Origin of the sequence: Cytobacillus sp. FSL W7-1323 (assembly GCF_038595015.1) — a bacterium.
In the GTDB taxonomy this organism is placed as follows: Bacteria; Bacillota; Bacilli; order Bacillales; family Cytobacillaceae; genus Cytobacillus; species Cytobacillus kochii.
The window spans coordinates 634,386-749,728 of record NZ_CP151998.1; the positions used below are offsets into that span (position 1 = coordinate 634,386).

The following is a 115,343-nucleotide window of genomic DNA, read 5'->3' on the forward strand; positions in this document are numbered from 1 at the left end:
TATGAAGTAGATAATCTATCCTTTTGGAAGGAAGTATTATCGCAGCAAAACATTAGTTTAATAGAGGGCGTCCCTATTCCAGGTTTTGACCGCTTTGAATTTAGAGATCCGTTCGGCAATCGTGTAGAAATGATTGAAGAGATTAGAAAATGATGCCGTTGATGACTGAAAGATGTGTATTAACTCCGCTCTCTATGAAGCATCTTCCCACAATGGTGAAATTGTATCGGAATGCCGAGGTCCGGGAGTATCTTGGTGGGATAAGGACAATTGAAGAAGTAAAGGAGCAAATGGAGAATATGTTGATGAACTTATCATCGTCTTATTGGATCGTATCAGATAAGTATACACATCATCACTTAGGATTCATCGCTCTTACCCCCCACCATTGTAAGGCGGATATAGAAGTCTCTTATCAATTTTTCCCCCATTGCTGGGGGAAAGGGTATGCAAGTGAAACCGTTTATGAAGTGTTGATGTATGCCTTTTTTACTCTTAAGGAGCAAAAGGTTGTCGCTGAAACACAAGTAGCTAACAAGCGGTCGTGTCAACTTTTAGAAAAACTTGGTTTCACTATTGATTGTTATATTGATCGTTTTGGAGCAAGGCAAGTGATTTATAAATTAGAAAAAAAGCTTAAACTGTAAGGTGTTTGCTAGAAACACGAGCCCCCTTAAAGAAGGAAACAATCGCTAAAAAGATGATGAGCCCAGCGATATAAAGGTAGATGTCCCTAGTTGGTAACGGCAAAGAAGCAAATAAAATCCCTAAAGGCATCGTTATTCTTAAAAACAGGAGGCGGATGGCACTTAATTCTACTAATTGATCCCCAGGAGCCACTCTTTGGAAAATGGCTACACTCTGTGCGTTGAATAATGGGAATAGTAAGCCGCCGAGTAGCTCGGAAATCAATGCAAAGGTTATGGATGGTGTGAGAGACAATAGCATAAAAGAGAGCCCTCCCCCAAACAACCCGAGATAAAGCGTTACATTGTTCTTAGGTAACTTCGCTAACAAGAATGTCCCTAGTACATAACCAAGTGGAAAAGCAGCGGCAAATAGGGCATACTCCCAGGAAGTGCCGCCTAATTCTTCACGAAAAAATGGAATCTTTATCACCATTGTTGCTCCTACAGCAAACTGCACCGCTGAAGAGAGAAGGGTTAACTTCCATAAAGGAGGATAAGAAAAGAAGGTTTGATAGCCTGCTACGAAGGCTGTTAGCCAACTTTTTTTATTTTTGTTAACTGATGACCTTGTTGTTGTGTATGGCAATTGGTGTATTGCAAAAGCGCTGAGAAGAAAGAGCAATGTTGTGAGTAGATAAAGAAAGTGTAGAGGGAAGACGAGTAAGAAAAAAGAAGCGATTCCTGGTGCGATAAAGCTCATTAACCTTATCGTTGCATCGAGCGAACTGTTGGCTGAAACAAGCTTGTTATCTTCACAATATATGGGTATTAACGCGAATGAGATACTAGCATAGATTGGTTGCAATATACCGATTGTACATTGCAGAATGACAAGCAATACTATGGTTATATTATTTATGCCTACTATGCTTCCTAATAGAGGTAAAAGATAGACAGCTGAGCGGAAGAGTTGGATGACAAATAACATTTTTTCTTTATTGATATTGTTTAAAAACGGGACACTCAAGCTTTGAATAAAGAGTGAAGGTAGGAAATAGCAGAGCCACATGGTTGCCATCCATTCCTTTGAACCTGTCAGCTCATAGAGTAATAAGCCATTAATAATTCCCCCGATGGCCCCACCAAATTCAGAGATTAAATTTCCTAACCATAATATTTTAAATGACCGCGTATGTAACATGAATTGATTCCTTTCCTTATAATGGATAAGTAGATTGTCTATATTCTATATTTTTAGAATTATTTATTCAATATATTTCGAATAAAAAGAAAAGGAATTTGTGTTTACTAAATAGAATATTTTTAAGAAGAGAATGTATCATTTAACTTTTAATGAGAGGCTTTAACTATGCGAATGACCCCTATGAGAAGGTGGACATAGGTAAAGTTAGGCAAAGGAAGAGAAGTGATAAGGATGGAAATTAACTTAATCAGACATGGTGCCTCCATTCATAAAGAGAATAAACGAATAAATGGGCAGCAGTATCGTTCGTGGGTAGAAGCTTATGATGAATCCGGAGTCGAACCAATGGAACAATATCCAGCACTGACAATCGAAAAGATTCAAAAAGCACATACATTGCTGACGAGTGATTTGTTACGTGCGACGGCGACTCTTCATTATTTAGCTGTTAATCAAAGTTATGCAGCTCATGCTCTTTTTCGGGAGGCAGAGCTTCCTCATATTTACTTAAGTAAGTTTATAAGGTTAAAGCCAAAACATTGGACACTCTTTTTAAGAATCGCATGGTTTTTAGGTGCCAAACATAGGTGCGAGTCTTATCGTGAAGCTAAAGAGAGAGCTATTGCCGCGGCTGATTTTCTCATTAATGAAGCGCGAGAAAAAGGATCGGTTTGTTTAGTCGGACATGGCATATTCAATCGCCTCATGGCTAAAGAGTTAGAAAAACGACAGTGGCACGGAATGATTCATCACACGCATTGGAGCTGTAGTACTTATATTTTGCCAAAGGGGGATACAATTGAAGCTTAAATATAGTCGGTTCATTTTCATGATAGTTTTACTTTTCGGATGCACAAAGGAAGCTGATTTTGAAGAATTTAAGGAAGAAATGTTAGCTAAACAATCTTCCTATCAAACTCATGTAGTGGCATATGAAGAAGCAAAGGAAGATAATCAAGCAGAAGAGATGTTAAAGGAACTAGAAATTTTATATACAGAGGCAACGAAGCTATCAAGTTTATACAGCCAATATCCGCCACCTGAAAATCTAACTGAAAGTATGTTATCCGTATTTGAAGGGGCGAGTGCCGACCTCTCTACAGCTTTCTCATTAAAGGCGGAGGTACATCAATTAGAGAAAGAAGTTTTAGAAACGGAATTAGATCAACAGGATGACATCAACCGATTAAAGACGGAAGCCAATGAGTTTGAACAATCAGGATTGAAAAAGCTTGATCGAATCGCAAGTTCATAATGGTAAAATTCATATAGTTTTCAAAATTATGTTATAATTAGGGTATCTAATTGAATGAGAGGTGGCAATATGTTTCGACGAAAATTGATTGCGGCTTCCATTACAAGCGTGCTTTATCCACTGACCTTAACTCTCATTTCTACAGTAGGAGATCATTCCTATTTCATAGAATTCCTTGGACTTGTTATGATGTATAGTCTTCCAGTCATTTATATCTATGGAATAGCGACTTCCCTCGTTAGTGATTGGCTTGCCAGTTTACTTGCTAAAAAGAAAAATAAGATAGTTATCTTCCTTACCTTTCTCTTCCATACTATATTTGGACTCGTTCTCCTACATATTAGTTTAATTGCCGCATGGTTGTTTTTTGTTATCGATCGTTTGTTAAAAAGGAAGCAGGAAAACTATCAAACGAAGACAGCGCTTTTAAGTTTTCTTTTACCGATATGCTTTTTTATATTCTTTCTAGTGTTGATCAGGATTTAATGAAAGGGGAGGTTAAATGGGCGCAAGATCACAGGAACAGCAGGTAATCGTATATGGTAAAAAAGAAATCACAATAAGGTTTGTTTTAAATATTTATGGCATTTTCGTTATTTTAGGTTTTATTTTATCGATATTTACCTCTCCCATTTCATTGAACGAGCAATTACAATTTGTTTATCATACAGAACATTTATTGAAAGAAGAAAAGGTTATCCAACTCATTATATTTTTGGTAATGGGTGCTGTGATTTATTTTCCGGCGACTAATATTTTTTATCATCAACTAAGTAAACGTGAAGAAAACAGTGAGATAGACTCAGCCTCAGCCTCAGCTTAAAGAAATTATTTAGGCTGGGTATGGTCACTATGTTCTTTTTCATCTCGATCCCTATTCTCCATTGTTTCTTCTTGTTCATCGGTGTAAGCTCGTTGCTCATTACTTTGGCTATTTTTCTGTCTTAAATAATCGGAGCGCTCACCGTAATAAATGAGGTCAAAAATTGCCCGACCGTTAGTAGGTTGCCCATCTGGCAAATAAACAGGGACAATATCAAAAAATACATAATAAAAGCAATAAAAGATAAATGTTTGCCAGAAAATATTATTTGGTAAGATCCCTTCTAATACAAGCGAATTAGCAATAATCGCGCAACCACCTGTCGTTAAAATAGGAGAAGCATATATGAACCCGTGCCAAAAGCGCCCGCTCGGATTTAATTCTTCATACTCCATCCAGCTATTCATAAAGAAGTATCTTCTCACTTCGATAGTAGGTATTTTAAATAATACCGGCCCACTTCCAATCACTAGTTTCTTTTCTTTACTCCCTAAAATGGTCGCTGCTAGGTAATACCCAAACTCTCGAACGATTGTTGTTAATGGCAAAATGATAATGGCAGATAATAAAAGTCTAAGCCAATCAAAAAGGTCAAACACGATATATGCACACTCCCTAGCAAAAATATATAGTTTCTATTTAGGCTCATTTATCATGAATTAAACTTTTTCCTATACATTTTTTAAAAAAATAGATAGAAGGTAGGAGGTCACATAGGTTGGTGGAGATCATTCTTGCTGTATTCCTTTGTAGTATTTTAGTGGTCATTGGTGTATTAATTCAACGTAAGGGTAGTGTCAGTTTTATCGCTGGTTATAAAGAGGGAAGAGTAAGGAATGAAAAGAAGCTAGCCAATCGAGTCGGTCTGACTATTATCTTGTTTGCAGTGGAGTGTTTTTTACTTATTTTGATTCACTTATTACTCTTTCCGGTAAATGGTTTATACATTGGGATATTGGCGGTTGTTCATTTATTTGTTGTCTTTGCTTTATTTGTACAAGCGGTTATGGTTTAAAATAAGGCTGTTTTCGTATAGATTGTTGCTTTCTTGACCATACTTATAAAGGGTTGATAAATGGGGTTTAAGGAGGCGTTCAAGTATGTGGAAAGATGTATATGAAGAGTTCAGCGAACTAACCAAATCAGAGCAAATGGCTTTATTTAATGCTATGAAACAGGATTTATTTCCAGACGAACCAGATAAGATTAATAAACTACTCAAAAGCATTCGTGAAGCCCGATTTGCTTCTGGTTTAGGGTGCGTTCATTGTGGAAGTACATCTGTAAAAAGAAACGGTAAATATCGTTCAAGACAACGCTATCTGTGTAATGATTGCGGAAAGTCCTTCAACGATATGACGAATACACCATTTTCAGGCTCTCGCTACCCTGAAAAGTGGATAAAATACATTGAACTAATGGTCGAAGGTTACACCCTACCGAAAATCGCTGAACGCTTAAAAATTCATATATCAACTGCATTCTATTGGAGACATAAAATCCTGAACGCATTAGGAAGTCTTGGTTTTAATCAACTGCAAGGTATCGTTGAAAGTGACGAGACCTTCTTTCGAGAGTCTATGAAGGGTCGTGAAATTACCCATAGAAAAGCCAAGAAACGTGGAGAAAAGGACAAGAAAAGAGGGATTTCTAATCTTAAAATAGCAGTTGTCGTGGCACAAGACCGAAATGGTAATATGATTGCTCGGAAAGCAGGAACAGGTCGTGTAAAGGCAGAAGAAATTGATACTGTGATAGGTGAGTATATTCACCCGTCTGCTTTGTTATGTACAGATACAGCAACTAACTACAAGAAATTCGCCAAACTAAAAGGATTACAACACGAAACAGTTAATGAAAGCCAAAAACAACGGGTGAAAAAAGGCATATACCATATTCAACACGTCAATAACTCTCATAATCGTTTGAAAGGTTGGATGGAACGTTTTCAAGGGGTGGCAACCAAATACTTAGATAATTACCTCAACTGGTTTCGTTGGCTTGAAATAGGCAAACAAATAGCATTTGATGAACGAGTCAAACAAATGCTTGTTTCTGCCTGTCGAAAATCAAGTCACACCACAATAGAAATGTTGAGATGTGCTTAACTAATTATTAGACGTATATTTATTGCTTCCAGGGAGTTTTTTGATGTTGTTCCACGCTTCAATCGCTTCCTCACGACTTTTTCCTTGATTATTAGAGTCGGCAAAAAAATCACGAATAAATTGATTGTATTCAAATTGAGGAGCGATTTTTTTCTTGTACAATGGGTTTTTCTTTCGTTCTTCTTCTTTATACCAAGCATCTACAACATCTCGATACGTTTTTCCAATGTTAGTTTTAAAATAGTTTTGGATATAGGTAGAAAAATGAAAATTAGGGATAACTGTCTTGAAAAAGGCTCTTACATTTTGACTACAACGATGGTTTTTCGAAATGACTGTATCAAGACTTAAATCGACCTGTGGTTCTGACTTACTATTCACCTTTGATTTTCTAATTGGCTTTTTTATCTCTCCTGTTCGAAGAAATGTTTCAATTCTATCGGAAATCTCTATTTTTGAACCAGAAGCACTTATTCCATTTTCTCTGCAAAAAGATTGTAATTCTTCCTTTAACCAATAGAAATCTTTAAAACTATCTACACTAATATCTTTTGTTAGATTTGGTCTCATATTCTACACCTCAATATTCACTTATTTCTATTATAGAACAATTGTTCCTGTTAATCAAAAATAATCATAAGCAAAAACAACAAAGTTTACGAAAACAGCCTAAAATAATTATTAAATTTTGGTCAAATCTCTCGTTCTATTACAGTTAAAAAAAGAAGAAAACCTCCCTTACGATTAATGGGAAGTTTTCATTTCATCATTTACGTTTGCTTCACATTTCCTTTAACAAATACCTGTTGATTAACTTTTATTAAAATACTTATCACGGCCATTAAAGCGGCAGATAGGAGAAAAACAAGCTGAACATTGAATGTTTCAGCGAGCCATCCCATCAGTAAAGAGGAAAGGGCGAAAATACCTGTGCCCAAAGCGCCTAGTGCGGCGTAGACCTTTGATAACTGTGTAAGTGACACACTCGTTTGAATCATTGTATGTTGCGGTATGCCTTTTATTTGCATAGAAGCACCAAATGAAAAGGCAAGGATAAGTGCAAGAACGGGTAGCGTATTAAAAGCGAATAAGAAAGTACTAAAAAACGCTCCGATGGCCCCGAGTATAAACACCTTTCTTATTTTGTTTTCTACTACTTTTGCATACTTCATACAATAAAGACTGCCGAGAATGAGCCCAAGGAAAAAAGCGCCATTTATCCAGCCCCACCATTGATGGTCGGCTTGTAGCCTTTCACTCACAAATACATAGAGAATAGCAGCGATCCATACTGTAGTAGCGATGGAATCAAGCCCTTCAATATAGGCCATTTTTCGCAATATCGGTGTTCGATACAGGATGTGCCAACCTTCTTTCATTTCGGCAAACGGAGACGGTTGTTTTGTGTTTGAGCTTTGTACGCTGTTTAAAAAAGAAAGGAAACAACTAGATAAGAAGAATAAACCAATCACTACCCACAATAAGTTGTTGCTACCAATACGAATGAGCAACAAACTACTGATGAACCACATGCCAGCTTGAATGATTTGTGTAATCGTATCGAAAAACCCATTTGCTTTCACTAATTGTTCACTATTAACATAATAAGGAATCAATGTTTGGCTGATCGGATTCGCACAGCCATCGAGCAACCCGATGCCAGCAATGAGTAAAAAGACAATGATAAACGGTACAGCAACCATTTCAGTTACAAGAAGGGTGAGTAGGATAATAATGATCGTTTTCCCAACTTGTGAAAAGGTGAGTAGCCATTTTAAGTTCCAACGATTCATCGCAAGCGGTGAAAGTAAACTTGATAGAAACATAGCTGATGTTATCGTAAAAGGGACAAATGCTGTATAAAAGCTTGACCCTGTCCATTGATATATCATACTAATGATTGATGTAATATAAAGAATATCCCCCATATTCGCAAGAGACTGCCCGGATACTAATAAAGCAAAATTTTTGTTTCGAAACATGATTATTTCCCCCAAGTTTTGTTCGTCTATAGTTGGATTTTTAGGGGTAAATCAAATTGGATTATTCAAGAATGCTTCAAACTCCTTTCGAACAATAGAAAGATAATGGGGGTCTCACTTTCTACAAATTTATCTATATGGAATAGAAGTGTTGTATATTTTTATCTTTAGGTATTCGTTTAAAATACTTCATTTATCTTTGTTTATTAAAACTTTCAATCTCTTGCTTGTCGTGCAGCTTGATAAGAATACCAGGGGATGGAACTTTTAACAGTTATAGTGCCACTTGAAAATTATATAAGCTGAACAGCTTCTTCTAATAATTCACTTGTTAACTGAGGGGAAGAATTCATTTGATTCATCTCGACTAGTTCCTTCAAAGATGATTTCATTAAGGCAAAGTGTTGATGTTCTTTGAAATATGGGAATGCCTTTTCTGCTAAGTATAGTTGGTATTTGTCTTGTTCATCTTCTAATTTATACTCCAATAATTTAAAAAGGTGTATAAAGACTTCTTCTTCTAGTTCTAGTGCTATTCTTTGTCCTTCGGTAATATTTTTTCTTAAGGTTTTTTTACTACTTAAATGGCCTTCAACTGCAACGAGAATATAATTGAAAAGGCGATGAATGTAGACTTTACCTTTTTTATTACATAGGCGTATAGACTCCTTCAGGTATTGATAAGCTTCATTATATTCTTTTCTTTTGAGAAGCGTGTTTCCAAGATTGTTCAGTAACATCCCTTTTTTGTCATTATCATTAATTAATTCACACGCATAAATTAATCGGTTATACATAGGTTTCACATCGACATAAGGATCTTCAGATATGTGTAATAACAACAAGGACTCCGCCTTAATTGCATCAGCGTAATTATTGATTTCTTTAAAGTATTTTAATGCCTTTTCTGCATACATGTATGCCATTACTTGTCTGCCTACATATTGATAACCAAGTGCTAAATGATAATAGAATTCCTCATTTGGGTAATAGGCAATCTGGATTTTATTGAAAATAGCGATGGCTTCATAATGATCATCTTTTTTAGAAGAATAGCGGATGAGATGCCATCCTTTCATATGAAGTAAAAAGTTTTTTTCATAAGGATTCATCCATGCTTCTACCTTGTCTAAAGAACCTAAGAGGGCATCGATCTCCTTCTTCTCCTCCTTTACGAACCAATATCGTAGCATTACCAGTTGATAAAAATAGGCATACTTAGTAGATAGTAAGTATGGTATATTATTTAAAATTCTTCGGTAAGACTCTACCTGTTTAATCTTATTCAAAATCAAAGCTTCATTGAAAGAATGCAATGTTTTTTCGATTTCCTCGAACTTTTCACTTTCTTTTTGTAAATCAATTTGTAACTTTTGCGAAAACAATTGAATAATTTCTAATGAATAATCTGTTTTACCATTCTCAATTTTACTCACATGTGTTGCAGTACAAATACCGTCACCTAATTGTGATTGAGTCATACCTTCTTTTTCTCTATAAAATTTAATAATATGGCCTACTGACAATGGTACTTACCCCCTAGATCTATTTAATTATTAATGTATACAATTGTAATATAGATTTATTGAATTGGTATATTATTTTTAATATTCTGTAATTATCTCTCTCGCTATTCTTCTTAAGACCGAAATAAAAATACAACCCTCCACTTTAACACCAGCGAGAATCTATTTGTTATAGTTGGTGATACACTTGAAAAGGAGGGAATTTTGTGATGGAGACAAGCGAATTTATTTATCTTGAAAAAACTATAAATGAATTAACAAAGGCCTATAAAAAGCTTTCATCAAACATTATTGATCAAGACCACAATTTTAAGGAATTACAAAAATATATGGTTGAATATAAAAATGAACTCGATAAATTCCAGGTGTATGACTACCAGCAAACTTTAAGTATGATAGACAAACATGGTTTCGCACGAGTGGTGGAACGTGAGCAGGTAAGAAAGCTTATAGAATCCCCATACTTCGGACGATTTGATTTTTTATATCATGGTGACCATCCTAGTGAGGCAGAGACGTTTTATATTGGGCGCTTCGGTTTTGCCGATGAAGAAGGCACACAAATTATCTATGATTGGCGCGCCCCTATTTGTAATATGTACTATGAATTTGAAATCGGTGAGGCCTATTATATTGCGATGGATAAGCAGTTTGACGGAGAACTTATTAAGAAACGTCAGATTAAAATAGAAAATTCTAAACTCCAATATGTGCTTGATAGCTCATTAACAATACAAGATCAAGTTCTAGAGCAAACATTAAATCAGCATACAAATGATAAGATGAAAACAATCGTCACTTCGATTCAACGAGAACAAAATAAAATAGTAAGAAATGAATCAGCGTATAATGTCATCATTCAAGGAGTTGCTGGTTCTGGAAAAACAGCTGTTGCTTTGCACCGCATAGCTTATTATTTATATAAATTCCGTGATACGTTACGAGCAGAACGTATTTTTATTTTGTCGCCAAACAAGGTATTCGGTGATTATATTTCTACCGTCTTACCCGAGCTAGGTGAAGAGCCAATTCGCTCCTTTACATTGGACGAGCTTACGGAAAACTTATTACCAGCTGGTGTAACTTTTAGATCATTTGAGGGAGAAACAAAAGAGATTCTATCGAATCCAAATGGGGAGCTGGCTTTACGTGCAAAAATGAAAGGGAATTATTCATTTGTTCAAAAGCTTCAATCCTTTTTATTTAACTTAGACTCAAGGCTTCTTAAAAACGAAAATATCTCCATTGCTGGTGTAGTGCTACAAGCTGATTATTTACAAGGGCGCTTCCTTCAATATCGAAGTGAGCCGATTGTTACACGTTTAGAACTTATGGCAGATGATATCATTCAAGCGCTTAAATCTAAGTGGGATAGAGAAGGGAAAATACCGAATAAAAGTGAAATCATAAAGCGTCTGAAAAAACGACTCTTGTTTTCTTCACCGTTAGAGATTTATCGTTCTTTTATCGAAACACAGGGGCAAAACTCTTTTAAGTTTTCGAAAAAACATTTTGAATTTAATGATGTATACCCTTATCTATTTGTACAGTTTTATTTTAAAGGTATCAAGCAGTATGAGCTCGTACAGCATTTTGTACTAGATGAAATGCAAGATTATACACCAATCCAATATGCTGTACTTTCTAAAGTGTTTACGTGTAAGCGAACAATCATTGGTGATTTTAGTCAGGCTATCTTACCATATGAAACGATATCAAAAGAGGCATTTGAAGCCATGTTTAATAATCTAGAATATGTAGAATTAACAACCAGCTATCGGTCATCATATGAAATTGCATTGTATGCAAAAAAATTCATGCATAATGGGGAAATTCATCCAATTGCAAGACACGGGGAAGAACCAAAAGAATGTATGTATTTAACATTTGAACAGATGCTGAAACAGATTCATGAAATTGCGATGAATGATTATCGAACTACGGCCATTATCTGTAAGGGGGAGAAAGACTTACAGATCTTGCAGGAACGTTTAAACATACCATTTACAGTACTGGATGGCCAAACGGGAAAGTTTGAAACAGGTCTAGTTTTAACGACGATTCAGTATGCGAAAGGTCTTGAATTTGATGTTGTTATCGTACCTTTTGTAAATGAAACCAATTATAGAACCGAATTTGATCGTGGGCTAATGTATATAGCCTCAACAAGAGCAATGCATGAATTAACCGTATTGGTAGATAAAGAAGCACCATCACCATTATTGTAGTTCTGTTAAGATAGCGATGATTGTTTTCAGATCATCCATCGCTATCTTTAATTGATTCATTAAATCGTCTGTTACATGAAAAAAATCCGAAGAAAAGTTGGGCGTTTGTAAAATTTGCAGGATATCTGTGTTTTTTTTCGATTGTTCCATTTCTTGAAATAAATTTGCAATGCTAGTAATCGAGAAATGTGCGCTGCGTAACGCGCGTATTACAAGTAATTTTTGAATATCACGATCTGTATAAATTCTTCGATTTTGCGTATTTCTTTTAATAGTATACAAATGATTCCGTTCCCAATTCCGTAATGTTTCTTCCGTTAACTGAAGCATAGAAGCAACGGACTTGTGGGAGTAAGTTTCACCTGTAATCGATTTGTTTTGTAATAAATTTTTCACCGTCTCAATTGCTTTTAAAGCAAACTCATATTCTGTTTGCAAATAGGTTAAATAGGATTCTGCTGCTCGTAAACTATCCTTGAACTGTTCGCGGCCACTAAGTCTAACAATTTCTGTTGCCTTTTTGCGAAGGTTATTCTGTATAAATTCTTGTTTAAAAGCAAGTCTAGAGATTTCCATTTGCTTAAGATGAAGTTCAGAATAAACTCTGTAACCATTTGGTTTTCTTGGTACAGGCGAAATAAACTGCCATTCTTCATAAAGTCGTACTGTATTTGGATGGACCTTAGATAATTTAGCAATTTCACTAGTGTTCATAAAAAAAGCCACCTTACTAACTGAAGATAGAATGTAATGAAAAAAAGCCCACGAATAATTAAGGTTTATCATATCAACATGGTTAAAGCAAATGATAAAAATAGCTAGATATCCGAAAAAGGTTTCTATCTCTAGCCTTTCAATGTCATACTCTAATTGGTACAACTTGATTTTCTCCTAATTATTCTATAATAAATGATGAGGATTCTTGTAGCGAACTGTTTGCAAGAGACGTATACGCAGAAAAGACAGAAAAAAGACTGGTCACTTAGAGGAAAAAACCGAAATGAAAGCCGAGCAAAAGCGTTTTGCACGTCATTTGAATTTCTGAATATGGAAATAAAATCCAGAAAAAGAGGTTGTGTGAGCTATTCGTAGGTTTAGTCCATAAATCAGAAAAACCCAAAAATATGAGTGGGAACCTAAAAAGGCCCTAAGGCATAACGGATTTTAAACGCTAGCCATTTTCATAAAAAAACGAACAAAGACTATTATTCATAGTGTTTGTTCGTTATGATTACCACTCAGCTTACAAGATTCAATAATTATTCTAGTACTCCAATTGAATCGTAAGCAGCCATTACAGCAGCTGTTTCAGCGGAAGGTTCTCCATTTCTATCAGGATATAAATCACGTGCAGATTGCACCATAGCTTCTCTCATCTCGGAAAAATTAGATGATGGCACTAAATAGACTGTTAATGCTTTATAAAGAATTTTGCCTAATTTATCTGATCCTATTCCATTAACAGTAGTACCGTAATGTTCTCCACCCTCTGCAATAAGGTAGGCTGCTTTATTGTTAATGCTACTATTAATATGGACGCCACCTTTATCTAACTCTCCTAAATAGCGATCATCATAATGGTCAGGATAAGCATCATCTTTCATCCCATAGTTCGGGTGAAGTGAGTTGTCTTTCGGGTTCTCTAGGGAGCGAAGCCCTCCATCACCTGGGATATTAGGAGTGTATACGTCTTCCCCTATTACCCAATTTCTATCTTCTTCAGCTTTGGAATGATTCTCTGCTAACACACCGAAAATATCAGCAATGGATTCATTTAGTGCGCCTGATTCACCTTCATACGTTAAATTAGCTGTATTTGTTATCACGCCATGTGTCATTTCATGTCCTGCAACATCAAGTGCCCCTGCTAGTGAACTGAAGTATGAACCATCACCGTCTCCATAAAGCATTTGTTTCCCGTTCCACGCTGCATTATTCCACTTATCACCAATGTGTACGGTGCTAATAATCTTCATACCATCGTTATCTAAGCTATTACGATCATGTACGTTTTGATAGTATTTGTTTACCTTTATCGAGTTTTGTTGGGCAGAAATAGCTGCTGGGTCGTAGAAGAAGTTAGACGCTGTCTCTACTTCAAATCCTGTAAATCCTAGTAAGGCAGACAAAAGGATAAAAGGCGTTTCACCCATTCTTTGTGCATCATACGTATGAATAGGTACTGAACGATTTTTGACAGTTTCTAATGAATATAAATGGGTTTTACCCGTTTCCATATTCTTTGTCGCATTGAAATTTTGCATTTTTCCTAATAAGTCTAATCCACGAGCACTGACAGTTTCTGTTTCCGGCTCCGCAGAATGAAGGGCATTAAAGTGATGTTGTACTTCACCCGTATGCGCATCAATAAAATAATGGAAGTAACCAGGCTCAGGAATAGATGTAGAGGCTTTGACTAAATAGGTCAGATGGTATTCATCATTCTTTGGAAATACCATCAGATCTGTTTCAATGCCATCATAATCTTTTATCGCACCAATTTCATTTTCTATCGCATCTTTCGCCTGAGACTCTGCCTCTTCCTTAGTAATAGTAGGTGTTGTATTGATATTTACTTTTACTAACTCATTATTTACTTCTCCGATAGAAGCATAAACATTTAAGTTCTCATCTAGTGAAATTGTTTGGCCTGAGCCGTAAACTGGGACCCCGTTAATTTGTTCAACGGTTTTCATATGAGTTGTTCCTATTTGTATATCAACCTGTTCATCAATGATTTTAAATTGATTCACATTCTTTTTACTTGAACGTGCTTTAGGTTGGGGCTGATCTTTTAATTGGTCCTGTAAATAAGCTTGTACAACCTCCTCTTTATTTAATCCTTTCGGTGCTTGCCAGATGACTTCATTGGTCTCTGTTTGAATCGCTGCATATGTGGACAATGGAGAAAACCCCGTGAATGTGACGGACAAGGCTAATGCAGTGGGTAAAAGCACTTTCTTAGTAAAATTTTTCTTCTTCAAAACAATCACCTCATATTCATTTTCTGTAAACAATTACAATTATTCTGAAAACTTAATGCTGCGTCAATATGTAAGCGATTGGGTTAATAAAACGCGACTTTGGACTCTCAACTCTATCATTTTCTATAGGAATCGCACGCTTTGTTAGGTCTAATTACAGATAAAAATAACCCAATTTATTTTTCAGATATTTCAGTTATATTATTGGTAGCAGAGAAAAACGATGAAGTTTTATGAAAGGAGAGTCATTCATATTGTTAAGTCTAGCAAAATGGACACTGCGCTTAATTGGTAATCTACTATTTCTGCTTATCTGTGTTTTATTATTTATCATGCTTTTTGCTCGATTCACTGGTAATGAACCCAATCTCTTTGGATACCAGGTTAAAACAGTGCTTTCTGGATCAATGGAGCCATTATTTAAAACAGGTTCAGTGATAGCTATTAACAGAACAGAAGAAAATCAAACCTATCAAAAAGGAGATATTATTACTTTCAAACTTGATGAGATCCTTATCACACATAGAATAGTAGAAACATCTTTAAAAGGTGGGGCAATTACGTATAAGACTAAAGGTGATAATAATGACGCTGTTGATAGATGGGAAGTCCCAGCACATCATGTGGTTGGGGAATATGCAGGTGTGACTATCCCCTATCTGGGCTATGTTCTGCATACCGCACAAACAAAAGCAGGAGCCGCATTATTAATGATTATTCCAGGCATCATTCTACTCTTCTCTGCCTTTGTGCAACCAGGGGAGAGAAAACCAAAAGAGGTATATACGCAGTAATTCTCTTCTCTACTAAGGGGAAGTGAAACATATATTAGGAGGAATGTTTACATGGGATTAAATTTTAAGTTAACAAAAAAGAATCTGATGACAGCTGCACTTGGATTATCATTAATTACCGGAGGCACTTATGCGTATTTTAGTGATAGTTTTGCCACTGAAAATACTTTTGCAGCAGGAACATTAGATTTAGCTGTAAATCCGGATTTTGTTGTGAATATTGATAATATCAAGCCAGGTGATGAAATCTATCGAGAATTCACTTTAGAGAATAATGGTACATTAGATATTCATAAAGTTCTGCTACAAACAGATTACTCTGTAGTGGATGCAAATGGGGATAATGTAGAAGATTTCGCTGACCATATCAAAGTAACGATTATGTATAATACAAGCAGCGCAACAGTCCCTGTTGTCGAAACTACATTGGCAGAATTATCGAATACAGAGCCAGACTTAACGGCTATCGATACATTCGTTGGCGGTGGACAAATACCCGATGGTATCCTAGCAGGGGAGAAAGAAAAAATGTTTGTGTTATTCGAATTTGTTGATAATGGACAAGATCAAAATCAATTTCAAGGTGATCAACTTCGTGTAAATTGGACATTTAATGCTGAGCAAACTGCCGGGGAATACTATGATGAGCAATAATGAGGTTAAATGTCTTTATATAAAAATGTGAAACATTGCTCTTGAACGAGGGATCCGCTTTAAGAGTGTCGCATGGAAGTGAATTGCGGTCTCTCAAATCAGAATGGCACATTGAGGCCATTGTAAAACTAGATACGGCGGTCTCAAATTAGGCATGAAAAATAAGAGCGCCACAAAAAACTCATGTACTCGAATCAAGCTTTTCTATATTAGTAAGCTTCACCTTCAAATAGAGTGCCTGATGAAACATGTCATCAGGCACCCTAAAAAGGGCATTTCCCTACTGCTGTTTTGGATGCTCCTTACTCAACCTTTCATTTCCTCGCTTAAAGTTACCAGTGAGTTTTGCCAACAATAATTGAATGTTGCCCTCTTCGTTCTCGATCTTATTTATGAACTTCGCCGCTTCTTTTCCATTGATTGTTTTTATGACTTTATGGTTGTAGGAAATCACAACTGATTGATTTTTCATTATTTGAAAACTAAATGGCGCTTCTTTTAAGTGTTCTCTTTTATCTTCCACTCCCATTTCAATCTCCTTCTATTAAATTTTATTTCTTTGCTAATGATATGAGCGAAACATCGGATAGTATTCAGCGTCTTTAATAAAATTATTTACCAAAAAAATGAAACTTTACAATTGCCACCACGTATACATTATTGTAGCAAGTTTATAAAAAGGGGAGATTTTTTTATGGAAGCTGAATTAAAGCATGAGGTGGAGGAGCCAAAGAAACCACGTTTGTTTGGGATGATTGCCAATCCATCAGAGCAATTTGAGCGGATTAAGCAACAACCGAAGATCTGGGTACCACTATTATTAGTGACATTATTATTCACAGTGGGTATGATTATTACCGCTTCATCGATGGACCCAGCTTATCTTGGAATTGATGAGTTATCTCAAGCTGAACAAGATATGGTATACATGATTTCACTGATTATGTTTGTGATTATTGGTATCATTTCACCCATTTTTACGGTATTAATTTCTTCAGCTATTTATCTATTAATTTGTAAAATTGCCAGTTCTGATGTGTCATTTAAGCAGCTTTTCTCAATGAATACATACATTCTGGTTATCAGTGTCATTGGACTCATCTTGAATGGTGTCATTCGTATGATAATTGGTGGCAACCCAGAGTTAAATGTGACGAGTTTAGCATCTGTATTAAATGCAGAAGCTACGAGTGTTTGGGCGAGTATTGAAGTTTTCTCCATCTGGCAAACAATCCTTGTCGGTTTAGGTTTGCATAAAGTGGCGGGATTAAGTAAAGGTGTTGCATACGGTGTTGCCATTGCCTTCTTTATTATTAGTATGATTTTCGCATTAGTTACTTCTACGGCGGTCTAAGATAAATATGAAGAAAAAAACTTGGATCATTGTTGGAGTGGTAAGTGTAGTTTTGGTGATGATAGGCGCAAGCGTCTATCATCAAGCTTTTGCGAAAGGACCTTCTGTAACGACTGCAAATGCTGAGAATGAAGTAATTACAGATACGTTAATTGTGCCAGGTACATTATCTTTGAAAAATGAACAGAAAGTGTATCCTGGTGTAGAAGGCGAAGAAATTGCTGAAATCCTTGTAAAGGAAGGCGATGCTGTTGAAAAAGGTACGGCTGTCGCCAAGTATGATGATACACGAGTGGCGATGGAGCTTGAAAGGTTGAGTTTACAGATTGAATCTGGTTATTTACGAATCAATCAAGTGGACAAACAATTAGATCGACTCTCAGACCAAGAAAAGGAATTGCGTGATCAAGTCGGCAAAAAAGAAGCCGCTAAGCAAATAGCTCCGGAAAGAGATCAGCTGCAATTAGATTTAAGAATGGCAAATTTAGATGTTCGTCAGTTACTTCTAGAAAAGAAAGAAATAGAAGCACAACAAAAAGATTTAGAGATAAAAAGTAAATTAGACGGAACAATTTTACAAGTGAATGAAGACCAACCAACGGATTCAATGACTCAGCAGCCAGTCATCCATATTGGTAATACGGATGAAATGGTAGCCCGAGGGGTTTTATCAGAATTTGAGTCTTTAAAGGTCGAGAAAGAGATGAAAGCGACGATTCGGACAGATGTATTACCTGATAAAGAATGGAAGGGGAAGGTTAATTTCATCGGTTTAATGCCAGATGATAACAACCAGTCTGTTGCTGGTGAAGCGACCCCAGCGAAATATGGAATGACAGTTGAAATTGAAGATGATATTACTGAACTGCGCACAGGATTCCAATTAATTATTGAAGTGGAGACAAGTAGTAAGAAGGCACTTACTGTCCCATCTGAGTCTGTGTTATCTGCGGATGGTGAATCTTATGTATATCTTTTAAAAGATGGAAAAGCTCATCGTCAAGACGTGAGTGTAGGCGTTGCCACTGGTGAAAAGATAGAGATATTAGATGGTTTAACAGCTGAAGATGATGTGATTACTAATCCTTCTGATGAATTGAGTGATGGCTTGGAAGTGGAAGTCGAATGATTCATTTACGAGAAATCACAAAATCTTATCAGATAGGCGATGAAATGGTCGATATTTTACAAAGCATTGACTTAACGATTGAAAATGGAGAGTCACTCGCAATTATGGGACCGTCTGGTTCTGGAAAATCGACATTAATGAATATTATTGGTTGTCTAGACCGACCGACGAATGGAACCTATCAACTAGACGGTGAAGATATATCGCAATATTCTGAAGTGGAACTAGCGAAAATTAGAAATCGGTCCATTGGTTTTGTCTTTCAACAATTTCACTTACTACCAAGGCTGACTGCTTTAAAAAATGTTGAACTACCGATGATCTATAGTGGTCTGAATAAGAAGGAAAGAATGGCTAAAGCTGAGCGGGCGCTCATTAAGGTAGGTTTAGAAGACCGGATGGAACAGCTTCCGAGTTTGTTATCAGGCGGACAGAAGCAACGGGTAGCCATCGCCCGTGCACTTGTGAATGAACCGAAGTTGATCTTGGCTGATGAACCGACTGGCGCGCTCGATACAAAAACGAGTGAAAATATTATGGAGCTTTTTACCCAACTAAATAAAGAAGGTACTACGATTGTAACGGTAACACATGAACCGGAAATCGCCGCTTATGCGAGTCGTAGAATTCTCGTCCGCGATGGTATCATTGTCGAAAATGAGCGCCAAGTAGGGAGGCGATGACTTTGAGCCTTCTTGAAAGTATAAAAATGGCACTTAGTTCGTTAATGGCACATAAGCTGCGTTCAATTCTTACAATGATAGGGATCATTATCGGTGTTGGCTCTGTTATTATTGTTGTTGCTATTGGCCAGGGCGGGGAAGCCATGTTGAAATCGCAACTCACAGGCCCGGGAAATACGGTTGATTTATTTTATCAACCGTCAGATGAAGAGATAATGGCCAATCCTAATGCATTGTATGCCTCGGCTTTTTCACAAGAGGATATTCGCGCTTTAGAGGAAATTGATGAAGTGAAAAGGGTCGTTGCGTCAAGCTTAGAATTCGGCCCTGTTCAGTTTCGAGATCAGCAGATAGAAGCAACTTTAATGGGGATTAACGAATCTTATTTTCAATTGAACCCGTTAAATCTATCAGATGGAAGAGGTTTTACAACAGCAGATTTCTTAAGTGGAAAACGGGCAGTTATTGTTAGTCAATCACTTCAGGAAGAGCTATTTGAAGGAGAAGCAGCAGTGGGTGAGGTGATTCGCCTTGGTGCTCAACCGGTTGAAATTATTGGTGTGCTAGAAAAACCAACAGGGATTTTCTCCTTCGGTAGTATGGAAGTATACTTGCCTAGTTCGACTTGGTTAACGATTTATGGCAGTAGTGATATATCGCAAGTGACATTACAGACTGATTCGGCAGATGATCTACAGCAGGCAGGAGAGAAAGCAGTCTCTCTTATGAACAGTCGCTATAACACGGAAGAAGCATACCAAGTGTTAAATATGGAAGAAATCGCTGAAGGACTCGGTCAGGTCACAACAATTATGACGATGATTATTGGTAGTATTGCCGGGATCTCATTATTTGTCGGAGGAATTGGCGTCATGAATATCATGCTTGTTTCTGTCACAGAGCGTACGCGTGAAATCGGCATAAGAAAAGCGCTAGGCGCAACGAGACAGCAAGTATTAACTCAATTCCTCATAGAGTCAATTACACTTACTTTCATTGGTGGTGTAGTCGGTATTCTGCTTGGTTGGGGTGTGACAACATTAATTAGTCTATTTGCGGGTTGGCCGTCTCTCATGAGTTGGCAAGTCATTGCTGGAGGCATGCTATTCTCTATGCTAATCGGTGTCATCTTTGGGATATTACCTGCAAGTAAAGCATCAAAGCTCGACCCTATTGAATCATTGCGTTATGAATAATTAGAAGAAGTGTAGTAGATAAGCTGCACTTCTTTTTGTTAGAGGAGGAACCGTGATGTGGAACGATTTAAAAACACTAGTATCAGAGCCGTCTATGCTCTTTAAACAGTTAAAGCAAACACCAAAGGTGAAAAGTGCCTTATTTATCGTCTTTATTTTATCCTTTATCCATATGTTTTTCGGTGCATTTTACGTAGAATCCAGTATATTTTCTGAAGTCGGTTTGGGTGAAATGGGAGGTATGTGGCTAAGTATCGTACCAATCTCTATTGCCAGTTTATTTGGTCCCATATTTTTTATAACAGTTGTGAGCTTAATAATTTGGGTCATAACAAAAGTGGTCAAAACAGGTGCAACCTTTACACAATTATTTTCCATGTATACATATATTGTCATTGTAACGACTTTTGGTAATGTCTTGAATGTCATTATTCAAGCCCTAGTTGGTAGTGATGGCTTAATTAAGGTAACAAGTATTGGTTATTTGTTTAACAGTGACGTGTCAAGTCCACTACATTTACTCGAAGTATTCTTTATATGGGAACTTATCCTCGTGGGTATAGGTCTTCAATATACAGCTGGAATTAGGAGAATGTGGGCGTGGATAGTGGTTAGTCTTTATGGTCTTTTCATTTTCATTATAACGATCCTCCAATAATGAAGGAAGAGAGACGGTGGTAAGCTGATAGATAAGAGAAATGAGATGTCTACCTAGGCGGTTTCGCCAAATGAAAAAAGAAGTGTGGGCAAATGAGAAATGTCCACACAACTTCTCTTGTCTAATTAGGAGAGCAATAAGTTATTCACCTACTTAAATTTCTTCCCAGACACTAGATTCACTTGGCACGTCCCCTTTTGACCACCATTTAGCCTTATAAAGTTGCCCATTAAACAGTACTTGGTCACCACCATAGTAAATGACTTCGCTATTCCATTCACGGTTTTCCGCTTCGCTGATGAGTTGCCACACACTCGATATACCAGGTTGATCCCCTTTTGTCCACCACTGTGCCTCATATGTTAAACCGTTATAAATTACACGATCCCCTTCTACATAAATAGTGTCTGTCTGCCAAGTGTCGCTTTCAATAGGCGTTTCGGGTTCTGGGTCTGTGCTTGGTTCTTCCGGTTCAGGTGTAGGTATATTACTTTCACCAGAGAATTCGGCATCAATCACATGATAAAAGGCATTGCTTGTATTCGCCACATCCCATACAGCTAAGATCACATGATAGCCTTCACGCGCAGGTACGGTTACTTCATGTGAAACGGTTGAGCCTGGGACTGCCCCATGATCATTTTCTTCAAAGAAAGGGGTTAATTCAAATTGATCTCGTGTTAAGGGTGCATTAGGGTCCCAATCTTCTTTTGTTATGTAATAATGCCATTTGGCTGTTGAGTGAGCAGCAGTCAAATGCCATGTAAATGTTTGCTCCCCTGCATCCATATCGACTTTTGCCCATCGCGTTTCGGATTGTTCGTCCAATTCAGGAAATATCCCATTGGCAGAAGCAAATTGGCCATCTTCTAAACCTGCTTCAGGAAAACCTTTTGTTGTTTCGGTTGATTGTGGTTCATACTGAACTCCGCCACAATTTTCATTGACACCTTGTGCACATAAAAGGGCACGAGAAGGTTGTTGCTCGACATAACCATGTCCGAATGCTGCACCTGGAGCCATAAGCATGGCAGTCATAAGTATCGCCCCACTGAGGTACCGTTTTTTATTTCCATTCATATCCTTCATCTCCTTTAATAATTGAACGTACTAAAAGTGTATCGTTCTATTGGTTATGAATAAATGTCAGAAGGACCTAATTTTTCATTTAGATACGATAGCCCAAGTTTTGTAATATAATATCCAATTGATATCTGTATAGATAGAGGGAACAAGGGTAATGGTTTAACAAACGTTTGAGTTAGAGACGCTTTTATTGAAAAATAAATACTATAACCCTTGTTTTACAAGATAGTATATTTTATACTGTTCCTATACCTTGTAAAACAAGATAGTGAAATGGGTGGAAAAGAAATGTCGCAAACACAAATGATGAAGGGAATTATCGATGGCTGTCTGTTAGCGATTATTGATGGTAAAGAGTGCTATGGCTATGAAATGGCTGAACGGCTAGGTGATTATGGCTTTGATGCGGTGAGTGAAGGGACGATCTATCCGCTACTCATGCGCATGCAAAGAGAAGGATTAGTCACTTCTGTTCGCAGAGCATCGACAGCTGGACCACAGCGAAAATACTATTCTCTTACAAAAGAAGGCAAGCAGGCATTAGCAGAATTTATCCTGAGGTGGCAACAGCTAGAGAAAAGCGTCAATGCCGTCCTAAAAAAAGAAATGGAATAGTGGAGGTGGAAAAAATGGCATTAACACAGAAGAGTAGAAAATTTCTTGAGGACTTGCATATCTATTTACTATCAAGTGGAAAAAACCTCAACGAAATTAAGGAGATTACTACAGAACTCGAAGATCATCTAATAGAAGCAGAAGCAAATGGTAAATCGATTGACCAAATTGTAGGAGACTCCCCAAGTGCCTATATGGAGAGTATTTCAGGTGAAATGAAATCAGATCTTGCATCATGGGCAAAGTACTTTCCACTTGTCTTGCTGGGACCGATTGCTTTTACCATATTCGGAGATTTACTTGATAACGGAGTACTCGCTTATAGTCTATTTAATATCATTGGAATGATTGTTTATACCTTCCTATTTATTATGGGTGTTTCCATTGTATTTAAATATACATCAAGAAAACAGACATCCGTCACAAAGGAAATAATCATCTTATCGTTACCAATCATCGTTAGCATGCTGTTTTATCTATTAGTCCTATTTTTGGATACAATGATTGACACACCGATCGTCAACTTTGGAGAAATCGGCAGTATTGTGTTGGGGAGCGTTGTATTCATACTCATCATCGCCTTCTCCATATGGAGCAAAACGATCATTATTCCAGTTGTTTTACTCGCACTGTTCTTACCAGATATTTTACTTAAGCAAACGGCGCTATCTGAATCTAGTAAGCTAATCATTGGCATGTTCATTACTTATAGCCTCATTGGATTGTACTTGCTTTATATTTTTGCAAAAGAAAAAAAGAGACAGCAAGGAAGTGAATGAGGTACTAATAATGATTTATTTTGTTAGGCATACTCACTCTTTCTATTCGCAACAGGTCTTAGAAACAGGCAAGAGAGTTTAACATTAAGAGCAACCCGGTAGTATAGCGAAAAGATTAGATTTACTCAATTTGGAGAATTAAAGTCTAGAGCAAAATTATAGTGTTAAGTCTAAAAACGTTGAAGCTATTAAGTTAGTAGAACAATAAAGCTTTTTAGCTTCATTCCAATTCATACCATCTCTCAAGGAAAGCTTCCATCCAGAAATGGGGAGGTAGGAGATTGTGAATAATTCTATTTCATCTAACGGGGGCATACTTGATTAATGGTATTGTTCCTTTCTTATGTCACATAAGGGGCAGGTTAGTTGAATAAGGAACAATTGTAAGGGATGAAATTTATGATAAATTGTAATTGTTGATTTAAAATAATGTTTGATGATTTGCGAAAAAAGTTCGATAATTTATAAAAAAGATTAATCAAAATTCCTGTATTTATATGCAGGATTTTTTGTTCTGCAATCGGACCAGATAATTCAAAAAACTCATTTGGATAATTATGCTAAAGGCCAGAGTGTGATTGTGAAGATTTATACTTGAACAAGATAAGGTACTCAAACTGAGGAATATTCTTATTAATTTCAGAATTATGTTGACTCTCACCTTGGGGGTTAGCTTATTATTCTCTTGAGGTGATAGCATTGTTAATAAACGAGGTATGCAAAAAATGTCCACTAACAAAAAAAGCAATAGAATACTACGAAAAGCAAGGATTGGTCCATCCAAAGATTGGAGAAAACGGATATAGAAATTATAGTGAAAAGAATATTTCCACATTAAAAGAAATATCTGTTCTCAGAAATTTAGGATTAAGTATTTCTGAAATAAAAGATGTTTTTGAGAGTAGCAATAAGTCATTAACATTATCGAAATATAAATATTTAATTGATTTAAAAAGGCAAAGGGTAGTTGAACAACAGAAATGTCTTGAACTCTTAATTGAAAACTATAATATTGATAAAGGTATAGAGTTTATTAACTCTAATCTCAACAATTCTTTTACAATCAAAGAAAAATTAGTGCAGTCTTTTCCAGGTGCTTATGGTATTTATTTGTCTATCCACTTCGGTCAATTTTTAAATGAGAAAATTGATAGTGTCGAGAAAGAAGAGGCTTTTACTAATATTGTTAACTTTTTGGATAATATAAACATTACCAAAGAAATAGGTGAATATTTAGAAGAGCTCACTTCTTATATAAAGCAGGAAGACTTAAAAGAAATGAATACTAATTTACTGAATGCAATTGATGATATTGACAGCTATATTGTAAGTAATAAACAGAGTATGGAGGAGTACATCAAATTCCGTAATTCTGAAGAGTTTAAGTCAACCCCTGTATATAAAATGCAACAATTGCTATTAGATTTCCAACAAAGCAGTGGATATTATGAGATTTTTATAACAAATTTAAAAATTTTGAGTAGGGCTTACCTTGAGTATTCGAATAAACTTCAAAAAGCAAATGAATTATTTATTAAGAATTATCCACAAACGGAAAAGTTTTTTCAAAAGGATTAAAAAACATATCATTTTTCTTGCTAAATATTTGGCAAATATCCCCCTTGTATAAAATTATCTACTCAACTAAAGGGCGCGTTTCTTCAATAAGAAAAAACGCCTTTTTAATGCAGCAAGTGGGCAGTATATTGAAATAAAGTTGGATTAAATTTACCCTTGAAATAGGGGTTTTCTTTTTATTGACGAATTTATATTGGAAATGAAAAGATTGTTAGAGGTGAAGTGAATGAAAAGGTTTGATCCAGTTGTAGCAGCGAAACAATTTATTGATAAGCACTTTTCAAATTGCCAAGGGGCTTTATTAGCAGGAAGTGTAGTTAGGGGAGAGGCAACAGAAACTTCTGATCTTGATATTGTCATTTTTGATAAAAGACTTACTTCATCATATAGAGAGTCTATGTTTGACTTTGGATGGGCAATAGAGGTTTTTGCCCATAATTTAACTTCATACAAATACTTTATCGAAATGGACTGCAAAGCTGCAAAGCCTTCTATGTCAAGAATGATTTCTGAAGGGATTATTTTAAGAGATGAAGGAATCTTAGAATCTATAAAAAAAGAAGCGAAAGATATATTAAAGAAGGGACCTGAAATATGGTCTGAAGAAATTGTTAGTACAAAGCGATACTTTATAACTGATGCACTTGATGATTTTTTAGGAAGTAATAACCGAGCTGAAGAAATATTTATAACTAACACATTAGCTGATCTTGTTCACGAATTTGTATTAAGAACTAATCGTCAGTGGGTTGGCTCTTCGAAATGGATTATTCGTGCTTTGAATCAACATGATGAGAAATTTACCGAAGAGTTCGTAGAAGCCTTTAATGTTTTTTATAAAACAGGTGAGAAAAATAAGGTTGTTCAATTAGTAGATAAGGTTTTGGATCCGTACGGTGGGCGTTTATTTGAAGGATTTTCTCTAGGAAAAGAAAAAGATAATCCATAAAACCTTATTAAGCAATCGGGAGCAATTATGCAGCAAGAATTAGGCTCCTTCTTTATGTTAAGGGCCATATTGTTGAGGAATTAAGGACAGTAGATATCCTGATTAAAGATTATTTGTGGGAAGTTACACTTAAGCTAACGGTTGCAGTTGAAGAAGGATACCTTATTAATTAGTTTAAACAACAGCAAAAAGGGAGATTCTTTTTAAACCCCCCCATTTGTATTGAATTATTTGTTCTTCAAGATTGTGTTAGCTTCTTGTTGCAGGAAATCCTCAGTTGATATTACGTTGGCATACATACCATTAAGTGCACTGACAAACGCAAAATGAACCTGTTCAGCTGGCACGACCTTATCTTGATAGGATAATCCCCTTGTCGCACATGCATCTTCAATAAGAGTAGTTTCAAAGCCTAGCTCTACAGCACCTCTGACTGTGGCATCAATACACATATGCGTCATCATACCTACAATCACTAGCTTGGTCACTCTTTTTTCTCTTAATTTGCGCTCTAGTTCGGTTTTAAAAAAGCTGTTAGGTGCATGTTTTATGATAATACTTTCGTGTTCTAATGGTAAAACAGTTTCATTTAGTTGAACTCCCTCCGTATTTGGAAGAAAGAAGCCTAAACCTGGATTACTTGCAATATGTTGGACATGAAAAATATTATCTTTGTTATTCTGTCTAAACCATTTAAGAACTTTAGCAGCATTAGAGGCTGCTTTTACGGGGTTGCTTAATTCCATCTTTCCATTTGGAAAATAGTCATTTTGAATATCGACAATGATTAAAGCTGTGCTCATTTTTTTCACCTCATTAAAAAATTTATTATAATAAAATGATAAATAATATCTTGGTTTTTATCGATACTTTGATGAAAAACTTTTATATCAAATAATTTCACGGTGAAAGGAATTTATTATGGAAATTGATCAAATTGATTTTCAGATTCTACGGTTACTAACCGAAAATTCACGTATTCAATGGAAGGACTTGGGAGGACAAATTCATATGACTGGACAAGCAGTAGGGAATCGTATTAAAAAACTTGAGGAAAGTGGTGTAATTAAAGCCTACTCCCTAATAATCGATGAAATGAAACTCGGGCTTTCTTATACAGCGTTTGTCATTGTTCATATGAAAACAGCTAATCATGCTGCTTTTATTCGTTTTATTAAAGATCGAAAAGAGGTAGTTGAAGCTCACCGAGTATCTGGAGAAGGCTGTTACCATTTAAAAATAAAAGTTAAATCCCAAAATCAATTGAATCTTCTTCTTAATCAACTTCTCGATCATGGGAACTATAGTTTAAACCTATCAATACAAGAGATTAAACAACGTAATCCGTTGACTGCCATATTACAATAAACATTTGTTTCAAAGAAGTTTTGTGAAGTATTCTGCTTAAACAAAAGGGGGCTTATCTGTAATAGTTAAGTGACTAGAAGGCTCTTAATACTGTTGAACGATCTTCCATTAAAGGGCGCAATTCTTCATCAAGAGTTGTGCTTTTTCTTAATATTTCGAGAAAATTACTTAGAACAAATAAAAATTTTGTGATATCGTAAGTAGATAAATTCTAAAAGAGATATGAGGAGAATAATAATTATGGAAAATACAGCACTAATAATTATTGACTTGCAAATTGGTGTTCAGCCTAAAAATGTTCCACTATTTAAACTAGCGAATGTATTAAATGGAGTTAATCAAAGAATTCGTTTGTTTAGAGAAATAAACAATCCTATTATTTTTGTTCAACATAATGATAGTGATTTGGTTTTTAATTCTCCAGAATGGCAATTGTTTCCGGAACTAGATGCTAAAGATACAGATATCTTTATCAACAAAACACATGCAAATTCCTTTTACAAGACTGATTTGAATGAACAACTAAGAAAGTTAAATATAAATAAACTTGAAATTTGTGGGGCACAAACTGAATATTGTGTAGATACAACTATTAGAATGGCTCATGGATTAGGATATAAATTATTTATGAAAAAAGGGTTAACTACCACCCTAAACAGTGACCTTTTGGAAGCTAAAACAATCATTGAACATCATGAGAATCTCTGGAATAATAGATTTTTAACTTTTTTATAGAATAGAATTCCTCTCATCAAAAAAAGTAGTGTCGAAAACAATAAATACCATGCTCCAATGGGGATAATATTGTTTTTGAATTTTAAAATTTTTAAATAAGGATTTACTCAAAGGCACCTATTCAATAAGATTAGCTTAATTATTTTCCACAATAGGGCGCTTTAATGGAATAAGGATCACAGAAATGATCAAACTTTTTTATAAAAACAAGATTTAAACCTACTAGATAAGAATCCATTTTGATCAATCTTTTTTCAAAATGGATTCTTTTTATTTATCGTAAAATACCGGTTTGTGAGGTGCTTTTGATCAAACTTTATTTCAAAGCTACAATTATAAGTGGGAACCATTAGGTGAAATTTAGGTTTAGTTATGATCACAACAAATTTGTTGATCTTTATCTATACCTTTTATAATTGCATACTTGTTACCCCATTCACACATTGTGTTTAATACTGGTACAAATGATCTTCCTAGATCAGTTAAGCTGTATTCTACTTTTGGTGGTACTTCTTTAAATATTTCTCTTCGTACAAGTCCATCTCTTTCTAACTGTTTCAATTGATCTGTTAAGACTTTTTGTGTAATTCCAGGTATTAATTCGTAAAACTCTTTTGTCCTTACTGATTTTTGACTCAAGAAAAAGAGTATTAAACATTTCCATTTTCCACCTGCAATGTTCATAAAAATGTTGATTCCAGTATTATAGTTAACCATGTGCTTTCTCTCCTAAATAGGCACTTAAAAGTGGCTATACCACATTTTTGTGCGTTATTTTCTTATTTATTATTGCTTACTATAATTAAAGGCGCAATAAATAAATAAAAATTTCGGAGTTGATATAATGAGTGTGAAAAATATTATGGAAAAAAGACGTTCAGTTAGACATTATGATTCAAGTTATAAAATAAGTTCAGAAATTCTATCCTCACTAGTTGAAAGTGCAAGTAAGTCACCTAATGGGAATAATATTCAAGCTACTCGATACTTAATTATTGATGATCCGGACTTAAGAAATTTATTACTGCCTATAGCTTTTAATCAACAACAAGTGATAGAAGCTTCAACTTTAATTGTTATGTTGGGTGATTATCAGGCATTTGACAAAGGTAATATTATTAAGATACATGAAGAAGGCTTTAAAGCAGGTTATTTTGATGAATCGCTAAGAGATTATCTAGCGAATGCTGCAATAAAATATTATGAAAATAAATCAAAAGAAGATCTAAAGCTAGAATTAACTAGAGATGTAAGTCTTGCGTCAATGTCATTAATTTTGTTAGCAAATGAAGCTGGTTTTGACACAATTACTATGTCAGGCTATGATTCTAAGAAATTAAAAGACATCTTAAATATTTCTGAAAGGTATTTAGATGTTATGCTTATAGCTATTGGTAAAGGTACTAAAGCCGGTCATAAGACCGTAAGACATAATGTAAATAAGGTAATGTATAGAAACAAAATAATTTAGTGTTCTTATAGTATCTGATTATGTAAAATAGGCAGACAAAGAAATATATTATTCTTATTCCGATAGGGCGCATTTCTTTAGGAAGGATTGCGCTTTCCCTCATAAGGGCCATTCTCTGGAATGGAAAATGTAACACTTCTTCAACAGTACTCGTCTGAGTATTAAAGGAGGTATGCCGTAATGAGTAATAAGATTATTCTATTCTGTTCCATAGTAGTTGCTAGTCTACTGTTTGCCTGTGGTTCAGAGAATCTGGAGAAAGACGTTAAAGCAACTTTCGTGGGAACGATTCAAGAATTTACTGGAGATAGTGCAATAATTGATGCAGCAGAAGTAGACGGAAAAACGCTTGGGCAAATAAGCATTAATCTCGCCGTAAATCCAAATGAAACGTTTCAAATAGGTGATAGGGTAAGAGTAGGGTATGACGGAATGATTATGGAATCAGCTCCAGCCCAAATAAATACCCTTACAGTAGAAAAAGTAGAATGAAATCAAAAAACAACAAAACCAGCTAATAGAAGCTGATCTTTATTCAATTATCGGGAGCGATTGTGGAGCAACACAGGTAGAAAATGATCAAATATTTTTATAAATATCAAACTTAAATCTGTGAAGAAGAATCCATTTTAATCAATTTTTTTAAAAGGATTCTTATTATTACCATAAATACAGGTTTGTCAGGTGTTTTTGATCAAACATTATTTCAAAGCAACATAAATTAATAATAAAGTTGAGATAGCCTCTATCCCTTTTCCTCCAAATGCTAACGTGTCCTAATATTTTTTTACTATAAACCCCATTTACCAGATTTTATTCTTCGGGTTATTCATCAGTGGAGTAGAAGAGGCTAAGGTCTTGCAAGGTCTTTAAACAAATTCGATGAAAGAATTTATAATGAATTATTCGATTCTTTGGATTGTTATTATAAGGATGGAGATAAACAACCATCTATTAAATTTGCGAATGACTTTTATGAGCCTCATTTGAGAAGGGCTTTTTTTACTAAAGAAGGAATACTGCGGGCTTTGTAATTACCCTTTTGGAATGCACTTTGAATAGGAAAACAGACCAAAAGCAGTGACTTGGTCTGTTTTTTATTATTAGGTTTGTTTTTCAGTAATGTAAGTTTTTACAGTTGGTGGTTCATATGAATTGAATTTATCTAGTATCCCTTTCGGTTCATTATCAACTAATGCCATATTACGGTACTTTTCGTGTAAAAACTGCTCTTCTGACATATGATTAAATAACGCGATAAGAGGGTCATAATAATGATTTATATTTAGAAGACCACATGGTTTATTATGAAGTCCTAATTGAGCCCACGTAAAAATCTCAAAGAACTCTTCTAATGTCCCTGGCCCACCAGGTAAAACGATAAATCCATCTGCTAGATCTGCCATTTTAGCTTTTCTTTCATGCATCGAATCTACGATGATTAGCTCTGACAAGTTCTTATGGGATATCTCTCTATTCTCTAGAAACCTTGGCATAACACCAATTACATATCCTCCTTCTTTTAAAACTGAATCTGCAACAGCACCCATAACACCAACACTCGCTCCACCATAAACAAGTGCAATATTTCGTTTAGCTAGTTCTTTACCAAGTTTTTTTGCACCTTCTATATAAACTCCAGATGCTCCATTACTTGATCCACAAAATACAGCTAACCTTTTCATTATATCGCCTCCTAAATAAACGCCATTAAAGATTATACAAAATTTTTGTTTTTTTGTTAAACTTAAAATATGGAATGGAGGTTAGATATAATGAATGTCACAGAATTTCAACAATGGGTAAAGGATTATTATGAAAGTAGAGGCTGGTCTGAGTTAGACATTTTTATTCGAATTGGTTTTTTAGCTGAAGAAACTGGCGAAGTTGCACGAGCGATAAGAGCTCTTGAAATAGGTAGGGATAGGCCTGATGAAGTTAAGGGCTCTTTTGAGGAAAATAAACAAGAGTTAACTGAAGAATTAGGAGATGTATTAGGTAATTTAATATTGATTGCTAACAAGTATAATATTCCCCTAGAAGAAGTGTTTCAGTCACATAAAAAAAAGCTGTCACAACGTTATTCTAATCAATAGGATAAACAACTAACGTTCACTTTTCAGAGGTAACGAAAAAATCCCATTTCCCAATTTTTATTGGAGACATAAACTACTGGTTGCAATACTTATTTAGGGGTATTGCATTTTTTTTTGTACTATCGGGGCAGTTTAGTTGGAAAAGGATTTTTTATTTTAAAGAAGAATTCAATTCATTGTGCAGTTTATAGAAAATAAGGTTAATCTTAAATTTTTGAAGTGAGTGGTGAATTGCTGTTGAGTGTAAATATTAGATTAGCAAAAATAGAAGATATTACTGCAATTCAACAAATTGCTAAAAAATCTTGGGCAAAAACATATGAAAATCTCCTTCCTGTTTCTGTTCAAGAAGCGTATTTAAATGAATATTATTCAACGGAACAGCTATATCATAAATTAAAAATTACGTTTTTCTTTGTTTTAGAAACTGACAATGAGCTTGTTGGATTTGCTAATCTTTATAGAAGTGAGAGAGAGAATGATCTTTCTGCAATTTATCTTTTACCTGATTTTCAGCAAAAAGGAATGGGCAAAGCTTTATTAAAAAAAGTAATAAACCAGTTACAAGAAGGTGATGAATTAGTCGTATATCTTGAAAAAGGTAATGAGCAGGCAGAAATGTTTTATAAGAATAATGGGTTTACCTTTCTTGAAGAATTTCAAGAAACTTTTTTCAATCATATATTTAATACCGTTAAAATGTCTTTAAAAATATAAATGATAAAAATGATTGCTTTTTAGTAGTAGCTAACGGGTGCAAGAGTTAAGGATGAGGATCGCTGGAGCGTGCCTTTTTTCTTGTTTAACAAACGTGGCATGTTTGTTGTACAGTACAGATTTTTCAAAAGTAGTTTAACTATAATAAAAACTTATAGAAATGGATAAAAAATTCTAAATTTTCCTGTAATTACCGATAGTGTAGAATTAAAAATTGAGAACAGTTCAAAAAAGGGGATGCTAAGTATGGGGATTGATTTTCATAAGGATGAAAATCGTATGACTTATACGACTCGAAAAGCAGATAAGTCGTGGATGGATGCTATAAATGAGCTTGTACCAATACATCATATTTCTAATGCATTGGATATAGGGTGTGGTGGAGGAATTTATTCTAAGGCATTATCTGATATGGGCGTAAAATCTATTACTGGTGTCGACTTTTCTAATGCAATACTTGAAGGTGCTAAAGAAAACTGTAAAGATTATAGGAACATAACTTTTAAACAAGGGAATGCTTTACATACGGAATTGGAAAGTGACTGTTATGATTTTTTGCTTGAAAGAGCATTGATCCATCATATAGGCGATTTACAGAATTGTTTTGTGGAGGCATATAGATTATTACAAGATAATGGATACTTCATTATTCAAGACCGTACGCCCGAAGACTGTTTATTAAAAGGGAGTGACAGTCATATTAGAGGGTATTTCTTTGATTTATTTCCAAAGTTAATAAATAAAGAAACTAAAAGGAGATATAGTAGCCAATATGTTGAGGAAGCACTTCAGCAAGTAGGATTCAGAGAAATTCAAGAAGTTAAATTATGGGAAATTCGAAGGGTGTATGATTCCAAAGAACAATTACTTCAAGATTTAAGCAAAAGAGCAGGAAGAAGTATTCTACATGATTTAGAAGCTAGAGAATTAAAAGTATTAATTAAATATATAGATGAACTAATTTCAACTGAGCAGAACATAGTTGAAAAAGACAGATGGACGATTTGGAAAGCAGTTAAATAGGTGTATCATTTGTTATTTTGTGAACAAATACACTTAAACTACGGGGCAGGTTAGTGGAAGAAGGTATTTCTATATTTTTACTTGAATATATCTATAAAAAGACTATAAGATGGAGGGCTGTTTATGGCATTAGTATCAATCTATACTGTTGGTAGGCTAAACCATCATTATGACCACCCTACCTCTCGTGAATTTTATCAAGTTGGAAATGGAGTATATCGTCAGGCAACTAAATCAGGACTTATAGAGGCATTTTCACCTGAAGGAGTCCCTTTCCCTGAAGAAACCGTAAAGGGAAAGGGCTCTCCTATTCTTACTCTTACGGTATGGAGAAATCTTCAATCCTTATATCGCTTTACCTATTCGGGACAGCATATACAAGCATTACGGGATAGAAGCAAATGGATGGAGCAATATCCAGAGAAACACCTTTCTTATGTAGTTTGGTGGACAGAAAACTTGAAGGATGTCTCATGGGAGGAAGCATTTAAGAGATATAACTATTATATTCAGCATGGCCCAACTCCTTTTGCATTTGATTTTAAGCATGCATTTGATGAAAAAGGGGAGAGGATCATGATTAGTAACGAGGGCTCACTTAGGAGAGAATTGTGAAGTGTTCCACTTAAACAAACAGGTGGTTTAGTTTAACAAAATTAAGTCTTATGAACAATGAAGATTTTAGTTATTCAATTAAAGGGTGCGTTTATTGTGCAACGTGTCTTTTTTTAGGACTAATTATTGTAATATTAAAAGATTGGATTGAAAAGTAGATGGAAATAAGATTAGCTAAGTTAAAGGACTTAGAGCAGGTGGTATTTATATTGAATGAGGCTACATTGGAATTACAACAAAAAGGGATTCATCAATGGGAATACCCTTGGGATAAGAATAAAATACAAAACCAAATAAAAAATAACTACTCTTATGTATTATTAAAACATAATAAAATAATAGGAACCTTTTGTATTAATGATATAAACTATATCAATGATTTAACAGTTGATGAAGAAAGTAAATACTTATCTCAAATTGCTATTTTACCCAAATTCCAAGGAAGAAATGTTGGTTCCGCAATAACCGACTTTACTTGTTCTTTTGTAAAAGGATTAAACCAAACTCTATATTTAGATTGTTGGGCTGGTAATGAGAAGTTAAAAGAATTTTATTTGAGGAATGGATTAGAATATATAGGCGATTTTCCAGAAGAAGACTATTTCATTAGTGTTTTTAAATATAGTTGTATTTCCTCATCAAAATAGAGCAGCTACCATACGAAGTCGTAGGAGTTGGTTGGTTCTTCAAGTCTCTATTTTTAATCGCCAACATAGAATGATTCCTGTATCTACGAAACCAAATGAGAAGCATCTAAGATAGTAGTTTCTAATATAGATTCTTTCTGGTTTTCTGCAACTTCAAGTGCTATTACTTCATCTTATCCCCGTTGATTTTTCGTAATTCAATCATGTGTTTATCTCCCCTCTAATTCAAGCCACTTTCAATCACACATAACTGCACGTGTTGCTTTGAAATGAATTTTGATGAAAACATCGTTAGTTCATACTCTTTAAAATTTCAATTCCAATATAAACTTAAATATTTCCTTTACTTTCCCTTAAATTTTTCCAAACCAAAATGATACTTGCTTCGTCTAAAATGGGTGATAGGGGTGAAGCTTAGATGGCTGATGAAAAAATAGCAATAAATGTTGATGACATAGAAAATACTGAACAAATTATCGGCCAATTAATGGATAATTACAGCGATGATGTACTGCATCTTGTTTTTTCATATGTGAAGAATCGAACGACAGCTGAGGATTTAACGCAAGAGATATTTATTAAGTGCTATGAAAAACTAGGTCAGTTTAATCATAAGTCATCAATAAAAACGTGGCTATATCGAATTGCCATTAATCATTGTAAGGATTACTTGCGTAGTTGGCATTATCGCAAAATAAAATTCAGCGATAAAATTTGGGACCATATTCCATCCAAGTCAAAACATGTGGAAGAGGAAATAATCTCAAGAAATGTAGCGGACAGTTTAACAAGTGCTGTGATGGATTTACCAGTAAAATACAGGGAAGTTGCCTTTTTACATTACTACGAGGAGCTTTCATTAGCAAATATCAGCAAGATTACGGGTGTCAATAGTAATACATTAAAAACTAGATTAAAGCATGCCAGAGAATTATTAAAGAACAAGATGAAAAAGGAGGTTTAATCATGGGCGATCCATTCTATAACTTAAAGAATTCTATAAAAAAAGATTTTGCAGGTCTTTCTTTTTCCGAAGAGAGAAAAAATGCGGTGAAAGAAACAATCCGTAGGAAACAATCTCACCTAGAACTTCATTATTGGAAAGTAGAAACCCTAAAAAATATATTAGAGTCACTGCAAGATGGAGCAAAGCATGGGTACGATATTTCCACCCAACTATTTCGTAAAAATGAGCTTAGCTTCAAAAGCAATGAAGGTCAGCTTTATATCCTTTTACATCTACTTGAAAATAAGAAAATCATTACTTCAAAATGGATTGAAGACAGGAAATACTATTCCCTAACTACGAAAGGAAAAAAATATGTAGATTCTTGGGAGCATAGAGGTTCTAAACAATGCGCATCACTGAACTATTTAATTGAGGAGGCTTCTTTATGAGTTCTTCCAAATTTGAGGAATATTTAAGTAAAGTCATCTCTCAAGTGAAATCCAAGGAAGCTCACAGTATGATCAAAAAGGAGCTTAGTGATCATATGGAAGAGCTCAGCCAATCCTTTCAAGAGAGAGGAGTATCTATAAAGGATGCGGATAAAAAGGCAATGGAGGAAATGGGAGATCCCTCTACCGTTGGTAAAAACATGAATCATCTTCATAAACCGAGAATGGATTGGCTCCTTATTGTTTTATTTGTCATTCTTGCAGGCATTAGTTTTCTTCCACTGATTGGTGGTTTTTCAGTACCTAGCAATTCTTTTATGAAAAAACAAGTAGTCTGGCTCGTCCTTGCTATTCTTGCTCTCGTAGGATTTCTATTCTTTGATTATAGGAAACTGAAAAATTTGTGGATGTATTTTTATGGAGGTGGGTTAATCCTTTTTTTTACAACTTTTTTAGTTGGCATGGAGGTTAACGGAGCCAAAAGATGGATTTCTTTCGGGGGTATGACGATTGATGGTCCAGCTATAACCTTATTTTTATTTTTCTTAGCGTGGGCCGGCATTTTTGCCAAAATCAATGAGTTTAAGGGTTGGAAAAAACAAGGAATGCTATTATTTCTATTTTGGACTCCAGTCCTTCTCTACATCATGGTCCCACAATTTATGTATAGTATAATATACTTTTTTTGCGTATTAGCGATGTATGTTTTTTCTTATGTTCATAAACAATTTGCCACTAAAGTAGCCGTGGGTAATTTGCTTATAGGTATCATTTTCATTAGTACAATGATCCTTTATTTCCCTAATAGCTTTCTCTCTGATACACTCATACCATTGAAAGATATCCTTTCAGAGGCTGGTTGGTTTGGTAAGGGACTTTACAATGATCTAAAGCTCCCTGAAGCACATACAGATTTGGTATTCCCATTTCTCGTCTATTCTCTTGGCTGGGCATTCGGAATGCTCCTATGTCTACTTCTCTTTGTATTTATTTTGCGGATTTCATTAAATGCTTTTAAGACAAAGGATATATTCGGCAGATTATTAGTAATCGGTGGGGCTGCATTATTTATTATTCCCGCTTGTTGGAACATTCTAATGGGTCTTGGAATCGTCCCAATTATGGTAGTACCCCTGCCGTTTATTAGTTATGGAGGAAGCATGTTGCTAGTTTACTCTGCACTACTAGGCCTTATTCTGAACGTTTATCGAAGAAAAGATATTGTCGAACCTACAATAGTAAATTAATTTAGTGTATAACCTTTACCAAATACTTTATTAAAACACATATTGAAATCGAAAGCCTGTATCTTAGATTAAAATAACCTTTGATACAGGTTGATTTCTATTTCGCGGTTAGGTATAAAGTTTGATCAAGAAATATCTCGAAAACCACATTTTGCGTTAACTTAAAAAGCCTATTTTGAAATAAAGATTGATCAAAATGGGCTTTTTCTTTGTGGTTGATGGACCTTGTCACTCATATTCATCAAACTAAAATAAGCTAAAAGCTAAGTAGAGATACCATCTCTTCTAGCTTTTAGCTAATATTTAAGTAGTAATAAAAGATTTATGCTGTTGGATTTGGGTGAAATTACCCTTATTGAGTACCGCTTTCCTCTCACTTGTTCTCGCTACTGCCTCAGCAGTACAGGATGCGTTGACTAAAACTAGGCTGGCCTCATCACCTACATTTGGCCATTGATGTTCCCCAGCTTTATTTAATGGTGTAATCCCACCAGTTGCATATTTTAAAGATTGACTAAGTGAGATTTCATCACTCTTTCTATAAGTCTCGCAATACCTCGTTACCTTTTCCAGAACATCTCCGTTACCAAACGGACCCCATGAATCATAAAATCCATCACAACCAAGATGAACATTCACGCCTTTTTTATCCAGTAATGCAATAGGTGGTAGTGATTTTGTGATAGGAATGGTGGACATAATTGAGATCCCCAAATCGCTTAATTGATCACTCATATGCTCAGCTTGTTGTAAAGGAACTTCGCCTAGACAGAAAGCATGGCTAATTGCTACACGATTATGCCATTTTGCTTCTTCGACCATCTCAGCTAACTTGTCAATCGTATAATAGCCTACATGCCCACCATCATGGAGATGGATATCGATATCAACATCAAATTCGGTCGCTAAATTCATTACCTCGAATAATGATTGCTCAATGTTTTTATCTATTCCAGCTGGATCTAACCCCCCAATAAGTGTAGCACCAGAATTTAAGGCTTCTTTCATTAAAGGAATGACGTCCCCTTTTAATAATCCATGTTGCGGAAAAGCGACAATATCATAGGTTAGTTGATCAGAATAGCTATCAAGCGCTTCGTATACGCCTTCTAAATTCTTTAAACCAATGTACGGGTCAATATTTACATGAGTGCGAATATGGGTGGAACCTTTAGAAAGTATAAGTTCAATCATTTTAGAAGCTCGTTGTTTAACTGTAGTTGAGAGTTCCTCTAATTCCATTGCTTCAAGGCGCAACCGTTCTTCTAAGTTTTTGGCAGGTGTACAAGCCTTCCAATCTAGCGATAGGTATGTTTTATCTAAATGATTATGCATTTCTTTTAAGCTAGGTATGGCCAGAAGACCCTTACAATCAATTTGATTCTCTTCAGGAGAAATTTTATCCTTTTTTTCTTTTTTCTCAACAATTTTTCCATCAACAATTTTTAAATGGTATAAGTCTGTTTTGGTGGTATATGTGTTATTTTCATCTCCAACATATCCTACTTCTAGCAATACATTTGTTAGCCAAAATTTATTTTTCACGATATAACCCCTTTCGATTATATAGTTTGCTCTGACCCTAGCTTGCTTTCTACCTTTTTTCCTTTAAAGAAAAGTGATTTGATGGAACCTCTTCTAGCTATGGCTTCAGCGGAACATGATGAATCCACTAACATCATCGTTGCCTCATCGCCTACTTTAGGCCACACTCTTTCACCGTCTGCATTTAACGGTTTAATCCCACCTGTACCATATTTTAAAGCTGTTGATAATGAATGTTCGTCACTCATTTTAAATCGCTCTGCTAAAATAGAAAGTTTTTGAATAGTATCACCTGTTCCAAAAGGTGACCAATGATCAGTAATACTATCATGTCCTACTGAAACAGTAATGCCTATCTTATCTAATAGTGGAACGGGAATAGTTGGTCTATTAATTGGAATTGTTGTAGTAATATCAATTTCCTGTTCCTTTAATTGTTCGCCTATGTCGGTTAGTTTACTTTCATCTAAGTCCCCTAGCGCAATGCCATGACTTATCGTAGCTTTTCCTTTCAACCCTGTTTGTTCAGTATAATATGCCATTCTTTCAAAGGTAAAAGCACCTAATGAGTTCGGATCATGGAGGTGAATGTCTACACCTTTATTATTTTCATTTGCAATATCAAATATAGTATATAATGACTTTTCAATATTACGGTCGACAGTTGCAGGGTCAACGCCACCAACCAATGTAGCCCCATTTCTCATGGCATCTTTAACTAGTTGCACAGAATCACTTCTTAGCAATCCATGTTGAGGGAAAGCGACAATATCATAAGAAAGTACATCTTCATATTTTTTTAAAGCACTTACCGTTGCCTCCAAGTTTTGTAAACCAATGACAGGATCAATATTACAATGTGTGCGTATATGTGTATGCCCATTTGCTATATATAGTTCAATCATTTTTTCAGCACGTTCTTGTGCTGTTGGTAGCAACTTTGGTAATAACTTTTTTTCTTCATCCAATCTTGTAAAGATGCCATTAGTTATAGGTGTACATGCTTTCCATGGACCCCCATAGTATGTTTTGTCAATATGAATATGCATATCTTTTAATGAAGGTAATAACAAATACCCCTGTCCATCTATGCTCAATTCATGAGTATCGGGTAACTGATTGGTTATATCAGTAATCTTGCCATCCTCTATTTTTAGATGACATAATTCCGTTTTTGTCCCTCGGATTTCACCATCTTCTATGTCAAAAGACTTCTCTAGTTTTACATTTAATAACCATTGAATTGTCATTTGTGTACCTCCTAAAGAGTTTTTAAAGGGGAATAGAGTTTTTTAGCTAGTTAACCCCGTTATAATATAAGATTTTATTTTAGCTTCACTTCATTAATCATTAAATAGTTGGCCGCATTTAACCACATACCACTAACAGTTTTACTGTGAACTGCTAGATGCTCGTAATTACGGATAGGTACATATACCGCCTCATCTAGTTCTATTTCCATAGCTTCTTCATACAAGGCTAACCGTTTATCATTATTTGTTTCTTGCCGTGCTGCTTCAATCAATTGATCTACATCCGGGTTACTGTAATAGAAGTGGTTACCTGGTGAACCTTGAGAATCCGAGTGGAATAAGTTGTATTGATTATAATCACCATCACCGGTAGCATTACCCCATCCACCGATAAATAAATCATGGTCAGATTTATCAATTGTATCAATATACGAACCGTATTCCATTACTTGAATTTCTATATTTACACCTATTCCCTTTAATTGAGATTGGATCACTTCAGCCATGTTGATTCTTTCTTTTCTGTCATTCGTAAGTAGTGTTAAGTTAAGGTTATCTTCAAAACCAGCTTCTTTTAATAATTTTTTTGCTTCATTAAGGTCGTAATCAAATGGAGCAACATTTTCGCTATATCCAAATACTTTAGGGCTCATTACCGAGTTGGCGAGTGTGCCGACATCATTATAAACACCTTTTATGATTGAGTCCCTTTCAATTGCATGGCTAATGGCTTTTCTTACCCTAATATCGTCTAATGGTTTTTTAGAAGTATTAAAGCCTATATATTCTACAGCAAGGCCCTCCGTCCGATATAGCCCCATGCTATCTGATGCCACAATACGGTCAAGTTCAGTTACGGGTACTTGATCATTTATGTGTGCCTCTCCTGTTTCAATCATGGCTAATCTAGTAGCATCCTCTGGCACAACTTTAAAGACGACACGATCCAGACTAGGTTTTTCTCCCCAGTAATCTTTATTTTTGTTTAATGAGATTTCTTGCCCTGACTTCCAATGTTCAAATAGAAAAGGTCCAGTACCTACTGGATGGTCCATTAATTGATCAGGATTTTCTTTTAATACTTTTGGACTTATTATACTTCCCTCTTGGCTAGCTAAAATAGAGAGTAAGGGTGCGTATGGATAGTCTAATAACAATTGCACAGTGTAATCATCTACGATTTTTACTTCATTTATCATACTTAGCTTTTCCCTTTGCGGGGATTCTGTTTTAGGATCTAGCAACCTATCAAATGTTGTTTTCACAGCTTCCGCATTAAATGGCGTTCCATCGTGAAACTTTACTCCCTCCCGAAGCTTAAATTCCCAAGTTGTCTCATTTATTACTTCCCACTCTGTTGCTAAAAGAGGCTGTATTTTAAAATCCTTATCAGGGACTACGAGTGTTTCATACACCTTTTGGTAAGTAATATTAGCAGAAGGTATATCTGTAATGAAATGAGGGTCAAGCTTTGTTGCATCTGATAAGCGAACTACTGAAAGTGTACCTCCTTCTTTTGCTGTATCTTCGTTTTCCGCATTTGCACTCTCACTATTAGATTGTGTTGAACATGCTGTGAAAAGAGTTAATACTAATACGATGAATCCTATTAAGATGTTTTTCTTTTGTAACCTTTCAACCATACTTTCCCTTCTTTCTTTTCTTAAGTGAATGTTTACATTAAATTTAATGCTTATCTGCATTATAGAGGATGATTTTTTAAAATATTTATATTATATTTACTTCTTTTTTCATTTTCTTCATCAATATTCTGAAAATTATTTACTTTCTATTTAAATTTGATAATTTTATTCACATGATTATTCTTCAATTCTAAGGGGGACTTACTGTTGGAAACGACCATACTATCCATTCATAAATATTACAGGAGGAAGATGCAATGTCTATTGAAGTAAAATCCGAGCTTAATCATTCAGTGTCTCAAGTTTTAAACAAACCAAAGGAATCACAGATAAAAAATGCATTAGCCATACTTCTTAGCAATAAAGCAGCAATGATAGGTGCAATGATTATTATTTTCTATCTTTTGATTGCGTTATTTGCTCCTTTACTCGCACCTTATGATCCATATGCAATTAACTTGGATAACAAATTTATTCCTCCTTCTGCTGATCATTGGATGGGGACTGATGATAAAGGTAGAGATATTTTAAGCCGCCTTTTATATGGTAGTCGTTTATCAATGGGCGTAGGGTTTGCAGCAGTAGCTTTTGGCGCATTATTTGGCATAATGTGCGGATTAATCGCTGGCTATTATGGAAAATGGGTGGGTTCTATCATAATGAGAGTGATGGATATTCTACTCGCTTTTCCAGGGATTTTACTTGCTTTAGCGATTATAGCTGCATTGGGGCCAAGCTTAATTAATGTAACCATTGCAGTAGGGGCATTTTCAGTCCCATTATTTGCTCGAATTGTACGTGGATCCACTCTAGAGGTGAAAAAACTGGAATACATCGATGCCGTTCGTTCACTAGGTGCAAATGATTTCGTCATTATTTTTAAACATATTTTGCCTAATATTCTATCTCCTATTATTATCCAAGGGACTTTAAGATTAGCCACAGCAATTCTCTCAGCAGCAGGGTTGTCCTTCCTTGGATTAGGTGCACAGCCTCCATCTCCTGAATGGGGCACAATGTTAAGTAGTGGGCGTGATTTTTTATTCTCAGCTCCATATATTGCCCTTTTTCCTGGCCTGGCCATCTCAATTTTGGTTCTAGGATTTAATATTTTTGGTGATGGTTTACGAGATGCGTTAGATCCTAGAATGAAAAACTAATAATAGGAGGTTTTGAAAATGGCAATGTTTATTTTTAGGCGATTGTTCCAAACAATCCCGGTCATTATTGGTGTCACTTTTGTTGTATTCTTTATCATGCAGCTAGTACCTGGAGACCCAGCTGTTATTCTAGCTGGAGAAGGAGCGTCTAAGGAGACGATTGAGGCGTTAAGAGAGCAGCTAGGACTGAATCAACCCCTCATTATTCAATACTTTGACTATATAACAAGTCTGTTAAAGGGAGACTTCGGTACTTCATTAAAAAGTAGTCAGCCTGTATTAGACGAGATATTAGTAAGGCTTCCAATAACAATGGAATTAGCTTTTGTTAGTATTCTTATAACCATTTTCCTCGGTATGGCTGCTGGGATCATTGCAGCTATAAAACCATACTCTTTACAAGACATAGGGGTCATGTTAATTGCTTTATTAGGCATATCGTTACCGAGTTTTTGGTTGGGGTTAATGTTAATGTATTTCTTTTCCGTAAAGCTACAAATTCTCCCTGTAGCAGGTTGGGATAGCCCTCTTCATATCATCCTGCCGGCCATTACCCTAGGAGTAGGGGGCGCAGCCATTGTAGCACGAATGACAAGGTCTAGTATGTTAGAAGTTATAGGCCAAGATTATATACGTACTGCACGAGCGAAAGGAATGAAAGAAACAATCATCATATTCAAACATGCTTTAAGGAATGCCCTTATACCGGTAATCACAGTCGTAGGTTTACAGTTTGGTGCTTTACTAGGCGGCACGGTGTTAGTTGAGTCCATCTTTGCTATTAATGGACTAGGGAGAATGATTGTGGATGCGATACGAATGAGAGATTTACCAATGGTTCAAGGCGGGGTTCTAGTCGCGTCACTTATTTTTGTGATTGTGAATCTATTGGTTGATATTTTCTATAGATTATTTAATAAACGTATAGATTTAAATTAAAAATGGGGTGCGCAAATATGGCGGAAAAAGAGATACCTATACTCGAAGTGAAGGGATTAAAGACCTATTTTACTACGAAAAAAGGAACTAGCAAACCGGTTGATGGCATTGATTTCGTTCTGAATAAAGGAGAAACACTTGGAATAGTAGGAGAGTCTGGGTGTGGAAAAAGCATGACTTCTCTTTCGATTCTTCGTCTCATTCCCTCCCCATCAGGAAAAATTGCTGGAGGATCTATCTTATTTAAAGGAAAAGATTTAGTTAAGTTACCAGAAAGTGAAATGAGGAAGGTAAGAGGCAATGATATTTCAATGATATTCCAAGAGCCGATGACATCCTTAAATCCGGTTATACCTGTTGGCGAGCAAATTGCTGAGGCTATTCGATTACATCAAAATTTAGGGAAAAAAGCAGCTTGGGAAAAATCGGTCGAGATGCTTCGTTTAGTAGGCATTCCCTCACCAGAAAAAAGAGCCAAGCAAGAACCTTTTCAACTAAGTGGTGGGATGCGCCAACGTGTAATGATTGCGATGGCTCTTGCCTGTTCCCCTGAAATACTGATAGCTGATGAGCCAACAACTGCCTTAGATGTAACCATACAGGCACAAATTCTTGAAATAATAAAAAACTTACAAAAACAGCTTGGGATGGGTGTGATTATGATTACTCACGATCTTGGTGTCGTGGCAGAAACCTGTGATCAAGTGGTTGTCATGTATGCGGGGAATATTGTAGAACATACCTCTTCTAAGGAGTTATTTGCCAATCCTAAACATCCGTATACACAAGGATTATTAGCATCTTTGCCAAATATAACTGAGGATGTAGAGGAGTTAAGAACAATTGAAGGTACAATTCCTAGCCCGTATAATTTGCCAAAGGGCTGTCGTTTTTCATCAAGATGTCCTCATAGCAAAGATATTTGTTCTGAAAGAAACCCTGAATTATTCGAAGTCAGCGATGAAACAAAAGTGAGATGTTGGATATACTCAGATAATTGGAATAATCAGAGTAAGAGGGAGGAGGGGTGTCTAAATGAAAAGCATAGCTGAGCGAAAAGTACTCCTTCAGGTAAATAATTTAAAACAACATTTTACAGTGAAAAATGATGCTTTGTTTAAGCCGAAAACGGTGGTAAAAGCAGTTGATGGCATTTCATTTGAACTGTATGAGGGAGAAACATTAAGTATTGTAGGTGAATCGGGTTGTGGAAAGTCAACGACTGGCCGAGCTATTCTACGACTAGATGAACCATCAGCTGGTGAGATTTATTTTGGAGGAGAAAATCTCCTTACTGTTAAGAAGAAGGACATGAGAAAGTTACGTGGGGATTTACAAGTTATCTTTCAAGATCCCTTCGCATCACTTAACCCTAGACAAAAAGTAAAACAAATCTTAAATGAAGCGATGGCTACACAGAAGTCAGTTGAAAAAGAGAAAAGGCCGGAAAGAATGAAAGAACTATTAGAATACGTTGGTCTACCGTTAGAATCATTGGAACGATACCCACACGAATTTAGCGGTGGCCAAAGGCAGCGTATTGGCATTGCTAGAGCGCTCGCAGTTCATCCTAAATTAATTATCTGTGATGAAGCAGTTTCCGCATTGGATGTCTCTATACAAGCGCAGATATTAAATTTATTAAAACAATTACAAAGACAGTTTAATTTAACTTTTCTATTCATCTCACATGATTTAAGCGTTGTTAGACATGTATCTGACCGGGTAATGGTTATGTACCTTGGAAAAATCGTTGAAATCGCAGATAAAAAAAGTCTGTTTGATAAACCGATGCATCCATATACACGTGCATTATTATCATCAATCCCTGTACCCGATCCTACTATAAAGCATGAACGCATCATTTTAAAAGGGGATGTACCTTCTCCTATTAATCCGCCAAAAGGATGTCGTTTTCATACAAGATGCCCATTTGCTACGGATCTTTGTCAAGAAACTGAGCCAGAGTTAAGGGAGTTGGAGAAAGGCCATTTTGTGAGCTGTCATATGGTGGAAAAAATATAGTGGGATAATAATTTCTCTATACAAAATATTTACAAGAATATAAAATATCAATAAAGGGAGTCTACCCTTTGATCTAAACGGTAAACAAACTCATCATTAATTGAAAGAGTAGGTTATCGCATTTTCGGAGGCTAACCTCATGTTTTTAGCGGTTCAAGGATCGAGCTTCTCAAAAAGGGAACTGAAGTATACTGCTCAATTCCAACTGAAATTTCGATATTTCTATGTCTACGCGCTGAAGGGAGTGCATGACTCCCCCTTCTCTTACATAAAGGAGTGGGAAAGTGATATCCCTAGAAAGTTTCTCTATTTATATTATTCTCTGTGTATTAGCACCATTAATTGGCGCTTTCACCTTACTTTTTTTGTTTATCTTTGAGAAAAGAATCGATTTAATAGAGAAAGAGAAGAAAGAAATCGCGATTGAAAGAGAATTACAAATGGCCTTATATAACCAGCTTAACCAAGAAATTCAACCCCATTTCTTATTTAATACGCTTAACTCGATATTAAGTTTAGCAAGGTTAGATAGAAAAAAAGAATTAGTCTATTCAATTGAAACGTTTTCTAAACTATTGAAATTTAAATATCAAACCAACACCAACAATATTACGGTTAATGATGAACTTACTTATATTAAATATTATCTCGAAATTCAAAAGACAAGGTTTAGGGATCGCCTTTTTTATGAGATTGAAGCGGATGAAGATGTTCATCAAGCATTAATTATCCCTTTTTTAATTCAAACCCTTGTTGAAAATGCTTTCAAGCACTCTTTTGAAAAACATATAGGTGAAGCCTTCTTAAAGGTTACAGTTAAAAAGTGTTCACAATCCATACAAGTTACTGTCTGGAACAGCGCGAATAATCAAGCAATCGATGATTATAATGAAGTGGGTATAGGCCTTGAAAATATAAAGGCAAGATTGCATCTATTTTATTCGAAAGAGACGACGAGTATAAATTTACTAATCTCAGAAACTGGGACAACCGTTGTAGCTATTTTCCCTTATATAACAAAGGAATGAATGATTATAGGAGGGTAAACAAGTATGAATATTTTATTAGTCGATGACGAAATGCTAGAACTTGAACAACTCGAATATTTGATAAAAAACCAATTTCCTAAATGGACGATCTACAAAGCAAATGATGCGTCTCAGGCTGTTCAAATCAACAAGCAACACAATATTTCTCTTGCCTTTTTAGATATTCAACTACCGGGTAAATCTGGTCTAGAGTTAGCCAGTGAATTAGCGAAAAATTATACAATGGATATTATTATGGTTACCGCTTTTCAAAGTTTTGAATATGCTCAAAAATCTATTCGCCTTGGTGTAGTTGATTATATAACCAAACCTGTCATAGAGGATGAACTAATAGGTGTTTTAAATAAATATGAGCAATTAGGTCAGTATTCAGAATCAATTATTCAAACGATTCAAATCATACAACAAGAATATAGTGAGAAAATAACACTTAATTACTTGGCTTCAAAGAGTCATATGAATCCAGCTTATTTAAGTAGGAAGTTTCATGAAGAAGTGGGTTTGGGTTTTTCTGAATATTTAAATGATTACCGTCTAAACATAGCCAAGAAGATGTTAATTGAACAGCCGACTTTGAGCATCCATACAGTGTCTGAAAAATGCGGTTTTAATAGTCAACATTACTTTAGTCAAATGTTTCGTAAATTAACTGGAATGACGCCAAGAGAATTTCGCCTAGAGGTGCCCTATCGTTGAATAAACAGGACTATCAATTTTATATAAGTGGAGCAATTAAATTAGGGGTTAGTTTTGGAATCGTGAGCCTATTAGCGAGATGGGTAACGGGGAATACCATCCTTTCCTCACCTGAAACTTTATTAAAGTATGGAATGGTAGGAGGAATAGGCTATTCTCTTATGGGGGGATTAAGCCTGATCCTTTTTGGAATGGTAGCAAAGAGGATACGTCAATCTTTCCCCCACCATTTAACCATTGGTGATGTATTACGTCAGAAACTCAATCCTAGCGGCTACTGGTACATGATTTGTATCCTCTTAATCACGAGTTTGGACTCCATATTCGTGCAAGCGATGGGGGCGGCTATTCTCCTTCATATTGTTTTTCCTATTCCAATTTATTTGGGGATGCTATTATTTTTATTTGTTTGTTTTCTCATTGGTGGAATGGGTGGGATGCAGAGAATTCATCAGCTAGCTAGTGTAAATGTGACATTAATATTTGCTGCTGTCATCATAATTCCTGTTTATTTTTACATTCAAAATGGTGTGCACCCAGTATTTGAAGGAATCAAATTATACCATCCTTACCTGTTATACTTTCAAAACAAAGATGCTATGTTGTTTATTATGACTGCTATATTAATTGGATTTGGTCAAGTGATCATTGATCGTTCGACTTGGCAAAGAGTCTTCTTATTAAAACCTGCTAAGGTCCAGTTAACCTTTACTTTAGCAGGTTTTATATGGATGACTATTCCATTGGCTTTGTCATCTTTATTGATGATTATTATCTATAGTGGTAGCTACGATAATATTACTTCTTTATTATTCGAACTAATTAATAGAATTCAAACCACCCTGTTTGTTTTTTTGTTTATTCTATTTTGTTTCAGCGCAATTTCAGCAGCAATTAGTTCAGAATTACAAGCCACCACTGTATTAATCGTGCGAAATATATTACAGGTTTTCTTATCGCTCACCAACAGGGATAAATGGAATCTTACTTATCTAACTTCAGGCTTTATTTGTGTACTTTTATTAGTAGTCGTAAGTATTTTTTCTCCTTCTCTTTTAGAACTATTATTTTTCTTTGGGCATATGTACGCTTCATTAATTATTCCTATGCTCTATATTATCTTAAGTAAAGGACCAATACATTCGATTATTCCCTTTTCCTCATTAATCGGAATGATAGGTGGTTATGCTTTTATATCTGTTGTAGGAAATTTCACTGCTATTTGGATTAGCTTTTTCATTTCCGGTACCCTATGTAGTATTGTTTGGATTTATACCATTTTCAACAACCATTTTAATAAATAATAGGGGGATTATACTTGAATCCAGATAAATCTATTATGGTAGATAGAGTGGAAGAGGATTTCGCTCTGCAACCTACTAAACCCACCATAAGAAATTTGAACTTCAGTCATTTTTTCTCTTTATGGATGGGATCTATTCATAATATCCCCTCCTATGTAACGGTAGGGGGTTTTTTTGCATTAGGACTTTCTATAACCGAAGTCATGGTTGTTATTCTCGCCTCAGCGTTTCTACTTACTATTCTGATACAGCTCAATGGACATGCAGGAAATAAATATGGCATTCCCTTTGTGATGTTTCTTAAAACATCATTTGGCGGTGCAGGTGCTTTATTACCAGGTGTATTGAGAGGAATCATTGCAGGAATTATGTGGTTTGGGCTTCAAACTTATGCTGGGAGCCTTGCAATCACCATTTTAATTGGCCAATTCTGGCCTGCTTATATAAATTTGGGGGGTGAATGGACATTATTTGGTCTTAGCCTTACTCATCTTATTTCATTTCTTGTATTTTGGTTCATCAACTTATGCTTTTCTTTTGGAGGAATGAAAGCACTTGGAAAATTATCCAATGTGATTACTCCATTGGTTTTCCTTATATTCGGAGGCATGAGTATTTGGATTATTTGTCAAGCAGGGGGAGTAGAACCAATCCTTTTGCATGGCGCTACAAATATCTCTGCTACAAATATATTTACTATGATTACTTGCATGTCAGCTTTATTAGCTACTTGGGTGGCGCCTATATTGAGTGTTTCTGATTACACTAGGTATGCTAGAACAACCATTCAACAATCGCTCGGTCAATTTTTGGGGATAATGGTTTCTTATGGCCTATTTGCTGCAGCTAGTATTTCAATTATTAAAGGTACAGAAATGCTTTATGGCAAACCTATTTGGAATATACTTGATGTGATTGGTGAGTTCGATAGTAAGCTAGTGGTTTGTTTATCACTGATTACGGTTTGTTTATCTACGCTTTCTGTTAATATTACCGGAAATATAATTCCTGCTATTAATCAGCTAATTTCTCTTTTTCCAAAGTTAATCAATTCCAAAAGTGCAGCTATTATCATTTCCATAGCAGGGATGGTTATTATGCCTTGGAAGTTGATGGAGAATTCAACTAGTATATTCACATTCTTAAACATGGTAGGTGGATTATTGAGTCCTGTCATTGGAATCATGATTACACAATATTTTCTTATCGATAAAAAGAAAATTGATATAAAGGAGCTCTATCATAATAAAGGAGATCATTATTACTCTAGTGGTGTAAACAAATCAGCAATTTTAGCTATGTGTATGGCAGGGGGATTAAGTCTCTCAGGACATTTTATTTCATCTTTAGAGCCATTATACAATCTATCATTTTTTGTTGGAATCATTTCATCTATACTTTTATACCTTTTGTTTATATTTATGAATACAGTCTTTTTTGGCAAATTTGGAAGTAGGCAGAATAAGGAAAGTAGCTAACTAAATGACTTAGCCAGAAATAATGAACAATAGCGAATGATGATTTATAACATAGTTTAGTTGCTCGATTCCACTATTCTCAATGATATAAAACAATCCGAATAATTAGAAGGTAGATTCTTCTCCTAATCATTCGGATACATCTTTTGCTGAAATACTATTTAGTTTCTGCCCATATCTCATTAATCATTAACAGGCTCTTCTTTGCATAGTTCACCATAAACTATGTTTCCTTTATACATAACGCCATTTGGTTTTATACGTCTAGCAATGACTTCGGCACTACAAGATGCATCCATAAATAAGAAATTGGCAGAGTCACCGGTTTTTGGCCATTGCTGATGACCATTTCTATCCAAAGTTGTAATGCCGCCTGTAATATATTTTAATATTTGTGATAGAGATATTTCGTTTGTCCATCTATATCGCTCTATTAATCTTGTTGCTCTTTCCAAGATATCCCCATTCCCCGTTGGCCACCAGGAATCAAAAATATTATCGTTTCCAATCGCTACTTGTATACCATATTCGTCTAAGAAATCTACAGGTGGTATATCTCTCCCGGTCGGTAAGCTAGTGACTATAGATATTTCTGCTGCTTTAAGAAGTTCAGCTGTTTTTTTTACTTCATCCAACGATACTCCGCCTAATCCAAATGCATGACTAATGAAAACTCTACCTTGCCACCCAGCTTCTAATGTGAGATGGGCAAGTCTTTTCATTGTAAATGTCCCGAGATGTCCAGGATCATGTAAATGTAAATCGATGTCAGCATTTCCTTCCACAGCAATATCCATTAATTGTACTAATGAAGCTTCGATATTATTATCAACAGTAGCTGGGTCTACCGAGCCTACAATGCCTGCCCCATGCTTAACTGCTTGCCTCATATAACTAATCGTGTCTTTATTTAATAAACCATGTTGTGCAAATGCGACGCTTTCAACGCTCATCTGATCGGAGAAATTTTGTATGGCCCTTTGGACTTCTTCTAAGTTTTTAAGCCCAACCTCAGGATAGATATCTACATGTGTCCTGACATGTGTGGATCCAAATGATAGTAATTGTTTCAGGAGCTTTCCTGCTCTAACATGTGTTTGTGAAGGAAGGGATTTTAAAATATTCTTTTCGATATTACAACGCTCTATTACACTTGATGCGGGAAGACAAGACTGCCATTTATCTCCCATATAGGTTTTATCTAAATGGACATGTTTTTCAACAAAGGATGGCATTAACAATAAGCCTTTTACGTCTTTTAGAGGGTAATCATTTGTTATATCTGCTAAGGCATTCGTAATCTTTTCAATCTTCCCATGACTAATGAATAAGTGAACCGTTTCTGTCTCTGTTCTAACTGCTTGGCCATTCTCCCATTTAAATCCACTCTCTATCTTTACATTTTTAAGCCAATAGGTTTGATAATTCAATGTATATTTTCCTCCCTATTAATCTTTGTTTATTAAAATATCATTGATTTCTAAGTAACCAGCAGCGCTTATAGAAAAATGATCAACATTCTTCGCAACGGCCGCTAAGTTTTCTATCACTCTTACAGGCACATAAGCAGCGTCTTCCATTTCTATTTCTTGTGCTTTTGCATAAAGTTCCAGGCGCTTCTCTTGATCGGTCTCAGCTCTCGCTAATTCAATTAACTCATCGACTTCATTATTGCTATAAAAGAGCGTATTGCCTGTGGCACCGTGTGAGCTTGAATGAAAAAGATTATATTGATTATAATCAGCATCACCTGTTGCATTCCTCCAACTAATGAGAAATAATTGGGAATCTCCTTTATTCACTTGCTCCACAAATGAACCATACTCAAGAACCTGAATGTTAAGTTTGATTCCAATTCCCATTAGTTGCGATTGTAATATTTCTGCAAGATTTATTCTTTCTTTGTTATCCATTGTGAGTAATGTAGCTTCAAAGCCATTTGCATAACCAGCAGCGCTCAGTAATCTCTTCGCTTCGTTTAGATTATATTCATAAGCTTTTAAGTCCTCATGATAACCGAACACTTTTGATCCCATTAATGAATTGGCTCTATGTCCAATTTTATTAAAAGCCCCATCAATGATTGCATCCATCTCAATGGCATGTGATATAGCTTTTCTCACTTGAACATCATTAAAAGGTAGTGCCTGCATATTAAAACCAAGATATTCTGTACCAAAGCCCTCGCTACGGTACACATTCCCTTTCTTTGATGTTTCAACCGTTTCAATCATATGGATAGAAAGAGGTTCTGCAATATGTGCTTCACCCGTTTCAATCATAGAAACTCTTGTTGTTTCTTCAGGCACTACTTTAAATTCGACTCGGTCGATATGTGGGGGATTTCCCCAATAGTTTTGATTCTTATTCAATATAATTGCTTGACCGGGTGTCCATGACTCAAATGTAAATGGCCCAGTCCCATTAGGTTCTTTTATGACCTCTCCTTTATATTTTTCGATCGTTTTTGGATTAATAATTCCCCCTTCATGGCTTGCTAAAATCGATAGTAAAGGAGAGAATGGTTCGGAAAGTATGAATTGTACAGTATAATCATCTAAAACTTTTATCTCTTCGACCATTTCAAAGGCAGAAGCTTTTGGGGCACCTAGGTCAGGGTCTAACACCCTTTCAAATGTCTCTTTAACGGCATCAGCATTAAAGGGTGTCCCATCATGAAAGGTTACTCCATGTTGCAAATGAAACTCCCATGTCGTATCATTTACCTGTTCCCAACTTTCAGCTAATAGAGGAACAATATTTTCATTTTTATCTCTAGCAACTAATCCTTCATAAACCTTTCCATGAGTCACACTGGCTGCATTAATAGTCGACATAAAGTGGTGATCTAAGTTATCCACGTCTGATTGCCTGGCAATAATAAGTGTTCCTTCATTACCGTTCCCGTTTTTAGAATCATTGCTTTCTAAAGTAACATTGTTACTTGTTGAACATCCTGAAATGACTACTAAAATGAATAATAATAAACCCAGCTCTTTTATTTTTCTCCTCAATCCTATCCCCCCTAAAGTATGGTACAAATAAATTGTTTCAATCATCTAATTATATTAATATTCTGATAATATTCTTTGTAAATTCTTTACTTGTTTTTACGCTTTTTTTACTTTCTTATCTTTTTGGAAAAATGTAAAGTTGAAGCCATTTCGTAAAGTCAGTCATTTTTTTGTTTTTCTAAAAGAAAAAGGTGAAAGCCGCATCTGATGAAACCTTAAATATAATGATTTTTATCAAAAATTGCTGATCCCTTGGTGAAAAAAAGTTGTCCAACTAACTTTTTTTTGTGATTTTATCCATATAATTGGTCCTTTATTACTGAAATTTGGTCAGTAATTCAACATGGTTAGTGATAATAAAAGAATTTTCTTGGCATATGTTTAAAAAAGTGAAAAAAATTGGTATTTTTAAAGTAGTATTAAATGATTGCTAACCCAGTAAAGGAAAGTCTATATATAAAAGGAGTGACTCTATGAAACCGCTAACGATAGCTATCTTGACTAGTTCTTTTGCTTTTATTCCCCTTTTCATTTTTAATGGAGTCTATTCGGCAATGGGTGGGGGACTGCTGATGGGTTATTTCGCTTTTGAAATCACTTATTTTTATAAGATAGAAAATAATCGACATAAGAATATAGGAGAGATGAATCAGAAAAGGTGGAATCTCAGACGTTTATAAAAGAGAAAGACAGCTTCATTATTGCAATTGCAGCCGTTTCTGGTGGAGGGAAAACAGAGATAACGAAGGCATTGTTTAATCGCTGTACCTCTTTTACAATCGGAGTGTTGTCCTATACGTGAGGTCGCAGCATTTTCAATCCACTGGATGATACTACTCGGTCCTGCTAGCTGAAATTCATCGAAATGGAGCGTCACAGCATGCGGCAGCTGATTATATGGAGAAGAGGAGAGGCGCATATATCCATATGCTTGAGACAGTCAGGATGGATGCTTGATAAAATCATCGATGGCACTTTAAGCAAAGAGGAAACCACGCAACAAATAATAGAAGAAGTGAATAGGAGAATAAAAGATGAGTCAGACAGCAATAGATAAAATATGGCAGCAATATAGACAGCAGCACTCAGAAGCGCCCGATAATTATGCAGCATGGGCGTTCGGTGATAGTGAAGAAATGGCGGATGCCTTGGTGGAACTAGTTGCAGAAGGGAAGAAAACAGCAACAGCATCCAATTACCTTTTATACGAGTTAGAAAATGAAGATTTGCCGCAAGTCGGACAGTTGAATATTATTCTTGATGGCAAAGGGTTGCCGAAATTGATTGTTAAAACGACAAATGTGACGGTCGTGCCTTTTGACGAGGTAACAGAGAATCATGCATTTAATGAAGGGGAGGGTGATTGTTCGCTAGCTTATTGGAGAGAGGTACATGAAGCCTTTTTTAAACGAGAGCTAGCACCTTTAGGGAAAGACTTTCACGAAAAAATTCTCGTCGTATGTGAAGACTTTGAAGTTGTTTATAAAAAGGAGTGACAAAACAATGACGATTGTCTTTGAACTTGTAAGAATTATTGCTATCTTCTTAGTAGTAGGTTGGTTAGGAAATGCGGCGTTAGCGGGTGTCTATACAATAGGAGGAGAAACGGTTACGCAACCTTGGATGGGCTTTCTTGGTATTTTACTTCTATTATTTGTGCTCTATCGGAATAAATGGCAATTTTCTGGTTGGTATAAAGGGGAAGGAAGAGAGAAGCTATCAAAGTCTCTGACGAAAACAATCACGATGATAGCCATCTTGCTCATCATTGTCCCATTTATTTATCACCCGTGAGGATGACTAGAGGGCGTATACGAAAAAAAAGCACATCAATCTAGTAAAATGAAAATGTTGATGTGCTTTTTCGCAGTGTTGATTAGTCTTGTTTAAAGCGGCTGCCTCTATTTAATAACTTCGCTTGTTTTTGCTTGATTCTTTCTTTGGCAGCTTTTGTTGAATCGTGATCGATGATGATTTCAGTTATTTCGGCTTCCTTCATTGTAATAAGGAGCCATGTACCTTCGGTTGCGTCAGGGGGGAGGCGATGAGCCGCAATTATTTTTTCCACTTGCTCATCACCGACTAGGAGCACAGCTTTGCCTTCTACCATTCTATCTAAAACAGCTTTATTCACTCGACTCCACTCCTCTTAGAAACAAATTATAGATTGATCTTCAATTTCTTTTGCTTTGGCTGGACCAATACCAGCAATGCGTTGCAGGTCATCATAGGAAGTGAAAGGTCTTTTCTCGATGATTTCCTCGGCACGATCTGGGCCAATTTCATGGATTAGTTGCAATGTTTCAGCATTCGCTTCATTAATCATAATATGATCTGCAGGACAGCTTTCAATGACAACTTCCTCGTTCGTTTTGTTGTCTTCTTTTTCTTTTACCCCATTTATGGAGAGGTAGTCATGGCCATCTGATTGAATGATAACCGTCCCATTTTCGATCGTGCCGTACACGTCTATATTCATTTGCTGAAGGCGGTTCAATACTTCTTGATTTGGGTGACCGTAAGAGTTATCTGCACCAGCAGAGTAAATAGCGATTTCAGGATGGATTGCTTCTATAAATGCCTCGCTATTAGAAGTATCTGAACCATGATGAGCGATCTTAAAAATATCTGCTTCTATGTTGCCTGAAGCGAGCATCTCATTTTCGGCTGATGTTTCCGCATCGCCTGTGAAGAGAAACGATTGTTCTTTATAAGTAATCTTCATCCCAATAGAGCTATTATTCAAATCTTCATCAACAGATGATGGATGAAGAATATCAATTTGTGCTGAACCAATTGTAAATGATTCGCCTGCTCTTGGTATATGGTAAGCTGCTTCACTTTCAATAATGGCATCTAATGCGTCTTCATATACTCTCGACGTTGATTCTGCTCCGCTCATCCACACTTCTTTGACAGGAAAAGAGTTAATTACTTCAGGCATTTGCCCAATATGATCAGCATGGGGATGAGAGCCAACGAGTAAGTCAATTTCCTTTACCCCAACTGATTGTAAATAGGGTACGACTTCATCGCCATCATGTCTCCCGCTATCTATTAAAATTGTAAAATCTTCACCTTGTAATAATGTCGCATCTCCTTGATCTACATCTATAAAGTGGGCTGTTAAGGTTGGTGAAAATGTTGTCTGTTCTTCAGTTGTTGTTTCAGTGGCACATGCAGTTAGTGTAACGGTGAATAGGATAACAACAATTAATAGTAATGATTTACGCCAGTTATGTATGGTCACGATGGTGTCACTCCTCTTTCGCACATTCGCTTCTGTGTTGATTATAATATAAAAGAAAAGGGAAATGTGGGAATCTGAATATTCCTTAAATAATGAAATAGATAGGTATGAAACTTGTCTAAACGGTCGAGATTAATTAGAATAGGATTGGGCTAGAGGAAATGGTTAAATATTGCTATCTGATTGTGGACAATGTATGATGTAAAATGATGGAACGAATGGCTCATTACAGTATAAAGAACAGTAAAAACATATATAAGCACTTATTTTATTTTATAGGATGATGGGTAATGAAAAGAGCGAGAATTATATATAATCCAACTTCTGGTCGTGAAATTTTTAAAAGGCATCTTGCAGAAGTATTAGAGAAATTCGAACGCGCAGGATATGAAACCTCTTGTCACGCGACAACTTGTGAAGGTGATGCGACAAAGGCTGCAAGACTTGCTGTAGAGAGAAAGTATGACCTTGTCGTAGCTGCCGGTGGAGATGGCACGATTAATGAAGTCGTCAATGGACTCGCAGAGCAGGAATTCCGACCGCAACTGGGTATTATTCCGACAGGGACAACGAATGATTTTGCTCGTGCACTGCACATTCCACGTGATGTAGAAGCAGCAGCGGATATTATTGTCAAAGGCGAGAAAATCCCTGTTGATATTGGCCGTATGGATAAAAAGTATTTTATTAATATTGCTGGTGGCGGTCGTATTACAGAGCTCACATATGAAGTACCAAGCAAGCTAAAAACGATGATTGGTCAACTTGCCTACTATTTAAAAGGAATAGAAATGCTACCAAGTATTAAACCGGCGGATGTCACGATTGAATTCGATGGCAAAATTTTTGAAGGAGAAGCGATGTTATTCCTTGTCGCTTTAACAAACTCTGTCGGCGGTTTTGAAAAATTAGCTCCAGATGCCTCCATTAATGATGGAATGTTCACCTTGTTGATTTTGAAGAAAACCAATTTAGCTGAGTTTATTCGCATTGCCTCACTTGCCTTACGTGGTGAGCATGTCAATGATCCACATGTCATCTATGCAAAAGCAAACAGAATAAAAGTTTATTCAAAAGATCCGGTTATGTTGAACCTTGACGGTGAATACGGCGGGGACACCCCAGCTGAATTTGTGAACTTGTATCGTCATTTGGATGTATTTGTACCACTCAATCAAATACGTAAACAAGATCGCCCTGATTATCAAGATTAAGAATGAATAAAAGCTACTGTCGTGATTGATGCCTTCAGTAGCTTTTTTTAAAAAACAAGGAAGGTGGGGGAACCATGAAAAAATGGCAATGGAAAGAATATAATTTGTCGATTCTTTTACCAGAAAATGAAATACCGCAACTGACGATTATTGTTCAAGATGGCTCTTATTTGTTTGAGTACTTCGAGCAACACCCGCTGAAGCATATTGCCTTTGTAGGTGTTGACCCGATAGATCGTAATAGGGAATACACTCCTTGGTATGCAAAAGTAGATGACTATGCCTATAAAGGTGAGGCAGATACATATTTAACGATGGTTAAAGATGAGCTGTTGCCTTTTTTACATAAAGAATTTCATTTATCAATAGAACCGAAGCATGTAGGCATCGCAGGAGCATCGTTCGGGGCGCTCGTCTCCCTTTACTCTTTATTAACAAGACGTGAGGATTTCGACTATTATTTCTTACTATCGGCTTCTCTATGGTACCCTGACTTTCTATCATTCTTGCAAAAACAACCAGCCATTACGGATGAGAAACATATCTTCTGGTACGTAGGTGAAAAAGAAGGAGACGAATATCCAAATATCCTTAGAGAAATGGTACCTAATACAATAAAAGCAACGAAAGCACTTGAGGAGAAGCTCGTTCATCCACATGCGACCTTCCAGTTTATCACTGACGCGGAAGGGATTCATCGCCACCCTTATTTTGAGAAGTATTTTCGCGGGTTTATTCTTGAGGTGGAGGATCGGTTTGAAGCAACCATCACTAGTCATGCGTAATGCATGGCTTTTTTATTTAAAATTGAGGAAGAAACCTCCTTTCGTATTGCGCTTGTTTTTATGTTACAATCTGACTAGCGATTTGCACGGATTTTAAGAGAAGAGGAAGAATGAAATGAAGCAAACATTACCTGTTAAGAAAAACGATTATATAGATGTTACTTTTGAAGATTTAACCCATGAAGGAGCGGGCGTGGCAAAGGTCGACGGTTATCCACTATTTGTCCCCAATACCCTTCCAGGTGAAAAAGCACAAATTAAGGTGCTTAAAACAAGCAAAGGCTATGGCTTCGGCAAACTAATCGAAACATACGAAGAAAGCCCTTATCGTGTCACTGCCCCATGCCCCATTTATAAGGAATGTGGCGGCTGCCAGCTCCAGCATTTAAGCTACGAGGGCCAGCTACTAGCCAAGCAAAAACAAGTCCGTGATGTGCTCACAAGAATAGGCAAGCTTGAAAACGTCACTGTTCATCCTACCCTTGGCATGAGCGATCCGTGGCGTTACCGCAATAAATCCCAAGTACCAATAGGCGAACATGAAGGCGGGTTAATCGGTGGATTCTATCAACAACGCTCCCACCAAATCATTGATATGAAATCTTGCCTTATTCAGCAAGAAAAAAATGATGAGGTTATTCAAAAAGTGAAAGACATCTGCAATAAAAATGGCGTTCGTGCATACGATGAGCAGCGCCATAAAGGCGATCTTCGTCATATCATGGCCCGCTACGGTTTAGTTACGGGGGATGTCATGATTGTCCTTGTCACAAAAGCGAAGGATCTACCGAATAGAAAGAAAATCATCGCAGACATCACAGAGAATATTGCAGGTGTCAAATCCATCGTTCAAAACGTTAACAATAAAAAAACAAATGTCATCATGGGCGACGAAACCCGTGTCCTCTGGGGACAAGAAGTGATCTATGACTATATTGGCGATGTGCGCTTCGCCATCTCAGCAAGATCCTTCTACCAAGTCAACCCAGAACAAACAAAAGTCCTTTACGACAAAGCTCTAGAATACGCAGCACTCACAGGCAAAGAAGAAGTCATCGACGCCTACTGTGGCATCGGTACCATCTCACTCTTTCTTGCCCAAAAAGCCAAATCCGTCTTCGGCGTCGAAATCGTTCCCGAAGCCATTGAAGACGCCAAACGCAACGCCGAACTCAACAACATAACCAACGCAAACTTCGCCGTCGGAAAAGCAGAAGAAGTCATCCCAGCCTGGTACGAAAAAGGACACAAAGCAGACGTCCTCGTCGTCGACCCGCCAAGAAAAGGCTGTGACGAAGCACTCTTGCAAACCATCATTGACATGAAGCCGAAGAAGGTTGTTTATGTCTCATGTAATCCTGGCACATTGGCGCGTGATTTAAGGGTGCTTGAGGATGGTGGGTATCGGACTGTTGAGGTGCAGCCGGTGGATATGTTTCCGCAGACGACGCACGTAGAGTGTTGTGCGTTGCTCGTACTAGACGACGAATGATGAATACTAAATAAGAAAACTCACAAAATAGAACTAGGATTTGTGAGAATTATTGGGCAAAAAAAGAAGACATATAAGGATCCGAGAATCTATAATAGATTCTCGGGCTCCCATCTTCTTTTATTTCTATTCTTTCTATAAGCTTGTGTACCATTTTTTCATCTAAGACAGGATTTTGAATGAATTCTTGAATCTGCTGAATTAGCTTTTGGAAACCCTCGTTTTGTCTTTGATGAAGCAACCTTTTTTCTAATGTAACTTTTTCTTCATTTAGCTCCGTAATCTGAACACTGTTGTCATCTATAAGCATTTTGTATTCCTCATCTGAAATTTCACCACGAATCTTAAGACGAAGTGCTGCTGTTTTATCATTTTTTAAACTCTCAATCTCTTTGAAAACCTTATCAAGCCTTTTCTGATCACGTTTCATATCTTTTGTTATCTTCTTATTGATATCTCTTTGGACAGACTCTAAATTTAAGTTTGACCGCATTTGATTAATACTAATCTGAATACCCTCAATTAAGTCAATCTCTTCTATATGGTGGTTTGAGCACTGTGTACGTCCATGCTTATTAAATGTGCCACAAATATAACCTCTACGACCTGATTTGTAGTGCATGCTCTTACCGCAATCAGCACAGAAAGCAATATTTGAGAACAAGTGCCTTTTAACATTTGGTCGTTTTCGTTTTCTTTCACTCATAAGCTGTTGTGCTAAATAAAAATCATCCTTGGAGATAATTGCTTTATGTGCAGATTCAATAACCACATAATCAGCGGGATTATTTTTTTTACGTTTTTCAGTAGTTACACTTATTGTTGTTTCACGTTGTTGGACAAGATCACCGATATAATGCATATTTTCAAGTATTTTTCGAACGGAAGAGCCATGCCAGATCGAAGTAGCATTTTTCTTACCAGCAACAATAGACGGAGTAGGTATGTTTTCTTCTAAAAGCTCTCTAGCAATACTGTCAAACCCTTGACCAGAAAGATAAGAATTAAATATCCGACGAACTACATTAGGTGAAAAATCATCTCTTATTTTTAAATGCCCATTCTCTACACAGTAGCCATAAGGTGGGTTTGATCCTTTGAATTTTCCATTCTTTGCTCTTACTGATAATGCTGACTTTACACGATCGCTTGTTCTTTGTGATTCTTGTTCATACATCCATGCATATAAACCAAACATTTGAGTATTTCCGGTTAAAGTATCAATGGCACCATCTAAAGTAAGGATATGAATACCACGGTTTTCAGCTAGATTTCTAATCTCATAAGAAAGTTGTCCGTTTCGGGCTAACCGTGACAGTTCTTTTGCAAGGATGATATCGAACTTATTATTTTTTGCATCCTCGATCATTCGTTTTAATTGGGGGCGTTTTTTTGTTTTGGTACCAGATTGGATATCTAAATAGATATCATATAGATCCCAACCCTTCTCAGTAATTAAATTCATAAAAAGCTCTTCTTGATTTTTAAGAGATTGTTTTTGTTCTTCTTTATTGGTTGAAACTCGAATGTATATAGCAGCTTTCATTCCACTTCTCCTTTTGTTTCAGAAGAGTAAGAGGAATTCACCATAGTATTATCATAAAATTCCTGGATAATAGTGTCAATTTTCTCGTCTAAGATTGAATGGAAGATGTTTTCAAAGGTAATCGAAGTTTTGTTGTTGAAGATTATTTCGGGGGTCATTATGTTTCCTCCTGATGTTTTATTCAATCCAAAGGGGGGAGCACGAGGTAAGTGTTTTATGCTTGCTTGGACTGTAATTTAATTTTACAGAAGTCATTACTAAAAAATCAAAGTTATAAGGTTCTAGCAAGATTTTTTTAAGAGACAAGTGTTTTTGTGAATATTCGTGAAGGTGCTACAGATATAATTTTATCATTGCAAATTCACAATTAAATATAATAGTTCCCCTCAGATTAGCGTATAAAAAAAAGCGCCAACGGCGCACTATATGTATCATTCAATTAAATGTATGTGTGATACGTTCTTTATCGAAATGCACTGTTAACGTCATTTGCACTCTCTTTCCATACATAGTCAGGATACTCCTTTTTTAAAACAGCTAAAAATTCCTCCCAACTTTCGTACATTTCCTCAACGGTTTTTATATACCGCTTTTCTTCATCTTCATACGTATCATCTGTCATTATTTGGTGTTCATTTCTACCCCCTTTAAATTTAACTGCACGTGAATTTAGAATTGTATCAAAGTGTTCGCCTGTATAGTTGATAAACTTAGCTAAGGACTGAAGAAAATCCATCTTTGCAGCTTCTAATTTCTTATTCGAGAGAGTGTAATTCCTTTCTGTAAACCTATTTACACTTAGATGGTATTCTTCTAACTGAATTAAAGCAACTGCCCTTGAATCCGCTAAGTAATCTATAAAACCCCTAAAAGCTTGTTTAGGAAATACTTCATTCATGGAATTTAATGTAGCCTGATCTGAACCAGAAGGGACATTGTTTTGGCTCAGTTGTATGAAATGCATAAGTAATCTTACCAAGAAAATTAAGAGGGATAGAATGCCCATATATATGTACGAATGTGGAAGAAGTTTGTTTAACAATTCAGTGACAATATTATACTTAAAAAGTGCCTCTATTGCGCTAAATATAGCTAAAAATCCACCAATGGGAGAAACTACTGCAATTACAATCGCTCTCCACCAAATATTTAATGAACTCCATATTTCTGTTAATTTTTTCATGAGCGAATCTCCTTTTAATCATGTTATCTTCATAATAAAATATAAAATAAATTACAAATGTTTCTTTTTTTAGTATAAGCTCTCCATATTCTCTTATCAATGGGTGATAATTTTACCATTATCGTGTTTTCACTATCTTACTTTAAACAACACAAACTGAAGAGTTCTATCTATTGAGAAGAATTTACCATTGACTATAGTAAAATAAAGTTATGGATTTAAGGGAATAATAATAAATTTCCTCTTTCACGCATAAATAAAAGGAATGTGCAGAAACTCCTATTAACATTCAAAAAAGGAGTGTACTGTAAAAATGGAAAATTGCGGTGTTTATTTCTTTAGGGAGAAAAAGGGTGGATTAATTAAAATTGGGCGTTCAGTAAATTGGAAAGCAAGGTTACAAGTACTTGATAGTTCCTCCCCTTATGAAGTATCTGAGTTACACACTATTAAGACGAGAAACTACTTAGCTACTGAAAGAGTATTTCAACGGATGTTTAATCAGTACAATGTAAGAAAGGAGTGGTTTGATCTACCTGAATATTGTATTCAATGGATTCGTTCGGGGAATTATGATCGACAGATTATGTCTATAATCAACGATGTTGATTTTAAACTTCATGAAAGGCAAGGTTTTCGAATTTAGATTGCAGACCAGTAGACGAAAATGCTGTAGAGTATAACTATTCCTTTTTCGGTAGATGATGACATTATATCTTTCCGGAAAAGGAGTTTTTTTGTGCTGGAGAAGAAGCGTAGAGATTATATAGTGAAAAAATATAAAGGGGATTATTCTAGTTCTGATTTTATTCCTTGGATTAAGCAAGTATGTGTAAATAGATTTGGTACATTAGAAATTAGGAAAGTAAATATATATTTTGTTGATTGGTGCGCATATATTGACAATATCATTGAATCACTCCCTTATGGAGGTGATACTATCTTAAAATATTGGTTGATGAGGAATAAGCTATCGTCAGAATTCTCAATCGTAGGAAGTAATAATAACAGGGACAAATACATCATACAATCCTTTAAAAAATATACTGGAACATTTCCCGTTAATTGTGAAACTCTCGTTTTTACTGAGCCTAAAGTTGTTGACTGGGGTGTAATTAGCTTAAATAATTTGGCCTTATCCTTTATTTCACATAAAAACTATATAACTGGAGAGTACGTTAAGTATGAGTATAGTTACGATACTATGGTAGCTAAAGCAAAATATGAAGTTAGACGGTTAGTAAACAACTCTAAAGAAAAGTACAAAGAGAACTCTTTTGGAGCAAATAATATATTGTCTAATGTGAAGGAAATTGGTCTTTATACTTCAGTAAGTATTGTTCAAGAGTGTAAGGGGGGGATTATCTTGTGAATATACTTATAAATTTATGAGTGAGTAAGGAAGGGAGTGATTTGAGTTTAGCTCTGCATTAAAGATGAAGACAAACAAAAGCCTGTGGTGGTGAGCGTTCCAAAGGAACCTCTAAAGAACATTCTGTCGAGACTGTAAAACTTAAAACTAATAAGAAGCCTTTTTAACCAAAAAGTTCAAAAGGGAGTCATGAGAAGTATAGTCGCATAGAAAGAATCTCAGAGATGTTTGAGTGGGTTAAAGAAAGTTGTATATTGAATACAAATATCGAGCTTGCAGATTCCTGCAGAGCATAAGAAGTACATATTCTTGTTCACCATTATTCTGAAGACCTTTAATTAAGTATAATTCCTCTCCTTAATCTTATTAATAAAAAAGTTATAAAGTAATACAGTTGCTTACCTCAAAATATAGACATATGATTATGTTCTTAAAAGAAGAGAGAGTGAACAAAAATTAGTGAACAACAAAAAACAAAAATCGTAGAATTAATAAATCAAATATGGTCTAGAAATCCTTCTATGAGGTTCTTTCAGTTATTAGACTGGATAAAACATGAATACTCCATGAAAAACAACGGATTTGGAAGAAGAGAGGGCCATGAAATAGTAAGGATCATAGATAAGCAGCCTTTTGTCTTTATAGATTTATTTTTCCTTGAAGATAAAGAGTTTGAGCATTTTCTTACAGATCTTTTAAAGGAAATGGAAGAGTAATTGATTAATTTAAGACGATATTATATTTGAAATTAGCCGCAAAGTATTTAATTCTTTGTGGTTTTTTTATTTGCTTTTGTAAACATGTTGTATCGTTTCACGATTACTTATATGAATATTCTTCTTTGCAACAGCATAGCATGCTTTACTTCATAAGCATGTTGATAATTATCAATGTGTTGAGGAGTCATATAAATTAGTTTGGGACGGGAAAACTTGTACACTAACAATCCTTGGTACTAAAGGTATTCCGCACTCCCGAAAACGTATTAAAGGAGAGGGTTTAATTGATACATTCATTCGAAATGCTGTTGCACGTAAACTATTATGATATAAAGCATCTGTTCTCTTATTATGAGATCAATCTTACAAGGTACAAATACTTTGAGGCTGCTGTTAAAAAATTAACTGCTAAAATGAAAGAGCAGGATAAGACGTATGTTGTCACCTGGGTTAGCTACAAAGGAAATGATGACTGGAATATTCATTTAAAGGTGGATGTTATGAAAATGTTAAAAAGAGAGGAAATAAATGAAGAGGATTATCATCTAATAGAATCGAATGTTCGAAAATTTCTTGTTCAACTTTTTGGAAGCTCCGAATATTTTGATTCACATATACTTACAAGAATTGATTACAGAAAGGATGTGAAGCTGTTAGATAGAAAGGAAAGGGAGTTGTTATTTCATTTGTTCGAGAAATACACTAAAAAATATAGATATAAAGAAAAGGTTAAATGGGGCAAGGATGAAAATGGAACCCCTTTTAAATATGAAACATCGCAGTACCACAAAAATAAGAGCATAGAGTTGATTGTCTACAGTAAAGAGGATGAACGACTTGAGAAAGGGGAAGAAATTCAGAAGTACGACAAAGATATTGTAAGGTATGAATTAAGATTAAAAAACAAACATCTTAACAGTATGAAAAGAGAGGATAAAGGTTGTGGCCAACCGAAAAGATTAGAAACATATTTTTCAGTTCGATTGTGGAAGGAATATATGGGGAAGCATGTTCTTCCCATTGTTCACAAAGGAGACTACTATAAAATTTTTGTCGCTGAGAAAAAGATAGAGGAAAGTCACTTTTCCAAAAGGAACAAAAAAAGCCTCCGATCATTTCTAGTAATGATCTCCAAAGGTAGTATTGATACTCCCAAAAAACATATGTCTAAACCTACTTACAGAAAATATCTTCGTGATCTAGAAAGCATTGGAGTTAATCCAATCCTCATCCCCAAAAACCGTAGTGATTTCCCCGATTATATGAAAAACCCTTTCATCTCTAATCGATATGATAATAAAGCGTTCGTTTCATAACTATATAGGCTTTAAGAAAACAAAAGACGAGAGTTATTGAAACTCTCGTCAATTTTCTGGCTTATAACGCTGTATAGCATCTAATAAAGCTTGTGCAACTATATCTTGCATTTTTAGATGTGGATAATGCTCATCGCAAAAATTGCTAAACTCCTCGTATACTTCGGTATTCATTCTGATGCTTTTATTAGTATACTTTGATGCTTTACTGTAGATGCGTTTATCTAAGAAAAGAATTCCGTTCTCCTCTAAATGTTGTAACAGTCTTTTTAAAGTTCTTTGGTGTTTCTTGATATAAGCAATATCATCACTGTCATTCTCTGAAGGATTTTTTGTTCGTTCTTTTTCTGAACGAACAAATGGGTAGTACTGTTTGTCTCCTTGGTGATATAAATAGTCTCCCTCTCGCATTAGTTTGCTGAATGTACTTAAAGAAATACCGATGAGTTTGCTAATCTCTTTTAAATCGTGATTTTGTAAGAGTTTGTTTACTTCAATAATTCTTTGGTATGAAGGCATTGTAGTGAAGTTTTCTTTGTTCATAAGTGCATCACCTTTCTATTTGTAAGATAAAGTATTATAGATATTATTGAGAATTTTATTCCGTAGCCAAAAAATATTAATTGAAGAAGTTATTACAAAAAATGTAACTTAAAGTATAATTGATCTAAGTATTATTTAATCTCCATACTTTCTTCTCAGGAAACTAAATTCTAAACTACAAAGAATGTCTATGCTTTTTATCTTTACTAGAGAAAAGGTAGATCTTATTATAAACAGAAAGCTGCTTCTATTTTAGTTAGAAGGAGGAGTATTATGAAAAAAAAGATTAAAACTATAAAACCGGATGACTATGCAAGCTATGGACCAATAGAATTTGCTGCCTTTGGAAATGAAGTTATTATGAGAAATAATATGACAGATGAGATGCGCATAGAATATATAAATCGCCTAGTAAAAGAATATCCAGATGTTAAAAATAAAATAAATAAACTTGTTTATGAGATTCGAGATTTAGTGTCAGATTGTAACCCATTATTATTATTGCATCAAAGTTATGGTAATAATTATATGGCAATGTTAGGTAAGACATCTGAAGTGAATTACGGGTTTGATGAAATTATCGCTTTACGAATGTTGGACTATATACAAAGTGTTATTGCTTCAACGGAGCCGAAAAAAGTGGATGAGATGAACAAGGACATCACAGAAGTATGGGGAAAAGTCTACAAGAAAGTCAGCGAACTATATTCTAATTTAACCTATTATCATATAGTGCATTCAGCATTTTTAGAGAGTACCAATCCAGAATATAATCCGGAATATGACTTCTTTTATGTTCAAGCACAAGATGTGAGAACTACGGTAAGAGGTAAGAGGTATCCAGTTCATGATATTATTCATCATCTCGAATTATTATCTCCTCATGACGAAGTTTTTATTGAACTCTTTGGAATAAATACAAACGAGTTTCTTTTAGGCTTGGAAAAATTACAAGTATCCTTGATGCGTGGAATGAGTGATACCGTTCGTGATATTAGATTTATTATGGATAAAACTCTTCCGGTATTAGGAGAAAGTGTTGAGAATACATCTGAAGACCCCCAAGAAAAAATGGATAAAATATTAGCGGAAATGGGATTAAAGGATCTTAGCGAGTCCCTTAAAGGACGCTTTATGGGACATGATCTATTTGATGTGGAAAAAGTAACGAACCTCCCTAAAGCCTTATTAAAACACCTGTCTTGGGAGGTTGGTGAGGATAATAGTTTTTATTCAGAAGGAGACTTTGCAGGCTGGCCCTTAAGAAGAACGCCAATAGAAGAGCGTCCTTTTATAAGTATAGAAGGCAGTATCTATTGCTTCGATTATTATAGTCTTTTTGATAATTTATATCGAGTGATACAAAGGTTGTTATTTAGATTAAAACCAGAGTATAAAAAAGAATGGAATGAAAAACAAAAGATAATATCTGAGCAAATACCTTTTGATTTATTTAATAGATTATTACCAAATTCAGATATATATAAATCTATTTATTATCAAAGTAAGACTGGTAATAACGGAAAAAACCAATGGTGTGAATGTGATGGTATACTAATTTTTGATGACCAATTACTCGTTGTGGAAGTAAAGGGTGGATCATTTAGTTATACTCATCCTACTACTGATTTCGAAGCATTCATTAAATCTTTAGAGAATTTAGCAAAGAAACCTCATGAACAAGCTAGTAGATTAATAGAAACACTTAAAAATGAGGGAAGAGTTGTTGTTTGTGATGAGGAACATAATCCTATAAAGGAATTAAACTTCTCAGACTATAGGCAAATAACTTTATGTAGTGTTACTATAGATAATTTTAATGAGTTTGCTGCAAGGATAGATAAACTCACACCTCTTGGAATTGATCTTGGAGAGTTTCCATCTTGGAGTATATCGCTTGATGAGTTGAGAGTTTATGCTGACTACTTTGAATCGCCGAGTATATTCCTTCATTTCTTGGAACAACGAGTAAAAGCATCGCAATCTCCTGATTTAGAAGTGTTTGATGAACTCGATCATTTAGGGCTATATATTAAACATAATTTCTATACCAAAACAGCCGAGTCAAAAAAAGGTAGCTTTAAAGTTTGGCATGGTTATAGGGAAGAGTTGGATAACTACTTTGCTTCACTTATGTTTGAAGAAATGGAAAGTGTAGAAAAACCACAACAAGATGTGCCGAGAAAGATACAAGAAATAATATATGAACTAGATATACATCGAAGAAGTGGCTTCACTGGAGTTGTTAGTGACTTACTTAATCTAAAAGCTGATATACGCAAAGAGATTGAAGAAAAAATGGAGATATTGTTTAAAAAACAAGTAGAAACAAAAAGAATTATGCCATTAAGTATTCATGGAGAGTCTAAAATAACGTTTATATGTAATAAAGATGGAGTTACCAAGTTTGAGCAAAGTGAAGCAAGAGATTACGTACTAGCAACGATGTTAAAACCAGATGAAGAAAATAGATTAGCTTTGTATTTAAATTATAATCGCCAAAGTAAATTAGTTAATGTTGAATTTGAATATCTAAGTAAAGATGATATACCACCAGAAAGAGCATCAGAATTTATCGAATTAGCCGATAAATATGCGGAAACACGTTTATTATCATATAAAAAACAATATGGAGTAAAAAAGATTGGTAGAAATGATACATGCCCTTGTGGAAGTGGCAAGAAATACAAAAGATGTTGCGGTGCTTAGAGATAGGGAAGTGAGGTAGTGATTTTACATTCTTTGTCAAAATAACAAGATGAAACCATTTGATACTTTGGACTTCTTGAAAGTTTCGTCTCCCTGAAACAAATAATAATCTCGAAACGAAGAAATCCGTATGGTTAGAATAGGCTTCACTATAGTGAAGCCTATTTTTTATTAGCAATATATTCATACTTCTAAAGGAACTTGATCCAAATTGCTATTAACAGAGTGCATTGGATCTAAATTAGGTGCTATTTTTACACACTCTTTTTTGTATGTTTCGATTATAGTGTTCATATTATCAAAAACTGGTCTGAATCTATCAAAGTTAATATTGGTATATTCAGCTTCAATATGCCTTGAGAAAATTTCTTTGCCATAATATTTTGAGTGATCATAATCATCTTTTTTTGTGAATGTTTTTCCTTCGATTATTTGTGCAAGAACATCATCATCAAATAAGTCTTCTATATCACATTCGGCTTTTCCATCAACTAGAGGTACGGTTAGGAGATATAGATTATCTACGATATTAACTAAATAATCATTGCTTAACTTGGATTTCTTTTTTGTTTCAAGCTTTGTATGATTAAGAAAGTTACCTATAGGTTTTTTACCCTCGCTTTTAATCTCATTGTCGAACATTAGAATGACAGGATTACTTGGAGAAGTATTGCTTATGGCTTTTAAAAGATGCATATAATTAGGAGCAGAATTTTTCTTTATGTCGTAAAAATTATAAATATGATTTAATGCGCTGCCGCCATCTTGGTTAATCTTAAGGAAGTATGCTAATCTCTTTGTTTTTTTTAGAAACGATATTTTAAACTCAAATATACCATTACTATTCTTAGTGATTAAATTAGGATAATCGAGATAAAGATTTTTTAATGCTGATTTTATATACGTAATATCAGTTTTACCTTCTGTTACAATTAATGGTCTGGGATTAGCGAAAAAGTATTTATAAAAGAGGAACTTTTGATATTGCTTTTCCCTCGAACTTAAATAATGAAAATTATGTTTCTCTCCATCTAGTTTATTATTATACCAAGTTAGTTGATTTATAAACGCAAATCTACCTTCTAATTGATTGAGGCTGCCGGGTTCACCATTAATTTCAAATTTTCCATGTTTATAAAGTTGATGAGCCATTGACCTGGTATCTTTATAGTAGGTTCTATTTACATTTATTTTCTTATTAACCACAAGTCCAGTCACCACTTGTCTAGAATCCTTAAACTGTAGTCTTCTTTTTTTCTCATTTATACTAAATCCAGCTTTTGTTATCTCTTTCGATATTTCTTCATAGAATTCTGTTTGTAGATTTAAGAAGTTCTTATCGTTAGTTGAAAAAGTTAAGTCATCTGCGTAACGTGTATAATATACCTTATATTTCTTGGCAATACTCAATATTCTATTATCAAGTATCTCACTGATTAAGTTTGAGATGATTGGTGAACTTGGTGATCCTTGGGGCAGTTTTCCCTCATAACAAGATATTTGTGCGATGATAGTAGCTACTTCAATAGGAAGTAAGAAATTTTTATTTTTTGAAAAAAAACCTCTCACACGGCCAAAATGAAAACTTTCAAAGTAGTTTTCTAAATCAATATTTAATACAAACCTTTTATTTCGATGAACTTTTGCGTTAGTTATAATGCTCTTATTTTCTTCAAAAGCATGAGAGATTTTGTTTAGTTTCCTCTGGTTCTTCCTATTGTGCTGATTCAGAGCAAATACAAGTTTTCTTTGAATGTCTTTAATCTCATCATTCGGAGCATTAATCTTTCGGCTTCCCCCGTTTTTCTTAGGTATTTCAAACGAAGTATAATAGTTATTAATGCCTTTTATGTACAATATATAACTGAGTTGTTTTTTGGGAATGTTCAGAAAATTAGCGAGTTCATTTCGTGTTTTTATATCATTAAATTCCATTTTAAAACTCCTTCTATAAATGACGTGTGGCTACTCATTAGGCAGTAACAATTAACATCGGCAAATATATTCCTTCAATGCTAATAGTGAGTATCGGAGAAGCGAATGCCCCTTCCATTTTCGTCAACACTTGCGAAACACAAGCAAAAAATCTAGCCACACGCATACAAAATTATACACTATCTTCTTACTAAATTGAATACGCTACAACAAGAATCTTCTATCAAATAACATTCCTATTGTAATTTGTGTAAGGTTACAATATCAATTAGCTAAACGCTTACCGCACCCCTATTATTGTTCAATAGATAAAAAGACAACTAGATGCAAGGATATATATGTGAATAAGATTACAGATCTTATAAACAATAATTAACCTTTTATCTTCGAAATGAACATATTGTAGATGGGGGGCTAATATAAGAAAAACGCAGCTGTGACCTCCATCTATTATTTTATCTAAGCGTTTTTAAAGGGAGAAAAAAATTAGAGAACGTAATAATTACTTATTATATTCTTGAAAACTATTAATACATTTTAATCAATCATCTTTATCTCCATATAATTCCATTGGAACCAGAAAATTTCTGTTATAATTAAAGTAAAACTATTCAGAAGGTGTAATAAATGTCCAATTCTGTTAGTAGTGATTTATTTGAGATAGAAGAACCCAAGTACAATAAAAATATATCTAACAAACAACTATTAATGGGTAATTATGTGCCGCCGATTGATAGACTTAAAGTAATATCTGAAGATGAATTTGAAGAATTAGTCGAAGAGTGGATATATGGGTACCTAATGCAGAAGTATGAAAAGGTACAAAAAATAAACAAAGTTATTAGACTGGCTGGTTCAGGTGATAAAGGAAGAGACGTCGTCGCATATAGGGAATATTCCAAGGATGGGAAAGAAGTTTGGGATAACTATCAATGTAAGCATTATAAAGATACCCTAGCGCCATCTGATGTCTGGGTTGAATTTGGTAAGATTTGTTATTATACATATAAAGGTGATTATAGTGTTCCGCAGAACTATTATTTTGTATCGCCACACGGAGTTGGCACTAAACTCTCGGACTTATTAATGAAACCAGAGGATTTAAAAAAGGGTCTAATAGAAAATTGGGATAAGCATTGTCTCAAAAAAATTTCAAAAGATGAAATAAAGTTGACAGGTGAATTTAAATCGTATGTAGAACTGTTCGATTTTTCTATATTTGACTCAATAAATCCAGGAGAATTAATAAATCAACATCAACAAACAATCTATTTTCCATTCAGATTTGGGGGAGGATTAACGAGAAAGCCTGAACGTTTAAGTAAACCTGTAGAAATAAAAGATGGTGAGCAACTTTATATTAAAAAACTTTACGAGGCTTATTCTGAACATAAGAATGAAGAAATTTTAGGATTTTCTCAGTTGAAAAAGTTCAAATTTCTATTTCAACATTTTCAACGTCAAAGAACATACTTTTATCAAGCTGAGTCATTAAGAATTTTCGAAAGAGACTTAATGCCTGAAGGATTAAATGCTTTTGAAGAACTAAAAGATGAAGTTTACCATGGCGTAATTGACACAATTTATAATGAGTATAATGATGGATTTGAAAGGATAAAAGCTACAACTAATAAAGCTTCTTCCTTAGTTCTAGGCTCTAGTAATCTTTTGATAGAATTTGTGGATGTTAAAGATAAAATGGGTATATGTCATCATCTAGCTAATGAAATAAGGAAAAATCCCGATGAGGAGGAAGTGACGTGGGTGATGAATGATGAACAGTGAAGAGTTCTATTCAACAAGAGATTTAAATGTGTATAATACACCACTGGAAGTAGGGTTAAGGGTACTTACAATACTAAATGAATTAAAACATGAGGCGATAGATATAAATAGGTTGATAATCTATGATTATTTTGTGCTTCATGGTAACGATTTTGATGTAAGAATTGAAAGTTTACATCCACCCACTCCACATAGATCGGGAGAAATAATTATTAAAAGAAAGGTTATTCAGGATGGTATAAATTTAATGTATTCTAGGGAACTACTCGATACTAGATATACAGAAGAAGGTATTTATTATAAAGCGAATGAATTAACTCCAGCTTTTCTAAATTACTTTGATTCGCTATATTATACAGAGATTAGTAAGAATACTAAATTAGTAATAAGAAAGTTTAATAGTTATTCCGATGGTGATCTTGATTCCTATGTTAATGATAGATTGACCAAATGGGGTAGTGAATTCACAAAAGAATCTTTAATTAGGGGGTGGTCCAGTGAGTGATAATGGATTCTATATTAAAAGGATTTCTGTTGTTGGTGACAACGTTGAGGAGGCAACTATAAATCTTGAAAAAGGATTGAACATTATATCTGGCCCATCTGATACAGGTAAATCCTACATTTTTGAATCTATAAATTATATGTTAGGTTCATCCAAAGAACCTAAGAAAATAGTAGAAGCAAAAGGATATAATGCTGTACTAATGGAGATAGAGCCATACGATGGTGGCAAGTACACTATAAGACGGTGTTTTGGCAAAGAAGATGTTGAAGTTTATGATGCAAGTTTTGAACTAATAGGGAAACAAAAAGCTGATACACTCAAATTAAAGCATGATAAGGAAAGAGAGAATAATATCTCAGTTTTTTATTTGAAAAAATCGGGATATAAACACCCTGCTTATGTAATCAAAAACAAAAAAGGGGAAACACGTACCCTAAGTTTTAGAGATATGCCATTATACGTTGCCATAAGCGAAGACAAAGTTATTAAGGCGCATTCACCAATCTTATCGGGTCAGTATACGAAATCTACAGTAGAAAAGTCAATCTTTCAATATATTGTATCAGGCATTGATCATGAAAGTACAAATAATCATAGTCAAAACGAGGTTTCAGCAACTAAGTTAGAAGGACAGAAAGAGTTACTAGATAAATTAATTCTAAAAGAAGAAATGAAGCTTGAGGGCATTAATTTTGAAGAACTATTTTCGCAAAAACAATTAGCAGATACAATGAATGAGATTCAACTGGAGTTTGAATACTTAAATGACGAAATTGAAAACCAAACTAAAAGTAGGAGAATATTGTGGAATAGGTTGGAAGAAGATAAGTCGAAAAGTATTGCTGACAAGGAACTGATTAAAAGGTTTAAATTACTAAAGGAATATTATGACACTGATTTAAAAAGGTTGAGCTTTGTTCTCGAGGGTAATCATTACTTCTCCCAATTAAATACTGCTTTATGTCCTTATTGTAACCAACCATTAAATGATGAGAGCTCAGGACATAGTTGTGAATTAAACCAAAATCTTGATAATTTGGCCATTTCAATTGAAGTTGAAATAGGTAAAATAAAAAGGAAATTATATGACTTGGAATCAACTATTGAGCATTCTGAGGCTGATTATAGTAAATTACACCGCAATATAGAAAAGAATCAAGAAGAATACAATGAAATAAACGACAAGATAGAGACAATCTTGCAGCCAAAGCAATACGAAATAAAAAAAATACTTGACTCTTATATTAATGAGAAAGAATTATATATAAAACATAATGCAATAAATAATAAGATAAAGGATCTAAATATTGAAAGAGATTCAATTAGTAATCAATTAAGTAATCATAAAACAAAAACAATAAGTAAGGATAAGGGAAATGATGAAAACATAGCAAATTCTATCAATAATTTTTGTGAATATTTCTCTAAAACTTTAAAAAATTGGAAGTTCTCCAAGACGCCAAGAGTTCACTTTGAAAATGGAGAATTCTATATTAATTCAAAGTCTACTAAGGATTATGGAAAGGGATATAGGGCAATTATATATAGTGGGTTTGCCATATCCTTAATGAAATATTGTAGAGATAAGAGAATTCCTCATCCAGGATTCGTTGTTCTAGATTCACCTTTAACTACATATAAGAGTAAGAAGTCAAATGAAGAAATAACTGAAGATATTCAGGCAGCATTTTTTGAAAACGTTGCATCACTAGGCGGTAATATGCAGATTATTATTCTTGATAATAAAGAGCCTAGTGATGAATTGAAGAAAAAAACTAATTTTGAGGAATTTACTAGAGATGAGAACCATGGTAGGTACGGATTTTTCCCAAATAATAATCTAGAAAATAAGAAATAAGGAGCTTTAGAACATACCGCTCCTTTGTTCCTACAAGAATGCTGTCACTATCTTAATTGTGGTTTAGGAAACTTTCTATATTTGAACTGAAAATAAACACCTCCGGTGGTACTAATTCTTTATTTATTTTTTACTATAAAATTGTAAATTTAGAATCTATATGTATTTATTTATCTTTGTATGAGAAATATTGCATATCAAATGATTTAGGTGAATTCCATTACTCTTATTTATTTTCTACTGGCAGCACTCAACACACGTCGAATGTGTGGCGCAGCTTGTTTTGAAAGAAGGCAACTAACCCTTGTGGTGGTTGCTTATTTTGTGTGCCAGGCATGTTCATTAACTTGGCGGTGAAAGTCCGCTATGGGCGTTGGGATATGCGAACCATTAGCTGAAGGCAAGGGTGTCCATGGCGTCGTGGAATCTGAAGGAAGCCCTAGGCAAATCCTTGGTCTGAGGTACACGAATCACATTTGAGGTTTCCATTCCTGGATGAGTTTGCAAAACAAAACAATGTCCAAAATATCCCCGGATGGGATGGGAATAAATGTGGCAGATATATGAGGAGAAAGTGAATGAACTTACCCTGGGAGATCTCTTAATCCCCTTAATAGGAATCTATTTAGCGATAAATAACTGAATTAAGAGAAGTCAGCAGAAGTCATAGTACCAACCTAACGGTTGAGAAGGACTGAACGAAAGGAGAGAACATGTTAGAGCTATTTACAAAGGGACGATGAAACAGAAACCGAATGGGTTTCAAGGGAGTCTTGGACGGAATCCAGGAGATTCTTTTGAAATGTAGAGTTACCTTTGTACAAACTTGACGACATGGGACCAATATGGAAACTAATGATAATTTAATTCGAAAAATTATAAGCCCAGATAATCTAAACCTAGCTTTTGTGAAGGTGAAAAGGAATAAAGGGGCAGCAGGAGTCGATGCGAAAGATATAGAAGCGACCCGTCTTCACCTTAAAGAACAGGGACAAGAAATTATAAGGCTTATACAGGACGGAAAGTACAAGCCCCAACCAGTACGAAGAGTCGAAATCCCTAAAACAGATGGAGGGAAAAGAAAACTAGGAATTCCCACAGTAGCGGATCGAGTCATCCAACAAGCCATGGTCCAAGTCTTGACACCCATTTTTGATAGAATATTCGATCCGAACAGCTATGGTTTCAGACCGAACAAAAGTGCACATCAAGCTATTGAGCAGGCAAGGACATACATCGAAGATGGATATCAATTCGTTGTGGACATTGGCCTTGAGAAATTCTTTGATAAAGTTCACCATGATAAACTCATGTCCCTAATTTCAAAAACAATTGAGGATAAACCGACCTTAAAGCTAATCCGACGATACTTACAAGCAGGTATTATGGAGAATGGGCTAGTTACAGTAAATAGAGAAGGGACTCCACAAGGAGGACCATTAAGCCCTCTTCTTAGTAACATTATGTTAAATGAGCTTGATAAAGAACTGGAGAAGCGTGGACATAAGTTTGTTCGCTATGCGGATGATTGCAACATATACGTCAAGAGCCATAAAGCGGGAGAACGAGTGAAACAAGGTATTACAGACTTTATTGAGAAGAAATTAAAACTGAAGGTGAATGAGGGGAAAAGGGCAGTGGAAAAGCCAGTGGCACGTATATTCTTAGGGATGAGTTTTTACTCTTCGAGCAACAACACCCGAGTATACGTGCCAAAGAAATCGAAAAAGAGACTCGAGGAAAAGCTTAAAAAGTTAACGAACCGCAACTGGGGAATAGCCATGGAATACTGAATTCTTAAAATCAATCAATTTATCCAAGGGTGGCGCAACTACTTCAAAATAGCTGACATCAAGAAATATGCTGGAAAGATAGACGGGCATATCAGGAGAAGGCTACGTGCCTGCGATTGGAAAGAGTGGAAGAAAGTCAGGACCAAATTTAGGAACCTGACGAGATTGGGAATCAAGAAAGGTAAGGCGTGGCAATATGCAAACTCCCGTAAGGGATACTGGAGAAATTCCAAGAGTCCTCCCTTGGACCAAGCCATGAACAATAGATATTGGCTTCAACAAGGATTAAAACAATTAACAAACATTATTACATAAACTTTCGAACCGCCGTATACCGAACGGTACGTACGGTGGTGTGAGAGGTCGGGGGTTAATCACCCCCTCCTACTCGATTGTTCGTCGAAAGGATTTACGATGTTGCAATGAATCCTTGGGTTACTTCAGTGCTACCGGTACCTTTATTCACCAGTGAGTACAAGCCTTGATGAGTTAAAGTGTCTAGTATTGTTACTTCTTTATGTTTCCTAAATCACTCTCATAGTTCTCACTTTCGCGCTCTTATAGCTTTTCTTGATACTACGGTATTCCACAAGCTCTTCCCGAGATATTATTTCCTCTGCATACATATCAAGGTAATCCTTCTTTCTTAATTTATTTGCTTTATTCTCAATCTTGGTCAGCTCATTTTTTAATCTGGATTTTCTTCTACTAGGTAGGAAATATCCTTGTTGAATATTGCCCAGTCCTTTTTCTTGTCTGATCGGAATAGAAGCTTCCCCCCATAATAAATGCAAGTGGTCTTGTGTCCACATTTGTTACATCGAAGATAACAGATATAGTAATCACCCCTCACTTCTTCCTCTAAAAGTTGAGTCGTACAGCGACAAATATTAAACATAAAATCAATCCTTTCTTTTTAGTATGTTCAACAAAACCATTTGTTCACCAGCTTGTCAATATGTTTATATAACAGATTCGTTTAAGACTTAAATCAAAAATATTGATGAAAGAAAAAAATTGAAAAAACGTTGGCTTTACTTAGTAAAATGGTAAGATTGGTTCTATTTGGGATGAAGTTAACTGAGCATAAGTGGAATAGCATTAAAGGTTAATTCTTTTATAAAATGTATATTGGATGTAAAGTGCTCCTTCTTTATGTGCGTAACTTTTTGACTAGAGGATACAGGACCGGTGGTGTAAGCTAATTTAATTGAAGTAAGTTTTTTATTTTGTTTTCAATGTTTTCATTCCTGTTAAGATGAGTTAAGAATGGTGGTCTTTGGTCTTGATAAATATGGAATAATAACTTTAACATGCTTGTGCGAAAGGGACTATTCAATAGTATAATGTATATTGTTATAATTTTAATAATGATTCGGAAGGATTAAATGAAAAGAAGGAATATAGATGAATCTTAATACTTACTAGGGCTAGTTAGATAAAGTTATGGTTAAAAATAGTATTTTCCGAGAATGTTAAGCGCTCTCAAAAAAGCAGAACAGAAAAAATTAATGATAAAAGCGAGGAACAAACATGGCAGTTTTACATCAAAAATTATTTAGTGCTGCAGATAATTTACGAAGCAAGATGGATGCCTCAGAGTATAAAAACTATTTATTAGGGCTGATTTTCTATAAATATTTATCTGATCGATTATTAGAAAAAGTCGTTGAAGTAGCAGATGAGTCTCCGGAGGAATTTGATACACAAGAAAAGCAATCCGAATTATACAAAGGATTACTAGCCGATGAAGACATTAGAGCTGACTTAGTCGAAACATTAGTCGATACATTAGGGTATGACATTGAACCACAGTATTTGTTCAATGAATTAACGGCTCAAGCGAAACAAAATATTTTTCAATTAAATGATTTAAATAAAGCGTTTATTGACTTATCTACTAAATATGTTCAGTTCAACGGCTTGTTTGATGATGTTGATTTGAAATCGAAAAAACTGGGATCTGATGATCAACAAAGAAATATCACCATTACGGAAGTGTTGAAAAAGTTAAATGATATTGATGTTGTCGGGCATAGTGGTGATGTCATTGGTGATGCGTATGAATATTTAATTAGTCAATTCGCTTCAGAAGCTGGAAAAAAAGCTGGCGAGTTCTACACGCCACATGAAGTATCCGTGATGATGGCACGGATTGCTGCCATTGGTCAAGAAGACAAGAAACTATTTAGTGTGTATGACCCTACAATGGGTTCAGGTTCATTAATGTTGAATATCCGTAACTTTATTAACCATCCAGAAAGCGTGAAGTATCACGGACAAGAACTGAACACAACGACTTTTAATTTAGCAAAGATGAACTTAATTTTGCATGGCGTAAATGATGAAGATATGCGGTTGCGTAATGGAGACACATTAAATAAAGACTGGCCAACCGATGAGCCGTATACATTTGATTCAGTGACGATGAATCCGCCGTACTCAGCCAAATGGTCTGCAGATGATACGTTCTTAGATGATTCCCGATTTAATCGCTACGGAAAATTAGCACCAAAATCAAAAGCAGACTTTGCTTTTCTCTTACACGGTTTATATCACTTAAAAGATTCAGGCACGATGGCGATTGTCTTACCGCATGGTGTCCTGTTCCGCGGCGCAGCTGAAGGTGTAATTCGTAAAAAGTTACTCGAGGATGGAAGCATTGATGCGGTCATCGGCATGCCGGCAAACTTATTCTTCGGGACAAGCATCCCAACAACAGTCATTATTTTAAAGAAAAACCGTACCACTCGTGATGTGTTGTTTATTGATGCAAGCAAAGAGTTCATTAAAGGGAAGAACCAAAATAAACTATCCCAAGAAAACATTGATAAGATCGTTGAGACATACAAAAAAAGAGAAAACGTTGAAAAGTATGCACATATGGCAAGTTTTGACGAAATCAAAGAGAATGACTTCAACTTAAACATCCCAAGGTATGTTGATACATTTGAAGAAGAAGAACCTGTGGATATAGTTGCGATTGGGGCATCCATTCAAGAGATTCAAAAAGAGAAAGGAGAAATTGAATCTAACCTGTATGAGATGATTTCTTCGATGCAGTTCGAGGAGAAAGATGCAGAGTGGATCAAAGGTGCATTAGAGGTGTTTAGTCGTGGGAAATAAAAATACACCAGAAATTCGATTCCCAGGATTTATTGGGGATTGGGAACAGCGAAGGTTAAATGAGTACCTAACAACTTCAAAAGTAAAGAACAGAGATGAACGGTTTGGAAAAGAAGATGTGTTATCAGTTTCTGGCGATTTTGGAATAGTTAATCAGATTGAATTTCAAGGACGTTCATTTGCTGGTGTATCAGTTGCACCTTATGGGGTAGTTGAAACGGGAGACGTGGTATATACAAAGAGTCCTTTAAAATCTAACCCGTTTGGAATCATCAAAACTAATAAGGGACAAGCAGGTATCGTTTCAACGCTTTATGCCGTTTATAAACCAAATGATAATGTTGATAGCAAATTTGTCGAACGATATTTTGAAAACGACCAACGATTAAATCGTTATTTGAAGCCCTTAGTAAATAAGGGTGCTAAGAACGATATGAAAGTTAGCGATGATAACGCATTGATTGGTACAGTGGTTTTTCCAGTTGAAGTTGATGAACAACGAAAAATTTCCTCGTTTTTCAATCAATTAGATAACCTAATCACTCTTCAACAGCAAGAACTAGACACCTTAAAACAAACGAAACAAGGATTTTTGCAAAAGATGTTTCCAAAAGAAGGGGAGACTGTACCGGAAATTCGTTTTCCTGGGTTTAGTGGGGAGTGGGAAGAGCGGAAGTTAAGTGAGATTGCAGAATTTAATCCTAAATCAATTTTGCCAGACGAGTTTGAATATGTTGATTTAGAATCTGTTGTAGGTACTAATTTAATTGCTCATCGTACTGAATCTAAAGAATCTGCACCATCTAGAGCACAAAGGTTAGCACAACGTGGAGATGTCTTTTATCAAACAGTCCGCCCTTATCAAAAGAACAACTATTTATATGATTTGCCTTATAATAATTATGTTTTCTCAACTGGTTACGCTCAAATGAGACCTATTATTGACAGTTATTTCTTGCTTAGCCGTGTGCAAGAAGAGTTATTTGTTAAGACTGTTCTGGATAGAAGTACAGGTACAAGTTATCCTGCAATCAACTCAAATGACTTATCAGAAATTGAAATTAAAGTACCTACTGATAATGATGAACAAACCCAAATCGGCAACTTTTTCAAACAACTAGACGAAACCATAGCTCTACAACAAAAAGAGTTAGACGCCCTAAAACAAACCAAAAAAGCATTCCTACAAAAGATGTTCATATAAGAAAGTGGTGAGATGATAGTGAAAGTGGCACATCGAGATGAAGCAGAGGTCGAGCGCCGGCTGATAGAGGTGCTTGGAGAGGGTCATAATCAGTGGAATTATCGTTCGGATTTAAAGTCTGAAGCTGATTTATGGCAGAATTTACGTAATATCATTACACAGAATAACTTATCAGAAATTGGGGAACACCCGATTTCTGATAAGGAGTTTGATAAAGTAAAGACGGAAATTTTACTGAGAACGCGGACTCCTTTTGATGCGGCACGATGGTTAAAAGGGGAGAATGGCATTGCGCGTATAACGATTGAGCGCGATGATATTTCTTTAGGGTCGCTGTCGTTAGTTCTTTTTTCTAACCAAGATATTGGTGGAGGAATTTCGAGATACGAAGTGGTTCATCAAATTGCGAAGAAAAGAGTCCAAGAAGATGGTCGTGATCGCCGTTTTGATGTGACTTTGTTGATTAATGGCTTACCGATTGTTCAAATCGAATTAAAACAAGTCACCGCCAAAGATGGTGTGTTTCAAGCATATAATCAAGTGAAAAAATACGCCGAAGAAGGCGTTTTTCGTAACAATATTTTTTCGACTCTTCAGTTATTTGTCATTTCTAATGAGCAGACGACGCGTTATTTTGCCAATGCGATGCCAAAAGATATGCATAAGAAATTCGTCTTTAGCTGGCGGACAAAAGACAATCGCAAAGTAGATAACCTCTATGAATTTGTCAAACAAGTATTGAACATTCCCGATGCCCATCGTCTCATTGCTCATTATACAATCGTTAGTGAGGAGAATGATTTCAAAGCGTTGATGGTCTTACATCCCTATCAAATACATGCGATTGAAGCATTATTTACTTCAGCGATGAAGCACCAATCTGGTTATGTATGGCATGCGACAGGTTCAGGGAAAACGTTAACAAGCTTTGTCTCAACAAAGCTATTGGCCCGAAAACCGGGAGTAGACCGGACGATTATGTTGATTGACCGGAAAGATTTAGATAACCAAACGACATCAGAGTTCACGAAGTTTGCTTCTGAATTTAATACCGGGATTTCATCAGGCAAGGCAAAATCAAATAGTTTAATCGTCGGAACAGGTAGTTCAAAAGAGCTCAGTCAAACATTACTAGCGGATGCAAATTCAAATACGGTCATTATTACAACCCGTCAGAAATTAGAGAAAGCGATAGAGTATGCCAAGAAACAAGAAGAAAAAGAGGGGAAAAATCGATTTCATAAGTTAGTTGGACAACATATTGTCTTTGTTGTCGATGAATGTCACCGTGCATTAAGTGCAGAAGGGATGGAATCAATTAAGAAGTCTTTCCCTAATTCGACTTGGTTTGGGTTTACAGGCACACCGATATTTGATGAAAATAAGAAACAGGCGAAAGGCAGATTAGCGCGGACAACAAGGGACCAGTATGGAGATGTCTTACATACATATACGATTAAAAATGCGTTAGATGATCATGCTGTCCTAGGATTTCAAGTCGAACATGAAGATACCGTAGTTCCGGTTTCTTTAAGCAACCATATTTACAATGAGCTGCGCCAAAATGAGAAATACGCGGATTATACTGATAATGAGGTCAATGATCTCATTGATCAAATGGATGGTATTGAAAAAGAGACCTACTTATCGCCAGCGAACTATGAAAATGATGACCATATCCAGAAAGTCATCCATAAGATTTTTCGACCAGATAATGCGTATACCAAGTTTGATTTTCAAAACGGCCGACCACAAAAGTCTGCCATTTTAACGACCAGTTCTATTGATATGGCAAAGCGCTATTATCATGCGATTAAGCAAATGACACAAAACCCAAATTGGTTAACGGATGAGTTTGCTGATCACCCAATCCGTAAAGGGCGTACGATAGAAGATGCTGATTTCCCTCGCATTGCCATTACTTACTCATTACAGGAAAATGAAGAAAATGCCAATGAGAATCAAGAGGAAATGAAGCAAATCATCAAAGAGTACAATGCGTATTATGATACGTCATGGTCGATTCAAGATATAGAGAGATATAATGGCGATATTAATAATCGGTTAGCACGAAAAAAAGCGGAGTTTAAACAATTTGGAAAACACTTGGACTTAGTCATCGTTGTCGATCGCCTTTTAACGGGCTTTGATGCGCCTACCATTCTAACACTTTTTGTAGACCGAAACTTAAGCTATGCCAATCTCATACAAGCTTTTTCACGAACGAACCGTACGTATCCAGGGAAAACAAAAGGGCTTATTATGACTTTTAGAAAACCGTGGACGATGGAGAAGAATGTAGCGGATGCGACGAAGTTATACTCTGACAAACAAGAAGAAACAGATCTTGTCTATCCAACGTATGATGACTCATTAAGACGATTTAAAAAAGCACATAAGAAATTAAAGTCTTTTGAAATCATCCCGACGGATATTGATGAGCAATCGTCAATAGAGACACGTATTGAATTTGTCAAAACCTTTCAAGAGCTAAGCAATGCTTATGAAGCCCTTGTCACGTACGATAATTATAATGATGATATGGAGAAATCACAGGCACTCAGAGATCAGGTTATGCTAATTGAGGAAACAGTCGGTGTATACAATACGATAAAAGGGTCACTCGTCAATGAAAAAGACGAGGATGATGAGGAAACAAGTCCTGATTTCTCAGAGATTGAATTTTACGGAGAAAATACAATCAAACTCTATGATATTGATTCCGCTTTTATCGATCAATTACTCGGCAACTACTCAGCCAACAACCAAGATATCCGTCAAGAAATCGAAAAAGCGTTACAAAAATTAAAGAAACCGGAAGCAGTAAAAGCAGTGTACAATGCCATCTTGAATGCCATAGACCAGAAAGAAATTGATGCCAACGAAGATATCCTAGCTGTCAAACGTCAATTCTTTACACAAACAAAGAACGAACGTATTCAAGAATTTGCCCAAACATGGTTCGTAGACGAAAATGAACTCCATCTATCAGCCATGCAATACATCATCGGCACCGAACCGATTCCTAATATTGCCGGCATCCTTAACAGCAAGCAATTTGATAAGTACAAAGCAATCCATCCGGAAGCAAAACCGTTAAAATATGGACCGGAGATGAAGCGGGCATGGCGGAAAGCATTGGATGAGGTCATAGTGCCATTGGATGAAGAGTTGAGATAAAGAAAATGTATGTAACTAGAGATTTAGGAATTTAATTTAGTTGATCGAGATGGGAAGCTTTTATGGTATGGGCTTCCTGTCTTTTTGTTTTTAGGTCTTTGTCATAATATCATTTCAGCAAGTTACTGCAGTTCTACTCGGTAAATATTTTTAGAGAGAAGTTGCCGGTTACTATCGCATACTATCGCATACCTATGACATACAGGGGATTTCTCCTTCTTTTATTAAGACAAAACCATTCTGCAAATCTTGTAAAATTAGCGTTATCATAGGAGCCAGCATTCTAGCGAACCGTTGCTTTAAAACTCCCCTCCCATGAACTATAGGTGAAACTCAATTGATAATGGTGAGTACGTTGGATTCATTGAAATGGTACTCAACTTACCTTACCTCGAATTTTTGTGTGACTTAAGGACTAACCCGCGATTATTCTTTTTATAGTTACACATGTAGAATGCTACTAAAACGTAAGCAGAAGGTACTTCTCTGAACCGGATGATTCTTTTTACCTTGTTATTATCCTTTTTTCTCCACAAACAATAGTGGATAAAGTATTATAAATATAATGAATAATAAAATAAAGGGTGGGGTGCACATGAAAATTGAAATAGATGTGGATTTAATAGCTGAAGGAGAAAAGGAAAAGCTGATGGCATTATTTAGAACTAACAATGATGGAGATTTTAATATAGCATTAAAAGGTATTGCATATTCAGCAATGACAGAATACAAAGAGATGTTGCTTGGGAAAGGGTTACCTACTAGAGCGGATGAAATTAAACAACATCGTTTATATCATCTTATTAAGCATTATTTTAAAGGAAGGTTTCCTAGCGAAGCTGAAGTGTCATCTATGTTTCAGTTAACTGATTCAGAAAGTAAAGCTTTGATTCGAAATGTTAAAACCAAGTTTAAATACCAATTAGAAAAAGAACTTTCATATACTTTGAGAAGCGCTATCTCTTCAGCAGAACTTAGTGAGAGTAAAGCTGAGTACCATGTAGTGATACAGTCCGATAATGTATTAGAAGAGTTAAATAGATTAATCAGCACTTATGCACCTCATTTAGATCCAATTACTAAAGTTAGAGGGAGTGCAAGAAAATTTCAGATATCAGAGGATTCTTATGCATTGCTAGAAAATCAACTTAATGATGAACAAGAGGTAGCTATTATGGAGCCAATAGATGATTGAAGATTTAAATAAGTTAATTGAAGGTTCATTTAATGCTATTAGTATTTTATTAGTTTTTTCTACAGGTTTATTTAGCATTAGCTATCCGTCAATTAATGATGTGTTGAATGAAGACATAGATAGAGGGAAGCCTAAAGCATTAAAAAGACAAAAGGAAAAGCTATATAATATCTTATTCAGTAAATGTATACCGATTTTGACATTAAGCACTATTATTGTATACATTTCCTCGCCATTAGGAATTAGAATTGCTTCTGAATCAACATTGGATCTAATACATTTTGATTTTATAAGGACTGCTTATATGCTTATTTGGTTTCTGAATATAGGAATCTTTATTATTTCGGTGTATCTCTTATATCAATTAATAATGAAAATTAAGGACTGTAAATAATGAACTCACCAAACACCTCATGTATTGCGAGATAATCTCCACACATGTGGAAGCAGTGGCCAAACTAACGTTGGTATAACGAGGGTTTTGAGCAAGGTATGTACACTTTGACCATATTTCAACCACATACCTTGCAAAATCTATATTTTAAGATGTATTTTTTGAAGAGATCTACTGATTTTTCTTTCATTGTTTATGTTACATGAGCATAAACATCTCTGGTCGTAATTGATACTTGTATGATACAACTTTACTTGAACTTCCTTTAATCCCATACCAGATTTAAGGCACATAGTTGCATGAGTATGTCTAAGATTTTAGAAAAAGTTCAATTACAATATCCAGTGGATTCGTCCCTCATCCAACCAATGATACTGTTAGCTATTCCAAATGCTGCACCCCAACTGAAGAACCAGCAATTAGACCAGCTACTGCCCATACTACTTTTGAGGTCTTTTGCGGTTCATTTCCTTAATTTATAATATAGATTTCCTCTTTTAAATTCCCTATCTTTTTACAATACAAGGTAGTATCAATTTTAACTTATGATTTTTATGACATAAGAAAAGGACAATACCACTGATTGTCCTACATTGAGTATTAAAAATCTAATTACCTACATATGGATGGATATGCACTAGCATACTTTCCTTTAAACATTTTCCTTGCTTATGATTATCCATTGTAATAACAACCCAACAAGTATCCCAGGTATAACACTTATCATTGGTAGCCATATAGGTGCTATATGTAAATCAAACAAAGTTATCTTCGTAGAAAAAATGGTTCCTACGGTCATAAAATACCCTGAAAACAAAAACAGGAAAGATGAATACGGCTTTTCACCACCGCCTGCATCTTTATAGGCATCCCATATTGCAAAGAAATATAAACAAGGAAAAAATAAAATCCACTTGTGGTTAGTTAGTTGAATTGCCCTTTCAACATTACCTTGTAAGCTAGATAGTATAATTAGATTTAGGTTCCCTTTTATAATAATTAAAACGATTAAAGGTATGAGTACAATGCCTTTAAGGTATTTACCATTTAATATTTGCCCAAAACCAGGAAATATAATGCTCCAAAGTAATACTTCGATTGTTTTCACGCCATTTATTTGTTTCCACTTTTCTTTATTATATTTGTACGATTTATTGCCGTTGGTACTTCTTCCATCCATCCATTTTTTATCATGATATTTGCGCCATCATTAGCATATTTTACAATTTCAGCTGAGAGCCGATTGTAATTCAACACTAGATCGCTTCTTTGACTAACTGATGCGGCAACACCATAATTACCTATACCACCTGCTACCAGCATGTTAAAATGAAACATCATTAGCTTATCTGAAAAAACAGGAACTGTAGATTCTAACGTAGCAGCATCCCATGTCATTGGTACTTGAAGATCACTTTCAATTAAACAATCACCAAAAACTTTTATGTGTTTTTTAGCTATTTCTTTTCCTCTATTCATATAGTCTCTTACTTTTTGTGATTCTGCTGTTTGCCCGAAACCTATAGAAAGCATTACACCAATAACATTCGTTTGAATATTCGAGAATAATTGGGAAATTTCTATTACGTTCAGTGGTCTTTTCTTCCCAATAAACGAAATACCGTCAAAATAGTTTTTATCTTCAACAAAATTGACTTTATTAGGAATAGGTATATGTGGTGGCCGAATTAATAATCCTTTATTGAGTAAGCTATCAATGACTTGATCATAAAGTTTGGAGGTCTCCTCATGACAAGAACTAAAGAAAGTACGTATATCTTTTCTAGTTGACATAGCTTTCATCAAACTGTACTGCGCCATTCCTGCTTTACCAAGGTTTTGTAAATAACTTAGAAAGAAGATATCATCAAATAAACGAGGTGCTTGTAGGTTAACATCTTGTTCTGTAAACCCAACGGGGATTGGGATTTCTTCTTCGGTGAATATACCTTTTATATTGTCCAAATTTTGAAGAGATATGTCATAGGCTATTTGAATATACGGTTCTATATCTGGGTCTTGAACTTGCACTAGAAAGTAATTTAAAACATGTTCTGTCATACTATTTTGTAAGTAAGTTGACCAAAGAGAACCAAGTTCTGAAGAGGTTAAGGGTATATAATTTGTTTTACTCAATATGTTATCCTCCCAAAAGTAACAAATTTAAACATAGTATTTGATCGATAAAAAAAACTATTAATGGTAAATAATGAGATAAATAACACCACTAACTGAAAAGTTTCCCATCAATGTTTATAATGCCGTACTAGGAAATAGATGAGTTTTTTATACAAAAGTGGGAAGACAAGAAAGACAGAGAGAACCTACTCGAGAAATATAAAGCCAAGCAGTTCATCGAGATTATAAGAGATGCTACACCAATTACAAAGTTTAATTTATTCTTTAAACTAGTCGAGAAGATGACGGTTTATAAAGTGAAGAAAAAAGTAATAGTGACCTTGTTAGAAGGAATAGAGTAGAGTGTCAAGAAATATAAGAATATGTTTGCCGGTTGGGGTTAATTATCTTGACCGGCTTTTTAATTTTTATTTCGAAAACAATTCATAAGTATCCTTTAATACGGAGTAGACGTATATTGCGTATCAGTATCACCTGACTTGGTGACTATGTAAAAGCATGTAGTGAAAGTCGATGGTTATAGAATATCATGTGATCCCTCGACGGCTTATTCAGCAGTTACGCCTTAACCAACAATTGATTGGTTATCATCGCTTAGCTATATGAAGGCAAAGCATATGATATCATAGACCTATACTTAAATTTAGATTTAGGTTGTTCTAACTTAAAAGGTGAGTGCAGGAAACCTAAGACTCTTAAAATTGCATTTAAAATAGATAAGCCGTTGTCTATTCAATTCAAATGATTCGATTTAGAAGAGGCATTTAAGTTTAGACGTGGAATTATTTATGATATAGGATTAAGGATTGATTAATGAAGCAAGTGCCATCACCTGTTTTAATTATCATACATACAAAATACTTTGTACCAACGATACAATTTGAATAGATTGAAGAGTTAAGTAAATTGAATTCTATAACTATAAATTAAGAAATAGAGGAGTGAGACATCAATATGCAATATGATGCAAAGAATTCGGAAGAATATCTAGAATTGCTTGAAGACGATTGGAGAAAAGAGAAATTGCTTGCGGTTAGACAAATGATTTTTGCTTATGCACCTGAATTTGATGAGGTGATTCGCTATAAGATGTTGAATTATGGTAAAGATGATACCTATGTGTTTGCATTAAATGCGCAAAAACATTATGTCAGTCTCTATGTGGGTACAATAGATAAGGTAGAAAATGCAGAGACCCTATTAACTGGTTATAATTATGGAAAAGGCTGCATTCGTATCAAAAAAACGATAAAGATGGAAGAAACGGGATTGGAACAATTTATTCATAAAACCGTTGATATGTGGCGCGCCGGTGAAAATACGGATTGTTAAGCTTGAGAGATAAGAAGGTCACAATCCCCTTGTGATCATATATGTAGATGTCTGACCGTGTTAAACATAAATGCCAAAAAAACGCTTCAGAATTCCTCTGAAGTGAATTTAATGTAATCATATGTGGAGGAAAGCGATGACTTATGAAGAAATTATGCAAAAGCTTGAAGAATTAGGCAGTGACCAAACAAAGAGAATCTTCTTGAACCACGGAGTAAAGGAACCTTATTTTGGTGTGAAAATTGGAGATTTAAAAAAGCTTGTTAAGTATGTAAAGAAGGATCAGAAGTTAGCATTACAACTATATCATTCAGGAAATCATGATGCGATGTATTTGGCAGGTCTATCTGTTAATCCAAAATTAATGGCAAAAGAAGACTTACAAGACTGGGCTAAGAGAGCTTATTGGTATATGGTCGCTGAATATACCGTTGCGCAGGTAGCAGCTGAAAGTGAGTATGCCCTTGAATTGGCTAATGAATGGATGAGCTCAGAGCAAGAGATGAACGCAGTTGTTGGATGGAGTACATATGCGAATTATTTATCAATTACTCCTGATGAGGAGCTAGACATAGGTGAAATTAGGACATTGTTGTACAGAGTGAAAGATTCTGTACATGAGGAACGCAATCGAGTTCGTTATGTTATGAATTCCTTTGTTATTTCCGTCGGCTCCTATGTACCTGAATTAACGGAAGAAGCGAAACAGGTAGCTGATTTTATTGGGAAAGTACATGTGGATGTAGGAAACACTGCTTGTAAGGTACCGCTCGCAAAAGACTATATAAAAAAAGTAGAAGAGAAAGATCGAATTGGAATAAAGCGTAAGACATGTATTTGTTAATATAATAAAGATGGTCCTGCTCATTACCCATGTGTGTTTGAGGTCAAAAAATAAGTGGGAAATTATCATTGAAAAGTTTGACATTCCTCCACAACCGAGTGCTTTTCTTGCAGCAAGAATTTCACTCTTTTTATAAATGGAAGTATATATAAGAAGATTTTATGAAAGTCCCAAAAGAAACCGTTTGGAAATGAATGTGATCAATTTTATGATAACAATGAGAAAGGGTATTAAAAATGAAGGAGGAATAGGTCATGAATGTTTCATTCCATATTGAAATTCAAAATCTTTATCAAAAACTAATAGATGCTTGGAACAATCGTGATGCCCAGGGAATGGCTGTACTCTTTGAAGAACAGGGAGTCCAAATTGGTTTTGATGGATGTAAGTTAATAGGGTCAGAAGAGATTTTATCGCACCTTACACCCATATTTGAAGGTCATCCTACTGCTCCTTTTGTTACTAAAGTTAAAGATACACGGCTTTTAGGTACTGATGTAGCAATTTTACACGCTATTGCAGGTATGATTTCACCTGACACATCAGATATTAACCCATCAGTAAATGCTCATCAAACGCTAGTTGCAGTGAAGAAAAATCATGAATGGCAAATTGAACTTTTTCAAAATACCCCGGCTCAGTTTCATGGCAGACCAGAGTTAGTGGAGGAAATGACAGAAGAGTTAAGGCAATTACTTCATAACTGAAGTCGTAGCCTTGTTCAGCAAAAGGGCGCTTTCTGCAACAATGGAGGCGCCTATTTTCATTTAAGTGAGAAATAACAACTACAAACAAGGTGATTAGGATAAAAATATGGTGGTAAACCGCATAATAAAATGCGCATTAAACAAGAAGCGATGGCAGTGGTAATCTAGGTTAAAAAGGTCAATTGTTAGAAGTAGTGGATAATCAATAAATCAGAAGAGAATATTTCATCACCTTATTCAAGAACAGAAAATCGGTAGAAATGATTCTTGTCCATGTGGTAGTGTGGGGAAATATATATAGTTGTTGCAGAAGAACAGCATCGATGTAATGTTTCTGTTATTAGGATTATAAACGGTAGATTTGAATGGACTTGTAAAGGTTTATAAAAGCATAGATTAGAATCTCTATTTCCCTATTTTTCTCTCATTAAATTTTGTTAAATATAATATTTTTTAAATTCATAAATCTAAAACAAATAAGTTCAACCAGTAATTTCTGGCTGAACTTATTATATAGCCCCCTATAGTTGAATAATACATCTATTTATACTCTGTTAGGTTTTTCTTCATAAGTGTGGCAACTTGTATATTGTCATGTTGAGAAGTATTTTCTAGATGTTTTATAATTAATTTTTGGCGTTCAATAGGATGGTTTTGACTTAATTTTGCTTTTGCCTCAATTCTCGTAATTTTTAGTTTGAACGCTACAATTCCCTTACTCATTCCCTTTATAAAACTAGATTCAACATTATTTAAATTATAAATGCTATCCGGGGATTCGTATTTGTTTACTAAATCATTTAAAGAAGAGTATATTTCCTTATAATCTTCGACAATTTCCACCTTTCCAGATATATGAATTGATACATAATTCCAAGTGGGTACTGCTTTCGTTGTTTCGTACCAAGTAGGAGAAATATAACAGTGAGGACCTTGAAAAACCGCAAGTATTTGCTGGTCATCAATATCTTTCCATTGTTCATTCGCACGTGCAAAATGACCATATAAAGTATCTCTAGATTCATTTAACATAAGTGGAAGGTGTGTAGCAAATGGTTCTCCATTATGTTGAGAAAAAAACGTTGCAAACCCATTTTTTTCGATAAAATCATAAATTACTTCTTCATCTTCAATTTTAAAATATTTAGGGATATACATACTTATCCACCTTTCAAGAAGTTTATTTGATTGTTTTTGTCATTATAAGATCGATTTGCTCTTCATCTCCCATATAAAACGAGTGAGATCCATTCTGGACAAAACCTAATTTGTGATAAAAATTAATGGCATTTTCGTTCTTTTCCCATACCCCTAACCAAATTTCCCTTTTATTGGATGTTTCAGCAATATCTATTGCTTTATTTAATAGTATTGTTCCCAGCCCAAGCTTTTGAAATTTTTTTCTGATATAGATTCTTTCAATCTCAAGTGCTTCCTTTCCCATAGCTTCGGTTTGTGCATCATTCTCATTCACTTTTAAATAACCAGCTTTTTCATCATTCAAATATATAAAATAGTACTGAGATGAAGGGTTAAGCAATTCTTTTTCTAATTGCTTGAAATTAAATGCACTTTCCAAGTAGATTTTCATATTTTTAGGTGAATTTTGATCTTTAAACGTATCATTAAAAGTTTCATATCCGATTTCTTGTAGTTTTTGCAAATCAACCAAATTACATTTTCTGATATTTATTTTCATTACATTTTGGCTCCCTAAAAAATTTAATAGTTCCGTTTGTTCCCTTTCTTCACAAACTCCCAATCTTTTTCTACATTTTTTCTAACTCTCTGAAGAATGTTAAAAATAGTCTCTACTTCTTTCTTCGAAAGTCCCTCTAAAGCTATTTGATTGGAATAGTTATTTTCCTTCTTAATTACTGGAAACACTTGTTTTCCTTTTTTTGTCGGATAAAGTTTTTTTATTTTTTTGTTATGGGCATCATCCTTTTTTTCAATAAATCCGTTTATTTCAAGCTTTTTTATAGCACGAGCTGCTGTTGTTCGATCTACTTTTATCATTTCTGCTAACTTCTCTTGTATGATTCCTGGATTTTCACAGATTCGCACTAGATAGAGATATTGCCCTTTTGTAAGTTCATATTCTTTAAATTCTATATTACTAATTGAATCTAATGCTCTTGCAATCATTCCGATTTCCCTGAGGATTTCCAATGCAATCATTCCTTTTTTATTGTACAAATATTATTTAAATTCTACCCCATAAATGTTGCAATTACAACATTTTTTTATTTTTGAGCTATAATCCTTCAGGAAAACATCACAATGGACAAATCCACCGGCCAACTGTAATGGAATAGTGATTCCCCTTCTTATTAGCTGTTTCAAATTTGTAGTTACTTTCGGAAGATTGTATAATTAAAACAATACTGGTTTTTTGAAAACAACAGGAATTGGTGAGAAAAAACAATTGATTCCTAGTGATTTTTGCTTTATTCTAATAAATATAGGCTTTCTAGGGTTCCGCTTTATTAAAAGGACTGGTCCGAGAGAAAGCGCAAAGCTTAAAAGCTTTGTTCACGGAGGGATAAAAGCCCGGGAGATATCACAAATATTTGTGGTATTTCCCGGGCTTTTTTGTATTTTTATGATTCCTTCTAGGAACAATAAAAAAAATTTGAAAGAGGTGTTTTTATTCATGTGGTTATTAGTAGTAATTGCTGCAATCTTTGAAATTGGGTGGGCAACCGGATTAAAATATGCAAATGATCCTTTGACATGGTCATTAACTATTATAGGTATTGTTGTTAGCTTTAGCTTATTAATTGTATCATCAATCAAATTACCTACTAGTACTGTATATGCTGTATTTGTTGGACTAGGTACTGTTGGTACAGTATTTGTAGATGTAATATTTTTCGGGACATCGTTAAATTTAGGTGCAATCCTGTTTGTTGCACTTTTATTAATAGGTGTAATTGGATTAAAAATGGTCACTGGAGAAAAGAAAGAAGTAAAGGGGGCAGGTAAGTAATGAGTTGGGTTATTCTTATTCTTGCAGGTATCCTTGAGGTAATAGGTGTTAATGGTATACAAAAATATACTAAAGGTAATACAGTAATTGGAATTATTTTTATTGTATTTGGATTTAGCATTAGTCTATTTTTATTAGGAATTGCGATGGAAAGTATCCCTTTAGGAGTTGCATATGCAGTTTGGACTGGAATGGGTACAGTTGGTAGTGCAGTTGTTGGAATGGCTTTTTATAATGATTCAAAAGATATTAAAAGAATAGTTTTTTTAGCCTTAATTATTATAGCTGTTGTGGGTTTGAGGGTTGTAACTATTTGAAAATTTTATCAAAATATATCATATTTCCTGTCAAATTTACAATTATCGCTTTCAAAAAATAGATGTTAGACAAGGTTTTTACACTATATATTGCATTTAAGAAGTCCAAAGTTAGAACAATAGGGCATGAGGAAGAGATAAATAATAATTTGTTGGAAATTTCCAGACATATAAAAGTAAATACAACACCTAACTAAGTCCCTTAAACGAAAATTGGGAAGGGGGTGAATATTATGCACCACAAAACACCATTAGTTGAAATTATGGGGTTAACCTTTAACTTGTCAAATATTTTAATGATTACTGTGTCTAGTGCTATCGTATTCTTAATTGCTGTAATTTCCACACGCCGTCTGGCGATGAAACCTACAGGAATGCAGAATTTTTTTGAATGGATTATGGATTTTGTTAAAAACATAATTAAAAGTAACATGGCATGGAAGGATGGAGGGAGATTCCATGTATTAGGGATTACCCTTCTCATGTATGTGTTCGTTTCAAACATGCTAGGTCTCCCATTCGCAATAGTATATGGAGATACCTTATGGTGGAAATCACCAACAGCTGATCCGGTAATTACATTGACTTTGGCAGCAATGGTGGTTGGTCTATCGCATTACTATGGAATAAGGGTGAAAGGGTTAAAAGGATATTTTAAGGACTTTTCCAAACCAATGTGGTTTTTGTTCCCTTTAAAAATTATCGAGGAATTTGCCAACACATTGACGTTAGGTCTTCGTCTTTACGGTAACCTTTATGCGAAAGAGATTCTACTCTCGCTATTGGTTGGTTCACTTGCGACTGGAGTTGCGGGGACCCTTGTCGCGGTTCTACCAACATTAGTATGGCTTGGGTTCTCTGTATTCCTCGGTAGTATCCAAGCATTTATTTTCTGTATGTTAACAATGGTTTATATGTCTCATAAAGTAAGTCGAGACCATTAAAATATACCTGTTTATAAACAAAACCTTATTGTTTTTAAATTAGGGGGAGTCTGTTTTTTTAGCCAATAAATTTAATATATCCCATTTATGATGGGCAGGATGCAAGTTTACATGTCTGGGAATCTATAGTAGAGGGACTTTTTTTAATAGTTATTGCAAAGGGAAAAATAGTAATCTTAGTTTTAGTAATCTTAGTTTCTTAGAGAACTAGTTTTATCCACAGACTAAACAATAATTAAGGAGGATAAAATTTTGAAAAAACCTAATGATATTATTTTAAAGGGTGTAACAAAAATTGCAGTTGTTATTCTATTTACCTTTGCCATTAGCCTCTTTTTTTCAGGACATCATAATACTGGAGGTGGCTTTATAGCAGGGCTTACAATTGCTTCTGCTATAACACTTTTATTTTTAACACACGATTTAGATAGAGTAAGAGCATATTTCCCCTTTGATTTTAAGGTGATAAAGGCAGTAGGTGTATTAATCCCTCCGGTACATCTTAAAAAAATTATAAAAAAAGAATCTGATAAATAGGTTACTGAAGTTGAATATATTTTCAAATCTCTCTTTTATCAACAATCCGAAGTACTAAAGTCAAATATTAATTCAACTACAGCCACATTAGCATTTCTTACATTATTATATGGACTACTTGCAGAACAATTATATGGTGAGTCAGAACGTCTCGATGAGAAAATATCTGAATCTTTGCATGTTTTTTGACAAGGTATAAGCACAAATAGAGAATAAAAAACAATGACCTTTGGAATTTTCAACAATATAAATTTTGACTAATTTAGTCGCCACAAGGAGACTTCACCTGAAACAGGCTTTGGCTCTGGAATGGTATCGTGAGGTGAAGTTCTATTAATTATTGCTGCAACTGGATTAAGCAGCGGACTACTTGTGCAAGAATATTACACAACAATTATTATTTCAATTATTCTAACTACATTAATTGCTCCTCCATTACTAAAAATCTTCTTCCAACTTGATTCACGAAAAAAGCTAAAAGAAAGTAATTTAAATGAGGATGGGACATAACTAGCGTCAAATAATTAAAAAGAGAATTTGAGTGCACTCAAATTCTCCTTTTTCTATTCTTTAGTTCGTTTAGTAATAAGATTCCATTTTTTTTAAAAGTAGGATTAGCTGTCGCTTAAAATAGTTTATAAAAGCATGGATTTTCCGTTCAAAATGTCCATGCTTTTGCAATCAATCTTATTTAAGTTGATTAATACTACTTATCTTCACGTAGTAAGTAGTTGTTACCGTCTTGGTCTTTAAATGAGAACATTGTACCAAAAGGAAGTCTTTGCATTTCATCTACTTCTACTCCATTTTGGTTCATTTTTTCGTAAGCTGATTCTATATCAGTTGTGCTAAAAAGAATAGAAGGGTGAGAAATAGCTGAAGGGTTTTGTTGTTCCATTGCTGACTTGGAGTAAAGAACAAGTGTTGTAAATTCGTCTTCACTTGGACCGACTTCTATCCAAGACATGTTTGGTCCCATAGCTTGTTCAAATTTTAAGACAAAACCAACTTTGTTTATCCAGAAGTCTTTCGCTAGTTCTTGGTCTTTTACATAAACAGTTACCTTACCAATTTTGTTAATCATAGAAAACTCCTTTTTTTATTTATTACTTTAATCCTAGTAATTTTATCATTTAATTTTAGCAATACCAATTTTTTTCATTTCCTTTTATGCTGTTCCAATTCATTTGATAGGAAAAAGGATGTTGTATTAGGATTTAAATATCACATATTGTCTCCATGATTGTCTTTAGCTAGAAGGTATTACTGATGGAAAATAGAAATATTATGTAATCTATTAAAAGGGGGAGACACGATGAAACTAGGAGCATTTTCTATTAGTTTAAATGTAAAAGATATTCATCGATCAAAAGCATTTTACGAGGATTTAGGATTCAAAACGCTAGGAGGGGACATTAATCAGAATTGGCTTATATTGAAGAATGAACAAACGGTCATAGGTCTCTTTCAAGGAATGTTTGAAAAAAATGCCCTTACATTTAATCCAGGGTGGGATAATAACGCTGAAAATCTAGAAGATTTTACAGATGTGCGAGAACTCCAAAAAGAATTGAAAGAAAAAGGAGTAAAATTAATACAAGAAGCCGATGAATCAACAGAAGGACCGGCATTTATTACTCTGGAAGATCCAGACGGCAATCCAATCTTAATTGATCAACATCGATAAGGAACTCATCTGAAAAAAATCACACCGAAAAATAGAAAGAAAAGGTGCGATGAAAAAATACCTTTTCTTTCTGGTGAGATTAGTCTATTTCGCATTTGCATCTGGTTGATGAATACCGAAATTCCTTCTGTATCTTTTTATTACCCCTGCCAAACACTGCACCTTCTTCTATATAAAAAGGAGCAACACTATCGGCTGAGATAAAAAAGAAGTGAATGAATGTAAGTAAACATCTGCATCTTTTACATGGCCTATAGAAAGCCAATGCAGCCAATTTCGCTTTTTTAAATATAAATTAAATTTATTATTAAAGTACCTCAATCTTATTATCGCTTAACAGCTAGGAGTCGAAATTCCCTCTGAAACCACTCAGTCCTATGATCCTTCCTTTAGCCACGATCCCTTCGTTAGCTTTTCATCAATAAAATCCAAAACAGATTGTAATTGATTCATCTGATTTTTTACTTTCTCCTTATGTTGAAGCATACCTGATATCATTTCTGGGGTCATATTGCTTGTTTTAGATATATCAAGATAAAATTTTATTTCTTCTAAACTAAGATTTGCCCTCTTCATACAGATAATTATTTGTAGCCTTTCCATATCGGGTGGTGAAAAGACCCGATGTCGATTCGGAAGCCGTTGTACCTTTGGAAGCAAGCCAGCTTTCTCATAATATCTAATCGTATCAATGCTTAACCCGGTAAATGTACTTGCCTGTTTAATTGAATACATACGTCTGCCCCCTTTTCAATTAATTATAAAACATGAAGTTAACTTCATGTAAAGCTGCTAATTACTATTGACATGGAGTTAACTCCAGGATCTATACTACATTCATTCACTTAATGGGAGGCAATAAAATGATTCATAAAAAAAGCAAGACTGCGCTTGTTACAGGAGCAAACAGCGGAATAGGACTGGAGCTAACGAAGAAATTACTTGAGAAGGGTTGGCAGGTTGCTGCTTTCATTCGTTCTGATTTTCCAGAAGAAGAGGTAGAGATTCAACAAAGAATTCGTCTACAGGATATAAGGATTTATCGCGGGGATATATCAGATTTTGCCCAACTTAAATCTGCATTGTTACAAATAAAAGAGAATGAAACAAAATTAGATGCTCTCTTCAATAATGCTGGAGGCAGTTTCTCAAACCTTCGCTTTTCATCTCAAGGACGTGAGCTTCATTATGAAATACAGACAGTTGTTCCTTTCATCATTACCATGGAACTGCTTAATCTTCTAAAAAAGGGAAATCCGGCTATCGTCATCCAAACGAGTTCAGATGCATTTAAGTTTAAAAAATCTTTCGTTCCAGAAGAGTTGGCACAACCGTCAAAATTTCAGAAACTGATTGGTCCCTATGCATCCTCAAAATTGGCAATCACTTTATGGACATATGCATTGGCATCAGAACTAAAGAGAGAGAATGTCACAATAATCAGCATTGATCCAGGCAATAACAATACAATGCGAAAGGGTAAAAATGGGGGGCTGCCACTAATTTTTCAGCCTTTCATCCATTTTTTTGGTCCACATCCTAGTGTAGGGGCAAGCCGGTTGTATGCTGGATTGAAGAGTTCACCGGAAGAGGCTGGATTGTACTTTTCAAAAGAAAAACCAGCTGAGTTTAAATTTAAGCAGCACGCACCTAAAGTTTTATTACAGGTAAAATCTATCTATGAAAATGAGTTCTTATCCCTGTAATTTATACATGTAGATTGATATAGTGAAATATTTCCTATTCGTTGTTAAATGGAAGGATAGTTAGAATATAAATCGAATGAATTAATAAAAAATATAAAGGAAGAAACAACAATGAATCATTCGTTGTTTGTTATAAGAAAAGCGGTCCTTGAGGATGCCGTGGGCATAGTAAAAGTGTTGGCGCAGCACCTATTTTCCCACAAGAATATCTAAATAGACTTTGATATGAAAAGAGGGGAAAATTAGGATATACAATATTCCTCTTGGTCGCGTATTGAGTTGAATAAGAAATCAAATAATCCGAAAATTGGTGAAAATTCCCTAACAAAGGACCGATGAAGAATTAAGACTGAAAGTATACGTGTGTTAACGGCAGGAGTTGAATAGAACTATGGAAAATATATTCATTATAAGGTCAAAATTAGTTTGATCATTAGTTTTGATGTAGATAGCATAAGGGTGTAAGCATCTAATTATTCATCTCCGCCTTATAATTCTCAATTGATATGGCAGTACAAAACCATAAACAATAAAATAAAACAAAATAGAGAAAAAATTAAACCATCCTTTTTCTATCATGTAACCAAAGTATTCTATTCCAATTTCGATACCAAATGAAATGAGGGTGAAGAATATGACTAATATCCATTTGTTTTTCTTATTTGAGAAATTTAAGAAGATACAAGCTAATGATGAAGGGATGAAGGTAAAAGAGAGAATATCTCCGAGTCCTAGCTTTTTAGGGGAACCTAAATCAACTAAGTCGAAAACGCGTAAAATAAATGCATCCATGATCCATGTTGCAAACCCAACAATACAAAAAATGATATATAATTCTGTTCGATTTATTCTCTTTTTGGGCATGAGGTTAAGGATAAATAATAGCGCGACAACAACGATGATTGTAAACCATAATCCTTTTGCTCCAAGGTCTAAGTTACTAAGTGCAGTAGAAAGCATGGTATCTCCTCCGAAAATTACTAAAACTTAGTATGCGTATTAAAGGATGGAAAATACATACATTCTAGATACAGTATGTTGGAAATAAAGGAAACCGATGATGACAATATGTGTGAATGGAGAGCAGAGAAATGGAACTCATGTTAGGATCAGGAATTCTTCTTAGCTACATGTATGCAGTATATTTTCTATTTAATCAGTTACCAAAGGTCATTGCCAGAAGAAATACTGATTTTGTGAGGCAAATTCTGTCTTCTTGGATCATTGTCGTTATTTCTTCCTTCATACTTGCTCAAATGACCAAGGGGCGTCTAGCAGTGTCCATCCTATTCGATGGTATTTTTTACTTTTCTATAGTCATTACTTTAGGCTTGTTTTATTTGTTTGTTATCATAAGGAACGTTAACCTCTTACTCTATAAGAAAATAATCAATAAAATCCAAGTAAATATGAAACAATAGTTCCATTTAGAGTAAGCGGAACTTAAAAGAAGCGAACTTTTTTGCAATTAGTAACGGATTACGACTGCCGTCCAATATATAAAGCTCATAAAGACAAAAACACTTATAAAGGTGAAAACGGCAGAAGGTAATTTTTTATACGTAAATATAAGGAACCAGCCAACGATTATATGGATTAGTAAAAAGATGAGTATCATGGCATTCGACTTCCTTTCGATAAAAATATTGGTGCAAGCTCATAGCACTTCTGATCCTCGTCCCTAGCCTTTTTTATAGTCCAGCGCTCTCTAATTCACTAATGGTGGTAAATATACGAGAATATATGTCTTTTACATGTTCCACTTTTAATTCATCGTTATATAATCCATACCCTACACTATTCACTGCATCTTCTTCTTTTGAGGGGAGAATGCCGACCGCATAGTTTACGCCAGGCGACCATTGCCAGTCTTTGTTGAATGTATTTTCTTCTATATAAAAAGGAGCAACACTATTGGCTGAGATAAAAAAGAATGGAATGGTTGAATGTAAGTAAACATTGGCATATTGTTTTTTAGACGCTTCTGTTAGGTTTTCTTCAGTAACGATCACGGCATCAAGAGAACGTTTGGTTGTTTCTAGTTCATTAAAGGACATTTCAATGAATTTGATGGTGTCTTCTTTTATTTCAGGTGTTTCCCCAATTACGGCAATCTTTAAGGTGCTTCCTTTATAAACATCAAAGCTAGGTGTATCGCTACAGGCGCTAAGTAATACTATAAAGCTGAAGATGAAAATAGTTAAAGAACTTCTTCTTTTCATACATACTCCTCCTCTTATAATTGAATATTAGCATAATATTCCATTTTTATTAAAGGGATATTTAAAATATAAAACGAATTACTTAATGAACATACATAGAGGAGGAGAAAACCTTGAACCATTCTTCATTTATCATTAGAAAAGCGGTTATAGAGGATGCAATGGGCATCGCAAGAGTACACGTCGATAGTTGGCGTAGCACCTATGCTACCATTTTCCCACAAGAATATCTAAATAGACTTTCGTATGAAAAGAGTGAAAAATTGTGGTTAAACAATATTCCTCTTGGTGGCGTATATGTGGCTGAAAATGAGGTTGGTGAAATCATTGGATTTTCTTCGGGTGGGGAAGAGAGAAGTGGGAAGTACAACGGTTTGGATGGCGAACTTTATGCGATTTATTTAATAGAAAAGTATCAAAGAAAAGGAGTGGGGTCGGCACTGTTTGCAGCCGTTACTACTGAACTGAAACAAAAGGGATATCAAGGGATGCTTGTCCTAGTTGTGGAGGATAATCACTCTTATCGATTTTATGAAGCCCTTGGTGGTGAAAAGATTGATTCTATTGAAATGAGTATGGCTGGTGAGAAATATGGGGAGATTGTGTATGGATGGAGAGATATTACTCCTTTGACATTAGAAATCAATAAACGTTTTACATATCGTTAAAGTGAGATTCATACTCAATTGTTATCTTATTGATAGCGGGGATAGCATCAGTGGCTATCAGTACATTTGGCGAAGGAGGAGCCAAATGTTTTTTTTGATTATTTCTAAAGAGAAAAATTACCATATTTACTGTATAATAGGCTTATATAAATAGAAGGTGGGATAGTGATGTCTTATCCAGTGAGAGTGAGGGCATGTGCGCTAATCATCGAAAATGATTCAATTCTTTTGATTGAATATGAAGATGAGAGAGGCATTCATTATAATTTGCCTGCAGGGGGCGTAGAACCGAATGAATCAGTCATTGAAGCTGTAAAGCGAGAAGCGAAAGAAGAAGCATCAATTGACGTGAAAGTAGGTCCTTTAGCATTTATATATGAGTATGCTCCGCACTTGAATGCGAATAAATACGGTGATATTCATTCGTTGCAGTTAATTTTTGAATGTACCCTTACCGATGAATCTATTCCTAAACAACCAAAGTATCCTGATCCTAATCAAACTGATGTAAAATGGATTGAATTATCCGAATTAAATAACATCTTACTTTTCCCCCATTTAGGAGAACATATTCTTACCTATCATCAACAGAAAAGAAATATCGGATTAATAGAAGAACAAACGCTAAGTTGATAGGAGGAGAATCTTGAAAAGAAAGATATTCGCAAAATTTGTTACTAGAATCATTATGAAAGTAAGAGGTTCAATATTTAAATGAAGTACAAAAAAACGACTGTCATAGTTAGTGTCATTTTGGTTAGTGTCGTTTGTGTGATGTTATTTAACTTTCTAAAGAAAGATGTCTGGGATGTGAATGCTGAGTTATTGAAAGAAGAGGTATTGTCCATTGAGTCATCTGTAGAAGAAGTAAATTTATTGGATATCACACCATTTGAGTGGGATAAGGTTTATTTCTTTGAGCCTTATACTCAGAAAGAGTGGATATATGAAACGGTAGGATATAAATGGGATACTATTAGTGAAACAGTAAACGAAGGAATGAACCAAATAGTATTTATAAAAAATAATCAAGTGGTTTGTTATGTATATGGATACCCAGAAAATAACGGATACGGCATTTCTATGAGTGAAAAAACGACTCAAGTCCCTGGTGGCTTTCTCCTTAAAGCGGATGAACAGCGCCCATTTGAAGTGGTAAGGCATGGTGGTGTGGTCTATTTAAAAAGCAACTAGCAGATTTAATGTAGATAAAAGGAGAAAATGAAATTGATTACATCTGGAGAAGTTCAATTAGGGTTATATCGTGAGGAACACTTAGAAATATTAAATAGATTCGTATTACCGGAAAATCAAGCGAAGTTCACAGCATTACCAAAGGAAAAAGTAGCTGTTTCTGATGGGCAATATCGAGTAGTTATCCTTTCAAAAGATCTACCAGTAGGCTTTTTCCTGCTACACAGTACAAAAAGGGTAAGTGAATATACTACTAATTATCATGCTATGTTATTGACAGCCCTTTCTATAGATTACAAACATCAGGGCAAAGGGTATGCTAAGCAAGCGATGGTCGATTTAAAAGCGTTTATTACCACCCATTTTCCCGATTGCAATGAGTGGTTTTGGCGGTCAATCATAAAAACTTTCCCGCACAGCAATTGTACTTAAAAGTTGGTTTTGTTGATACTGGTGAGCGGAAAATAGGAAAAATTGGCGAACAGTTTATATTGAAATTAGAAATGAAGTAATTGACCATGTTCATCTCAAACCACCTTCTTATTTTGAAGGAATACTAGCGTTTCTGTTTATGCAGAAACGCTTTTCTTTATTGTAATAAAACCTGCGCGAATGATGGGGTCTATAAGATTAAAACGTTAATGTGTTCGTCTCGATTTTCTTTCTCAATATTGCACTAGAAAAACCAATAGTATATTGTTCTCTTAAGTTATTTGGTTTATCAACTTAATCGATTCAACAAACAATTGGAGGAATTTAGCTGAATGAATAAACAGGTCCAACTGAATAAGATTAAAGAGGATTTTATTCTAAGTCAAAAGGTGCTATCAGCCATTGGTGATGAAACGCGTCAATCAATATTATTAGTGCTTATGGGGACGGATTGTGAAACGGGAATGCGCGTGGGTGAGATTACTAATCAAACGCATCTTTCAAGACCTGCCGTTTCTCATCATCTAAAGATCTTGCGTGAAGCTGGAATCATATTAATGCGTAAAGAAGGCACAAAGAATTTTTATTATATAAATGTACGAACAGAATTAGGGTTATTAAAAACGCTTGTAGGGGATATTGAAAAATTCATGGATGATTTTTATAGATAATGAAGGAAAAGGAGGATGAAATATGAGAGCAATGGTTATTGATCAATATGGAAAAGTGCCCATGCAATTGGTAGATATGTCTATACCAGAAATGAGTGATCATGAGGTACTCGTAACCATTTATGCCGCTAGTTTTAATCCCATTGATTTTAAGATCCGGGATGGGAAAGTGAAACTATTAGTTAAATATAGTATGCCACTTATATTAGGTAATGATTTTTCTGGTGTTGTTACAAAAGTCGGTAAAAAAGTGACGCGTTTTAAAATAGGTGATGAAATATATGGCCGCCCCCGCAAGAGTAAAATTGGCACTTTTGCGGAATACCTTGCCATTCATGAAGATGACATTGCATTAAAGCCAAGAAATTTGACCTTTGAAGAAGCAGCATCAATTCCGTTGGTAGGGCTAACTTCTTATCAAGCGTTAATAGATATTTTACAATTGCAAAAGGGTCAAAAGGTGTTTATTCAAGCTGGAGCAGGTGGAGTCGGCACCTTTGCTATTCAGTTGGCAAAAGAAATGGGTGCTACCGTGGCAACGACTGCGAGTCAAGCTGGTGAAGTTTTAGTAAAATCTCTTGGAGCCGATATCATTATCAATTACAAGACGGAACAATTTGAAGAGATACTGAATGACTACGATGCAGTCTTTGATACGCTTGGCGGAGAAATATTAGAAAAATCTTTTGAAGTGGTAAGGCCTGGAGGAAAGATTGCTTCCGTTTCGGGACTACCCAATGCTCGCTTCGGTAAAGATTATGGCTCAGGTTTTTTTAAGACGTTATTGTTTTCCGTGGCAAGCCATAAACTTACGAGTCTTGAAAAAAAATATCAGGTTCATTATACTTTTTTATTTATGAAACCAAGTGGCAAACAATTAAAAGCCATCGCAGACTTGATTGAGGCTAGTAAAATAAAGCCGATCATAGATAAAGTATTTTCATTTGACGATGCACAAAAAGCGATGGAATATGCAGAATCAGGGAGGGCAAAAGGGAAAATCATATTAAAAATTAAATAGGTGCTAAATATTCTTTTAGTGACTGTAAAAAACTAGTCCCTCACATATGGAACTAGTTTTTCCCTTTCTTAAATCGTATTTATTTGTCCGTTCTCTCTTAGAATGGAGAGGGAAGAATTTTCATTTGAAGCTATCCATTCTCAATTGAAGACTCTTTTTTTCTATTTTATAGTTTATTTCACAATAATGTAATATTTAGTTGAAAACGTATACATTTCTTATATAGCCTATATTTAGCGTTGATTCCTTATAATATTTAACCGATTAGGAATGATTGATATAAATTAATTCATGCGCTTTAATTGACAAATATAATATTAGTAATATAATAATAATCAATGCTAATTAATAATAATTATAGATTATGAATGTGATCATTCTGTTAATCTATGATTAAATTTAAACAACTTTTAGGAGGACTACAACATGTCATTAATAGGAAAAGAAGTATTACCATTTAACGCACATGCATATAGAAATGGAGATTTTATTGAAGTATCTGAAGCAGATCTTAAAGGTCATTGGAGTGTCGTTTGTTTCTACCCAGCTGACTTTACATTTGTTTGCCCAACAGAGCTTGAAGATCTTCAAGATCAATACCCAGCTCTACAAGAACTAGGTGTAGAAGTATTCTCTGTTTCAAGAGACTCTCACTTTACTCATAAAGCATGGCATGATACATCAGAAGCAATTGGTAAAATCACATATACAATGATTGGTGATCCATCACATACAATTTCTCGTAACTTCGATGTTCTTATTGAAGAATTAGGTCAAGCAGATCGTGGTACATTCATTATCGATCCAGATGGTATCATTCAAGCAGTTGAAATCAATGCAGATGGTATTGGTCGTGACGCAAGCATTCTTATCGATAAAATTAAAGCAGCTCAATATGTTCGTTCTAATCCAGGCGAAGTTTGCCCGGCAAAATGGAAAGAAGGATCTTCTACACTTAAGCCAAGCCTTGATTTAGTCGGCAAAATTTAAGGAGTGGAACCCCATGATATTAGAAGCAGAAATTAAAGAGCAACTCCATCAGTATCTTCAACTGATGGAGGGCGATGTATTACTGAAAGTAAGTACCGGAGACGATGACGTATCAAAAGATATGCTTTCTCTCGTTGATGAACTTGCAACAATGTCATCTAAAATTAAGGTAGAAACAGCTACATTAAAAAGAACACCAAGCTTCAGCGTGAATCGCATGGGTGAAGATACAGGTGTAGCTTTTGCTGGTATTCCTCTTGGTCATGAATTTACTTCCTTAGTATTAGCCTTATTACAAGCAAGTGGCCGCGCGCCAAAAGTAGATGATAAGGTGATGGAACAGGTAAAGAATATTCAAGGAGAGTTTCATTTCGAAACTTACGTTAGTCTGACATGCCATAATTGTCCTGATGTGGTACAGGCCTTGAATATCATGAGTGTGTTAAACCCAGGCATTACACACACAATGATCGATGGCGCGGCTTTTAAAGAAGAAGTCGATAGCAAAAACATCATGGCCGTACCAACTGTTTTCCTTAATGGAGAAGTGTTTGGCAGTGGACGTATGACTTTAGATGAAATTTTAGCGAAGATGGGTAGCACAGAAGATCCAGCCGAATTTTCTAATAAAGATCCATTTGATGTACTAGTTGTTGGTGGTGGCCCAGCAGGTGCGAGTGCAGCGATTTATGCTGCTCGTAAAGGTATCCGTACTGGAGTTGTTGCTGAGCGATTCGGTGGTCAAATCATGGATACGTTAGGTATCGAGAACTTTATCGGTACGAAGTATACAGAAGGTCCTAAGCTTGCAGCTAGTCTTGAAGAACATGTGAAAGAATACGATGTCGACGTGATGAATCTACAACGCGCGAAAAGCTTACAAAGAAAAGAACTCATTGAAGTGGAATTAGAAAACGGTGCAGTTCTTAAGAGTAAGTCAGTCATTCTTTCCACAGGTGCAAGATGGAGAAACGTTGGCGTACCTGGTGAAGCAGAATTCAAAAATAAAGGTGTCGCTTACTGTCCACATTGTGACGGCCCATTATTCGAAGGAAAAGACGTTGCGGTCATCGGTGGCGGTAATTCAGGTATCGAGGCAGCAATCGACCTAGCGGGTATCGTTAAACATGTAACAGTTATTGAGTTCGGTGCAGAACTAAGAGCCGATTCGGTCCTACAAGAACGTCTGTATAGCTTACCGAATGTAAAAGTGATTAAGAACGCACAAACAACAGAAATCACGGGTACAGATAAAGTGAATGGTATCACTTATCTAGACCGTGAAACAGAAGAAGTACACCATATTGAACTTCAAGGAATCTTTGTTCAAATTGGTCTTGTTCCAAACACGGATTGGTTAGGCGATACGATTGAGCGCACAAGAACAGGCGAAATCGTCGTCGATAACCATGGTGCAACAAACGTCCCAGGCGTATTTGCAGCAGGTGACTGTACGAACAACCCGTACAAACAAATTATAATTTCTATGGGATCAGGTGCCAACGCATCATTAGGTGCATTTGATTATCTGATTAGGAATTAATATATATTTGCGGAGAAAGGTCAAGTGAGTTGAAACTCATCTTGGCCTTTCTCTTTTTTTATGGAGTGGATGTATTAATATTGTTTGGGCTGGTTCAATCATGCAATTAAAGAAAAAGGGTTTTGCTCGTACATCTAGAGTAAAATCATCAAAGATAGCCGAACAAAAAGTTTTCATTCTTTCCTATTTAGGCCTTATTTGTTGACTAAGCGTTTATCAGCTAGGTTATTTTTACAATTTTTACATATATTTTGATACAATTATAGTGAGATCAAAGTATTTCTAGAGGGTGGATGACTATAAATATGTGGAGGCCTTTTTACGCTAGTGGTGTAGATTTAAAATAAAATCGCGACGTTTGTAAAAAAGATGCGAAGATTTACCCCTTTGAATATGCATTGTCCGAAGAGGGATTTTATGGTGAAAATAACATGACGATCTTCAACAATCGGGCCATTTTATTGAATGAACTAGGTTAAAATTGAATCAATTTAAAAGCAAAAGAAAGGGGGATTATAATATGGGTTTAGCATTGGATATTGCGCGTGCCATATTGCCTCTTGTAATAGTGGGTGGGATTGCAGTATTTGTAATTCTGAGAATGAAGCATAAATATGAGAAAGGCACCCTGGGTAAGAAAAAAACGAAAGACGCTCAAAATTTATTGGATAGCTTAATACCATTCGGAATGATGATTGGTTTTGCTATTGCTATATTTTTAAGTATATTTTCACCAATTTCCTTACTATCTGCAATGACTTGGGGACCTGGAATAGGTTTTTTATTTGGATATTTTGCGTATGAAATTTATAGCAAAAAAGAAGAGAGTCATTCGTAATAACTGTCTTCCTGAAAAGGGTGCAGTTTTGGAATAACCTGTATAACATGAATACTTTTTAGTCAGATGTTCTGATACGAAAGGAGGTCTATGACTTGAGTAAATATGTCAAATACTCAGTAGTTATTGGTATCATAGCTTTTGTTTTGGCTTTGGTCTTATTCTCAACAATCGATTCTCCGTACCCATACCTTGGTGGTCTTGTTGTAGCGTTTATTATATTTGAAATCAGTTTTTTTCACTTATTTGGAAAGGAAAGACAAAAAATAAACTGTAAAATGACTCTTGGGACATTTAAGCAAACGGGCGCATTTCAGGAGTAAGAATTAGCCTATTCGTTTTTATATCTGTATTGGATCTCTCGTTGTTTTTGGATAATTATGTTAAAATAGATGAAGGTTATGAAATTTGTGCACTTAAACTCTAGAGCAAGTTTCTATTTTAAGTGAAGATACCTATTTTATTAAAAGGTCAGGGTTTTTAGGTAATAGCAATTTTGTGCCTAATATAGTTTTTATAACTTGAGGATGGATGATTATGGCATTAATAATCTTGTTATTATTTATTTTGACAGTTGTTATCATAGGAAGGCTTTATAAAGCTAAAGAGGTTATTCGTAAACTTTCTTGGTGGGAACGTATTTATACGGTTATATTATATGTTGGATTATTTGGTGGTTTAATTATAGGGATGTCTGAATTAAAGGATTGGGTACGGCAATTCGATTTAATTTGGATATATGAATTTAGCATTCAACTTATCTTATTATTAATAGGTATTTGGATTGTTACCAGCATTTTAAGTAGATTATTACCTGAAGGTATAATGAAAAATCTGTAATGTTGAAATTGAGGATGATTGCATAGCAAGAACAGTCGCTTGTTGTATTAAAGGGATTTGGTTAAAGTTCCATTTTAAATGTTAGCTGTCCATGTTCTAATAACAATCTTCAAGAATCGGGCGTAATTCTTGAAGACTGGAATTGTGCCTTTTTCAGTAATGGGCCATTTAATGGAGCAAGAATTATCGAGTAAACGGGACAGTCTGATAATGAATTTGAATAATTCTGAATTTTCTATAGTAAAATGAGGAAGGTAATTGATACAGAAAGGAAGCTTTATATGAACAAATATAAGATAATTTTATTTGATTTAGATGGAACACTTTCAGACCCAAAAATAGGTATAACTAAATCTGTTCAATATGCGTTAAAGAAAATGGACATTGATGAACCTAATATCGATAAACTTGAATGTTTTATCGGTCCACCACTTCAAGTGTCATTTGCTGAATATTACGACTTTGATGAAGGGAGTACACAAAAGGCAATTCATTTTTACAGGGAAAGGTTCAAGGATAAGGGTATGTTTGAGAATGACCTATATTCGGAAATTCCTTTTCTACTAAAATCATTAAAAGAACAACAATATATTTTAGTTGTTGCAACTTCAAAGCCTACTGTATTTTCTGGACAAATACTAAAGTATTTTAACATTGACCATTATTTTGATCTTGTTGTTGGAAGTAATCTAGACGGAACACGAACATCAAAAACTGAAATTATTCAATACATACTTGATAAGTACAATGAGCATAGGCTAGATGATTTTATTATGATTGGTGACAGAAAACACGATATGATTGGTGCAAATAATATTGGTATTGACTCTATCGGAGTAACTTATGGATATGGTTCATTTAAAGAATTAAGTGATACTAACCCTACACATATTGTTAATTGTGTTGACGAGATAACAGATATTTTAATAGCAAGTAAAGTTGGATAAATAACGAAATTATATTTCCGAAATAAGGAATTGGCAGCTATTCTGCATGAAAAGGGTGCTTTTCTTAGGTTATAAATCGTTTTATTTTCTTTTGTATATTAAAAAATAGTTGACCAATATGAATACAAGGTGATTAATCATGAGTGATTATCAATGGGTAGGAAGCCAAAAACATTATGTAGATGAAGTTCACACTGAATTGTTGAACAACGATATTGTAATAGGTCATTTTGGTGGTAACTCTTCAACTGGGCAATTTAAGAATGAAGATGGATGTTTAATTTGGGTTAATCAAGAAGAAGATTGGGAGTTTGTTATTATTCTTGATGCTCACAATACAGCACAAAGTGCAGAATTAGTTCTTAAAACCTTTGAAAAAGAAAGAGACTCAGTGCAACAAATCTTAAAAATGCAGACAGTAGAAGCTTTCGACACCATATCCACCTTCATTCTAAATATTTTTAAGGGTCAAAGCTTTCGAGAAGCTAATCAAAATGTCCAAGGAGAAACTGCTTGCCTATTTGTTGTTAGGAAAGGAAAATTCCTTTGGTGGCTGTCGATAGGAGATTGCATTCTTTATTTGTTTCATCCTGAACTTAAAGCACTAGGAGAATTTCAACAGAATCATAGAAGTTTTTATGAGTGGGTAGGACAAAAGAATACTTTTAATTTAGCTGTACCTTGTTACAGTTCTGGAAGGAAAGAATTACGGAAAGGAGAAAATCATATTTTCTTAACAACAGATGGGCTTATTGAGTGCCCAAATACTAATTTTGACAACCCATTTGAAATATTTAATACCTTCGAAGGGATAACCAATCAATATGGTGTTAAAAGATTATTAGAAGAAATTAAGGAAAATAATGTACGTGATAGTACAACAATAATTTCATGGAAAGTAACTATCAACAATTCAGCTACTTTACCTAGTGATATTCCGCAATAGGGCGCGATTGTTGAGCATCACAGGTAGAAAATGATCAAACTTTTTTATAAAAACCAAACTTAAATCTGCTAAAGAAGAATCCTTTTTGATCAATCTTTTGTTCAAATGGATTCTATTTATTTATCGTAAAATAAGGATTTGCGAGGTATTTTTGCTAAAACTTTATTCAAAGCTACAAGTGGTATCGTGTTAGAGAAATTAACAAAAGAAGATGTATTGAAAGCTGAGGAGCATTTTGGTGTGAAATTACCAAGGGAATATGTGGATTTACTTCATATACAAAATGGCGGCTACCTTTTGAAAGATAGCATCAACATAGACATAGAGATAGATAATGGGCATACGCTTCCAATTGATTATCTCCTCGGTATTAAAGAAAACAAAAGGTATCATGGAGACGAAGTGTCTATTTAATGAATGGGAAATTGATCATAATCATCTTATCGTTATTTCTGGCGAAGGCCATTATTTATTGTGTTAGATTATAGTAAGAATCAACATAATCCCAATGTCGCTTATTTAAATTCTGATTCAGGTGAGCTAATCGAGTTATTCCCAACATTTAATGAATTTATGAACGAGCTCGTACCAGAAGATGACGAAATTTTATATGACCATGAAGAAGAAGAGATCAATCAATTCCTGCGTAATCCTAATTTAGTACATGCTAAAAAGCTGGTAAACTCGGATAATGAAGATTTAATATATCAAGGAATAGAATGTTGGGGTCAAACAGGCAAAGATAAAAGTGAATTCAATCGTCTATTGTTTCACATTGTTCAGCACACTAAATTTTTGTCAGTTCAAGCATTAGTATCGGAGATATTATGGAGAAAAGTAGCATCGGAAGAGATAAAAGAAAAGTCTGCCATTCAGGCGGTTATTGATAGTATTCCAGATTCACCGTTAGATTTAGTGAAAGAATATAAACAAAAAATAGTTGAAGAATTGAATGGATGATTGTTTCCTCGTTCTTATTGTATAAGTGATTAGTTGATGTATATACGAGGGTCCCACTCCACAAGTGTCACCGAATTTATGGAGGGAAAAGGAATGTGCGACGTTGTATAGCCACTTGAAATTGTATGTTAAGCTTAATTGTACATACAAGTAAGAAACGTTACTATCAATATAAAAGGAGCAATTAAAATGGAAGCAGCAAAACAATGGCTTGCTATCCCTAAACATACTAGAGAAATGCTCGTAAGAAATGTATTTTGTAGCAATTGTGGGGAAACGGAGATTGTGAAATACACGATTGAATCGGGTGATTATGGACCTATATTAAAAGGAAAATGTAAAACTTGTGGCACTGAAATTGCTCGTGTAATTGAGTAGTGCTAAGCATGGAGGGGTGGTCTTAGGTAGACTGTCCTTTTTCTTTGATATACGTTGATTTCAACATAAGTGGATTGCATAGCAATGACAATGTTAAAATAAAACAATGGCTTTAATACTACATAGCAAAGTCTGTTGAGATAGGAGCGATAATTATGGTTGATAATAATGATCTTTTAATCCGATTGCGATATGCGTTGGATATTAAAAATAGTGAAATGGCAGAGATTTTCAAACTAGGTGAGGAAGAGGTTACAGTGCCAGAGGTGGTGAAGATTCTTAAAAAGTTTGATGAAGATGAGGTGGAAAACCGAATTGAATTAACTGATGCGATGTTGAATTCGTTCTTAAATGGCCTCATTATTTATAAAAGAGGAAAACAAGAACCGAAACCCGGGCAAGCGAATACACCGGACCCGTCGATCACGAGCCATCGACATATCAATAATATCCTCTTAAAGAAAGTCAAAATTGCCTTGGCATTAACAACAGAGGATATGATTGATATCTTTAGAAAAGCGGGGCTCAACGTTTCAAAAGGAGAAATAGGCGCTTTTCTTAGAAAAGAAGGACATAAAAATTATAAAGTGTGCTTAGATCACTTTGCTAGGAACTTTTTGAAAGGTTTGACTGTTAAATATAGGGAAGCATGATATAAAAAAAGCAGTGGGAGTAATCCTGCTGTTTTTATTTTGTTCAAAAATAAAATAAATTAAATAAATATAGCTAAAAAATTAATTATATTAATTTATATATTAATATAATTAATATATAATCAAATAAAATTAAATGAAGGGAGTGCGTTATGGCTTATAAAGTGATTACGAGTTGCCCTGTATGTAGTGAAACATTGAAAATTACTAAATTGCAGTGTGCACATTGCCAAACGACGATTGAAAATGAGTTCGAATTATCTAAGTTAGCGTCTTTGTCTAACGATCAGTTGCATTTTGTGGAAGTGTTCTTAACTTGTCGAGGTAATATAAAAGAGGTTGAAAAGGAATTGGGGGTTTCTTATCCGACAGTTCGCAGCAAGCTTTCAGATATCATTTCATCACTTGGTTATAAACAGTCTAAGAAGACTGAAGTGGATGAGAAAAAGGTCATCTCGATGTTGGAAAACGGTGAAATAAATTCAGACGAAGCAATTAAGCTCCTAAGAGGAGAATAAGGAGGCGTATTGGTATGAAAGAGGAAATCACAAAAGTGTTAACGATGGTGCAAGAAGGAAAAATAGATGCTGATAAAGGGGCAGAGCTGATCCAGGTGTTAAAAGAGAAGGAAGAGAAAGAAAGTAAGCAGCCCGAATCATCAAGTAAGTATATGGAAAAAGTACTCAAAATCCGTGTAAAATCAGCTGAAAATGATAATGTCACAGTTAATCTACCAATCAAACTTGTCAAAGTGGTGTTGTTAGCAGGGCATAATATTGCAGCGAGTATACCTGAGTCTGCGAAATACGTGAAAGATATTGATATTAACTTAATTATCGAAGCGATAGAAAATGAATTGGACGGCCAAATTGTTGATGTGAAGTCAGCAGACGGAGATACCGTTTCAATCTTTATTGAGTAGTGACATCCTATGCTGAAAATTACGGTGAGAACAGAAGGTATGCGATTAACGATTCCAGTTCCTCATGCTGCATTGAATATTGGGTGCTCTATTCTTTTATCCAAAGTGTTTCAACGGCATGTATATGCGGGAATCAATCAACAACTGCAAAAGAAAGAAGTTGATTTTA

The 115,343-nt window shown here is 35.1% G+C and carries 120 protein-coding genes, 3 pseudogenes and 1 riboswitch (2 of these 124 cut by a window edge); of the genes and pseudogenes, 91 read left to right on the forward strand and 32 right to left on the reverse strand.

Translation table 11 applies throughout. The features are described 5' to 3' along the window. Both MKX67_RS03345 and MKX67_RS03350 read left to right on the forward strand, forming a co-directional pair. Positions 1–153 carry the 3' portion of a VOC family protein gene (locus MKX67_RS03345; RefSeq protein WP_095370644.1) on the forward strand. Its footprint begins 216 nt before the window's first position, so only the last 153 of its 369 coding nucleotides appear in the window; the start codon falls outside the window, past its left edge; the stop codon is at positions 151–153. Continuing rightward, positions 150–647: a GNAT family N-acetyltransferase gene (locus MKX67_RS03350; protein ID WP_095370643.1), complete on the forward strand. Its 498-nt coding sequence runs from the start codon at positions 150–152 to the stop codon at positions 645–647. Before MKX67_RS03345 ends, MKX67_RS03350 begins: the two co-directional genes overlap by 4 nt. Here MKX67_RS03350 and MKX67_RS03355 read toward each other — a convergent pair. After that, entirely contained in the window at positions 637–1,830 is a 1,194-nt protein-coding gene (locus MKX67_RS03355) for an MFS transporter (RefSeq protein ID WP_095370642.1), read from the reverse strand. The two genes, MKX67_RS03350 and MKX67_RS03355, sit on opposite strands and share 11 nt — an antisense overlap. A 234-nt stretch (positions 1,831–2,064) precedes the next feature. Between MKX67_RS03355 and MKX67_RS03360 the strand changes: the two genes are divergently transcribed. From MKX67_RS03360 to MKX67_RS03375, 4 genes are all read left to right on the forward strand, one after another. Beyond that, entirely contained in the window at positions 2,065–2,643 is a 579-nt protein-coding gene (locus MKX67_RS03360) for a histidine phosphatase family protein (RefSeq protein WP_095370641.1), read from the forward strand. Beyond that, positions 2,633–3,088, forward strand: a complete 456-nt coding sequence (locus MKX67_RS03365; RefSeq protein ID WP_342488824.1) for a hypothetical protein — start codon at positions 2,633–2,635, stop codon at positions 3,086–3,088. Before MKX67_RS03360 ends, MKX67_RS03365 begins: the two co-directional genes overlap by 11 nt. 69 nt (positions 3,089–3,157) lie before the next feature. After that, complete coding sequence (locus MKX67_RS03370; protein WP_342488825.1) at positions 3,158–3,574, forward strand: hypothetical protein; 417 nt, start codon at positions 3,158–3,160, stop codon at positions 3,572–3,574. A 16-nt stretch (positions 3,575–3,590) separates the two neighbouring features. Continuing rightward, positions 3,591–3,911 (forward strand): hypothetical protein, encoded by a 321-nt coding sequence (locus tag MKX67_RS03375; RefSeq protein WP_342488826.1) that lies wholly within the window; start codon positions 3,591–3,593, stop codon positions 3,909–3,911. A gap of 5 nt (positions 3,912–3,916) precedes the next feature. On the opposite strand, the gene MKX67_RS03380 is transcribed toward MKX67_RS03375, so the two are convergent. Beyond that, positions 3,917–4,510 carry a hypothetical protein gene (locus tag MKX67_RS03380; protein ID WP_180317013.1) on the reverse strand — a complete coding sequence of 198 codons (594 nt, stop codon included), beginning with the start codon at positions 4,508–4,510 and terminating at the stop codon, positions 3,917–3,919. A gap of 119 nt (positions 4,511–4,629) precedes the next feature. Here MKX67_RS03380 and MKX67_RS03385 point away from each other — a divergent pair, with 119 nt between their 5' ends. Both MKX67_RS03385 and MKX67_RS03390 read left to right on the forward strand, forming a co-directional pair. Beyond that, a complete protein-coding gene (locus MKX67_RS03385; RefSeq protein WP_095370637.1) occupies positions 4,630–4,926 on the forward strand; it encodes a hypothetical protein in 297 nt (98 codons plus the stop codon). 85 nt (positions 4,927–5,011) lie between these two features. Next, complete coding sequence (locus MKX67_RS03390; RefSeq protein ID WP_322909862.1) at positions 5,012–6,019, forward strand: IS1595 family transposase; 1,008 nt, start codon at positions 5,012–5,014, stop codon at positions 6,017–6,019. Here MKX67_RS03390 and MKX67_RS03395 read toward each other — a convergent pair whose 3' ends face one another. The 3 genes from MKX67_RS03395 to MKX67_RS03405 all read right to left on the reverse strand — a co-directional run bounded on the left by MKX67_RS03395 (position 6,020) and on the right by MKX67_RS03405 (position 9,527). Continuing rightward, positions 6,020–6,589, reverse strand: a complete 570-nt coding sequence (locus MKX67_RS03395; RefSeq protein ID WP_224939361.1) for a DUF6434 domain-containing protein — start codon at positions 6,587–6,589, stop codon at positions 6,020–6,022. A gap of 200 nt (positions 6,590–6,789) precedes the next feature. Further along, complete coding sequence (locus MKX67_RS03400; protein WP_342488827.1) at positions 6,790–8,001, reverse strand: MFS transporter; 1,212 nt, start codon at positions 7,999–8,001, stop codon at positions 6,790–6,792. Between the two features lie 293 nt (positions 8,002–8,294). Then, a complete protein-coding gene (locus tag MKX67_RS03405) occupies positions 8,295–9,527 on the reverse strand; it encodes a helix-turn-helix transcriptional regulator (protein ID WP_342488828.1) in 1,233 nt (410 codons plus the stop codon). 209 nt (positions 9,528–9,736) lie between these two features. Here MKX67_RS03405 and MKX67_RS03410 point away from each other — a divergent pair, with 209 nt between their 5' ends. Next, on the forward strand, positions 9,737–11,755 hold the full coding sequence (locus MKX67_RS03410) for an ATP-binding domain-containing protein (protein WP_342489249.1): 2,019 nt from the start codon (positions 9,737–9,739) through the stop codon (positions 11,753–11,755). On the opposite strand, the gene MKX67_RS03415 is transcribed toward MKX67_RS03410, so the two are convergent. Both MKX67_RS03415 and MKX67_RS03420 read right to left on the reverse strand, forming a co-directional pair. Next, positions 11,747–12,469 (reverse strand): MerR family transcriptional regulator, encoded by a 723-nt coding sequence (locus MKX67_RS03415; protein ID WP_341098501.1) that lies wholly within the window; start codon positions 12,467–12,469, stop codon positions 11,747–11,749. The genes MKX67_RS03410 and MKX67_RS03415 overlap by 9 nt on opposite strands. 545 nt (positions 12,470–13,014) lie before the next feature. After that, entirely contained in the window at positions 13,015–14,739 is a 1,725-nt protein-coding gene (locus MKX67_RS03420) for a M4 family metallopeptidase (RefSeq protein WP_342488830.1), read from the reverse strand. Positions 14,740–14,993: 254 nt separating this feature from the next. On the opposite strand from MKX67_RS03420, the gene MKX67_RS03425 reads away from it, so the two are divergent. Both MKX67_RS03425 and MKX67_RS03430 read left to right on the forward strand, forming a co-directional pair. Next, entirely contained in the window at positions 14,994–15,533 is a 540-nt protein-coding gene (locus tag MKX67_RS03425) for a signal peptidase I (protein WP_342488831.1), read from the forward strand. 51 nt (positions 15,534–15,584) lie between these two features. After that, on the forward strand, positions 15,585–16,187 hold the full coding sequence (locus tag MKX67_RS03430) for a TasA family protein (RefSeq protein WP_251163232.1): 603 nt from the start codon (positions 15,585–15,587) through the stop codon (positions 16,185–16,187). Between the two features lie 280 nt (positions 16,188–16,467). On the opposite strand, the gene MKX67_RS03435 is transcribed toward MKX67_RS03430, so the two are convergent. Next, positions 16,468–16,716, reverse strand: coding sequence for a hypothetical protein (locus MKX67_RS03435; RefSeq protein WP_342488832.1), 249 nt, complete (start codon positions 16,714–16,716; stop codon positions 16,468–16,470). A gap of 165 nt (positions 16,717–16,881) precedes the next feature. Between MKX67_RS03435 and MKX67_RS03440 the strand changes: the two genes are divergently transcribed. From MKX67_RS03440 to MKX67_RS03460, 5 genes are read left to right on the forward strand one after another with little or no spacing between them, the layout of a single operon-like run. Continuing rightward, on the forward strand, positions 16,882–17,541 hold the full coding sequence (locus tag MKX67_RS03440; RefSeq protein ID WP_307315176.1) for a Yip1 family protein: 660 nt from the start codon (positions 16,882–16,884) through the stop codon (positions 17,539–17,541). A gap of 7 nt (positions 17,542–17,548) precedes the next feature. Continuing rightward, the gene (locus MKX67_RS03445) at positions 17,549–18,670 is read left to right on the forward strand and encodes an efflux RND transporter periplasmic adaptor subunit (protein WP_342488833.1); all 1,122 of its coding nucleotides are present in this window, start codon (positions 17,549–17,551) and stop codon (positions 18,668–18,670) included. Then, complete coding sequence (locus MKX67_RS03450) at positions 18,667–19,353, forward strand: ABC transporter ATP-binding protein (protein WP_095370626.1); 687 nt, start codon at positions 18,667–18,669, stop codon at positions 19,351–19,353. The genes MKX67_RS03445 and MKX67_RS03450 overlap by 4 nt, the downstream gene beginning before the upstream one ends. A gap of 2 nt (positions 19,354–19,355) precedes the next feature. After that, entirely contained in the window at positions 19,356–20,549 is a 1,194-nt protein-coding gene (locus tag MKX67_RS03455) for an ABC transporter permease (protein WP_095370625.1), read from the forward strand. Between the two features lie 55 nt (positions 20,550–20,604). Further along, the gene (locus MKX67_RS03460; RefSeq protein ID WP_342488834.1) at positions 20,605–21,207 is read left to right on the forward strand and encodes a YIP1 family protein; all 603 of its coding nucleotides are present in this window, start codon (positions 20,605–20,607) and stop codon (positions 21,205–21,207) included. Between the two features lie 153 nt (positions 21,208–21,360). On the opposite strand, the gene MKX67_RS03465 is transcribed toward MKX67_RS03460, so the two are convergent. Continuing rightward, entirely contained in the window at positions 21,361–22,287 is a 927-nt protein-coding gene (locus tag MKX67_RS03465; protein ID WP_342488835.1) for a lytic polysaccharide monooxygenase, read from the reverse strand. Positions 22,288–22,581: 294 nt separating this feature from the next. Here MKX67_RS03465 and MKX67_RS03470 point away from each other — a divergent pair, with 294 nt between their 5' ends. The 4 genes from MKX67_RS03470 to MKX67_RS03485 all read left to right on the forward strand — a co-directional run bounded on the left by MKX67_RS03470 (position 22,582) and on the right by MKX67_RS03485 (position 26,214). Beyond that, positions 22,582–22,908, forward strand: a complete 327-nt coding sequence (locus MKX67_RS03470) for a PadR family transcriptional regulator (protein WP_095370623.1) — start codon at positions 22,582–22,584, stop codon at positions 22,906–22,908. Between the two features lie 14 nt (positions 22,909–22,922). After that, the gene (locus tag MKX67_RS03475) at positions 22,923–23,687 is read left to right on the forward strand and encodes a hypothetical protein (RefSeq protein WP_342488836.1); all 765 of its coding nucleotides are present in this window, start codon (positions 22,923–22,925) and stop codon (positions 23,685–23,687) included. Positions 23,688–24,386: 699 nt separating this feature from the next. Then, the gene (locus MKX67_RS03480; RefSeq protein ID WP_342488837.1) at positions 24,387–25,265 is read left to right on the forward strand and encodes a MerR family transcriptional regulator; all 879 of its coding nucleotides are present in this window, start codon (positions 24,387–24,389) and stop codon (positions 25,263–25,265) included. Positions 25,266–25,491: 226 nt separating this feature from the next. Then, complete coding sequence (locus tag MKX67_RS03485) at positions 25,492–26,214, forward strand: nucleotidyltransferase domain-containing protein (RefSeq protein WP_341098507.1); 723 nt, start codon at positions 25,492–25,494, stop codon at positions 26,212–26,214. 227 nt (positions 26,215–26,441) lie between these two features. Here the strand turns inward: MKX67_RS03485 and MKX67_RS03490 are convergent, their stop codons facing one another. Then, a complete protein-coding gene (locus MKX67_RS03490) occupies positions 26,442–27,017 on the reverse strand; it encodes a cysteine hydrolase family protein (RefSeq protein ID WP_341098508.1) in 576 nt (191 codons plus the stop codon). Between the two features lie 118 nt (positions 27,018–27,135). Here MKX67_RS03490 and MKX67_RS03495 point away from each other — a divergent pair, with 118 nt between their 5' ends. Further along, the gene (locus tag MKX67_RS03495; RefSeq protein WP_095370616.1) at positions 27,136–27,582 is read left to right on the forward strand and encodes an Lrp/AsnC family transcriptional regulator; all 447 of its coding nucleotides are present in this window, start codon (positions 27,136–27,138) and stop codon (positions 27,580–27,582) included. A 240-nt stretch (positions 27,583–27,822) separates the two neighbouring features. Beyond that, positions 27,823–28,317 carry a cysteine hydrolase family protein gene (locus MKX67_RS03500; protein ID WP_342488838.1) on the forward strand — a complete coding sequence of 165 codons (495 nt, stop codon included), beginning with the start codon at positions 27,823–27,825 and terminating at the stop codon, positions 28,315–28,317. 366 nt (positions 28,318–28,683) lie between these two features. Here the strand turns inward: MKX67_RS03500 and MKX67_RS03505 are convergent, their stop codons facing one another. Then, positions 28,684–29,034 carry a winged helix-turn-helix transcriptional regulator gene (locus MKX67_RS03505; RefSeq protein ID WP_095370614.1) on the reverse strand — a complete coding sequence of 117 codons (351 nt, stop codon included), beginning with the start codon at positions 29,032–29,034 and terminating at the stop codon, positions 28,684–28,686. A gap of 127 nt (positions 29,035–29,161) precedes the next feature. Between MKX67_RS03505 and MKX67_RS03510 the strand changes: the two genes are divergently transcribed. Both MKX67_RS03510 and MKX67_RS03515 read left to right on the forward strand, forming a co-directional pair. Next, positions 29,162–29,788 (forward strand): nitroreductase family protein, encoded by a 627-nt coding sequence (locus MKX67_RS03510; protein ID WP_095370613.1) that lies wholly within the window; start codon positions 29,162–29,164, stop codon positions 29,786–29,788. Between the two features lie 180 nt (positions 29,789–29,968). After that, entirely contained in the window at positions 29,969–30,280 is a 312-nt protein-coding gene (locus MKX67_RS03515) for a hypothetical protein (protein WP_095370612.1), read from the forward strand. A 611-nt stretch (positions 30,281–30,891) separates the two neighbouring features. Here MKX67_RS03515 and MKX67_RS03520 read toward each other — a convergent pair. After that, positions 30,892–31,473 (reverse strand): TIGR00730 family Rossman fold protein, encoded by a 582-nt coding sequence (locus tag MKX67_RS03520; protein WP_307315137.1) that lies wholly within the window; start codon positions 31,471–31,473, stop codon positions 30,892–30,894. 90 nt (positions 31,474–31,563) lie between these two features. Between MKX67_RS03520 and MKX67_RS03525 the strand changes: the two genes are divergently transcribed. The 8 genes from MKX67_RS03525 (at position 31,564) to MKX67_RS03560 (ending at position 37,531) form a co-directional block, all read left to right on the forward strand. Next, positions 31,564–31,884: a MazG-like family protein gene (locus tag MKX67_RS03525; protein WP_340977806.1), complete on the forward strand. Its 321-nt coding sequence runs from the start codon at positions 31,564–31,566 to the stop codon at positions 31,882–31,884. 237 nt (positions 31,885–32,121) lie between these two features. Then, positions 32,122–32,601 (forward strand): GNAT family N-acetyltransferase, encoded by a 480-nt coding sequence (locus MKX67_RS03530; RefSeq protein ID WP_342488839.1) that lies wholly within the window; start codon positions 32,122–32,124, stop codon positions 32,599–32,601. 246 nt (positions 32,602–32,847) lie between these two features. Next, the gene (locus tag MKX67_RS03535; RefSeq protein ID WP_341098515.1) at positions 32,848–33,624 is read left to right on the forward strand and encodes a class I SAM-dependent methyltransferase; all 777 of its coding nucleotides are present in this window, start codon (positions 32,848–32,850) and stop codon (positions 33,622–33,624) included. Between the two features lie 123 nt (positions 33,625–33,747). After that, positions 33,748–34,239 carry a DUF3291 domain-containing protein gene (locus MKX67_RS03540; RefSeq protein WP_095370607.1) on the forward strand — a complete coding sequence of 164 codons (492 nt, stop codon included), beginning with the start codon at positions 33,748–33,750 and terminating at the stop codon, positions 34,237–34,239. Positions 34,240–34,448: 209 nt separating this feature from the next. Continuing rightward, positions 34,449–34,886, forward strand: a complete 438-nt coding sequence (locus MKX67_RS03545) for a GNAT family N-acetyltransferase (RefSeq protein WP_180317011.1) — start codon at positions 34,449–34,451, stop codon at positions 34,884–34,886. Positions 34,887–35,304: 418 nt separating this feature from the next. Beyond that, on the forward strand, positions 35,305–35,850 hold the full coding sequence (locus MKX67_RS03550; RefSeq protein ID WP_340977815.1) for a sigma-70 family RNA polymerase sigma factor: 546 nt from the start codon (positions 35,305–35,307) through the stop codon (positions 35,848–35,850). Positions 35,851–35,852: 2 nt separating this feature from the next. After that, positions 35,853–36,284: a PadR family transcriptional regulator gene (locus tag MKX67_RS03555; RefSeq protein WP_342488840.1), complete on the forward strand. Its 432-nt coding sequence runs from the start codon at positions 35,853–35,855 to the stop codon at positions 36,282–36,284. Further along, a complete protein-coding gene (locus MKX67_RS03560) occupies positions 36,281–37,531 on the forward strand; it encodes an FtsW/RodA/SpoVE family cell cycle protein (RefSeq protein ID WP_342488841.1) in 1,251 nt (416 codons plus the stop codon). The genes MKX67_RS03555 and MKX67_RS03560 overlap by 4 nt, the downstream gene beginning before the upstream one ends. Positions 37,532–37,834: 303 nt before the next feature. Here MKX67_RS03560 and MKX67_RS03565 read toward each other — a convergent pair whose 3' ends face one another. The 3 genes from MKX67_RS03565 to MKX67_RS03575 form a co-directional block, all read right to left on the reverse strand. Then, the gene (locus MKX67_RS03565) at positions 37,835–39,076 is read right to left on the reverse strand and encodes an amidohydrolase (RefSeq protein WP_095370602.1); all 1,242 of its coding nucleotides are present in this window, start codon (positions 39,074–39,076) and stop codon (positions 37,835–37,837) included. Between the two features lie 17 nt (positions 39,077–39,093). After that, complete coding sequence (locus MKX67_RS03570; protein ID WP_095370601.1) at positions 39,094–40,326, reverse strand: amidohydrolase family protein; 1,233 nt, start codon at positions 40,324–40,326, stop codon at positions 39,094–39,096. 74 nt (positions 40,327–40,400) lie between these two features. Next, positions 40,401–41,972, reverse strand: a complete 1,572-nt coding sequence (locus MKX67_RS03575; RefSeq protein WP_342488842.1) for a glutathione ABC transporter substrate-binding protein — start codon at positions 41,970–41,972, stop codon at positions 40,401–40,403. A gap of 257 nt (positions 41,973–42,229) precedes the next feature. Here MKX67_RS03575 and MKX67_RS03580 point away from each other — a divergent pair, with 257 nt between their 5' ends. The 8 genes from MKX67_RS03580 to MKX67_RS03615 all read left to right on the forward strand — a co-directional run bounded on the left by MKX67_RS03580 (position 42,230) and on the right by MKX67_RS03615 (position 50,623). Further along, on the forward strand, positions 42,230–43,132 hold the full coding sequence (locus MKX67_RS03580) for an ABC transporter permease (RefSeq protein ID WP_342488843.1): 903 nt from the start codon (positions 42,230–42,232) through the stop codon (positions 43,130–43,132). A gap of 18 nt (positions 43,133–43,150) precedes the next feature. Continuing rightward, the gene (gene nikB / locus MKX67_RS03585) at positions 43,151–44,071 is read left to right on the forward strand and encodes a nickel ABC transporter permease (RefSeq protein ID WP_095370599.1); all 921 of its coding nucleotides are present in this window, start codon (positions 43,151–43,153) and stop codon (positions 44,069–44,071) included. Between the two features lie 17 nt (positions 44,072–44,088). Further along, positions 44,089–45,123, forward strand: a complete 1,035-nt coding sequence (locus MKX67_RS03590) for an ABC transporter ATP-binding protein (protein WP_095370598.1) — start codon at positions 44,089–44,091, stop codon at positions 45,121–45,123. Then, on the forward strand, positions 45,107–46,096 hold the full coding sequence (locus MKX67_RS03595; protein ID WP_342488844.1) for a dipeptide ABC transporter ATP-binding protein: 990 nt from the start codon (positions 45,107–45,109) through the stop codon (positions 46,094–46,096). Before MKX67_RS03590 ends, MKX67_RS03595 begins: the two co-directional genes overlap by 17 nt. A 284-nt stretch (positions 46,097–46,380) precedes the next feature. Next, positions 46,381–47,124, forward strand: a complete 744-nt coding sequence (locus MKX67_RS03600; RefSeq protein WP_342488845.1) for a histidine kinase — start codon at positions 46,381–46,383, stop codon at positions 47,122–47,124. Positions 47,125–47,148: 24 nt separating this feature from the next. Further along, on the forward strand, positions 47,149–47,841 hold the full coding sequence (locus MKX67_RS03605) for a helix-turn-helix domain-containing protein (protein WP_340977829.1): 693 nt from the start codon (positions 47,149–47,151) through the stop codon (positions 47,839–47,841). Beyond that, positions 47,838–49,145 (forward strand): hypothetical protein, encoded by a 1,308-nt coding sequence (locus MKX67_RS03610; RefSeq protein WP_342488846.1) that lies wholly within the window; start codon positions 47,838–47,840, stop codon positions 49,143–49,145. The genes MKX67_RS03605 and MKX67_RS03610 overlap by 4 nt, the downstream gene beginning before the upstream one ends. Before the next feature lie 14 nt (positions 49,146–49,159). Next, a complete protein-coding gene (locus tag MKX67_RS03615) occupies positions 49,160–50,623 on the forward strand; it encodes a cytosine permease (protein ID WP_342488847.1) in 1,464 nt (487 codons plus the stop codon). Positions 50,624–50,805: 182 nt separating this feature from the next. On the opposite strand, the gene MKX67_RS03620 is transcribed toward MKX67_RS03615, so the two are convergent. Together MKX67_RS03620 and MKX67_RS03625 are read right to left on the reverse strand one after the other, a co-directional pair. Next, the gene (locus MKX67_RS03620) at positions 50,806–52,053 is read right to left on the reverse strand and encodes an amidohydrolase (RefSeq protein ID WP_342488848.1); all 1,248 of its coding nucleotides are present in this window, start codon (positions 52,051–52,053) and stop codon (positions 50,806–50,808) included. Positions 52,054–52,071: 18 nt separating this feature from the next. Next, positions 52,072–53,643: a glutathione ABC transporter substrate-binding protein gene (locus MKX67_RS03625; RefSeq protein ID WP_340978663.1), complete on the reverse strand. Its 1,572-nt coding sequence runs from the start codon at positions 53,641–53,643 to the stop codon at positions 52,072–52,074. Between the two features lie 652 nt (positions 53,644–54,295). Here MKX67_RS03625 and MKX67_RS03630 point away from each other — a divergent pair. From MKX67_RS03630 to MKX67_RS03645, 4 genes are all read left to right on the forward strand, one after another. Then, positions 54,296–54,439 carry a hypothetical protein gene (locus MKX67_RS03630; protein ID WP_157733799.1) on the forward strand — a complete coding sequence of 48 codons (144 nt, stop codon included), beginning with the start codon at positions 54,296–54,298 and terminating at the stop codon, positions 54,437–54,439. A 78-nt stretch (positions 54,440–54,517) separates the two neighbouring features. Further along, complete coding sequence (locus MKX67_RS03635; protein ID WP_342488850.1) at positions 54,518–54,694, forward strand: hypothetical protein; 177 nt, start codon at positions 54,518–54,520, stop codon at positions 54,692–54,694. Further along, positions 54,672–55,133 carry an ASCH domain-containing protein gene (locus tag MKX67_RS03640; RefSeq protein WP_342488851.1) on the forward strand — a complete coding sequence of 154 codons (462 nt, stop codon included), beginning with the start codon at positions 54,672–54,674 and terminating at the stop codon, positions 55,131–55,133. The genes MKX67_RS03635 and MKX67_RS03640 overlap by 23 nt, the downstream gene beginning before the upstream one ends. A gap of 7 nt (positions 55,134–55,140) precedes the next feature. Then, the gene (locus tag MKX67_RS03645) at positions 55,141–55,431 is read left to right on the forward strand and encodes a hypothetical protein (protein WP_342488852.1); all 291 of its coding nucleotides are present in this window, start codon (positions 55,141–55,143) and stop codon (positions 55,429–55,431) included. An 82-nt stretch (positions 55,432–55,513) separates the two neighbouring features. Here the strand turns inward: MKX67_RS03645 and MKX67_RS03650 are convergent, their stop codons facing one another. Continuing rightward, on the reverse strand, positions 55,514–55,771 hold the full coding sequence (locus MKX67_RS03650; RefSeq protein ID WP_342488853.1) for a DUF3006 domain-containing protein: 258 nt from the start codon (positions 55,769–55,771) through the stop codon (positions 55,514–55,516). 15 nt (positions 55,772–55,786) lie between these two features. Continuing rightward, positions 55,787–56,887, reverse strand: coding sequence for an MBL fold metallo-hydrolase (locus tag MKX67_RS03655; protein WP_342488854.1), 1,101 nt, complete (start codon positions 56,885–56,887; stop codon positions 55,787–55,789). A gap of 290 nt (positions 56,888–57,177) precedes the next feature. Here MKX67_RS03655 and MKX67_RS03660 point away from each other — a divergent pair, with 290 nt between their 5' ends. The 3 genes from MKX67_RS03660 (at position 57,178) to rlmD (ending at position 60,378) form a co-directional block, all read left to right on the forward strand. Beyond that, positions 57,178–58,101 carry a diacylglycerol kinase gene (locus MKX67_RS03660; protein ID WP_095370585.1) on the forward strand — a complete coding sequence of 308 codons (924 nt, stop codon included), beginning with the start codon at positions 57,178–57,180 and terminating at the stop codon, positions 58,099–58,101. A gap of 74 nt (positions 58,102–58,175) precedes the next feature. Next, positions 58,176–58,886 carry an alpha/beta hydrolase-fold protein gene (locus MKX67_RS03665; protein ID WP_342488855.1) on the forward strand — a complete coding sequence of 237 codons (711 nt, stop codon included), beginning with the start codon at positions 58,176–58,178 and terminating at the stop codon, positions 58,884–58,886. A gap of 115 nt (positions 58,887–59,001) precedes the next feature. Next, positions 59,002–60,378: a 23S rRNA (uracil(1939)-C(5))-methyltransferase RlmD gene (gene rlmD, locus MKX67_RS03670; RefSeq protein ID WP_342488856.1), complete on the forward strand. Its 1,377-nt coding sequence runs from the start codon at positions 59,002–59,004 to the stop codon at positions 60,376–60,378. A 49-nt stretch (positions 60,379–60,427) separates the two neighbouring features. Here the strand turns inward: rlmD and MKX67_RS03675 are convergent, their stop codons facing one another. Both MKX67_RS03675 and MKX67_RS03680 read right to left on the reverse strand, forming a co-directional pair. After that, a complete protein-coding gene (locus tag MKX67_RS03675) occupies positions 60,428–61,924 on the reverse strand; it encodes a recombinase family protein (RefSeq protein ID WP_342488857.1) in 1,497 nt (498 codons plus the stop codon). 463 nt (positions 61,925–62,387) lie between these two features. Then, positions 62,388–63,107 (reverse strand): hypothetical protein, encoded by a 720-nt coding sequence (locus MKX67_RS03680; RefSeq protein ID WP_342488858.1) that lies wholly within the window; start codon positions 63,105–63,107, stop codon positions 62,388–62,390. Positions 63,108–63,420: 313 nt separating this feature from the next. On the opposite strand from MKX67_RS03680, the gene MKX67_RS03685 reads away from it, so the two are divergent. The 3 genes from MKX67_RS03685 (at position 63,421) to MKX67_RS03695 (ending at position 66,514) form a co-directional block, all read left to right on the forward strand. After that, positions 63,421–63,753, forward strand: coding sequence for a GIY-YIG nuclease family protein (locus MKX67_RS03685; protein WP_342488859.1), 333 nt, complete (start codon positions 63,421–63,423; stop codon positions 63,751–63,753). A gap of 93 nt (positions 63,754–63,846) precedes the next feature. Next, positions 63,847–64,479, forward strand: coding sequence for a hypothetical protein (locus tag MKX67_RS03690; protein WP_342488860.1), 633 nt, complete (start codon positions 63,847–63,849; stop codon positions 64,477–64,479). Positions 64,480–65,506: 1,027 nt separating this feature from the next. Beyond that, complete coding sequence (locus tag MKX67_RS03695) at positions 65,507–66,514, forward strand: hypothetical protein (protein WP_342488861.1); 1,008 nt, start codon at positions 65,507–65,509, stop codon at positions 66,512–66,514. 48 nt (positions 66,515–66,562) lie between these two features. On the opposite strand, the gene MKX67_RS03700 is transcribed toward MKX67_RS03695, so the two are convergent. After that, on the reverse strand, positions 66,563–67,057 hold the full coding sequence (locus MKX67_RS03700) for a hypothetical protein (RefSeq protein ID WP_342488862.1): 495 nt from the start codon (positions 67,055–67,057) through the stop codon (positions 66,563–66,565). Positions 67,058–67,330: 273 nt separating this feature from the next. Between MKX67_RS03700 and MKX67_RS03705 the strand changes: the two genes are divergently transcribed. Beyond that, positions 67,331–69,766 carry an SEC-C metal-binding domain-containing protein gene (locus MKX67_RS03705; protein WP_342488863.1) on the forward strand — a complete coding sequence of 812 codons (2,436 nt, stop codon included), beginning with the start codon at positions 67,331–67,333 and terminating at the stop codon, positions 69,764–69,766. A gap of 183 nt (positions 69,767–69,949) precedes the next feature. On the opposite strand, the gene MKX67_RS03710 is transcribed toward MKX67_RS03705, so the two are convergent. Then, on the reverse strand, positions 69,950–71,701 hold the full coding sequence (locus MKX67_RS03710) for a retron Ec67 family RNA-directed DNA polymerase/endonuclease (protein ID WP_342488864.1): 1,752 nt from the start codon (positions 71,699–71,701) through the stop codon (positions 69,950–69,952). 627 nt (positions 71,702–72,328) lie between these two features. On the opposite strand from MKX67_RS03710, the gene MKX67_RS03715 reads away from it, so the two are divergent. The 9 genes and pseudogenes from MKX67_RS03715 to MKX67_RS03755 all read left to right on the forward strand — a co-directional run bounded on the left by MKX67_RS03715 (position 72,329) and on the right by MKX67_RS03755 (position 86,744). Continuing rightward, entirely contained in the window at positions 72,329–73,486 is a 1,158-nt protein-coding gene (locus MKX67_RS03715) for an ABC-three component system protein (RefSeq protein WP_342488865.1), read from the forward strand. Continuing rightward, positions 73,476–73,991 carry an ABC-three component system middle component 2 gene (locus MKX67_RS03720; RefSeq protein WP_342488866.1) on the forward strand — a complete coding sequence of 172 codons (516 nt, stop codon included), beginning with the start codon at positions 73,476–73,478 and terminating at the stop codon, positions 73,989–73,991. The genes MKX67_RS03715 and MKX67_RS03720 overlap by 11 nt, the downstream gene beginning before the upstream one ends. Next, complete coding sequence (locus MKX67_RS03725) at positions 73,984–75,852, forward strand: hypothetical protein (protein ID WP_342488867.1); 1,869 nt, start codon at positions 73,984–73,986, stop codon at positions 75,850–75,852. Before MKX67_RS03720 ends, MKX67_RS03725 begins: the two co-directional genes overlap by 8 nt. A gap of 845 nt (positions 75,853–76,697) precedes the next feature. Further along, positions 76,698–77,960 (forward strand): annotated as a pseudogene (ltrA, locus tag MKX67_RS03730) (group II intron reverse transcriptase/maturase). Positions 77,961–79,178: 1,218 nt separating this feature from the next. Further along, on the forward strand, positions 79,179–80,771 hold the full coding sequence (locus MKX67_RS03735; RefSeq protein WP_328199732.1) for a type I restriction-modification system subunit M: 1,593 nt from the start codon (positions 79,179–79,181) through the stop codon (positions 80,769–80,771). Further along, positions 80,761–81,975: a restriction endonuclease subunit S gene (locus tag MKX67_RS03740; RefSeq protein WP_342488868.1), complete on the forward strand. Its 1,215-nt coding sequence runs from the start codon at positions 80,761–80,763 to the stop codon at positions 81,973–81,975. Before MKX67_RS03735 ends, MKX67_RS03740 begins: the two co-directional genes overlap by 11 nt. 15 nt (positions 81,976–81,990) lie before the next feature. Continuing rightward, on the forward strand, positions 81,991–85,155 hold the full coding sequence (locus tag MKX67_RS03745; protein ID WP_342489250.1) for an HsdR family type I site-specific deoxyribonuclease: 3,165 nt from the start codon (positions 81,991–81,993) through the stop codon (positions 85,153–85,155). A 595-nt stretch (positions 85,156–85,750) separates the two neighbouring features. Beyond that, complete coding sequence (locus MKX67_RS03750) at positions 85,751–86,350, forward strand: hypothetical protein (RefSeq protein ID WP_328199734.1); 600 nt, start codon at positions 85,751–85,753, stop codon at positions 86,348–86,350. After that, positions 86,343–86,744 (forward strand): hypothetical protein, encoded by a 402-nt coding sequence (locus MKX67_RS03755; RefSeq protein WP_328199735.1) that lies wholly within the window; start codon positions 86,343–86,345, stop codon positions 86,742–86,744. Before MKX67_RS03750 ends, MKX67_RS03755 begins: the two co-directional genes overlap by 8 nt. A 652-nt stretch (positions 86,745–87,396) precedes the next feature. Here MKX67_RS03755 and MKX67_RS03760 read toward each other — a convergent pair. After that, complete coding sequence (locus MKX67_RS03760) at positions 87,397–87,852, reverse strand: hypothetical protein (protein ID WP_342488869.1); 456 nt, start codon at positions 87,850–87,852, stop codon at positions 87,397–87,399. A gap of 5 nt (positions 87,853–87,857) precedes the next feature. Next, complete coding sequence (locus MKX67_RS03765; RefSeq protein WP_328199737.1) at positions 87,858–88,880, reverse strand: DUF3231 family protein; 1,023 nt, start codon at positions 88,878–88,880, stop codon at positions 87,858–87,860. A gap of 957 nt (positions 88,881–89,837) precedes the next feature. On the opposite strand from MKX67_RS03765, the gene MKX67_RS03770 reads away from it, so the two are divergent. The 3 genes from MKX67_RS03770 to MKX67_RS03780 all read left to right on the forward strand — a co-directional run bounded on the left by MKX67_RS03770 (position 89,838) and on the right by MKX67_RS03780 (position 91,766). Continuing rightward, positions 89,838–90,215: a DUF1801 domain-containing protein gene (locus MKX67_RS03770; RefSeq protein ID WP_307315090.1), complete on the forward strand. Its 378-nt coding sequence runs from the start codon at positions 89,838–89,840 to the stop codon at positions 90,213–90,215. A 136-nt stretch (positions 90,216–90,351) separates the two neighbouring features. After that, the gene (locus tag MKX67_RS03775) at positions 90,352–91,059 is read left to right on the forward strand and encodes a DNA alkylation repair protein (protein WP_342488870.1); all 708 of its coding nucleotides are present in this window, start codon (positions 90,352–90,354) and stop codon (positions 91,057–91,059) included. Positions 91,060–91,313: 254 nt separating this feature from the next. Continuing rightward, complete coding sequence (locus tag MKX67_RS03780) at positions 91,314–91,766, forward strand: SgcJ/EcaC family oxidoreductase (protein ID WP_342488871.1); 453 nt, start codon at positions 91,314–91,316, stop codon at positions 91,764–91,766. A gap of 540 nt (positions 91,767–92,306) precedes the next feature. Here MKX67_RS03780 and MKX67_RS03785 read toward each other — a convergent pair. From MKX67_RS03785 to MKX67_RS03795, 3 genes are read right to left on the reverse strand one after another with little or no spacing between them, the layout of a single operon-like run. Further along, positions 92,307–92,924 (reverse strand): FMN-binding negative transcriptional regulator, encoded by a 618-nt coding sequence (locus MKX67_RS03785; protein ID WP_307315083.1) that lies wholly within the window; start codon positions 92,922–92,924, stop codon positions 92,307–92,309. Between the two features lie 22 nt (positions 92,925–92,946). Further along, entirely contained in the window at positions 92,947–93,465 is a 519-nt protein-coding gene (locus MKX67_RS03790) for a GNAT family N-acetyltransferase (RefSeq protein WP_342488872.1), read from the reverse strand. Between the two features lie 23 nt (positions 93,466–93,488). Beyond that, entirely contained in the window at positions 93,489–93,914 is a 426-nt protein-coding gene (locus MKX67_RS03795) for a MarR family transcriptional regulator (RefSeq protein ID WP_342489251.1), read from the reverse strand. 314 nt (positions 93,915–94,228) lie between these two features. Then, positions 94,229–94,328, forward strand: a riboswitch (guanidine-I (ykkC/yxkD leader). Positions 94,329–94,422: 94 nt separating this feature from the next. Here MKX67_RS03795 and MKX67_RS03800 point away from each other — a divergent pair. The 5 genes and pseudogenes from MKX67_RS03800 to MKX67_RS03820 form a co-directional block, all read left to right on the forward strand. Continuing rightward, complete coding sequence (locus tag MKX67_RS03800) at positions 94,423–94,758, forward strand: multidrug efflux SMR transporter (RefSeq protein WP_328199743.1); 336 nt, start codon at positions 94,423–94,425, stop codon at positions 94,756–94,758. After that, the gene (locus MKX67_RS03805; RefSeq protein WP_328199744.1) at positions 94,758–95,075 is read left to right on the forward strand and encodes a multidrug efflux SMR transporter; all 318 of its coding nucleotides are present in this window, start codon (positions 94,758–94,760) and stop codon (positions 95,073–95,075) included. Before MKX67_RS03800 ends, MKX67_RS03805 begins: the two co-directional genes overlap by 1 nt. 233 nt (positions 95,076–95,308) lie before the next feature. Beyond that, positions 95,309–96,019 carry a F0F1 ATP synthase subunit A gene (atpB, locus tag MKX67_RS03810; RefSeq protein WP_342488873.1) on the forward strand — a complete coding sequence of 237 codons (711 nt, stop codon included), beginning with the start codon at positions 95,309–95,311 and terminating at the stop codon, positions 96,017–96,019. Positions 96,020–96,271: 252 nt separating this feature from the next. Next, complete coding sequence (locus MKX67_RS03815) at positions 96,272–96,556, forward strand: MnhB domain-containing protein (protein ID WP_342488874.1); 285 nt, start codon at positions 96,272–96,274, stop codon at positions 96,554–96,556. A 300-nt stretch (positions 96,557–96,856) separates the two neighbouring features. Then, positions 96,857–97,066: pseudogene (locus MKX67_RS03820) on the forward strand (sodium:proton antiporter); the annotation flags it as partial. Between the two features lie 196 nt (positions 97,067–97,262). On the opposite strand, the gene MKX67_RS03825 reads toward MKX67_RS03820, so the two are convergent. Next, entirely contained in the window at positions 97,263–97,640 is a 378-nt protein-coding gene (locus MKX67_RS03825) for a VOC family protein (RefSeq protein WP_328199747.1), read from the reverse strand. 231 nt (positions 97,641–97,871) lie between these two features. Between MKX67_RS03825 and MKX67_RS03830 the strand changes: the two genes are divergently transcribed. Continuing rightward, positions 97,872–98,243 (forward strand): VOC family protein, encoded by a 372-nt coding sequence (locus tag MKX67_RS03830; protein WP_224934413.1) that lies wholly within the window; start codon positions 97,872–97,874, stop codon positions 98,241–98,243. A 375-nt stretch (positions 98,244–98,618) separates the two neighbouring features. On the opposite strand, the gene MKX67_RS03835 is transcribed toward MKX67_RS03830, so the two are convergent. Then, the gene (locus MKX67_RS03835) at positions 98,619–98,978 is read right to left on the reverse strand and encodes a MerR family transcriptional regulator (protein ID WP_342488875.1); all 360 of its coding nucleotides are present in this window, start codon (positions 98,976–98,978) and stop codon (positions 98,619–98,621) included. A gap of 128 nt (positions 98,979–99,106) precedes the next feature. Between MKX67_RS03835 and MKX67_RS03840 the strand changes: the two genes are divergently transcribed. Further along, positions 99,107–99,949, forward strand: coding sequence for an SDR family NAD(P)-dependent oxidoreductase (locus MKX67_RS03840; protein WP_342488876.1), 843 nt, complete (start codon positions 99,107–99,109; stop codon positions 99,947–99,949). Between the two features lie 477 nt (positions 99,950–100,426). On the opposite strand, the gene MKX67_RS03845 is transcribed toward MKX67_RS03840, so the two are convergent. Continuing rightward, positions 100,427–100,909 carry a hypothetical protein gene (locus tag MKX67_RS03845; RefSeq protein WP_342488877.1) on the reverse strand — a complete coding sequence of 161 codons (483 nt, stop codon included), beginning with the start codon at positions 100,907–100,909 and terminating at the stop codon, positions 100,427–100,429. Between the two features lie 131 nt (positions 100,910–101,040). Between MKX67_RS03845 and MKX67_RS03850 the strand changes: the two genes are divergently transcribed. Next, complete coding sequence (locus MKX67_RS03850) at positions 101,041–101,370, forward strand: hypothetical protein (protein WP_340977872.1); 330 nt, start codon at positions 101,041–101,043, stop codon at positions 101,368–101,370. Between the two features lie 270 nt (positions 101,371–101,640). Here MKX67_RS03850 and MKX67_RS03855 read toward each other — a convergent pair whose 3' ends face one another. Then, entirely contained in the window at positions 101,641–102,171 is a 531-nt protein-coding gene (locus tag MKX67_RS03855) for a hypothetical protein (protein ID WP_340977874.1), read from the reverse strand. A 113-nt stretch (positions 102,172–102,284) separates the two neighbouring features. Between MKX67_RS03855 and MKX67_RS03860 the strand changes: the two genes are divergently transcribed. The 20 genes and pseudogenes from MKX67_RS03860 to MKX67_RS03955 form a co-directional block, all read left to right on the forward strand. Beyond that, positions 102,285–102,839 (forward strand): GNAT family N-acetyltransferase, encoded by a 555-nt coding sequence (locus MKX67_RS03860; protein ID WP_342488878.1) that lies wholly within the window; start codon positions 102,285–102,287, stop codon positions 102,837–102,839. A gap of 168 nt (positions 102,840–103,007) precedes the next feature. Then, the gene (locus tag MKX67_RS03865) at positions 103,008–103,472 is read left to right on the forward strand and encodes an NUDIX domain-containing protein (RefSeq protein WP_340977876.1); all 465 of its coding nucleotides are present in this window, start codon (positions 103,008–103,010) and stop codon (positions 103,470–103,472) included. Positions 103,473–103,553: 81 nt separating this feature from the next. Next, entirely contained in the window at positions 103,554–104,033 is a 480-nt protein-coding gene (locus tag MKX67_RS03870) for a hypothetical protein (protein WP_328199752.1), read from the forward strand. A gap of 27 nt (positions 104,034–104,060) precedes the next feature. Continuing rightward, a pseudogene (locus MKX67_RS03875) lies at positions 104,061–104,545 on the forward strand (GNAT family protein). 252 nt (positions 104,546–104,797) lie between these two features. Further along, the gene (locus MKX67_RS03880) at positions 104,798–105,136 is read left to right on the forward strand and encodes a metalloregulator ArsR/SmtB family transcription factor (protein ID WP_095370570.1); all 339 of its coding nucleotides are present in this window, start codon (positions 104,798–104,800) and stop codon (positions 105,134–105,136) included. 22 nt (positions 105,137–105,158) lie between these two features. After that, entirely contained in the window at positions 105,159–106,157 is a 999-nt protein-coding gene (locus tag MKX67_RS03885) for an NADP-dependent oxidoreductase (protein ID WP_342488879.1), read from the forward strand. A gap of 426 nt (positions 106,158–106,583) precedes the next feature. Then, on the forward strand, positions 106,584–107,147 hold the full coding sequence (gene ahpC / locus MKX67_RS03890) for an alkyl hydroperoxide reductase subunit C (RefSeq protein ID WP_095370569.1): 564 nt from the start codon (positions 106,584–106,586) through the stop codon (positions 107,145–107,147). A gap of 13 nt (positions 107,148–107,160) precedes the next feature. Further along, entirely contained in the window at positions 107,161–108,690 is a 1,530-nt protein-coding gene (gene ahpF / locus MKX67_RS03895) for an alkyl hydroperoxide reductase subunit F (protein WP_307315039.1), read from the forward strand. A gap of 520 nt (positions 108,691–109,210) precedes the next feature. Continuing rightward, positions 109,211–109,528, forward strand: coding sequence for a hypothetical protein (locus MKX67_RS03900; RefSeq protein ID WP_095370567.1), 318 nt, complete (start codon positions 109,211–109,213; stop codon positions 109,526–109,528). Between the two features lie 95 nt (positions 109,529–109,623). Continuing rightward, complete coding sequence (locus MKX67_RS03905; protein ID WP_342488880.1) at positions 109,624–109,851, forward strand: hypothetical protein; 228 nt, start codon at positions 109,624–109,626, stop codon at positions 109,849–109,851. 214 nt (positions 109,852–110,065) lie between these two features. Continuing rightward, positions 110,066–110,368: a hypothetical protein gene (locus MKX67_RS03910; protein WP_095370565.1), complete on the forward strand. Its 303-nt coding sequence runs from the start codon at positions 110,066–110,068 to the stop codon at positions 110,366–110,368. A gap of 281 nt (positions 110,369–110,649) precedes the next feature. Next, a complete protein-coding gene (locus MKX67_RS03915; protein ID WP_307315035.1) occupies positions 110,650–111,315 on the forward strand; it encodes an HAD family hydrolase in 666 nt (221 codons plus the stop codon). A gap of 139 nt (positions 111,316–111,454) precedes the next feature. Then, on the forward strand, positions 111,455–112,261 hold the full coding sequence (locus MKX67_RS03920) for a protein phosphatase 2C domain-containing protein (RefSeq protein WP_095370563.1): 807 nt from the start codon (positions 111,455–111,457) through the stop codon (positions 112,259–112,261). Between the two features lie 186 nt (positions 112,262–112,447). Continuing rightward, a complete protein-coding gene (locus MKX67_RS03925) occupies positions 112,448–112,675 on the forward strand; it encodes an SMI1/KNR4 family protein (protein WP_342488881.1) in 228 nt (75 codons plus the stop codon). 60 nt (positions 112,676–112,735) lie between these two features. Then, positions 112,736–113,221, forward strand: a complete 486-nt coding sequence (locus tag MKX67_RS03930) for a hypothetical protein (RefSeq protein ID WP_342488882.1) — start codon at positions 112,736–112,738, stop codon at positions 113,219–113,221. 189 nt (positions 113,222–113,410) lie between these two features. Continuing rightward, complete coding sequence (locus tag MKX67_RS03935; RefSeq protein ID WP_095370561.1) at positions 113,411–113,599, forward strand: hypothetical protein; 189 nt, start codon at positions 113,411–113,413, stop codon at positions 113,597–113,599. Between the two features lie 155 nt (positions 113,600–113,754). Then, a complete protein-coding gene (locus MKX67_RS03940) occupies positions 113,755–114,252 on the forward strand; it encodes a DUF1456 family protein (protein ID WP_342488883.1) in 498 nt (165 codons plus the stop codon). 152 nt (positions 114,253–114,404) lie between these two features. After that, the gene (locus MKX67_RS03945) at positions 114,405–114,770 is read left to right on the forward strand and encodes a DUF2089 domain-containing protein (protein WP_322910147.1); all 366 of its coding nucleotides are present in this window, start codon (positions 114,405–114,407) and stop codon (positions 114,768–114,770) included. 14 nt (positions 114,771–114,784) lie between these two features. Beyond that, on the forward strand, positions 114,785–115,174 hold the full coding sequence (locus MKX67_RS03950) for a hypothetical protein (protein WP_322910146.1): 390 nt from the start codon (positions 114,785–114,787) through the stop codon (positions 115,172–115,174). Positions 115,175–115,183: 9 nt separating this feature from the next. Beyond that, positions 115,184–115,343, forward strand: the 5' portion of a protein-coding gene (locus MKX67_RS03955) for a hypothetical protein (protein ID WP_322910145.1). It continues 122 nt past the right edge of the window; 160 of the gene's 282 nt are visible here — the first part of the coding sequence; its start codon is at positions 115,184–115,186; its stop codon lies off the right edge, out of view.

Bases quoted from the DNA above. Each gene is read 5' to 3' on its own strand.
- MKX67_RS03580 (WP_342488843.1), top strand. From the start codon at position 42,230: ATGTCTATTGAAGTAAAATCCGAGCTTAATCATTCAGTGTCTCAAGTT.
- MKX67_RS03515 (WP_095370612.1), top strand. From the start codon at position 29,969: ATGAGTAATAAGATTATTCTATTCTGTTCCATAGTAGTTGCTAGTCTA.
- MKX67_RS03945 (WP_322910147.1), top strand. From the start codon at position 114,405: ATGGCTTATAAAGTGATTACGAGTTGCCCTGTATGTAGTGAAACATTG.
- MKX67_RS03805 (WP_328199744.1), top strand. From the start codon at position 94,758: ATGAGTTGGGTTATTCTTATTCTTGCAGGTATCCTTGAGGTAATAGGT.
- MKX67_RS03885 (WP_342488879.1), top strand. From the start codon at position 105,159: ATGAGAGCAATGGTTATTGATCAATATGGAAAAGTGCCCATGCAATTG.
- MKX67_RS03800 (WP_328199743.1), top strand. From the start codon at position 94,423: ATGTGGTTATTAGTAGTAATTGCTGCAATCTTTGAAATTGGGTGGGCA.
- MKX67_RS03550 (WP_340977815.1), top strand. From the start codon at position 35,305: ATGGCTGATGAAAAAATAGCAATAAATGTTGATGACATAGAAAATACT.
- MKX67_RS03390 (WP_322909862.1), top strand. From the start codon at position 5,012: ATGTGGAAAGATGTATATGAAGAGTTCAGCGAACTAACCAAATCAGAG.
- MKX67_RS03680 (WP_342488858.1), bottom strand. From the start codon at position 63,107: ATGAAAAAATTAACAGAAATATGGAGTTCATTAAATATTTGGTGGAGA.
- MKX67_RS03475 (WP_342488836.1), top strand. From the start codon at position 22,923: ATGGCATTAACACAGAAGAGTAGAAAATTTCTTGAGGACTTGCATATC.
- MKX67_RS03470 (WP_095370623.1), top strand. From the start codon at position 22,582: ATGTCGCAAACACAAATGATGAAGGGAATTATCGATGGCTGTCTGTTA.
- MKX67_RS03555 (WP_342488840.1), top strand. From the start codon at position 35,853: ATGGGCGATCCATTCTATAACTTAAAGAATTCTATAAAAAAAGATTTT.
- MKX67_RS03830 (WP_224934413.1), top strand. From the start codon at position 97,872: ATGAAACTAGGAGCATTTTCTATTAGTTTAAATGTAAAAGATATTCAT.
- MKX67_RS03360 (WP_095370641.1), top strand. From the start codon at position 2,065: ATGGAAATTAACTTAATCAGACATGGTGCCTCCATTCATAAAGAGAAT.
- MKX67_RS03770 (WP_307315090.1), top strand. From the start codon at position 89,838: ATGCAATATGATGCAAAGAATTCGGAAGAATATCTAGAATTGCTTGAA.
- MKX67_RS03510 (WP_095370613.1), top strand. From the start codon at position 29,162: ATGAGTGTGAAAAATATTATGGAAAAAAGACGTTCAGTTAGACATTAT.
- MKX67_RS03715 (WP_342488865.1), top strand. From the start codon at position 72,329: ATGTCCAATTCTGTTAGTAGTGATTTATTTGAGATAGAAGAACCCAAG.
- MKX67_RS03605 (WP_340977829.1), top strand. From the start codon at position 47,149: ATGAATATTTTATTAGTCGATGACGAAATGCTAGAACTTGAACAACTC.
- MKX67_RS03845 (WP_342488877.1), bottom strand. From the start codon at position 100,909: ATGCTTTCTACTGCACTTAGTAACTTAGACCTTGGAGCAAAAGGATTA.
- MKX67_RS03660 (WP_095370585.1), top strand. From the start codon at position 57,178: ATGAAAAGAGCGAGAATTATATATAATCCAACTTCTGGTCGTGAAATT.
- MKX67_RS03485 (WP_341098507.1), top strand. From the start codon at position 25,492: ATGAAAAGGTTTGATCCAGTTGTAGCAGCGAAACAATTTATTGATAAG.
- MKX67_RS03935 (WP_095370561.1), top strand. From the start codon at position 113,411: ATGGAAGCAGCAAAACAATGGCTTGCTATCCCTAAACATACTAGAGAA.
- MKX67_RS03505 (WP_095370614.1), bottom strand. From the start codon at position 29,034: ATGGTTAACTATAATACTGGAATCAACATTTTTATGAACATTGCAGGT.
- MKX67_RS03735 (WP_328199732.1), top strand. From the start codon at position 79,179: ATGGCAGTTTTACATCAAAAATTATTTAGTGCTGCAGATAATTTACGA.
- MKX67_RS03675 (WP_342488857.1), bottom strand. From the start codon at position 61,924: ATGAAAGCTGCTATATACATTCGAGTTTCAACCAATAAAGAAGAACAA.
- MKX67_RS03850 (WP_340977872.1), top strand. From the start codon at position 101,041: ATGGAACTCATGTTAGGATCAGGAATTCTTCTTAGCTACATGTATGCA.
- MKX67_RS03920 (WP_095370563.1), top strand. From the start codon at position 111,455: ATGAGTGATTATCAATGGGTAGGAAGCCAAAAACATTATGTAGATGAA.
- MKX67_RS03640 (WP_342488851.1), top strand. From the start codon at position 54,672: ATGAGTCAGACAGCAATAGATAAAATATGGCAGCAATATAGACAGCAG.
- MKX67_RS03785 (WP_307315083.1), bottom strand. From the start codon at position 92,924: ATGTATATCCCTAAATATTTTAAAATTGAAGATGAAGAAGTAATTTAT.
- MKX67_RS03910 (WP_095370565.1), top strand. From the start codon at position 110,066: ATGGCATTAATAATCTTGTTATTATTTATTTTGACAGTTGTTATCATA.
- MKX67_RS03355 (WP_095370642.1), bottom strand. From the start codon at position 1,830: ATGTTACATACGCGGTCATTTAAAATATTATGGTTAGGAAATTTAATC.
- MKX67_RS03450 (WP_095370626.1), top strand. From the start codon at position 18,667: ATGATTCATTTACGAGAAATCACAAAATCTTATCAGATAGGCGATGAA.
- MKX67_RS03840 (WP_342488876.1), top strand. From the start codon at position 99,107: ATGATTCATAAAAAAAGCAAGACTGCGCTTGTTACAGGAGCAAACAGC.
- MKX67_RS03775 (WP_342488870.1), top strand. From the start codon at position 90,352: ATGACTTATGAAGAAATTATGCAAAAGCTTGAAGAATTAGGCAGTGAC.
- ahpF (WP_307315039.1), top strand. From the start codon at position 107,161: ATGATATTAGAAGCAGAAATTAAAGAGCAACTCCATCAGTATCTTCAA.
- MKX67_RS03870 (WP_328199752.1), top strand. From the start codon at position 103,554: ATGAAGTACAAAAAAACGACTGTCATAGTTAGTGTCATTTTGGTTAGT.
- MKX67_RS03540 (WP_095370607.1), top strand. From the start codon at position 33,748: ATGGCATTAGTATCAATCTATACTGTTGGTAGGCTAAACCATCATTAT.
- nikB (WP_095370599.1), top strand. From the start codon at position 43,151: ATGGCAATGTTTATTTTTAGGCGATTGTTCCAAACAATCCCGGTCATT.
- MKX67_RS03950 (WP_322910146.1), top strand. From the start codon at position 114,785: ATGAAAGAGGAAATCACAAAAGTGTTAACGATGGTGCAAGAAGGAAAA.
- MKX67_RS03865 (WP_340977876.1), top strand. From the start codon at position 103,008: ATGTCTTATCCAGTGAGAGTGAGGGCATGTGCGCTAATCATCGAAAAT.
- MKX67_RS03535 (WP_341098515.1), top strand. From the start codon at position 32,848: ATGGGGATTGATTTTCATAAGGATGAAAATCGTATGACTTATACGACT.
- MKX67_RS03375 (WP_342488826.1), top strand. From the start codon at position 3,591: ATGGGCGCAAGATCACAGGAACAGCAGGTAATCGTATATGGTAAAAAA.
- MKX67_RS03575 (WP_342488842.1), bottom strand. From the start codon at position 41,972: ATGGTTGAAAGGTTACAAAAGAAAAACATCTTAATAGGATTCATCGTA.
- MKX67_RS03940 (WP_342488883.1), top strand. From the start codon at position 113,755: ATGGTTGATAATAATGATCTTTTAATCCGATTGCGATATGCGTTGGAT.
- MKX67_RS03710 (WP_342488864.1), bottom strand. From the start codon at position 71,701: ATGGAATTTAATGATATAAAAACACGAAATGAACTCGCTAATTTTCTG.
- MKX67_RS03705 (WP_342488863.1), top strand. From the start codon at position 67,331: ATGAAAAAAAAGATTAAAACTATAAAACCGGATGACTATGCAAGCTAT.
- MKX67_RS03490 (WP_341098508.1), bottom strand. From the start codon at position 27,017: ATGAGCACAGCTTTAATCATTGTCGATATTCAAAATGACTATTTTCCA.
- MKX67_RS03410 (WP_342489249.1), top strand. From the start codon at position 9,737: ATGGAGACAAGCGAATTTATTTATCTTGAAAAAACTATAAATGAATTA.
- rlmD (WP_342488856.1), top strand. From the start codon at position 59,002: ATGAAGCAAACATTACCTGTTAAGAAAAACGATTATATAGATGTTACT.
- MKX67_RS03560 (WP_342488841.1), top strand. From the start codon at position 36,281: ATGAGTTCTTCCAAATTTGAGGAATATTTAAGTAAAGTCATCTCTCAA.
- MKX67_RS03750 (WP_328199734.1), top strand. From the start codon at position 85,751: ATGAAAATTGAAATAGATGTGGATTTAATAGCTGAAGGAGAAAAGGAA.
- MKX67_RS03685 (WP_342488859.1), top strand. From the start codon at position 63,421: ATGGAAAATTGCGGTGTTTATTTCTTTAGGGAGAAAAAGGGTGGATTA.
- MKX67_RS03665 (WP_342488855.1), top strand. From the start codon at position 58,176: ATGAAAAAATGGCAATGGAAAGAATATAATTTGTCGATTCTTTTACCA.
- MKX67_RS03855 (WP_340977874.1), bottom strand. From the start codon at position 102,171: ATGAAAAGAAGAAGTTCTTTAACTATTTTCATCTTCAGCTTTATAGTA.
- MKX67_RS03520 (WP_307315137.1), bottom strand. From the start codon at position 31,473: ATGAAAAGGTTAGCTGTATTTTGTGGATCAAGTAATGGAGCATCTGGA.
- ahpC (WP_095370569.1), top strand. From the start codon at position 106,584: ATGTCATTAATAGGAAAAGAAGTATTACCATTTAACGCACATGCATAT.
- MKX67_RS03500 (WP_342488838.1), top strand. From the start codon at position 27,823: ATGGAAAATACAGCACTAATAATTATTGACTTGCAAATTGGTGTTCAG.
- MKX67_RS03415 (WP_341098501.1), bottom strand. From the start codon at position 12,469: ATGAACACTAGTGAAATTGCTAAATTATCTAAGGTCCATCCAAATACA.
- MKX67_RS03915 (WP_307315035.1), top strand. From the start codon at position 110,650: ATGAACAAATATAAGATAATTTTATTTGATTTAGATGGAACACTTTCA.
- MKX67_RS03395 (WP_224939361.1), bottom strand. From the start codon at position 6,589: ATGAGACCAAATCTAACAAAAGATATTAGTGTAGATAGTTTTAAAGAT.
- MKX67_RS03465 (WP_342488835.1), bottom strand. From the start codon at position 22,287: ATGAATGGAAATAAAAAACGGTACCTCAGTGGGGCGATACTTATGACT.
- MKX67_RS03645 (WP_342488852.1), top strand. From the start codon at position 55,141: ATGACGATTGTCTTTGAACTTGTAAGAATTATTGCTATCTTCTTAGTA.
- MKX67_RS03440 (WP_307315176.1), top strand. From the start codon at position 16,882: ATGGAAGCTGAATTAAAGCATGAGGTGGAGGAGCCAAAGAAACCACGT.
- MKX67_RS03755 (WP_328199735.1), top strand. From the start codon at position 86,343: ATGATTGAAGATTTAAATAAGTTAATTGAAGGTTCATTTAATGCTATT.
- MKX67_RS03570 (WP_095370601.1), bottom strand. From the start codon at position 40,326: ATGACAATTCAATGGTTATTAAATGTAAAACTAGAGAAGTCTTTTGAC.
- MKX67_RS03790 (WP_342488872.1), bottom strand. From the start codon at position 93,465: ATGAAAATAAATATCAGAAAATGTAATTTGGTTGATTTGCAAAAACTA.
- MKX67_RS03720 (WP_342488866.1), top strand. From the start codon at position 73,476: ATGAACAGTGAAGAGTTCTATTCAACAAGAGATTTAAATGTGTATAAT.
- MKX67_RS03370 (WP_342488825.1), top strand. From the start codon at position 3,158: ATGTTTCGACGAAAATTGATTGCGGCTTCCATTACAAGCGTGCTTTAT.
- MKX67_RS03495 (WP_095370616.1), top strand. From the start codon at position 27,136: ATGGAAATTGATCAAATTGATTTTCAGATTCTACGGTTACTAACCGAA.
- MKX67_RS03795 (WP_342489251.1), bottom strand. From the start codon at position 93,914: ATGATTGCAAGAGCATTAGATTCAATTAGTAATATAGAATTTAAAGAA.
- MKX67_RS03825 (WP_328199747.1), bottom strand. From the start codon at position 97,640: ATGATTAACAAAATTGGTAAGGTAACTGTTTATGTAAAAGACCAAGAA.
- MKX67_RS03460 (WP_342488834.1), top strand. From the start codon at position 20,605: ATGTGGAACGATTTAAAAACACTAGTATCAGAGCCGTCTATGCTCTTT.
- MKX67_RS03635 (WP_342488850.1), top strand. From the start codon at position 54,518: ATGCGGCAGCTGATTATATGGAGAAGAGGAGAGGCGCATATATCCATA.
- MKX67_RS03590 (WP_095370598.1), top strand. From the start codon at position 44,089: ATGGCGGAAAAAGAGATACCTATACTCGAAGTGAAGGGATTAAAGACC.
- MKX67_RS03430 (WP_251163232.1), top strand. From the start codon at position 15,585: ATGGGATTAAATTTTAAGTTAACAAAAAAGAATCTGATGACAGCTGCA.
- MKX67_RS03350 (WP_095370643.1), top strand. From the start codon at position 150: ATGATGCCGTTGATGACTGAAAGATGTGTATTAACTCCGCTCTCTATG.
- MKX67_RS03595 (WP_342488844.1), top strand. From the start codon at position 45,107: ATGAAAAGCATAGCTGAGCGAAAAGTACTCCTTCAGGTAAATAATTTA.
- MKX67_RS03445 (WP_342488833.1), top strand. From the start codon at position 17,549: ATGAAGAAAAAAACTTGGATCATTGTTGGAGTGGTAAGTGTAGTTTTG.
- MKX67_RS03900 (WP_095370567.1), top strand. From the start codon at position 109,211: ATGGGTTTAGCATTGGATATTGCGCGTGCCATATTGCCTCTTGTAATA.
- MKX67_RS03400 (WP_342488827.1), bottom strand. From the start codon at position 8,001: ATGTTTCGAAACAAAAATTTTGCTTTATTAGTATCCGGGCAGTCTCTT.
- atpB (WP_342488873.1), top strand. From the start codon at position 95,309: ATGCACCACAAAACACCATTAGTTGAAATTATGGGGTTAACCTTTAAC.
- MKX67_RS03525 (WP_340977806.1), top strand. From the start codon at position 31,564: ATGAATGTCACAGAATTTCAACAATGGGTAAAGGATTATTATGAAAGT.
- MKX67_RS03700 (WP_342488862.1), bottom strand. From the start codon at position 67,057: ATGAACAAAGAAAACTTCACTACAATGCCTTCATACCAAAGAATTATT.
- MKX67_RS03780 (WP_342488871.1), top strand. From the start codon at position 91,314: ATGAATGTTTCATTCCATATTGAAATTCAAAATCTTTATCAAAAACTA.
- MKX67_RS03880 (WP_095370570.1), top strand. From the start codon at position 104,798: ATGAATAAACAGGTCCAACTGAATAAGATTAAAGAGGATTTTATTCTA.
- MKX67_RS03435 (WP_342488832.1), bottom strand. From the start codon at position 16,716: ATGGGAGTGGAAGATAAAAGAGAACACTTAAAAGAAGCGCCATTTAGT.
- MKX67_RS03835 (WP_342488875.1), bottom strand. From the start codon at position 98,978: ATGTATTCAATTAAACAGGCAAGTACATTTACCGGGTTAAGCATTGAT.